72 protein-coding genes, 1 tRNA gene and 1 riboswitch (1 of these 74 running past the window's edge) are annotated in these 99,410 nt (G+C 42.9%); of the genes, 42 read left to right on the plus strand and 31 right to left on the minus strand.

Annotation, left to right across the window (positions count from 1 at the left end; all coding sequences use genetic code 11):
• The 8 genes from EJN84_RS03415 to EJN84_RS03450 all read left to right on the plus strand — a co-directional run.
• Window positions 1–282, plus strand: partial view of an arabinan endo-1,5-alpha-L-arabinosidase gene (locus EJN84_RS03415; protein ID WP_129594114.1) — the end only. The gene continues 1,395 nt to the left of window position 1, outside the view; the window shows 282 of its 1,677 coding nt (coding positions 1,396–1,677); its start codon lies off the left edge, out of view; the stop codon is at window positions 280–282.
• A gap of 430 nt (window positions 283–712) precedes the next feature.
• The gene (locus tag EJN84_RS03420) at window positions 713–2,407 is read left to right on the plus strand and encodes a sodium:solute symporter (RefSeq protein ID WP_129594115.1); all 1,695 of its coding nucleotides are present in this window, start codon (window positions 713–715) and stop codon (window positions 2,405–2,407) included.
• A 17-nt stretch (window positions 2,408–2,424) separates the two neighbouring features.
• Window positions 2,425–3,108 carry an L-ribulose-5-phosphate 4-epimerase gene (locus EJN84_RS03425; protein WP_129594116.1) on the plus strand — a complete coding sequence of 228 codons (684 nt, stop codon included), beginning with the start codon at window positions 2,425–2,427 and terminating at the stop codon, window positions 3,106–3,108.
• Between the two features lie 33 nt (window positions 3,109–3,141).
• On the plus strand, window positions 3,142–4,644 hold the full coding sequence (gene araA / locus EJN84_RS03430) for an L-arabinose isomerase (protein ID WP_394343074.1): 1,503 nt from the start codon (window positions 3,142–3,144) through the stop codon (window positions 4,642–4,644).
• The gene (locus EJN84_RS03435; RefSeq protein ID WP_129594118.1) at window positions 4,644–6,320 is read left to right on the plus strand and encodes a ribulokinase; all 1,677 of its coding nucleotides are present in this window, start codon (window positions 4,644–4,646) and stop codon (window positions 6,318–6,320) included. Before araA ends, EJN84_RS03435 begins: the two co-directional genes overlap by 1 nt.
• A gap of 119 nt (window positions 6,321–6,439) precedes the next feature.
• Complete coding sequence (locus EJN84_RS03440; RefSeq protein WP_129594119.1) at window positions 6,440–8,785, plus strand: glycoside hydrolase family 127 protein; 2,346 nt, start codon at window positions 6,440–6,442, stop codon at window positions 8,783–8,785.
• Between the two features lie 12 nt (window positions 8,786–8,797).
• The gene (locus EJN84_RS03445) at window positions 8,798–10,762 is read left to right on the plus strand and encodes a glycoside hydrolase family 97 protein (protein WP_238943912.1); all 1,965 of its coding nucleotides are present in this window, start codon (window positions 8,798–8,800) and stop codon (window positions 10,760–10,762) included.
• Window positions 10,763–10,861: 99 nt separating this feature from the next.
• The gene (locus EJN84_RS03450; protein ID WP_129594120.1) at window positions 10,862–12,406 is read left to right on the plus strand and encodes an alpha-N-arabinofuranosidase; all 1,545 of its coding nucleotides are present in this window, start codon (window positions 10,862–10,864) and stop codon (window positions 12,404–12,406) included.
• A 105-nt stretch (window positions 12,407–12,511) separates the two neighbouring features.
• Here EJN84_RS03450 and EJN84_RS03455 read toward each other — a convergent pair whose 3' ends face one another.
• Window positions 12,512–16,747, minus strand: a complete 4,236-nt coding sequence (locus EJN84_RS03455; RefSeq protein WP_129594121.1) for a hybrid sensor histidine kinase/response regulator transcription factor — start codon at window positions 16,745–16,747, stop codon at window positions 12,512–12,514.
• 384 nt (window positions 16,748–17,131) lie between these two features.
• On the opposite strand from EJN84_RS03455, the gene EJN84_RS03460 reads away from it, so the two are divergent.
• Genes EJN84_RS03460 through EJN84_RS03490 form a run of 7 tightly spaced genes read left to right on the plus strand, consistent with a single transcriptional unit; the run spans window position 17,132 to window position 30,604 of the window.
• Complete coding sequence (locus EJN84_RS03460) at window positions 17,132–20,341, plus strand: SusC/RagA family TonB-linked outer membrane protein (RefSeq protein ID WP_238943913.1); 3,210 nt, start codon at window positions 17,132–17,134, stop codon at window positions 20,339–20,341.
• A 12-nt stretch (window positions 20,342–20,353) separates the two neighbouring features.
• A complete protein-coding gene (locus EJN84_RS03465; RefSeq protein WP_129594123.1) occupies window positions 20,354–22,360 on the plus strand; it encodes a RagB/SusD family nutrient uptake outer membrane protein in 2,007 nt (668 codons plus the stop codon).
• A gap of 28 nt (window positions 22,361–22,388) precedes the next feature.
• Window positions 22,389–23,651: a DUF2264 domain-containing protein gene (locus EJN84_RS03470; protein WP_129594124.1), complete on the plus strand. Its 1,263-nt coding sequence runs from the start codon at window positions 22,389–22,391 to the stop codon at window positions 23,649–23,651.
• Window positions 23,652–23,658: 7 nt separating this feature from the next.
• Entirely contained in the window at window positions 23,659–25,578 is a 1,920-nt protein-coding gene (locus tag EJN84_RS03475) for a family 43 glycosylhydrolase (protein WP_129594125.1), read from the plus strand.
• Window positions 25,579–25,618: 40 nt separating this feature from the next.
• Window positions 25,619–26,914, plus strand: coding sequence for an alpha-l-rhamnosidase (locus tag EJN84_RS03480; RefSeq protein ID WP_129594126.1), 1,296 nt, complete (start codon window positions 25,619–25,621; stop codon window positions 26,912–26,914).
• A 12-nt stretch (window positions 26,915–26,926) separates the two neighbouring features.
• Window positions 26,927–28,057, plus strand: a complete 1,131-nt coding sequence (locus EJN84_RS03485; RefSeq protein ID WP_129594127.1) for a glycoside hydrolase family 88/105 protein — start codon at window positions 26,927–26,929, stop codon at window positions 28,055–28,057.
• Window positions 28,058–28,090: 33 nt separating this feature from the next.
• A complete protein-coding gene (locus tag EJN84_RS03490; RefSeq protein WP_449441386.1) occupies window positions 28,091–30,604 on the plus strand; it encodes a sugar-binding domain-containing protein in 2,514 nt (837 codons plus the stop codon).
• A 69-nt stretch (window positions 30,605–30,673) separates the two neighbouring features.
• Here the strand turns inward: EJN84_RS03490 and EJN84_RS03495 are convergent.
• From EJN84_RS03495 to EJN84_RS03525, 7 genes are all read right to left on the minus strand, one after another.
• A tRNA-Ala gene (locus tag EJN84_RS03495) sits at window positions 30,674–30,747 on the minus strand.
• Between the two features lie 135 nt (window positions 30,748–30,882).
• Window positions 30,883–33,120, minus strand: coding sequence for a GH92 family glycosyl hydrolase (locus EJN84_RS03500; protein WP_129594128.1), 2,238 nt, complete (start codon window positions 33,118–33,120; stop codon window positions 30,883–30,885).
• A 146-nt stretch (window positions 33,121–33,266) separates the two neighbouring features.
• Window positions 33,267–33,818, minus strand: a complete 552-nt coding sequence (locus EJN84_RS03505; protein ID WP_129594129.1) for a 30S ribosomal protein S16 — start codon at window positions 33,816–33,818, stop codon at window positions 33,267–33,269.
• A gap of 148 nt (window positions 33,819–33,966) precedes the next feature.
• Entirely contained in the window at window positions 33,967–35,373 is a 1,407-nt protein-coding gene (nhaD, locus tag EJN84_RS03510) for a sodium:proton antiporter NhaD (protein WP_129594188.1), read from the minus strand.
• A 12-nt stretch (window positions 35,374–35,385) separates the two neighbouring features.
• Window positions 35,386–36,231 carry a deoxyribonuclease IV gene (gene nfo / locus EJN84_RS03515; protein ID WP_129594130.1) on the minus strand — a complete coding sequence of 282 codons (846 nt, stop codon included), beginning with the start codon at window positions 36,229–36,231 and terminating at the stop codon, window positions 35,386–35,388.
• A gap of 137 nt (window positions 36,232–36,368) precedes the next feature.
• Window positions 36,369–38,123, minus strand: coding sequence for a sensor histidine kinase (locus tag EJN84_RS03520; RefSeq protein ID WP_129594131.1), 1,755 nt, complete (start codon window positions 38,121–38,123; stop codon window positions 36,369–36,371).
• Complete coding sequence (locus EJN84_RS03525) at window positions 38,120–38,812, minus strand: response regulator transcription factor (RefSeq protein WP_129594189.1); 693 nt, start codon at window positions 38,810–38,812, stop codon at window positions 38,120–38,122. The genes EJN84_RS03520 and EJN84_RS03525 overlap by 4 nt, the downstream gene beginning before the upstream one ends.
• A 338-nt stretch (window positions 38,813–39,150) precedes the next feature.
• Between EJN84_RS03525 and EJN84_RS12335 the strand changes: the two genes are divergently transcribed.
• Window positions 39,151–40,677, plus strand: a complete 1,527-nt coding sequence (locus EJN84_RS12335) for a GDSL-type esterase/lipase family protein (protein WP_238943915.1) — start codon at window positions 39,151–39,153, stop codon at window positions 40,675–40,677.
• A 718-nt stretch (window positions 40,678–41,395) separates the two neighbouring features.
• On the opposite strand, the gene tnpC is transcribed toward EJN84_RS12335, so the two are convergent.
• The 3 genes from tnpC to tnpA all read right to left on the minus strand — a co-directional run bounded on the left by tnpC (window position 41,396) and on the right by tnpA (window position 43,841).
• Window positions 41,396–43,045, minus strand: a complete 1,650-nt coding sequence (gene tnpC, locus EJN84_RS03540) for an IS66 family transposase (RefSeq protein ID WP_129594132.1) — start codon at window positions 43,043–43,045, stop codon at window positions 41,396–41,398.
• Window positions 43,046–43,127: 82 nt separating this feature from the next.
• Complete coding sequence (tnpB, locus tag EJN84_RS03545; RefSeq protein WP_101488284.1) at window positions 43,128–43,478, minus strand: IS66 family insertion sequence element accessory protein TnpB; 351 nt, start codon at window positions 43,476–43,478, stop codon at window positions 43,128–43,130.
• A 3-nt stretch (window positions 43,479–43,481) separates the two neighbouring features.
• Window positions 43,482–43,841, minus strand: a complete 360-nt coding sequence (gene tnpA, locus EJN84_RS03550) for an IS66 family insertion sequence element accessory protein TnpA (protein WP_129594133.1) — start codon at window positions 43,839–43,841, stop codon at window positions 43,482–43,484.
• A gap of 1,426 nt (window positions 43,842–45,267) precedes the next feature.
• On the opposite strand from tnpA, the gene EJN84_RS03555 reads away from it, so the two are divergent.
• The 4 genes from EJN84_RS03555 to EJN84_RS03570 all read left to right on the plus strand — a co-directional run bounded on the left by EJN84_RS03555 (window position 45,268) and on the right by EJN84_RS03570 (window position 49,615).
• A complete protein-coding gene (locus EJN84_RS03555) occupies window positions 45,268–46,071 on the plus strand; it encodes a DUF6261 family protein (protein WP_129594134.1) in 804 nt (267 codons plus the stop codon).
• A gap of 685 nt (window positions 46,072–46,756) precedes the next feature.
• Complete coding sequence (gene queC / locus EJN84_RS03560) at window positions 46,757–47,422, plus strand: 7-cyano-7-deazaguanine synthase QueC (RefSeq protein WP_129594135.1); 666 nt, start codon at window positions 46,757–46,759, stop codon at window positions 47,420–47,422.
• 40 nt (window positions 47,423–47,462) lie between these two features.
• Complete coding sequence (gene queF / locus EJN84_RS03565) at window positions 47,463–47,939, plus strand: preQ(1) synthase (RefSeq protein WP_129594136.1); 477 nt, start codon at window positions 47,463–47,465, stop codon at window positions 47,937–47,939.
• A gap of 149 nt (window positions 47,940–48,088) precedes the next feature.
• Window positions 48,089–49,615: a DUF1846 domain-containing protein gene (locus tag EJN84_RS03570; RefSeq protein ID WP_129594137.1), complete on the plus strand. Its 1,527-nt coding sequence runs from the start codon at window positions 48,089–48,091 to the stop codon at window positions 49,613–49,615.
• Between the two features lie 51 nt (window positions 49,616–49,666).
• On the opposite strand, the gene EJN84_RS03575 is transcribed toward EJN84_RS03570, so the two are convergent.
• The gene (locus EJN84_RS03575; protein ID WP_129594138.1) at window positions 49,667–49,876 is read right to left on the minus strand and encodes a DUF6496 domain-containing protein; all 210 of its coding nucleotides are present in this window, start codon (window positions 49,874–49,876) and stop codon (window positions 49,667–49,669) included.
• A 204-nt stretch (window positions 49,877–50,080) separates the two neighbouring features.
• Between EJN84_RS03575 and EJN84_RS03580 the strand changes: the two genes are divergently transcribed.
• Together EJN84_RS03580 and EJN84_RS03585 are read left to right on the plus strand one after the other, a co-directional pair.
• Window positions 50,081–50,503, plus strand: coding sequence for a Fur family transcriptional regulator (locus tag EJN84_RS03580; protein WP_129594139.1), 423 nt, complete (start codon window positions 50,081–50,083; stop codon window positions 50,501–50,503).
• 61 nt (window positions 50,504–50,564) lie between these two features.
• Window positions 50,565–51,197 (plus strand): cation transporter, encoded by a 633-nt coding sequence (locus tag EJN84_RS03585; protein WP_129594140.1) that lies wholly within the window; start codon window positions 50,565–50,567, stop codon window positions 51,195–51,197.
• Window positions 51,198–51,218: 21 nt separating this feature from the next.
• Here EJN84_RS03585 and EJN84_RS03590 read toward each other — a convergent pair whose 3' ends face one another.
• Together EJN84_RS03590 and EJN84_RS03595 are read right to left on the minus strand one after the other, a co-directional pair.
• Window positions 51,219–51,794: an RNA polymerase sigma factor gene (locus EJN84_RS03590; protein WP_129594141.1), complete on the minus strand. Its 576-nt coding sequence runs from the start codon at window positions 51,792–51,794 to the stop codon at window positions 51,219–51,221.
• Window positions 51,795–52,055: 261 nt separating this feature from the next.
• Complete coding sequence (locus EJN84_RS03595; protein WP_129594142.1) at window positions 52,056–53,024, minus strand: glycoside hydrolase family 43 protein; 969 nt, start codon at window positions 53,022–53,024, stop codon at window positions 52,056–52,058.
• Window positions 53,025–53,436: 412 nt separating this feature from the next.
• Here EJN84_RS03595 and EJN84_RS03600 point away from each other — a divergent pair, with 412 nt between their 5' ends.
• On the plus strand, window positions 53,437–53,871 hold the full coding sequence (locus tag EJN84_RS03600; protein WP_129594143.1) for a hypothetical protein: 435 nt from the start codon (window positions 53,437–53,439) through the stop codon (window positions 53,869–53,871).
• A 394-nt stretch (window positions 53,872–54,265) separates the two neighbouring features.
• Window positions 54,266–55,624, plus strand: coding sequence for an MFS transporter (locus tag EJN84_RS03605; RefSeq protein WP_129594144.1), 1,359 nt, complete (start codon window positions 54,266–54,268; stop codon window positions 55,622–55,624).
• On the opposite strand, the gene EJN84_RS03610 is transcribed toward EJN84_RS03605, so the two are convergent.
• The 5 genes from EJN84_RS03610 to EJN84_RS03630 all read right to left on the minus strand — a co-directional run bounded on the left by EJN84_RS03610 (window position 55,621) and on the right by EJN84_RS03630 (window position 60,926).
• Entirely contained in the window at window positions 55,621–56,598 is a 978-nt protein-coding gene (locus EJN84_RS03610) for an HU domain-containing protein (protein WP_129594145.1), read from the minus strand. The genes EJN84_RS03605 and EJN84_RS03610 overlap by 4 nt on opposite strands.
• 56 nt (window positions 56,599–56,654) lie before the next feature.
• On the minus strand, window positions 56,655–57,215 hold the full coding sequence (ruvC, locus tag EJN84_RS03615) for a crossover junction endodeoxyribonuclease RuvC (protein WP_129594146.1): 561 nt from the start codon (window positions 57,213–57,215) through the stop codon (window positions 56,655–56,657).
• A 1-nt stretch (window position 57,216) separates the two neighbouring features.
• Entirely contained in the window at window positions 57,217–57,531 is a 315-nt protein-coding gene (locus tag EJN84_RS03620) for a DUF4286 family protein (protein WP_129594147.1), read from the minus strand.
• Between the two features lie 277 nt (window positions 57,532–57,808).
• On the minus strand, window positions 57,809–58,885 hold the full coding sequence (locus tag EJN84_RS03625) for a YncE family protein (RefSeq protein ID WP_129594148.1): 1,077 nt from the start codon (window positions 58,883–58,885) through the stop codon (window positions 57,809–57,811).
• 19 nt (window positions 58,886–58,904) lie between these two features.
• Window positions 58,905–60,926: a TonB-dependent receptor plug domain-containing protein gene (locus tag EJN84_RS03630; protein WP_129594149.1), complete on the minus strand. Its 2,022-nt coding sequence runs from the start codon at window positions 60,924–60,926 to the stop codon at window positions 58,905–58,907.
• A gap of 101 nt (window positions 60,927–61,027) precedes the next feature.
• Window positions 61,028–61,264: riboswitch (cobalamin riboswitch) on the minus strand.
• A gap of 505 nt (window positions 61,265–61,769) precedes the next feature.
• Here EJN84_RS03630 and EJN84_RS03635 point away from each other — a divergent pair.
• Window positions 61,770–62,012 (plus strand): uroporphyrinogen decarboxylase, encoded by a 243-nt coding sequence (locus EJN84_RS03635; RefSeq protein WP_129594150.1) that lies wholly within the window; start codon window positions 61,770–61,772, stop codon window positions 62,010–62,012.
• Window positions 62,013–62,090: 78 nt separating this feature from the next.
• On the opposite strand, the gene EJN84_RS03640 is transcribed toward EJN84_RS03635, so the two are convergent.
• Together EJN84_RS03640 and EJN84_RS03645 are read right to left on the minus strand one after the other, a co-directional pair.
• Window positions 62,091–64,415, minus strand: a complete 2,325-nt coding sequence (locus EJN84_RS03640) for a glycoside hydrolase family 20 protein (RefSeq protein ID WP_129594151.1) — start codon at window positions 64,413–64,415, stop codon at window positions 62,091–62,093.
• Window positions 64,416–64,454: 39 nt separating this feature from the next.
• Window positions 64,455–65,204: a copper homeostasis protein CutC gene (locus tag EJN84_RS03645; RefSeq protein WP_129594152.1), complete on the minus strand. Its 750-nt coding sequence runs from the start codon at window positions 65,202–65,204 to the stop codon at window positions 64,455–64,457.
• A 285-nt stretch (window positions 65,205–65,489) separates the two neighbouring features.
• On the opposite strand from EJN84_RS03645, the gene EJN84_RS03650 reads away from it, so the two are divergent.
• The 7 genes from EJN84_RS03650 to EJN84_RS03680 all read left to right on the plus strand — a co-directional run bounded on the left by EJN84_RS03650 (window position 65,490) and on the right by EJN84_RS03680 (window position 74,188).
• Complete coding sequence (locus tag EJN84_RS03650) at window positions 65,490–67,481, plus strand: urocanate hydratase (RefSeq protein WP_129594153.1); 1,992 nt, start codon at window positions 65,490–65,492, stop codon at window positions 67,479–67,481.
• Window positions 67,482–67,655: 174 nt separating this feature from the next.
• On the plus strand, window positions 67,656–68,555 hold the full coding sequence (gene ftcD / locus EJN84_RS03655; protein WP_129594154.1) for a glutamate formimidoyltransferase: 900 nt from the start codon (window positions 67,656–67,658) through the stop codon (window positions 68,553–68,555).
• Between the two features lie 36 nt (window positions 68,556–68,591).
• The gene (gene pnuC / locus EJN84_RS03660; RefSeq protein ID WP_129594155.1) at window positions 68,592–69,200 is read left to right on the plus strand and encodes a nicotinamide riboside transporter PnuC; all 609 of its coding nucleotides are present in this window, start codon (window positions 68,592–68,594) and stop codon (window positions 69,198–69,200) included.
• Entirely contained in the window at window positions 69,197–70,441 is a 1,245-nt protein-coding gene (gene hutI, locus EJN84_RS03665) for an imidazolonepropionase (RefSeq protein ID WP_129594156.1), read from the plus strand. Before pnuC ends, hutI begins: the two co-directional genes overlap by 4 nt.
• A 56-nt stretch (window positions 70,442–70,497) precedes the next feature.
• Window positions 70,498–71,136, plus strand: a complete 639-nt coding sequence (locus EJN84_RS03670; RefSeq protein ID WP_129594157.1) for a cyclodeaminase/cyclohydrolase family protein — start codon at window positions 70,498–70,500, stop codon at window positions 71,134–71,136.
• A gap of 61 nt (window positions 71,137–71,197) precedes the next feature.
• A complete protein-coding gene (hutH, locus tag EJN84_RS03675; RefSeq protein WP_129594158.1) occupies window positions 71,198–72,697 on the plus strand; it encodes a histidine ammonia-lyase in 1,500 nt (499 codons plus the stop codon).
• Between the two features lie 87 nt (window positions 72,698–72,784).
• Window positions 72,785–74,188 carry an MFS transporter gene (locus EJN84_RS03680; RefSeq protein ID WP_129594159.1) on the plus strand — a complete coding sequence of 468 codons (1,404 nt, stop codon included), beginning with the start codon at window positions 72,785–72,787 and terminating at the stop codon, window positions 74,186–74,188.
• Between the two features lie 96 nt (window positions 74,189–74,284).
• On the opposite strand, the gene EJN84_RS03685 is transcribed toward EJN84_RS03680, so the two are convergent.
• The gene (locus EJN84_RS03685) at window positions 74,285–75,154 is read right to left on the minus strand and encodes a hypothetical protein (RefSeq protein ID WP_129594160.1); all 870 of its coding nucleotides are present in this window, start codon (window positions 75,152–75,154) and stop codon (window positions 74,285–74,287) included.
• A 27-nt stretch (window positions 75,155–75,181) separates the two neighbouring features.
• Window positions 75,182–75,781, minus strand: a complete 600-nt coding sequence (locus EJN84_RS03690) for an RNA polymerase sigma factor (protein ID WP_238943916.1) — start codon at window positions 75,779–75,781, stop codon at window positions 75,182–75,184.
• Between the two features lie 298 nt (window positions 75,782–76,079).
• Here EJN84_RS03690 and clpB point away from each other — a divergent pair, with 298 nt between their 5' ends.
• Entirely contained in the window at window positions 76,080–78,668 is a 2,589-nt protein-coding gene (gene clpB / locus EJN84_RS03695) for an ATP-dependent chaperone ClpB (protein ID WP_129594161.1), read from the plus strand.
• Window positions 78,669–78,791: 123 nt separating this feature from the next.
• On the opposite strand, the gene trkA is transcribed toward clpB, so the two are convergent.
• The 6 genes from trkA to tig all read right to left on the minus strand — a co-directional run bounded on the left by trkA (window position 78,792) and on the right by tig (window position 88,253).
• Window positions 78,792–80,129, minus strand: coding sequence for a Trk system potassium transporter TrkA (gene trkA, locus EJN84_RS03700; RefSeq protein ID WP_129594162.1), 1,338 nt, complete (start codon window positions 80,127–80,129; stop codon window positions 78,792–78,794).
• Between the two features lie 33 nt (window positions 80,130–80,162).
• Window positions 80,163–82,130, minus strand: a complete 1,968-nt coding sequence (dxs, locus tag EJN84_RS03705) for a 1-deoxy-D-xylulose-5-phosphate synthase (protein WP_129594163.1) — start codon at window positions 82,128–82,130, stop codon at window positions 80,163–80,165.
• Between the two features lie 63 nt (window positions 82,131–82,193).
• On the minus strand, window positions 82,194–84,389 hold the full coding sequence (gene recQ / locus EJN84_RS03710) for a DNA helicase RecQ (RefSeq protein WP_129594164.1): 2,196 nt from the start codon (window positions 84,387–84,389) through the stop codon (window positions 82,194–82,196).
• A 296-nt stretch (window positions 84,390–84,685) separates the two neighbouring features.
• Window positions 84,686–85,930 carry an ATP-dependent Clp protease ATP-binding subunit ClpX gene (clpX, locus tag EJN84_RS03715; RefSeq protein ID WP_129594165.1) on the minus strand — a complete coding sequence of 415 codons (1,245 nt, stop codon included), beginning with the start codon at window positions 85,928–85,930 and terminating at the stop codon, window positions 84,686–84,688.
• A 16-nt stretch (window positions 85,931–85,946) separates the two neighbouring features.
• Window positions 85,947–86,627 carry an ATP-dependent Clp endopeptidase proteolytic subunit ClpP gene (gene clpP, locus EJN84_RS03720; protein WP_101487795.1) on the minus strand — a complete coding sequence of 227 codons (681 nt, stop codon included), beginning with the start codon at window positions 86,625–86,627 and terminating at the stop codon, window positions 85,947–85,949.
• Between the two features lie 189 nt (window positions 86,628–86,816).
• Window positions 86,817–88,253, minus strand: coding sequence for a trigger factor (tig, locus tag EJN84_RS03725; RefSeq protein WP_129594166.1), 1,437 nt, complete (start codon window positions 88,251–88,253; stop codon window positions 86,817–86,819).
• 241 nt (window positions 88,254–88,494) lie between these two features.
• Here tig and EJN84_RS03730 point away from each other — a divergent pair, with 241 nt between their 5' ends.
• The 6 genes from EJN84_RS03730 to gcvP all read left to right on the plus strand — a co-directional run bounded on the left by EJN84_RS03730 (window position 88,495) and on the right by gcvP (window position 95,352).
• A complete protein-coding gene (locus EJN84_RS03730; RefSeq protein WP_129594167.1) occupies window positions 88,495–89,382 on the plus strand; it encodes a CPBP family intramembrane glutamic endopeptidase in 888 nt (295 codons plus the stop codon).
• Window position 89,383: 1 nt separating this feature from the next.
• The gene (locus EJN84_RS03735) at window positions 89,384–89,971 is read left to right on the plus strand and encodes a DUF3109 family protein (protein WP_129594168.1); all 588 of its coding nucleotides are present in this window, start codon (window positions 89,384–89,386) and stop codon (window positions 89,969–89,971) included.
• Between the two features lie 287 nt (window positions 89,972–90,258).
• Entirely contained in the window at window positions 90,259–91,026 is a 768-nt protein-coding gene (locus EJN84_RS03740) for an RsiV family protein (RefSeq protein ID WP_165004054.1), read from the plus strand.
• A 1-nt stretch (window position 91,027) separates the two neighbouring features.
• Window positions 91,028–91,651, plus strand: a complete 624-nt coding sequence (rsmG, locus tag EJN84_RS03745; RefSeq protein ID WP_129594170.1) for a 16S rRNA (guanine(527)-N(7))-methyltransferase RsmG — start codon at window positions 91,028–91,030, stop codon at window positions 91,649–91,651.
• Window positions 91,652–91,751: 100 nt separating this feature from the next.
• Complete coding sequence (locus EJN84_RS03750; protein WP_129594171.1) at window positions 91,752–92,402, plus strand: MBL fold metallo-hydrolase; 651 nt, start codon at window positions 91,752–91,754, stop codon at window positions 92,400–92,402.
• Window positions 92,403–92,508: 106 nt separating this feature from the next.
• Window positions 92,509–95,352: an aminomethyl-transferring glycine dehydrogenase gene (gene gcvP / locus EJN84_RS03755; protein WP_129594172.1), complete on the plus strand. Its 2,844-nt coding sequence runs from the start codon at window positions 92,509–92,511 to the stop codon at window positions 95,350–95,352.
• Window positions 95,353–95,434: 82 nt separating this feature from the next.
• Here gcvP and EJN84_RS03760 read toward each other — a convergent pair whose 3' ends face one another.
• Window positions 95,435–96,334 carry a M48 family metallopeptidase gene (locus EJN84_RS03760; RefSeq protein ID WP_129594173.1) on the minus strand — a complete coding sequence of 300 codons (900 nt, stop codon included), beginning with the start codon at window positions 96,332–96,334 and terminating at the stop codon, window positions 95,435–95,437.
• Between the two features lie 32 nt (window positions 96,335–96,366).
• Complete coding sequence (locus tag EJN84_RS03765; RefSeq protein ID WP_129594174.1) at window positions 96,367–97,104, minus strand: DUF6261 family protein; 738 nt, start codon at window positions 97,102–97,104, stop codon at window positions 96,367–96,369.
• A 310-nt stretch (window positions 97,105–97,414) separates the two neighbouring features.
• Between EJN84_RS03765 and EJN84_RS03770 the strand changes: the two genes are divergently transcribed.
• The 3 genes from EJN84_RS03770 to EJN84_RS03780 all read left to right on the plus strand — a co-directional run bounded on the left by EJN84_RS03770 (window position 97,415) and on the right by EJN84_RS03780 (window position 99,035).
• A complete protein-coding gene (locus tag EJN84_RS03770) occupies window positions 97,415–97,738 on the plus strand; it encodes a hypothetical protein (RefSeq protein ID WP_101487785.1) in 324 nt (107 codons plus the stop codon).
• Between the two features lie 48 nt (window positions 97,739–97,786).
• Window positions 97,787–98,470 carry an OmpA family protein gene (locus EJN84_RS03775; protein ID WP_101487784.1) on the plus strand — a complete coding sequence of 228 codons (684 nt, stop codon included), beginning with the start codon at window positions 97,787–97,789 and terminating at the stop codon, window positions 98,468–98,470.
• A 91-nt stretch (window positions 98,471–98,561) separates the two neighbouring features.
• Entirely contained in the window at window positions 98,562–99,035 is a 474-nt protein-coding gene (locus EJN84_RS03780; protein WP_129594175.1) for a GAF domain-containing protein, read from the plus strand.
• Window positions 99,036–99,410: the final 375 nt, after the last annotated feature.

Here is a 99,410-nt window from a genome sequence, read left to right on the forward strand (position 1 = left end):
GACTCGCTCGTTGGGACATGGGAGCACATTAAACTGGAATACACCTACGGCCGACAAAACACGGCAACTGCTTTAACGCTCAATGCTGACGGGACGATGTCGGGTGCGTTGACAGGGAGTTGGAGCTACGATGTGGCTAAAAAACAACTGAAATTGGGCAACGTGATTGTTTGCGTTGAACGTGAAGTCGATTGGGAAGCAACTCCGCGCCGGGTGACATTGGTATATGCCGGTACCGAAAAAAATCTGAATGCGACCTATTGGGGCAAAAAGGTGAAATAATATCGTAAAATTCGGTGTGTTTTGAGCACAGTCCAACAACGAATGTATTAAAATCTTCATCGAATAGATCTTATTCATACTCATGACAACTTATATGAAGAAGAGAAAATAGGATATTTATTGGAACAAATGAATAAAGTCTTTTTCAGGTATTTCGATGTAGATAAAGGAAAAAGTAAATTTATGCTGTATAACATATAGTTAAAGATTCAATCGAAAATAATAAGTATTAATTTTACACCGATTTTATCTTAATAATGAAACAATCAGTATAATCTGAAGAAAAGCACCGGAAAATACAGTACAGAAATATAGGAAGCTTCGTCTATATGGGTGATTTTACGCTCTATTAAAGTGTACGATATACACTAAATTATTTCGTGATATTATTGCAAATAAATAATTGTTTAATTTTTAAATTAAAAACATTGTGGCACTATTAGATTGGGTTGTAATTGGGATCTTCTTGCTGGTACTCATTGGCATTGTGGTGTGGGTAATGAAGCAGGAACAGGATGACACTGCAGATTATTTTTTAGGCGGACGAGATGCGACGTGGATTGCAATTGGGGCCTCGATTTTTGCATCTAACATCGGATCGGAACACCTTGTAGGTTTGGCGGGAGCGGGAGCATCGAGTGGTATGGCGATGGCGCACTGGGAAATACAGGGATGGCTGATTTTGTTGTTGGGGTGGGTTTTCGTGCCGTTTTATAGCCGAAGCATGGTATATACCATGCCTGAATTCTTGGAAAAGCGCTATAACTCGCAATCGCGGACGATTTTATCGGTTATCTCCTTGATTAGTTACGTATTGACAAAAGTTGCTGTAACGGTTTATGCCGGAGGCTTGGTATTTCAGCAGGTATTTGGCATACAGGAGTTGTGGGGGATCGACTTTTTCTGGATTGCGGCAATCGGCCTTGTATTGATTACTGCTGTTTACACAATTTTCGGAGGAATGAGATCGGTATTGTACACATCAGTTCTTCAGACGCCGATTTTGCTGCTTGGCTCAGCAGTTATCCTTGTATTGGGTTTAAAGGAATTGGGCGGATGGGATGAAATGATTCGTATAGCTGGAGCTGTCCCTGTAAATGATTATGGAGACAAGATGACCGACTTGATGCGAAACATCAACGATCCGAAATTTCCCTGGCTTGGAGCTTTGATAGGGTCTGCCATTATCGGATTTTGGTATTGGTGTACGGATCAATTTATTGTGCAGCGAGTGCTGTCGGGCAAAAACGAAAAAGAATCACGACGAGGAGCCATTTTCGGAGCTTATTTAAAACTTCTACCTGTATTTCTGTTTCTCATACCCGGTATGATTGCATTTGCCATTCATCAAAAAAGCATAGGTGCTGGAGGAGAAGCTTTTCTTCCAATGCTTTCCAATGGACAAATAAATTCGGATTCCGCTTTTCCTGTATTAGTTGCCAAATTATTGCCGGCAGGATTTAAAGGAGTCGTTGTGTGCGGAATTTTAGCTGCATTGATGAGTTCTTTGGCTTCATTATTCAATTCGTCCGCTTCTTTGTTTACAATCGATTTTTATAAGCGATTTAAACCTGATACTTCTGAAAAGAGATTGGTAGTCGTTGGGCAAATTGCAACTGTGTTTATCGTAGTATTGGGTATTTTGTGGATACCTATCATGCGTAGCATAGGCGATGTTCTTTATACGTATTTACAGGATGTGCAATCGGTTCTTGCTCCGGGCATAGCTGCAGCGTTTCTTCTGGGCGTTACTTGGAAAAGAACATCGGCCAAAGGCGGGATGTGGGGATTGATAACCGGATTGATAATAGGGTTGACCCGATTGGGTGCGAACGTATTTTACAGCAATAATCCGGATGCTGCGCAAACACTTTTCAAATATATTTTTTACGATGTTAACTGGTTGTTCTTCTGCGGTTGGATGTTTTTGTTCTGTATTGTTATTATTGTCGTAGTTAGTTTGTTTACTGAAGCACCTTCTGAGGAAAAGATTCAGGGGCTTGTCTTTGGGACGGCCACCCCTGAACAGAAGGCGGTGACTCGTGCCAGCTGGAACCATTGGGATATCATCCATACGGTGATCATATTGGGTATAACAGTAGCGTTCTACATCTATTTTTGGTAAATATAATTTATTAGATCATGCTGAAAGAATTAAAAGAACAGGTATTTGAAGCTAATCTCGATTTAGTAAAACACGGATTGGTCATTTTCACCTGGGGCAATGTAAGTGCGATAGATCGAGACGAAGGTTTGGTTGTGATCAAACCATCGGGCGTATCCTACAATGTGATGAGGCCGGAAGATATGGTGGTTGTGAATTTGGATGGAGAAATCGTAGAAGGCAAGCTCAAACCTTCGTCCGATACACCCACTCACTTAGTTTTATACAAATCGTTTTCCAACATCGGTGGGATTGTCCACACTCACTCTACTTATGCAACTGCTTGGGCACAAGCCGGAAAAGATATTCCCAACATTGGAACAACCCATGCCGACTATTTTAGTGACAACATTCCGTGTACGAATGATATGACGCGAGAAGAAGTGGAAGGCGAATATGAAAAAGAAACCGGCAAAGTTATTGTGAAACGATTTGAAAAATTAAATCCGGACTTTATTCCCGGAGTATTGGTAAAAAATCATGGGCCTTTTTCGTGGGGGAAAGATGCGCACGAGGCTGTTCACAACGCAGTGGTGATGGAACAAGTAGCTAAAATGGCATTTATTTCATTGAATATTAATCCCAATCTTACCATGAATCCGCACCTGATAACGAAGCATTTCCAACGCAAACACGGTAAAAATGCATATTACGGACAATAAACAAAAATATTAATACGATAAAAAAATAAAATTATGTCATTCCAAAATTATGAAGTATGGTTTGTAACGGGTGCACAGCTGCTGTACGGCGGCGACGCGGTGATTGCCGTGGATGCCCATTCGAACGAAATGGTGAACGGACTCAACAATTCGGGTAATTTACCCGTAAAAATTGTATATAAAGGAACTGTCAATTCTTCGGCCGAAATAAGCAAAACGTTTTCGGATGCAAATAACGATCCCAAATGTATAGGTGTGATCACCTGGATGCACACTTTTTCGCCGGCTAAGATGTGGATACATGGATTGCAGAATTTCAAAAAACCGCTTTTGCATTTTCATACGCAATTCAACAAGGAAGTTCCCTGGAACGAAATCGACATGGATTTCATGAACCTGAATCAGTCGGCACACGGCGACCGTGAATTCGGCCATATTGTTACGCGGATGCGAAAAAATCGCAAAGTAGTGGTTGGCCATTGGCAGGACAAAAAGGCTCAGGATAGGATTGCGGTATGGATGAGGGTTGCTGCCGCATGGGCCGATGCGCAGGACATGATTATCGTTCGATTTGGAGATAACATGAATAATGTTGCCGTTACCGACGGCGATAAAGTTGAGGCCGAAATGCGTCTCGGCTATCATGTCGATTACTATCCCGTCGGCGATTTGGTTGCATATCAGGATAAAGTAACCGACAGTGAGATTGCGGAAATGGTGAAACAATATGAATCGGAATACGATTTTGCGCCAAACGTACAGGTTGGAGGTAAGGACCGCAGTCAAGTTTTTGAAGCTGCCCGAATCGAAATAGCACTGCGTAGGTTTTTGAAAGACAAGGGTGCTAAAGCATTTACAACCAATTTTGACGAATTGCACGGATTGAATCAACTTCCGGGACTTGCCTCACAACGTTTGATGGCCGAAGGCTATGGATTTGGCGCCGAAGGCGACTGGAAAACTGCTGCACTTCTGCGTTCGATGTGGTTTATGGGACAGGGACTGGAAGGAGGATGCTCATTCCTCGAAGATTATACCTATCATTTTGATGGAGAGCGTAGTGCCATATTGCAAGCTCACATGCTTGAAGTGTCGCCGTTGATTTCGGCAGGGAAACCTCAAATGAACGTATTTCCATTGGGAATTGGAGGAAAAGCCGATCCGGCACGATTGATATTTACGGCAAAACCCGGACAAGGTATAGCAGCAACAATAGTAGATATGGGAAATCGTTTTCGAATGATCGTGAATCAAGTCGATTTGATTGAACCCAAGCCACTGCCCAAACTACCTGTTGCCTGTGCCTTATGGATTCCGCAACCCAGTTTGGAAGTAGGAGCTGCTGCCTGGATTCTTGCCGGAGGTACGCATCATACCAGTTTTTCGTCTGCTCTCACAATGGAATATCTCGACGATTATGCCGAAATAGCAGGCATCGAAAAGGTTGCGATCGATAATAATACGACAATTCCCGAATTCAAAAAGGAATTGCATCTGAACGAAATCTATTATCTCTTGAATAAAGCATTGATGTAATGAGTGATAAATTTGTAATTGGATTGGACTATGGAAGTGATTCGGCTCGTGCGTTGGTAGTAAATGCCCGCACGGGGGAAGAACTTGCCTCTTCGGTAAAATATTATCCGCGATGGACTGCGGGAAAATATTGTGATCCGTCGAAGAATCAATACCGTCAGCATCCGCTTGATTATATCGAGGTGCTGGAAGCGAGCGTGAAGGAATGCCTGGCGATGTGTCCGGCAGATGTAGCCGAAAATGTGATCGGCATTGCCTTTGACACGACGGGAAGCACACCGGTGTTTACCGACGAAGAAGGTACTCCGCTGGCCTTGTTGCCTGAGTTTGCCGAGAATCCCAACGCCATGTTCGTGTTGTGGAAAGACCACACGGCCGTGAAGGAAGCGGCCGAGATCAACGCGTTGGCCAAACGGTGGGAGATCGATTACACGGCTTATTGCGGCGGGGTCTATTCTTCGGAATGGTACTGGTCGAAAGCGTTGCACATTTTGCGTGAAGACGAACAGGTGCGGGGCGCGGCTTATTCGATCGTCGAGCACTGCGAATGGATGCCGGCACTGCTTACGGGTGTGAAACGGGCAAAAGATATTGTGCGCAGCCGTTGTGCCTGCGGACACAAAGCGATGTGGCACGCAAAATGGGGGGGACTGCCGAGCGAGGAGTTCCTGACGGCATTGGATCCGCTTTTGTTGGGTTTTCGCGACCGGTTGTTCACGGATACCTTCACGGCCGACGTGCCGGTGGGACATCTGACGGAAGAGTGGGCAAAGCGGCTGGGGCTTACCACCGACGTGGTGGTGGCCGGGGGTGCGTTTGACTGCCACATGGGAGCGGTTGGAGCCGGCATCGAGCCCTATACGATGGTTCGGGTGATCGGCACCTCGACCTGCGACATCATGGTGGCTTCCTACGAAGAGATGGGCGATAAGCTCATCGCCGGTATCTGTGGTCAGGTGGATGGCTCGGTGATCCCGGGTATGATCGGACTGGAAGCCGGACAGTCGGCTTTCGGCGACGTGTATGCCTGGTTTAAGCGGGTGCTGGAATTTCCGCTGCACTGCATCGTATCGCAGAGCACGCTCCTGGACGAGGAAACCAAGAAGAAACTGATCAGGGAGACGGTTGACCGGATTATTCCCGCATTGACGGCGGAGGCCGAAAAGCTGACGGACAACGGCAGTACCCTCGTGGTTACGGATTGGATGAACGGCCGACGTACGCCGTTTGCCAATCAGGAGCTGACGGGAACGATTACGGGTTTGACGCTGGGCAGCTTGGCACCGCAGATTTTCAAGGCATTGGTTGAGGCTACGGCTTTCGGTTCGAAGGCCATCGTGGAGCAGATGCGCAAGGAAGGGGTACGGATCGACAACATCATCGCTATCGGCGGTATTCCCTTGAAGTCGCCGTTTGTGATGCAGACCCTGTGCGACGTGTTGAACATGCCGATCAAAGTGTGCCGCACGGAGCAGGCCTGTGCATTGGGCGCAGCCATGTTTGCCGCTACGGCAGCCGGTTTCTACGAGCGGGTTGAGGATGCCCGGGCTGCGATGAACCCGGGATTCGACCGGGAATATGCACCGGATGCCGCGAATGCGGAAAAATATGCCGGGTTGTATAAACGGTACCTGGAAATCGGCAATTTTACCGAGAATATCCTTACGAAACATTAAGTATTTATTGGCTATATATATCCTCCTTTATGAAAGAAAAAGGCAAAATCGGATGGTGTAGTTCAGGGATATAAGTCAATAATTACAAATTACAAATTATGAATGGAAAGGGCAAACCAATGAAGAACTTCGTTTTGTTAATGGGTATCGCATTATGCATTTTTCCGTTAACGGCACAAACCAGGCAACAGGTCGATTTATTTTCTCTTAATCAAGTTCGGTTATTGGACAGCCCTTTTCTTTCTGCTCAACAAACCGACTTGCGGTATTTGCTGGCATTGGAGCCGGATCGGCTGCTGTCGCCTTTTCTGCGTGAGGCCGGACTTCAACCCAAGGCGCCTTCGTATCCCAATTGGGAAAATACGGGGTTGGACGGTCATATCGGCGGGCATTACCTTTCGGCATTGTCGATGATGTATGCGGCGACCGAAGATGCGGAAGTGAAACGGCGGCTGGATTATTTTCTCGATGAGCTGAAACGGTGTCAGGATCATGTAGGTACGGGATTCATCGGAGGAACGCCGGGAAGTTTGGCGTTGTGGGAAGAGATTAAACGGGGCGATATCCGGGCGGGTTCGTTCGACCTGAACGGCAAATGGGTTCCGCTGTACAATATCCATAAGACTTACAACGGTTTACTGGATGCATATATTCATGTCGGGAGTGAACAGGCACGGGATATGTTGGTGAAATATACCGACTGGATGCTGGACATTACGGCGGGGTTGAGCGACGAACAGATGCAGGAGATGCTGAAGAGCGAGCATGGCGGACTGAACGAGGTGTTTGCTGCGGTTTACGAAATTACCGGCGATAAGAAATACCTGCAGTTGGCTCACCGTTTTTCGCACCAAAAAATATTGCGTCCGTTGATACAGGAAAAGGACAGTTTGACGGGTTTGCATGCCAATACACAGATTCCTAAGGTAATCGGATATAAACGTATTGCCGATAACGAAAACGATGCCGATTGGGACCGTGCAGCCCGTTTCTTCTGGAAAACGGTGACGGAAAACCGCTCGGTGTGTATCGGAGGAAACAGTGTGCGGGAACATTTCAATCCGCCGGACGATTTCGGTGCGATGATCGAGGATGTGCAGGGGCCAGAGACGTGCAATACCTACAACATGTTGCGACTGACGAAGATGCTGTATAAGAGTACACCTGAAGTGTACCTGATGGATTATTACGAGAAGGCGCTGTTTAACCATATTCTTTCGTCGGAAGAACCGGAACGGGGCGGTTTTGTATATTTTACGCCGATGCGTCCGGGTCATTACCGGGTATATTCACAGCCGGAAACGAGTTTCTGGTGCTGTGTGGGAACGGGTTTGGAGAATCATGCCAAATACGGCGAATTGATCTATGCGCACGACAAGGATGCGTTGTATGTGAATCTTTTTATTCCTTCGCGTTTGACGTGGGAGGAAAAGGAGGTTGTTTTTTCGCAGCGTACGCGTTTCCCGTACAACGGAGAGATGAATTTTACGTTTGAAGAGGCGGAGAGTAAAAAGCTGGCATTGAAACTGCGGATTCCTTCGTGGGTGAAGGAGCCCGAACAAATTGAAGTGTCTGTTAACGGCGAATGGCTTGGCTACGGAGCAGTGACGGGTGAATACTTGACACTGGAACGAAAGTGGAAGAAAGGCGACAGCGTGACGTTGCGTCTGCCTATGCAGGTCAACCTGGTGCAGTTGCCCGACAAGAGTCCTTATTATGCTTTTCAGTATGGTCCGATTGTGTTGGCTGCGCCAATGGGTACGGAGGATCTGAAAGGATTATATGCAGATGACAGCCGAGGGGGGCATATCGCTCACGGGAAGTTGATTCCCTTGAACGAAATCCCTGCTTTTATCGGCACGCCGGCCGAAATTGAAAGTTCGCTCAGCAGATTGGATAACGAGGGGTTGCGATTCGTTTATACAGGGGAGACGTTCCCAGTACGGAAGGACATGGAGTTTATTCCGTTTTATGCGCTGCACAACCAACGTTATCTCATTTATTTTCCGCAGGCCGAGCGCGGGCAGGATGATGCCTCGCAACAAGCAAGTACCTTATACCAAAACCAATATGACGAAATAGAAAACCGAACACTCGATGTGATTTATCCCGGCGAACAACAGTCGGAGTCCGACCATTTTATTCGTTACGAAGATTCGGAGACGGGAGACATTAACAACCGGCATTTCAGAAAAGCAAGGGGGTGGTTCGGTTACCGCATGAAAACAGAAGAGCCGGCTTCTTATCTTGCTATTGTACAACATAAAAATGAGGCAAATCGCTCGCTTATCCTGATCGATGACAAGGAGTTGAGAGGTGAACCGAAAGTGGAACCGATCGGTGATGATTTTGTGCGGTTGACGTATGCTCTTCCGCCTCTGAAAAGCGGAGAACACACCATTGTTTTTAAACCAGCCGAAGGGGGAGTAACTTCGTCGGTTTTCGAAATTCGTTTACTGAAATAAAAAAACGCGATAATGAGATGTTTTTATTCGTTACTGTTATGCATTTTCTTTGTTGAGAGCATGGTTGCGCAAGAGGTGTGCAGTCCCGACGGTGGGCTGAAAGTGAAATTAATGCAAGAAGAGGGGACAGTGCGGTATGAGGTGGAATATCGCGGTAAAACCTTGCTGGAGCCTTCGCCGCTAGGACTGGAGACTTCGATCGGCGATTTTTCGTCCGGTCTGCATCCTGTCGGCAGTGTGATGCGGAAAGTGGACGAAACGTATGCATTGCCTCACGGCAAAGTAAGTCGGGTGCACTATGTGTCTAACGAACTTACAGCCACTTACATCAACGCCGCCAACGATTCACTGGATGTGATTTTCCGGGTGGGCAATAACGATATTTCGTTTGCTTACCGCATCCGCTCGAAGGACAAGTGTCGTTGTACGATTTACCGCGAACGAACGGGGTTCGATTTTCCTGCCGGTACCACCACCTTTATCACGCCGCAGGCGCCTGCGGGCAGCGGTTGGATGAAATCAAAACCGAGTTATGAAGAAGAATATACGGTGGAAGAGCCGGTGGGAACCCCTTCGCGGTACGGATTGGGATACACTTTTCCGGCGTTGTTTCATGTGGGGAACGACGGATGGGTGCTGGTTTCGGAAACAGGTGTGAGCAGCAAGTATGCCGGAACGCGATTGAGCGAGGGAACGGACGACGGGTTGTACACTGTTGAGTTTCCGATGAAAGGAGAAAACGGCGGGATAGGCGACACTACCGTTACTGCTGCCTTGCCGTTGTTGACATCGTGGAAAACCCTGACGGTGGGTGAAACGTTGAAGCCGATCGTGGAGACCACCTCGGCATGTAACGGAATAGAACCGCTGTACGAGCCTTCGCAGTATTATGTACTTGGCCGCAGCACGTGGAGCTGGATCTTGTGGCAGGACGCAAGCTGCAACTACAGGGATCAGCAAACGTTTATCGATCTGGCAGCGGCGATGGGCTACGAATACATTCTGATCGATGCACTGTGGGATAAGCAGATCGGGTACGAGAACATGCCGTCGCTGATTGCCTATGCACAGTCGAAGGGTGTGGATGTCATCTTGTGGTACAATTCCAACGGGACATGGAACGATGCGCCGCAAGGACCGAAGCACAAAATGGATACGGCTCCTGCCCGGCGGAAAGAGATGGAATGGATGAAGAAGCTGGGAGTGAAGGGAATTAAGGTGGATTTCTTTGGCGGCGACAAACAGGCGACGATGAAGCTGTATGAGGATATTTTGACTGATGCCGACCGTTATGGTTTGTTTGTCAACTTTCACGGCACGACCTTGCCGCGAGGGTGGGAGCGGATGTATCCCAATCATTTCACGAGCGAGGCGACCCTGGCTTCGGAGAACCTGGTTTTCAGTCAGGATTTTGCCGACAAGGAGGCATTGGTGAGCACGATTTTGCCGTTTACGCGCAATGCGGTGGCGGCGATGGATTTCGGTCCGGTGTTTTTTAATCGTCAGTTTTCGAAGGACGACAGTTACGGCAATTACCGCAGGACGACGGATGCATTTCAGGTGGCAACGGCGGTACTGTATCAGTCGCCCTTGCAGCATTTCGGCATTACGCCGAACAACTTGGAGGAGCAGCCCGACTATGTGCTCGATTTCATGAAAAAAGTGCCTGTGGTGTGGGATGAGACGCGTTTTGTGGACGGTTATCCCGGCAAGTTTTGCGTGATTGCCCGACGGGCAGGCGATAAATGGTACGTTGCCGCTACTCATGCCGATCATCGGCCCAAGGAACTCACGTTGTCGCTGCCGTGGCTGGCAGGGAGGCAGGTGAAACTCCTTTACGACAAGGACGACCGAACGGCTGGTTTGAAAACGGCGACTGTGGATAAAATGGGGAATTTGACGATCAAGATGCAGTCTTTGGGTGGGGCTGTGATATATACGGAGTTAATGCCAATACCAATACCAATGGAGCGGTGATTCAAATAACCCTAGAAGAATATGAGCGATTGAAAAAATACTGTAAACAGGAAAGATAAATCAATAAAATACCAAATTGGTATTAAATCAGAATTAAAAATGAGAAAGACAAGTGTGTTGAGTTTAATGGTAATGTTTTCTGTTGCACTGTTTGCGCAGCAGAAGTCGGTAATTCGGGTCTATCCCGACAAAGGTGAACAAGTGATTCACAAAGAGATTTACGGCCAGTTTGCCGAACACCTGGGTCGGTGTATTTACGGTGGAATATGGGTTGGCGAAGATTCTCCCATTCCCAACATCAACGGTTACCGCAAAGATGTGTTTGAAGCCCTGAAAGAATTGCAGGTACCCGTAATCCGTTGGCCGGGCGGGTGCTTTGCCGACGAATATCATTGGATGGACGGCATAGGTCCACGTGAACAACGTCCCAAACTGGTGAATACCAACTGGGGAGGAACGGTGGAAGACAACAGTTTTGGCACGCACGAATTCCTGAATTTGTGTGAGATGTTGGGATGCGAACCCTATATCAGCGGGAATGTGGGTAGCGGAACGGTGGAAGAACTGGCAAAATGGGTGGAATACATGACATCGGATGCCGAGTCGGAGATGACGGCATTGCGCCGCAAGAACGGGCGAGAGAAGCCTTGGAAAGTGAAATATATCGGTGTGGGCAACGAAAGCTGGGGTTGCGGAGGAAACATGACTCCCGAGTTTTACTCGGATATGTACCGGCGTTACCAGACCTATTGCCGCAATTACGGCGAAAATCGGTTGTACAAGGTGGCCAGTGGTGCGAGTGATTACGATTACAACTGGACAGAGGTGCTGATGAAAAATGCCGGTCGTCACATGAACGGCTTGTCGCTGCATTATTATACCGTTCACAGATGGGATAACAAGGGTTCGGCCACGCAGTTTACAGTGGATGATTATTACCGGACGCTGGGCAAGGCGCTGGAAATCGAGCAAGTGCTGAAGAATCATATTGCCATCATGGACAAATACGATCCACGTAAGAGAATCGGTTTATTGGTAGACGAATGGGGAACTTGGTGGGATGAAGAACCGGGTACGGTGCGTGGACATCTGTATCAGCAGAATACGTTGCGCGATGCTTTTGTGGCTGCGCTCACGTTGGATGTTTTCCATAAATATACCGACCGTGTGGTGATGGCCAATATTGCCCAGATGGTGAACGTATTGCAGGCGATGATTCTGACCGACGACAAAGGGGGAATGGTGTTGACGCCAACCTATCACGTTTTCCGTATGTATAAGGTGCATCAGGATGCCACGTATCTGCCTTTCGATTTGATATGCGGTAAAAAGATGGTGGAAGAGAACCGAGTTGTGCCGATGATTAGCGCCACGGCTTCGCGCGACAAGAAGGGTGTGATTCATCTTTCCCTCTCGAACGTGGATGCCGATAACAGTCAGGAAATTACCGTGGAATTACCCGGATTGAAGGGAAGAAAAGTTTCCGGAGAGATTTTGACGGCGGCTAATCTGACCGACCACAATACGTTTGAGAGCCCGAATATGGTGAAACCGGCCGCATTTAACGGTGCAAAAATAGTAGGCGAAGGCGCACTGACGGTGAACCTTCCTGCAAAATCCATCGTTACGTTGGAAATCAAATGAGGTAGGGTTTTTATCTCGGCTTTTTAGATTCAAGGCTGCATTTTCTCGTACAGGCACGTCTGCTTGCAAAACGACGGGAAGATGCAGCCGGTTTTTTCGTTTAATTTACGGTTTTCCTGTTTCAACCTGTTCTCCCTTTGACTCGTTCTTGATGGTGAATTTTTCCATATACTCGCTTGGAAGCATGTCAAATTCTTTTTTGAAGCAGGCGCTGAAATATTTGGGATCGTTGAATCCTACGCTGTATGCCAATTCTGAGATTCGGATGCTTTGGGTGTCTTCCATAATTTTGCAGGCAGCTTTCAGGCGGATGTTACGGATGAAAGCCGAGGTATTGAGCCCGGTGAGCGATTTGAGTTTGTTGTAGAGCGTGGATTTGCTGGTTCCCATCTCTTTCACGAATTGTGTCTGATCGAACTCGACATCGTCGAGATGGCGGTAAACACAATCGATGGCTTTTTGAATAAACTGCTTATCGATACTGGTATAGTTGAGGTCTTTCAACTCGAAAAACACCTGATTTTTGAAATCGCCGGCCATTCTTTCCCTGTTTTTCAGCAGGTTCTTGATTCGTGCATACAATACGCTCAAGTTGAATGGTTTGCTGATGAATGCGTCGGCGCCCGATTCGTAGGCTTCGGCTTTATCCTCCTCCTTATTTTTGGCTGTGAGCAAAATGATGGGAATGTGACTGTATTCGATGGTACTCTTGACGAACCGGCACAATTCGATGCCGTCCATTTCGGGCATCATGATATCGGAGATGATGAGTTCCACCGTTTCGTTTTCGATAATAGAGACGGCCTCTTTGCCGTTTTCTGCCGTGAGTACGTTGTATTCTTTACCCAGCAGGCGTACCATGAGTTGCAGCAACTCTTCATTGTCTTCGACCACCAGCAGCGTAGGCGCTTGTAATTTGTTTTTGGAGTCTGTGCTCTCGGAAACAGCTGTGGTTTGAGCCGGATTATTTGTGCGTTCTTCATCGATGACGGCGGTCGGCTCTTCTTCTATTTCAGAAGAGTTGAAATATGATTTTTCGATGGGGAAAGTGAGATAGAAGGTACAGCCTTTGTCTTTTTCACTTTCTACCCGGATATCGCCATAGTGGAGATTGACCAGGTCTTTGGTGAGCGATAATCCGATTCCTGTTCCGGTGGTATTGAAGCGGCGGTAATCGCCTTCGTAGAAACGGGTGAACAGATTTTTTTGATCTTCGGCCGAGATGCCGCAGCCGTTGTCTTTGACGGATAGAAGAACATAGTCGCGATTATTGTTTTTGTAAGCGAGATTTACCTGAATAAATCCGTCCTCCGGCGTATATTTGGCCGCATTGGAGATGAGATTGTAGAGCATTTTGTCTATTTTGTCGGGATCAAAATAACCGGAGATGTTTTCGGGATTGCTCACAAAAGAGAGGTGTATTTTTTTCTTTTTGATTAAAGGGCGAAAGCTTTCGGTTTTTGTTCTTACGAAATCCGAAAGATTACCATACGATACACGCAAGCGGAGATTGCCGCTTTCGGCTTTACGAAATTCCAGTATTTGCTGAAAGAGGCGCATCAGGCGGGAGATGTTTTGTGTGATGACGGTGAAAATGTCGTCGGAGCGGGGCGTAGTCATCTTCAATTCGTCTACCGATGCCGAAATAATGGTCAATGGCGTGAGAAATTCGTGCGTGATGTTGGTGAAAAACTGCAGTTTGGTCTGATTGAGTTCTTCGGCTTTAGCCTGCTCCATCTGTTTCAGTTGCAGTTTGTTTTTCAGCCGGATGCGGTTGCGTATATTAAGGTAAATGAGCCAGCCAATCGTGAGCGTGATTACAACGTAAAGGGTGAATGCCCACCATGTGAGCCAGAAAGGGGGAAGCACCTTAACGGAAATTTGTTGGATTTCGTTGTTCCAGATGCCGTTTTGTGAGGTTGCTTTCAGCATGAAAGTATAATTGCCGGGTGACAGGTTGTTGTAGTAAGCGAAATGCCTTTTCGAATCGGTATATTGCCATTCTTTATCGAATCCGTCGAGTTTGTAGGCATATCGGGTGAGTTCGGGATTGCGATAGCTCAAGGAAGCAAACTCGATGCTGAAATTGTTGTATTTGTGCGGAATGATGAGACGTTTCGTATAGGGAGGCATTTGTTCCAGTATTTTTTCCCTTTCTTTTTCCTGCATATCGGAAACGGATCGATTGAATATTTTGATGTCGGTTATGAAAAAAGGGCTTTCGACCACAGCATGTTTTATAAGTTCGGGTGAGAAGCCGATAAAACCTTTGTAGCTGCCGAAAAAAAGTTCGCCGTCGTGATTAAATGAAGATTTGGGAATGAAAAAATTGTCTTGAAGTCCATCGGCGGTGGTATAGATGCGGAAAGAATCCAATTCGGCTTCAGGGTTGAAAGAGAGTTTGATCAATCCCTTGTTGGTTCCCAGCCAGAGATTGCCTTCGCGATCTTCTTCAATGCTTCCCACCATGTCGCCGAGTATGTTGTGGGGCGGATTTTTCCCGATAAAGGAATCTGTTTTTTCATCATACAGAAACAGTCCGCCGTTTTCGGTACCTGCCCAAAGGCGGTTGAGTTTATCGAGATGAAGGCAGAGCACGCTGTTGGTTGAAATGTTTTGCTTTTCGAAGCAGTAATTTTTACAGGTGATGTGCTGCATCGAGGCAAAATCTCCCGTTAGCCGGATTAACCCGTAGTTGATGGTAGCCAGCCAGATATTATGATTCGGGTCTTCGAGGATATCTTTCACATAGCATTGGGAGAGGTTTTGGTCTTCCACGATCAGATCGTTCAAGGTGAATCCGTTGCCGTCGGGCAGCAAAACGCCCACGCCGGTTTGCGTTCCTATCCAGCAATTGGCGTGACTGTCTTCGTAGAGCGAAATGATGCGGTCTTCTTTGATGAAAGAGCTGTTGGCATAAGTGAATTGCCGACAGGGCACGCCTTTGCGGTAGCTGTAAAGTCCGTTGCCGTAGGAAGCGAACAGGATTTCGCCGTTTTTTCGTTGAAGAATATCGTAAATGGTAGCATATCCCATGGTTTTCAATTCGGGAATTTGCGACTGATGCCGATATGTACCGTTTTTACGGTTGTAGTAAACCAGACCGTAAGTGCCTATTCCTATCCAAATATTGTTATCCTGATCAACCAAAAGTGAACGCACCGTTGATGTGGGAACTTGCGGGATGTTGACAGTGAAAGTATGGAAAGGCGTTTTTTCGGTATGGGTGATGAATACCCCGCCGCCTATGGTGCCGATCCAGATGTTGTTTTCGTGGTCGCGGATGATGGAATTGATTTCGTCACTCGGAATGCGGTAAAACGATTGGGTGGATTTGTAATTGATGAAACGTTCGGGATGGTCGTATTCCAGAATACTCAATCCACTACGGGTACCGATCCACAACGCGCCTGTATTGACATCTTCACAGATATCGTAAACAATATTGTCGGAAAGGCTGAAGCTGTCGTCGGGATTGTTGCGGAAAGTTTGCCAAGAAACCTGCTGCGGATCGCGCGGATTCTTTAGCAATTGCAAACCTGCGTCCCATGTTCCTATCCAGATATTTTTTCTACTGTCTTCATAGATCACATGAGCAGAATTGCGTTCGTTCATTTGCGGGTAAGCCACAAAGACTTGTTTTTTGGAATCGTAGCGGAATAAACCCCTGTTCCATGTACCGATCCAGATATCGCCGGAGGAGTCTTCCAGGAAGGATTTGACGGGACTGTCGGAGAGTACGCCGTTAGTGCTATTTCTGTTGAGATAGACAAATTCGTTTTGTTTGGGAGAATACCTGAACAATCCTTCGTCGAGTCCAAGCCATATTTCGTCGTTGCGGGTTACCAGAATGCATGAAACTACGGGATTGGGAATGCCGGGAACAGGTACTCTTTTTATATTTCCTGTTCTTTTGTTCAGAACATTTAAACCGTCTTGCGTGCCGATCCACAAGTGGTGATCGTGATCTTCGGCCAAACACAGAACATTGTTGTTTGAGAGGGAATTCGGGTTGTTTAGTCGGCGCGTATAGACACTGATTTGATAGCCGTCATATTTGCATAGTCCGTATCGGGTGGCAAACCAAATGAATCCGTCTTTATCTTGATATACCTTCTGCACTTCGTTGGTAGGCAGTCCGTCGGAAGTGGAAAGCTGATTAAACGTTAACGGGGCATGTTTTTTTTGTTCGGCTTGTTCTCTTTGTGCAACCTGTCCTCGTGTTGTTGTATGTTCTTTTGGAGTAGCTGCATCAATCGCATTTATTCCCTCCATCCAAAGGAAGAGTAGCAAAACGGCACTATATTTTTTTATCGATCGATATCTTAAATAATGCTTCATCTCATTCTCTTTTTTCAAAAATAGTAACTTTCGTATGAATAACGAAATGTAATGCAATTTTTAACGTGATTTTGAGTAGTTGTTATTTTATTTAAAATGAACAACTTGTCTCAAATTCTTCCTTTTTGAATGATAAATGGAGTAAAAGTTTATTATGAATATATAATTTTGAAAACGAAAAATTTTATAATATTTTAATGCAAATGAAAGAGATATCGGAGAAAGGAGGTGGTTAACAAGAAAATCAATCATAATATGAAACTCACAAACAATGTAATGAGAAGCAATTGAGAGATAAGTGTGAATGGTTCACATTTATGAAATTCAAGTTGAGTAAACTATTTATTATCAAATTCCGGTTAACAAAATATTAATTTTAAAAACATGAAAATGAAAAAAAAGATTTCATTAAATTTGACAAAAGGGATAGTATTCGTTTTTCTATGGATGATTTCCCTTACAATGTTTGCCCAAGAACTTACCGTTCGAGGTTCGGTAAAAGATATGAAGGGCGAACCGCTTATCGGTGTTACTGTTCGGATTGAAGGCACTACTATCGGAACAATAACCGATCTGGACGGCTTTTTTATCTTATCCAATGTTCCTGGAGATGCCACGCTGGAAATTTCTTATGTGGGAATGAAAACGCAACGCATACCGGTGAATGGCAGGACTGCTATAGATGTGGTAATGGAAGAAGAACCCGAGATGTTGGAAGAAGTGGTTGTAGTGGGATTTGGCACACAGAAAAAAGTGAATTTAACGGGAGCGGTTAGTACGGCAAGTTCCAAGGATATCGAATCGAGACCGGTAGTTAATGTTACACAAGCATTACAAGGGTTAGTTCCCGGATTAAATATTTCTGCTTCAAATGGAAGTTTGGAGTCGAAACCCTCTGTTAATATCAGAGGTGTTGCCACAATAGGAGAAGGATCTACAGGGAGTCCATTGGTGTTGATCGATGGGATGGAGGGGGTTTTAAATGCGATTAATCCTCAAGATATAGAGAATATATCCATATTGAAAGATGCGGCAGCTTCTTCTATTTATGGATCGCGGGCCCCGTTTGGTGTTATATTGGTAACGACAAAGAAAGCACAAGCAGGGAAAACAGTAATAAATTATAATAATAATTTTAGATGGAATTCCCCTGTCTTAAAGCCTAAAATGATGGATTCTTATACTTTTGCCACTTACTTTAATGATGCCTCAATTAATGCCGGATGGAGTCCTCACTTTTCGGAGGAACATCTACAGAGGATAAAAGATTATCAGGAGGGTAAAATTACATCTTCCATTATTCCCAATCCGAGTAATCCCCAATATTGGGCTGATGGGTATGCTTATGGTAATGATAATGTAGATTGGTATGATGCCATCTACAAAAGTACCTCTTATGCGCAAGAACATAATTTGAGTGCAAGCGGGGGAGTAAATGAGAAAGCGACATTTTATACTTCTTTTAATTATTTGGATCAAAATGGATTGATGAAATTGTCCAAAGATTTTTATGATCGTTATACGGTATTCGGTAGAATTAATTCTCAATTAACAAGTTGGTTGAATTTGGGATATAATGTACGCTTTTCTCGTGAAAACTATCAAAGACCGGCCGACATGACCGATGGATTATATAGTGATTTGGCTCGACAAGGTTGGCCAACATTACCCTTGTATGATCCGAACGGTTATTTATACTCATCTCCTTCACCGGCACTGGGATTGGCAACAGGAGGAAAAGACAAAACCAAAACAGATAATATTTATCATCAAGGATATTTGGTCTTGGAACCTATAAAAAATTGGATTGTCAACATCAACTTAAATTATAGAATAACGACTGCAGAAAGACATTGGGATTCACAAAGAACATACAATCATGATGTTAATGGAAATCCTTATGTTTATAAAAGCAGTTCAAATGTTCATGAGGATTATTTCAATGACGATTATTTCAATATTAATGCTTACACAGAATATAGTTTTTCTTTAAAGGATAGTCATCATTTTAAATTGATGGCCGGAGTTCAAGCAGAAGATTTGAAGAGAAAAGTTTTTGGAGTGCAACGAGACGGCATAATTGTGCCTTCTCTTCCTGAGCTAGATTTGACTTCAGGGCTTGACTATAACGGGAATCCGGTTACTCCTTCCGTGAATGGATCAAGGGATTCATGGAGTACTGCCGGTTATTTTAGCAGGATCAATTACGATTATGAAAACAAGTATTTGGCTGAAATTAATTTAAGATATGATGGTACTTCACGATTTCGAAAAGATAAAAGATGGAATTTATTTCCTTCTTTTTCGCTAGGATGGAATATGGCGCAAGAAAATTTTTGGGAATCATTATATGATACCATTAATTTATTCAAATTAAGAGTTTCATATGGGGAATTAGGAAATCAAAATACCTCAAATTGGTACCCCACTTACCAAGTCATGCCTGTTTATTCGAATGAGGGGAGTTGGTTGCAAAATGGCAGACGTCCTAATACTGCATATGTCCCGTCGTTAATAAGTTCGACTATGGGTTGGGAGAAAGTGAAAAATTGGAATATGGGTTTTGATTTTGGATTTTTTAATCAACGTTTGAGGGGATCGTTTGATTATTTTGTAAGGGAAACAAAAAATATGATTGGTCCTGCACAAGAATTGCCTGTAATACTTGGTATTGATGTTCCTAAAACGAATAATACAGACTTGGAAACCTATGGTTTTGATTTTGAAATAAGTTGGAATGATCGTTTGAACAACGGGTTGGGTTACAGTGCTAAATTACTTTTATCTGACTCACAAACAAAAATAACGAGGTATCCGAATCCCACGAATACGTTAAGCAAATATATTGAAGGACGGAAATTGGGAGAAATATGGGGATATGAAACTATAGGAATAGCGAAAACTGATGAGGAAATGCAAGCCCATTTGGCTTCATTACCAAAGGGCGGGCAAAATTCACTTGGAGCTGACTGGAAGTCCGGTGATATTATGTATAAAGATTTGAATAATGATGGAAAGATTGATAATGGTGCTTATACAGTCGATAATCATGGAGACATAAAGGTTATTGGGAATAACACTCCTCGTTATCTTTTTGGACTCGATTTTTCTGCTGATTGGAAAGGTTTCGATTTCAGAGCTTTTTTCCAGGGAGTACTAAAAAGAGATTATTGGCAGGGGAGTTATTATTTTTGGGGGGTTACAGATAACAAATGGTGGTCGGCAGGACTGGTACCCCACGTTGATTATTTCAGAGATAAACCATCCAATGAGTTGGATGTGAATATAGATGCTTATTACCCACGCCCTATATTCGGTACTGGCAAAAATCAGCAAGTACAAACAAGGTATTTGCAAGACGCTTCCTATATTCGATTAAAAAACCTGCAATTGGGATACACTTTACCCGCTTCTTTATTAAGTAAGGTGAATCTAAACAGGATAAGGGTTTTTGTTTCTGGTGAGAATTTATGGACAGGAACAAAGATGGCAGAAATGTTTGACCCGGAAACAGTGAGTGGCGGAGTAGACGGAAATGGGAATGCTTATCCTCTATCAAAAGTGTTTTCATTCGGATTAAGTATAACTCTTTAAAATTTTTTTCTTATGAAACTTTTAAATATAAATAGACACCTTTTAGGTATATTTTTGACGATTTGTTTTTTTTCATGCGATGATTTTTTGGATAAAGAACCGTTAAGTAAAATTACTCCGGAAAATTATTTAAATGAAGAATCTCAGTTGGCAGCCTATGCGAATGGATTATATACCAACATATTACCATCGCATGGTAATTGGAGTTACGGAACGTTTGGAATAGATCAACATACCGATAATCAAGCATATATAACTTACGATAATCGCTATGTTCCCGGTCAGTGGAAAGTGGGGCAAACTGGTGGAGATTGGTATTTCAACTATATTTATAGCTGCAACTATTTTTTGAGTATAGTTCTTCCCAAATACAATTCAAAAGGGATAAGTGGCTCTGATGTTAAAATAAAGCATTATATTGGGGAAATTTATTTTCTTAGAGCATATGAATATTTCAAGAGATATCAGGAGTTCGGAGATTTTCCTATAATAACTGAGCCGTTGCCGGATCAATTAGAGCCGTTAGTTGAAGCAAGTAAAAGAAGTCCCAGAAACGAAGTTGCTCGATTTATTTTAAGCGATCTGGATAAAGCAATTGAATTATTGTCTACGAACATCGATGGCAGAAAAACCAGAATAACAAAAGATGTTGCCCTGTTGCTGAAATCAAGAGTTGCTTTGTTTGAGGGAACATGGCTGAAATATTTCAAGGGTACTGCTTTTGTTCCTAACGGTGAAGGTTGGCCTGGTAAGGATAAAGATTATAATGCAAATTATTCTTATCCATCGGGTGATATCGATAGTGAAATAGATTATTTTTTACAAGAATCGATGAATGCTGCCAAGCAAGTTGCGGATAAATATATTAATAATTTAACTGTTAATACCGGAGAAGTTCAACAGTCTGCGACCGATCCGGTTAATCCCTACATGGATATGTTTGGATCGGTTGATTTATCCGGTTACGACGAGGTTCTTTTGTGGCGTGAATATAGTAAGGGGCTTGGTATTACTCATTGTGTTGTTGTTGCTGCACAATTTGGAGATTACGGTGTTGGGGTTACGAGAGGTTTGGTTGAGAGCTTTTTGATGAAAAATGGTTTGCCTATATATGCCAACAACAGTGGATACAAAGGGGATGATAATATAGCTAATGTTAGAAAAGATAGGGATCCCCGATTATCGCTCTTTTTAAAGGAACCCGGACAAAAAAACATCATTTATGAATCAACAGAAGGTGATCATGCAGTTCCTATTGAACCAGTACCTGATATTACAGCTGCATCAGCAGAAAAAGCTTATAGTACAGGGTATGCATTACGAAAGGGTGGTTCATTTTATCAGAATCAGTGTGGAAATGGACAGTCTTATACAGGCTCAATTACTTTTAGAGCCGTTGAAGCTTTGTTAAATTATATTGAAGCTTGCTATGAAAAAAACGGAACCATTGATTCTAAAGCTGATGAATATTGGAGAGCAATTCGTACTCGAGCTGGAGTGGATCCCGATTATAGCAAGACTATCACTGCAACAGATATGAGCAAAGAAGCACTCAACGATTGGGGGGCTTATTCAAAAGGGGTTTTATTAAACCCGACTTTATATAACATTAGGAGGGAACGCCGCAATGAGCTTATGGCAGAAGGGCTCAGATATATGGATTTGCGTCGTTGGAGAGCGATGGATCAAATGATCAATAATCCTTATCATATAGAAGGAATAAAGATTTGGGGTGAAATGCAAAATTGGTATAAAAATGATGATGGTTCATCTCAGTTGATTTACGGGACAGATAAAGCTAATGTTTCATCTCCCGAAAGGAGTATGTATTTACGACCATATGAAAAAGTATCTACTTCGTTGGTATACAATGGATATAAATGGTCTATGGCACATTATTTGCGACCTATTGCTGTTCAGCATTTCCTTATTACTGCATCGGATGGGAAAACAGTATCGACTTCACCGATTTATCAAAATCCGGGTTGGCCTACAGTTGCAGGAGAAGGTGCAAAATGATTTTAACAAGAATAAGTCATAATAATTAATGTTTCGACGAAATTTTATTAAGGCAATGGGAATGACGGCAGCAGCAGGTATGCTGCCGTCATATGCTCATGCCGCAAATGAAGGAAAGGAAAAGATTTTTTCAACGCATGTTCCCGGATCGGATCGTGAATATTTGTGGAAATTGCTCGCCGCTATGGCGACACCGGTACTGGAAAGTATGTCGAAAGGCGAACTTCACAAGAAAATGCAGGTTGAGGTGAGCCCCACATGGGATGGCAGGGATAAGAAGGTGGCTTACCTGGAGTGTTTCGGTCGGCTGATGGATGGTCTTGCTCCATGGTTGACATTACCCGATGACGATTCCGAGGAAGGGAAAGTCCGAGAAAAACTTCGCGAACAGGCCTTAATGAGCTATGTTCATGCGGTGGATCCGAAAAGTCCCGATTATTTGCTTTGGAGAAAAGAAGGGCAGCCGCTGGTGGATTCGGCTTTCTTTTCGAGTGCGCTGCTAAGGGCACCGAAACACTTGTGGGAACCGTTGGACAAAACCACAAAAGAGCGAATCGTGACGGAATTGAAATTGTTACGTCGCGTGAAACCGCCGTATTCAAACTGGTTGCTTTTTGCAGCCATGAATGAGGTTTTTTTGTTGTCGGTGGGCGAAGATTATGATCCGATGCGTGTGGATTTGGCAGTAAAGAAAATCAACGAATGGTATGTTGGCGACGGTTGGTATGCAGACGGGGAAAGATTCCATTTCGATTATTACAATTCGTTTGTAATACAGCCCATGTTGCTGAAGGTGACCGAAGTAATGGCTCAGACAAACCAATCGGGGAAAGGGGTATATGAGCAGGCATTGAGAAGGATACAGCGGTATTGTGAACACTTGGAGCGTCTTGTTTCGCCTGAGGGAACGTTTCCACCTATCGGCCGATCGTTGACCTATCGTACCGGTGCTTTTCAGCCATTGGCATTGCTTGCTTTACGAAAGCAATTGCCCGAGAAATTGTCGGAAGGGCAGGTAAGAGCTGCGTTGGTTGCTGTGCATCAACGTATTTTCAGTAATCCTACCAATTTCAACGAAGATGGATTCCTGACGATCGGTTTTGCCGGACATCAGCCTGAATTGGGTGACAGCTACAGCAACAACGGGAGCATGTATCTCACTTCGGAAAGTTTTTTACCGTTGGGTTTGCCCGTCAATGATGTTTTTTGGACGGCAAAGACTGAAGATTGGACAGCGAAAAAGGCTTACAGGAACGACAAATTCAACAAAGATTATCCCGTAAATTACTAGAAAGAAAATGAAAAAAGATATATTGAAGTTCCCGATAAGTGTCTTGCTGTGTAATTTCGTTTTTTTATCTTTTTCGATAAGCCTTATCGCACAAGAATATACCTTGGTGTGGAGTGATGAGTTTGACGAAGACGGGAAACCGAATCCTGCTTATTGGAGTTTCGAAAACGGGTTTGTGCGTAATCAGGAATTGCAATGGTATCAGGATGATAATGCGTATTGCAAAGACGGGATGCTGATTATTGAAGGGAGGCGCGAAAAAAAGCCCAATCCTCTTTATGTAAAGGGCAGCAATACCGATTGGAGAAGGTCGCGACCGTTTATCGAATATACTTCCTCTTCGTTGAAAACGGCAGGTAAAAAGGAGTTTTTGTATGGCCGTTTTGAAATACGGGCACGAATACCGTTGGAAAGTGGTTCGTGGCCGGCCATTTGGACGTTGGGTACAACAATGGAGTGGCCTTCGTGTGGCGAAATCGACATTATGGAATATTACCGAATAAACAATGAACCTCATCTTCTCGCCAATGTGGCATGGGGAACGGATGAACGGTATAAAGCGGAGTGGAGAACCCAAGCTGTTCCCTTTCGTCATTTTCTCGAGAAAAACAGCAATTGGGGAAAAGAATTTCATGTTTGGAGGATGGATTGGGAGGAAAATTCCATAAAATTGTATCTCGATGACGAATTGCTGAATGAAGTGTCGTTGAACAAAACCGTAAACGGTGCGTGGAGCAATTATACCCATCCGTTTAAACAACCGCATTACCTTTTGCTGAATTTGGCGTTGGGGGCCAATGGAGGTGAGCCTGATGTGTTGGCTTTTCCGATGAAATACGAAATCGATTATGTGAGGGTCTATCAGAAGAAAGAACAAGTGGTTCGTCCGGGTAGGCTTTGGTTGGACGACCGAGGCGAGCATATCAATGCCCACGGAGGAGGCGTGCTTTATCATGAGGGCAGCTATTATTGGTTTGGTGAGCACAAGAGCGAAAATAGTAATGCGGCGCTGGTCGGGATTAATTGTTATTCTTCCAATGATTTGGTGAATTGGAAATACGAGGGAGTGGCATTGCCGGTTTCGGATGATCCGAAAAGTGAGATTACAAAAGGATGTGTAATGGAGCGGCCAAAGGTGATTTACAATGAAAAAACCGGCAAGTTTGTGATGTGGTTTCATCTGGAGTTGAAGGGACAGGGATATAAGGCTGCACGTTCGGCATTGGCGGTGAGCGATAATGTGACGGGACCATATACTTTTGTTCGGTCCGAACGCATTAATAAAGGGTTTTATCCGTTCGATATGCCGGAAGATATCCGAAAATTGCAATTCGACCCCGAGAAATATTCGACTTGGTGGACGCCGTCGTGGTATAAAGCGGTGGAGAACGGGTTGTTTTTGAAGAGAGATCTTGAGGAAGGTCAAATGGCCAGAGACATGACCCTCTTTGTGGACGATGACGGCAAGGCCTATCATATTTATGCTTCAGAAGAAAATCTTACATTGCATATAGCGGAACTTACAGAGGATTATACCGGTCATACCGGAAAATATATTCGCGTGGCGCCGGGAGGACACAATGAAGCACCAACCATTTTTAAAAGAAAAGGTACCTACTGGATGATTACGTCGGGTTGCACGGGTTGGGAACCCAATGCAGCGAGGTTGTTTTCTGCTCCATCGATTTGGGGACCGTGGAAGCAGCATTCCAATCCGTGCCGAGGAGAAAAATCGGAAATTACTTTCGGAGGACAGGGTACTTTTGTTCAGCAGGTTTACGGCAAGAAAGATGCTTATGTTTTTATGGCGGATATGTGGAGGCCGAAATTTCCTATCGATGGACGGTATATGTGGCTTCCTGTAAAGTTTGAAAAGGATATTCCTTACCTGGAATGGATGGATGAGTGGGATTTGGATTTTTTGTAATTAATCGTGTCAATATACTTAATACTTATAAAAGGATTTAATGCGACGTACTCTTCTTTTTTTGTTTTTGTTTTTGATCGGCGTGACCGGATATCCTCAAAAGTTGGTTCCTGCAGGAAAACGGGGATACAGTCAAACTTCTGTTAATACAGCAATTTTTCGTAAAAATTCGATCGTTACCCATAACGGTATTCAATATATTGCTTTTTATGATGAAAACGGGTATTTAACATTGGGGAAGAGAGAACTTGGGAATACCCAATGGACATTTTATCTTTCGCAGTATAAAGGCAATTGCGAGGATGCGCATAATGTGATCAGTATCATGGTGGATGGCGAGGGTTTTTTGCATGTGGCTTTTAATCATCACGGAAGTTCGCTAAACTATTGTAGAAGCCTCAGACCGGGATCATTGATACTTGGGAATAAGGAAATTATGGTAGGAAGAGATGAAACAGAAGTGACTTATCCCGAATTTTATCGGCTGACGAACGGCGATTTGATTTTTGTTTACCGATCGGGTGGCTCAGGTCGGGGAAACCTGATTATGAACCGGTACGAAGCGAAGACAAAAACATGGCAGCGGGTGCAGAATGTGTTGATTGACGGAGAAAATGAGCGGAATGCATATTGGCAATTGTATGTGGATAATGTCAACACGATTCATCTCTCATGGGTATGGCGCGAGACGCCGGATGTGGCTACCAATCACGATTTGTGTTATGCGCGATCGCGCGATGGCGGTGTGACGTGGGAAAAATCGGACGGAGAAAAATACCGGCTTCCCATTACTGCCGAGAATGCCGAATATGTATGGCATATTCCGCAAGACAGCGAGCTGATCAATCAGACCGGCATGTGTGCCGATAAGAACGGCAATCCCTATATAGCTACCTATTGGCGCGATCGAGAAAGTACTGTTCCGCAATATCGCTTGGTATGGTTCGATGGAGAAACATGGCATATGCAGCAGGTCTTCGAGCGGAAAACCTCTTTTACGTTGAAGGGAGGGGGAACCAAGAGAATTCCCATATCGCGACCTCAACTTGTTATTGATAATGAGCGCGGAAAGAATAACCTCTATTATATTTTCAGGGATGAGGAACGGGGAGATAAAGTTTCATTGGCATCGACTCGGGATCTTGAAAAAGGGATTTGGGAAACGCGGGATTTGACCGATTTTTCGGTTGGTGCCTGGGAACCGACCTATGATACGGAATTGTGGAGAGAAGAACATAAGCTGCATCTATTTGTACAACATACTGACCAAGGAGACGGTGAAAAGACCGGCTTATTGTCACCCCAACCTGTATATATTTTAGAAGTAGAAAAGTAAAAGCAATGCAATATGAGAAGATTAAGTGTTACAATTTCGGTTTTATTTTTCATTTTTTTATCCACTTATAGTCAATCTCAAACGGAAGCGGATGAAGTGTTGAAAATCATGAGGAAAGTTAATGATTATTGGCAAAAAAACTATTCGCCCACGGTGAATGCTTTTTGGGATAATGCTACTTATCATATAGGAAACATGGAAGCTTATTTTTTGACTAAAAATCCTGCTTATCTCGATTATTCTTTAAAATGGGCCGAATACAACGAATGGAAGGGGGCCAAATCGGACGATAAAGAGGCATGGAAATATACCTATGGTGAAACAGACGAATATGTGCTTTTTGGCGATCATCAGGCGTGTTTTCAGGTCTATATCGATCTCTATCGGATGGATCCGAAACCGTATAAAATTGCACGAGCTCGCGAGGTGATGGAGTATCAGATGAGTACCGACAGAAGGAATTACTGGTGGTGGGCTGACGGTTTGTATATGGTGATGCCGGTGATGACCAAGTTGCATGTGGTTACCGGTAATCCGCTTTATCTGGAAAAATTGTACGAATATTGGAGTTATGCCGACAGCCTGATGTATGACAAAGAAGAAAGATTGTATTATCGTGATGCCAAATATGTGTACCCGAAGCATAAAACGGTTAACGGGAAAAAAGATTTTTGGTCGCGTGGAAACGGTTGGGTTTTTGCGGCTTTTGCCAGGGTCTTACAGGATTTACCAAAGACCGATCCGCATCGCGCTGTGTATATCGAACGCTTTCGCTCGATGGCTGAAGCATTGGCTGCTTGCCAACAGCCTCAAGGGTATTGGACACGCAGTTTGCTTGATCCCGAACATGCACCGGGACCGGAAACGAGTGGTACGGCTTTTTTCACGTATGGTTTTTTGTGGGGAATGAATAATGGTTATTTGGATATGGGGAAATATGAACCCGTAATAAAAAAATCGTGGAATTATCTGCAGAATACGGCGCTTCAGCCCGATGGAAGAGTAGGGTATGTGCAACCAATTGGAGAGAAAGCCATTCCGGGTCAGGTGGTTGATGCCCATTCGACGGCCAATTTCGGTGTCGGGGCTTTTCTCTTGGCATCTTGCGAGATGGTGCGTTACCTGCAAAGCAAAAATAAATAAACAAGTTAAACGAAATACGAAATACGAAATAATATGAAGCATATGATAAAAATCAAGCATTTCTTTTTTCTGTCTTTTTTGTTTTTATACGTTGTGAACTCTGCGGCTCAATGCGGATTTGGCAAAGCCGAGAAAATAAATGAGAATTGGAAATTTATTTTAAATGATCTCCCTGAAGCTAAGGAAGATAATTTTAATGACGAGAGATGGCAGAGGGTCGATTTGCCGCATGACTGGAGCATCCGCCAGCCTTTAAGTCCCACTCATGCCAGTTGTATGGGGTATCTTCCGGGAGGGATCGGCTGGTACCGCAAAAACATGCCTATTCCTGCCGAGAAGTCGGGTGAGAAAGTTTATCTCTATTTTGAAGGCATTTACAACCGAAGTGAGGTGTACCTTAACGGTCACCTGCTGGGTAAACGCCCAAACGGATATATTTCTTTTTTGTATGATGCTACACCTTATATTAAATATGGTCAGGACAATGTTGTTGCGGTGCGGGTAGATCACAGTCGTACGGCGGATTCGAGGTGGTATACCGGTTCGGGTATCTATCGCAACGTGTGGCTGGTTTATGCAAATCCGGTACACATTGCTCAGTGGGGCGTGTATGCTTATCCTTCGGAAGCCAATGGTAAAAAAGGAATTTTACAAGTCGAAGTCGAGGTGACCAACGGAGGGGAAAACACCGAGAATTTGACGGTCGTGAACGAACTGTTCGACGATCAGGGTAAAATCGTAACTGTACGGAAGAACAAATTATCGGTTGCGGCGGGTGAAAATTCAACGCTTTCGACCGCTCTTTCCGTTTCCAAGCCCTATTTGTGGAGTATTGACCGACCGTATCTGTATACGCTTAAAACCACCTTACTGAAAAATGGCAAAGAAATCGATTCTTCGGTTACCAAAACAGGTTTCAGAAGTTATACTTTCGATCCGAACAAGGGATTTGCGCTTAATGGAGAGTGGATGAAAGTGAAAGGGGTATGCCTGCATCATGACGCCGGCGTGTTGGGAGCGGCAGTCCCTAAGGACGTTTGGCGGCAACGTTTGTCAAGGCTGAAAGAGATCGGCTGTAATGCCATACGCACCAGTCATAATCCGCAGTCTCCCGATTTATACGATTTATGTGATGAAATGGGTTTTTTGGTGATGGATGAAGCGTTTGACGAATGGGAATTTCCCAAACGCAAATGGATTGAAGGATGGAATGTGGGGACACCGGGATTTGACGGATCGTATGATTTTTTTGAGGAATGGGGTGAACGCGATTTGGCCGATATGGTGCGTCGTGATCGAAACCATATTTCGACTTTTGCCTGGAGTATCGGCAATGAAGTCGATTATCCCAACGATCCGTATTCGCATCTGGTGCTTGACGGAGGTGCCGATACCGGTTTCACTCAGCCGATTTTCGGCGGATACAAAAAAGATGCCCCCGATGCACGGCGATTGGGCGAGATTGCCAAACGGTTGGTGGCAGTGGTGAAAAGATATGATGCCACGCGTCCTACTACTGCCGGTTTGGCGGGTGTGGCCATGTCGAATGAAACCGAATATCCCTTTGTTTTGGACATAACGGGGTACAATTATACGGAGAGCATGTATGATTCGGATCACAAGAAATATCCCGACAGAGTGATATTCGGCAGTGAAAACCGACACGATATGAGTGCATGGAAAGCGGTTCGCGACAAGGAATTCATTTTTGGTCAATTCCTCTGGACAGGCATCGATTATTTGGGCGAATCGGGACCTTGGCCTTCACGGGGATTTTATTCCGGATTGATCGATTTTGGCGGGTCTATCAAGCCAAGGGGATATTTTCGTCAATCGCTTTGGTCGGATAAACCGATGGCTTATCTGGGCACCTATCCTACTCCCGGTAAAGGTGGAAAAAATCGGCTGTTTGATGTTTGGTCTCAGCTTGAAGCAGAGAAAAACGCAGATTTTGCAGAGAAAACGCCATCGATGGATGCATGGCCGATTTGGAATTATCGGGAAGGGCAAATGATACGTGTGGTATGCTATACCAATGCCGCAAAAGCCAAACTGTTGCTTAACGACAGAGAGATTGGTGCGGTGCAAGATTATAACGATGAAACGGGCATTATCTATTGGGATATTCCTTATGAACCGGGTGTATTGAAAGTTATTGGTATGGATGCCGATGATAACGAAATAAGCACTTATGAGATCCGTACTTCGAAGAGACCTTACGCGTTGAAAATTATTCAGGAAGAGCAGCGGGTGGATCGGGAAGAAGGCGTTGCCCGAATTGCTCTTCAAGTGGTTGATGAAGACGGGATTCCGGTGATGATTTCGGACGATGAGATTACGTGTCATCTTTCCGGAAATGCGCGTCTGTTAGGGTTGGAGGCGAGCAATAATTCGGATATGAGCGATTATACCGATAATGTGCATCGCGTATATCATGGACGGATAGTGGCATTTGTAAAATTGATAGATAAAAATTCGGACGAAATAAAGGTGAAATTTACAGCCCCGTGGCTGCAACCGACCGAAATGGTTATCGAGGTGCGATAAAGCATGTAAATCGTACGAAATAAAAAAGGAATTCAGTAGTCGAGATAACATCTGAATTCCTTTTTATTGTGGAGATTACCGGACTCGAACCGGTTACCTCAACACTGCCAGTGTTGCGCTCTAGCCAGATGAGCTAAACCCCCGGGTGAAATGTGATGCAAAGTTACAAGAAAATTTTTAATTTATACACAGATCCATAAAAATTCGTTTTTATCATTCGGTCAGAAAAAAATGCTCTGTCATGAAGCAAATCATTTAATAGAATGTGGCATGCGATGTCATTCATAAAAATTATCCTGCGACGGAGGAGCATCCTGTGGCGCACTTCCCCAAGTGAGGTTGGCTCTGTTGCTCATAGTCAATTCGAGAACTCCTCCGTTCTTAATATCATCGTGACCAAACCAAGGTTTTGTCCATTTTTTGCCGTTTAAAGTCGCCGATTGGATATACTTGTTGTCTTCATTGCAATTGTGAGCAATAATTTTCAAATCCTTGCCGTTGGCAAGTTTCAAGGTAATCGACTCGAAAAAGGGGCTACCGATATTATATGCCGGAATGCCGGGCGTGACAGGATAAAAACCCATTTGCGAAAAAACGACAAATGCCGACATACCGCCTCCATCTTCATCTCCCGGGACGCCCATCAAATCGTTTCTGAACCATTCGTGAATCAACTGTCGGATTCGTTTCTGTGTTTTCCAGGGCTGGCCGGCATAATTATAAAGATAAGGGATGTGAAGCGAAGGCTCGTTCGCCATAGAGAATTGGCCTACGTTGCCGGTTTGATCGGGAAGCTGAGCATAAAAATCGTATTTACTTTTTCCGAGAGGCTCACGAAATGTTTGATCGAGATTCCGTACAAACTGTTCTCTACCTCCCATCAAGCGAATGAGATCGGCCACATTATGCTGAACATCCCAACGATAAGTCCACCCGTTGTTTTCATCGTAATATTGACGAGCACCCATTCCGCCGGAAAACCTATAATCAAACGGTTCGATAAAATTTCCATCTTTATCCTTGGGATGGAAAAAGCCGGTTGCGGGATTAAACAAATTGCGATAATTATACGATTTATCGAGGAAATAACGATAATCGGCTTCATTCCCAATTTCTTTGGCAATCTGAGCGAGGCACCATTCGTCATAGGAAGTGCCGAGTGTAACGGCAACAGGCTGACGTTTTTCGAAAGGATGAACTTCGGGAAAGGGTTCTTTCTCACCTTCTTTCAAAGCAGGAATATAGCCGTGTTCGTGATAAAACCGATCGAGTTCGCCGGCGGGTTTTGCCGACCAGGGTGCCAATGTTTTTTCCATGACGGCATTGCGCGTTGCCGGGTATATTTTTTTCAAATCGATATTTGGCACGCCTTTTCGATAGGCATCGAGGACAGCAGCAATCCCGTGATTGGAATTCATGAGACGCGCATCGCCCGTAACCTGAGGAAATGTTGGCCACCAAAAATTTGACATCTGTTCGGACATGCGCAAAAACGAACGCAGGATATTACTTTCGGTTTGGGGATCGATAAGCACACGCAAGGGATGAGCGGCACGATATGTGTCCCATATCCAATCGTCGGTGAAGAAAGGAACGCCCTCGTCGTTGTGCACTTTACCATCGAAAGCACTGAAATAACGGCCATCCTCCGAAATGCAAACCGGTCGTTCGTAAACTCTGTACAAAGAAGTATAGAACACCACCTTATCGTCGTACGAACCACCATTCACCTGAATCTTGCCCAGTGCATCGTTCCAAATTTTTCGACCTTTTTCGGCAACAGCCGACAGATTGAAATCGGCGATTTCGCGATTTAGATTTTTCTTTGCCTGATCGGCATCGATAAACGAAATGCCATATCTGACCCTAATCGACTTAGCCGTAGCCGGATAATGCAAAACAATGCAGGCATCTTTATTGGAATTTCTGGCATTATCCACATGCTGCGGAGCAATATCGGGCTCCAGGTAAACAAAAACTTTGGTATTGTTTGCGAGTTCTTCGTAACCTGAAACGGCTTTGCCATCCCATTTCAAGTCACCGTTTTTCGCACTCACGATCAGAAACGAGGGCTTATTGCGTTCGAAACCGAATTGATAGATGGCCGATTGATGCGATACGGCATATTTAACATCGATTTGTTGTTCGTCCAAATATACCGAATACTCGTAGGGCTTTATTTTTTCGAGGTCGTAACTGTAAGCCATCACGGGTTTTATTTCCGATTCGTCGCCCTGAAAAGGGCTGATGCAAAATGCGGAGGCTCCGCGGTGTGTGGTTAATATGACAGGCAGGCCATTCAACAAATCGCCGGTATAATCGGCACGATTGGGATAAACACGCATCATGCTGTTTGGCAAATGCACAGTGGGATAGGTAGGCACAAGCAGATGACTGATATTGCCCATGCAGGGATTCACAAAATCAACCCAATTAACGGAAGATTTCCCTTGCGAAAAAACAGAAAACGAAAAAACCAGACTGAGAAAGAGGAAGAAAAATCTAACTTTTTTCATGACATATTTAATTTGGAGTACCAAATTTACGATAAATTGTCGGAAAATGTTTCAAATCTGCTTCCAAAATCAAATTTCATATAAAAGGCCATAAAAAAAACCCGCCGTATAAGGGCAGGGTTTTATGGGTATGTGAATAAAAAACTTTATTCGGCAGATTCTTCTTTAGCCGGTTCTTCGGCGGCAGCTGTCGGTTCTTGGGCAGCCGGCTCTTCAGCAGGAGCATTAGCAGCTTCCTGTTCGGCTTTTTTCTTGGCTACTTCCTGAGCTTTTGCTTTGTTAGCCTCAATTTCGGCCTCGTGACGAGCTTTTTCTTCAGCACGTTGCTGTTCTTCAACTTTGCTCTTCTGCGAATGAGTAACTTGAAGTTTCCGGTTTTTCCAATCCTCGAAACGTTTTTCGGCTTCCTCAAGTGTGAAAGCGCCTTTTTTAACACCTCCCAACAAGTGTTTTTTCATCAGAACTCCTTCGTCCGAAAGAATGTTACGAACGGTATCGGTGGGTTGGGCACCTACTTGCAGCCAATACAAAGCCCTATCGAAATCTAAAGTGATAGTAGCAGGATTAGTGTTCGGGTTGTAAGAACCTATCCTTTCAATATACTTTCCATCTCGTGGAGCCCTGCTATCTGCAACAACGATTTGATAGAACGCATAATGTTTGCGTCCGCGTCTTTGTAAACGTAATTTTGTTGCCATTTAGTAGTACTTTTTATTGGTTTGCATTTACATGATTGTATTTGCGCGTGCAAAAGTATGTAAAATTTTCGAATCCGGAAAGTAATTTGGTGATAATTTGTTCGAAAGCTCCCGGAATATTCCCCAAAAAGAAAGATATTATTTTCTTCTATCCAAACATGAGAAAGGTTGCAGCGCCGGCTATGTAACCAATCAGAGCAAGGGGCGTAAAACGCTTCAGATAGTACCCGAAACTTATTTTTTCCATTCCCATCACGGTAACACCTGTTGCCGACCCGATGATTAGAATGCTACCGCCTGTGACGGCACAATAGGCCAGAAATGTCCAAAAACCTCCGTCTGCGACAAAAGCCAACAAATCAGGAGTTATGGCAGATGATGCCTCTACTACCGGATACATGCCCATGGTGGCGGCGACCAATGCGACGTTATCTACTACTGACGAAATCATTCCGATCAGAAAACTGATCAAATAGGGTTCTTGTATATTGGTGCTCAGAACATTTGCAAACAACCTCAACTGACCTCCGGTTTCGAGTGCGGCTACCGACATCAGAATTCCCAGGAAGAAGAAGATTGTCGGCAGATCTACCGTTTTAAATAATCGAGAGATACTTAATTTGTCTTCATCTTCAATTTGGTGTAAATTTCCATACATGGCATCCGTGTAGATCCACAAGAAAACCAAGCCCAGCAATACACACATAAATGCAGGCAGATGTGTGATCGATTGAAAAACAGGAACAAGAGCCAGCGATAAAAATCCGATCCAGAAGATGATCACTCGTGATTTTACGGGAATCATCTCAACATATTCGTCTTCGGGGGTCAATGTACTCGAAATGCGCAATTTAGAACCTTTTTTAAACAACCAGAAATGAGCTATTGTCATGGGCACCAACAGATTGACAAGAGCGGGCACAAAAACGTGTATAATCTGATGCCATGCTCCGATATTCCCTCCTGTCCAAAGCAGAAGGGTAGTTACGTCGCCAATTGGAGACCACGATCCGCCGGCATTGGCCGAAATAACAATCATCGATGCATATTTCATTCTGTCGGTATGATCAGGTACCAGTTTGTGAAGAATGGCTATAAGAACAATAGCAGCTGCCAGATTATCCAGCATGGCAGAGAAGAAAAACGACGAAAAACCAATATACCACAACAGTTTGCGTTTGTCTTCAGTTTTAAGATAGTTTGCCACCGCCGCAAATCCTCCATGCTTATCGACGATGCTGACGATCAACATGGAACACATTACAAAAAACAACGTTTCGGAAACATCTCCCAAGTGCGAAACAAAAGCATGATCGATTAAGAATTGGGTTAGTTGTTCTTTTAGTGGAAGATTTTGTAAGTGATTGTTTTCAAGAAATTGTAAAAAAGCAGGATTTCCTCTTTCAAACAAAATGGATTGTGAGTTAAACATCAATATTCCCCACAAGATAACACACATCAAAATCGCACTGGCCGATTTGTTGACTTTTATCTTGTCTTCCAGAGCAATGGCAACAATGCCCAGCAGGAAGATAATCGGCATGATATAATACATCATAAATCTGATTTATTGAGAAATTAGCGAGTACAAAGTTGCGATTTCCTCTGCCCATAACAATTCGTCGGGTGTTTCGAGGATGAGGGGCATATTTTCAAAGCGGGGATCATTCATGATGAACGAAAACATGTCCATATTCATCACGCCTTTGCCTATGCTGTCGTGGCGATCGACGCGCGATGCGAGTTCTTTTTTCGAATCATTGATATGCATCCCTTTCAGATAATGAAATCCTACAATTCGGTCGAATTTCGAAAACGTTTCGTCAAATGCGTCTCTTGTGCGGATTTCGTATCCTGAGGCCAAAGTGTGAGCTGTGTCTATGCAAACTCCCACACGGCTTTTATCTTCAACTTTATCGATGATTTGAGCAAGTTGTTCGAATGTGTGTCCGAGATTTGTGCCTTGTCCGGCTGTGTTTTCGATGACGGCCGTAACGCCGCTTGTTTTGTCGAGAGCCAGGTTGATGGATTCGGCAATGCGATTGAGACATTCGTCAATCGAAATTTGGTTGAGATGACTGCCCGGATGGAAATTAAAACGGTTTAAGCCCAATTGTTCGCAACGTTTCATCTCGTCGAAAAATGCGTTTCGCGATTGCTCGAGTCCTTCTTTTTGAGGATGCCCGAGGTTTATCAGGTAACTATCATGTGGCAAAATCTGATCGGGTGAATAGCCGAACGATTGGCAACGCTCTTTAAAAAGGTCGATATTTTTTTCGGTATAAGGTGCAGCTACCCACTGTCGCTGGTTTTTTGTGAAAAAAGCGAAGGCTTTGGCTCCAATTTTGTGTGCATTCAAAGGTGCATTTTCCACACCTCCCGAAGCGCTTACGTGTGCTCCTACATATTTCATTTGTCGAAAAATTTACGGGTTCGTAATTGTCTAAACAAAGATAACCATTCCGAATCAAAACGAACTCAGAATTCGAAAATATTAAACCCCCGATGTTTCGAACGAGAAAATTTTTTATGCTCGGTTTCTCCCGAAAGCTATTCGTATTTTGTTTTTGGCAATGTGATCAAAAACGACAAACCGCCTTCGGGCCTGTTTTTAGCCACAATGCTGCCATGATGAAACAATATCGCATTTTTTACAATTGCAAGTCCCAAACCCGAACCGCCGCCTGTATTTCGTGTACGGCCTTCGTTCACTCGGTAAAATCGCTCGAATATGCGCACCAAGTGTTTGTCTTCCACACCCGGACCGGTGTCGTAAAATTCAAAGAATAGAGTGTCGTCGGTGTCGGCATAACATCTGACCGATATTTCAACCCCGTTGCCCGCATAATTCAACGAATTTTCGATCAGATTCCTAAAGATGGTGTATAGTAATGTCCTGCTGCCGGTTACACAAATTCGATCATCTACCTCGACGGTAAAGGTATCGTTCTTTTCGGTCAGTTTATCTTCTACGTCCGATTTTAATTCTTCGAGTAGTTCTTTCATTTTCACCTCTTCGCGAGCAAATCTGTCCGGAGCATCTTCAATCTTTGTCAACATGCCGATATCCTGAATCAATTCCGACAATCGAATGGTTTGGGCGTAAGCTCTTTCCAAAAAAATGTTTCTACGCGATGCATCGTCTTCGTCAAGATTCAAAATGGTTTCCAGATAGCCACGAATACTCGTTACCGGCGTTCGCAACTCATGTGCGATATTGTTGGTCATTTCCTGTTTTAGAAGACGTGTTTTCTCCTGTTTGGTAATATCCCCAATATAAAGTTCAAAACTTTCGTCGTCGAAAATAATAACTCTTATATTGAAGCGCTTGCCGTTTTTTTTGATTCGCGTCGTAAAAATATTTTCTTTTTCGGGATGATCCAGAAAATACTGTATCTCCGCAAACGCCGGATCGGTGAACACGACTTCTTCCCGAAGGGTCGGTCGATCGATAATCAGATTGAGATATTGAAGAAAATGAGAATTGGCATAGATCTTCGAGCGTTCTTTCGAAAAAATGGCAATCCCCTCTTCCGAAAAGTGAAAATGCTGAAGCAGTTTTTCACGTTCGGCGGACAACTGTTTGCGATTTTCCTGCAAAAGTTTATAATTTTCCACTATATCGGCACTGATGGCGCCTACTTCATCGTCGGGAAATTCGTTGAAAAAAATGTCGGGATTGCCTCCCGTTTTCAACTGTTGCGAAAAGTTTCGCAATTGCTGAATGGACCTGGTAAACTGATTTGCAAAATAATTCATCATGACTACGCAAACCAGAAAAAACAGAATGATGAAATAGATAAAACTGTTACGGGCATCCAAAAACGATTGCAATTTCAAGTCGTAGGGCATGGCTATCCTCACATAATATCCGTCACCGAATTTACGTGCAAAATACAGATATTCGACTTCGTTGCTTGCCGAAATGCGAATATTGCTACCCGACCCATGCGAGGCTGCTTCCTGCACTTCGGGACGATGAAGATGGTTCTCCAGTTTTTCGGTATCTACTCTGTTGTCATACAATACCGTCCCAAGCGAGTCGATAATACTGATGCGAATGTCATCGGGAAAATAAATCGAAATTCTGCCTATTGACTCCAAACTGTCCGACGTCAACAAATTGTTGTCGTTGATATATGTATGAATAGTTTCGGCATAAATATTCAATCGGCTTTGCAAACTGTTGTGCCGTTCGCGTTTAATTTGTTGTTGTTCAAAAAAAACGATACCGACTGTGAAAACAAATATGATTGCAGAAAAATAAAGAAATATTTTTCGTCGGTACGACAAATTAAATTTCATGATTCTCTTTTTGCTTCCAAGTTAAGGTAATATCCAAAACCTGAACGATTGACAATGATGGACGAATATTCACCCAACTTTTTTCTGAGCCGTGTGATGTGCACATCTACCGTACGATCGAGCACAAATTCGTCGTCGCTCCACACCCGATTCAGAATTTCGGAACGCGTAAGCATTTGAGGTGCCGACTGAGCCAATAGTAACAATATTTCGAACTCCTTTTTGGTGAGCGAAATTTCTTCGCCGTGAATGGTAACCCGATTGAAATTGGCATCTATAACGAGATCGTCTATTATCCATTTTCTGACGTTGTTCACCTGAGTATTGCTGCGTTTCAGAATTGCCTTTACGCGAGCCAGCAATTCTTTTACCGAAAATGGTTTCGGCAAGTAATCGTCGCCACCCAGCGAAAATCCGGTCAGAAGATCATTCTCGGAATTCTTGGCAGTTAAAAATATGATCGGAATGGGATTATTCGATTTCCGGATTGTTTCGGCAACGGTGAATCCCGAGATGCCGCTCATCATAACATCGAGAATGATGAGACTATGCTGCGGATCGAGTTTATCCAACGCTTCTTCTCCCGAATAAGCTACATCAACTATGTAGCCATCGTTTTCGAGGTTGAATTGGAGGATATCACATATATCCTTTTCGTCGTCCACCACTAAAATTCGCTGTCTTGTCATTGCCGATTTCGAAGAATTCCGTTTGTGTTTTATTTCCAATAATTCGCGCATACAAATGTAATATGTTTTTTTTAATGGAGCGATGATTGCTATTTGTGCATCGATTGTCATTCGATACTAGTAATTCTGCCCGTCGCAAAGTTAGCAATCTGTTGTTGCGGCTCTGTTACGAAAATGCTACAAATTTGTTAAGATACTATTTCATTTCAATGTAAAATGGGTTTAACCTGTTTTTGTGCGAAAAACTTTTTTAAAATTAAAAGAACTCGTGAATATTCGAAAACAAAATGTTTACTTTTACAGAAACAAAACAGTACATCTTAAAACAAACCTATACAATGAAACAATTTCTTCTCATTTTCTGCCTTTTTTGTGGCATTATTTCGTTTGCTTTTTCGCAAAAAGTGAATATTGTTTTTATCGGAAACAGTATTACCCAAGGAGTTCAGTTGAGCGATCCGCAACGAAATTCGCCGCCGGCTCAAACGGCTTCATGGCTCGAAAAGCAAAATATCGGAACAATAGCCATCCGCAATTGCGGTGTGAGTGGCAAAACTACCGTCGATTTTTTGCCGGCATCAAATACCTATTTCCCGAAAGTGAAGGCTGCCGCCGACGAATTGACAAAATCCGATGGAACACTCGTTTTTTCGATCATGCTGGGCACAAACGACAGTGCTCAGCGGGGAACCGCCAAATCGAGATTACAGCCACAGCAGTACTTCACCAATATGAAAGCAATTGTAGATGAATTGTTGCGATTGTATCCCAATTGCAAGGTCGTTCTCAACCGTCCCATTTGGTACAGCCCAACCACACACAACAGCTCTACTTATCTGCAGGAAGGTCTTGATGTGCTAAAATCGTATTTTCCCGAACTGAAAAAACTGGAAGATCATTATTGGAAAACTGTTCCCGGTCAGGTTTTTTTGGGTGATACGGCTGCCTTCAACTATTTCGAGAACAATACCGAACTATTTATCGCCGAAAACGGAAATTCAGGCATATTCTATCTTCATCCCAGTCCTGAAGGAGCACGCCGGTTGGGTGAATTTTGGGGTAAAGCCATTCTGTATGCCATAAATTGGCAACCTGCTTTCACGGAGTATCCGATGCCAACGGTTGCACAAACTCCACCCATGAGTAGTGACTCGTTGCTCGGAATGACGGCGCCCTCCTTGCGCGTTTACCTGCCCGATCCCGAGACTGCTACGGGACGGATGGTGATTGCTCTGCCGGGAGGTGGCTATCAACATTTGGCCGTATTTCACGAAGGATACGACTGGGCTCCCTTTTTCCTGAGTAAGGGGATTGCTTTTGCCGTGCTCAAATATCGGATGCCGAACGGCAATCGCGATATTCCCTTTGCCGATGTACGGGCGGCTTTCGCATTCGTCAGGCAGCATGCTGCCGAATGGAAGGTCGATCCTTCGAATATCGGCATCATGGGATCATCGGCAGGAGGTCATTTGGCTTCAACTTTTGCCACGCATGCAACTGCTCCCGAATCGCCGGCTTTTCAGATTTTGCTTTATCCGGTCATTACGATGGATCCGACATTCACGCATGCCGGTTCTCGAAAAAATCTATTGGGAGACAATCCGTCCCGGGAGATTGCCGATCTTTATTCAAACGAAAAACAGGTAACCGCTCAAACGCCACGAGCTTTTATTATTTTTGCGGCCGACGACCAAATTGTCCCGCCTTCCAACGGATTCCGATATGCCGAAGCGTTGCAAAAGAATAAGGTTGCATTGACATTTCTCCTTTATCCGAAAGGTGGACACGGATTCGGAAATCGCGATTCGTTTGCCTATAAGCAGCAGTTTATGTGCGAATTGAGTAAATGGCTCGGAAGTTTTTAAATTCGGTCTGGCTTTTTGGTGATTGATTTTGATGATTTATTGATTTGCTGATGAGGAAATTGGCGATGGTTGAGTTATCCGGACTCGTTCAAGTTCGGAAACTTGCGCTATTAAGGAAGAAGTGAAGAAGTCGGAAGTGGAGGAATATCATAACCCTTGTGCTGCCCGGATAGTTGTATATAGAATTCATCGGTAAATCAATAAATCATCGAATTGGTAAATTATCGACTAATTCCAACCCCCAATCTCCAACCATGTTCACATTCTTTCACTTTCGAAATTGTGATGTTTTGTTAATAAAATCGGGCAAATTCCTTTCATAAGCTTTCAGTATGACATTAATATATGTATATCAGCAGATTATTTGTATGTTTCTGAAGTAAAAATTCATCGATTCGGCAACAAAATTGCCCCGTCAGAAATGTAGAAAACGCGTTTGACTCCGACGGACCTGTTTTCTACTTTGTAGAAACCACGTTCGACTTAAAGAATGTTATATCTACTTTGTAGATTTCGCAAATGTGAATGAAAACGTCCAATCTTGTTAACATTCTATAGGGATTCGGCGCCAAATTGCCCAATCTTGAAGTGCAGAAAGTACAACTTTGTCCGACGATCGTAAGCATTCGGTGAAGTCCGTATTTGATTTCAAGTTTCTTTATTTTCTGAAAGAAAACTTTCAAAAACTTGGAAAACATTCGGAGTCGATTTGGAGTTTTTAGAAGTTTCTCTTAACCCGGTTTGAAGGAAGTAGTTCTGCCAGATCTATTGTATAATCTTCGTCGTAATCGTGGATATGACTCAACACGTAAACCATCCAGTCGCGGAAGTTCACATCTGCAGCCTTGCAGCAACCAAGTAAAGAGTAGATAACTGCAGCATCTTCCGCAGCATCATGGTTACCGCAAAACAGGTAATTTTTTCTGCCAAGCGCTAAGCCTCTCAGGCTGTTTTCGGCCAGATTGTTATCTATACGATACCTGCCATCCAGGTGATACCGGCTTAATCGGTGATAGATGTCATAAGTGTATTTTATGGCCTTGCCAATCGGACTCTTTGGTAATACTTTTTTGTATTCATTCACCAGCCACTTTTCAAAGACAACTATGATCGGGTAGGCGTGACTCTCTCGGAGATTGGCCCTTTCATCATAGGATAGGTTACTGTCATCAGCTTCTCTTTCTACCTCGTAGAGAAGGCCGATTTGTTCAAGAGCATATTCTGCCCTGCGCCTGTCATTTTTCAGGGACTCTTCAAATTTTCTTCTCGCGTGAGCCCAACAACCCAGGGGTAATACCCCTTTCTTGTACTCGTACATCTTGTATACACCATACCCGTCTGTCTGCATAGCACCACGGAAGTCTTTCAACAGGGATAATGCAACATTCTGTGCCCTTGAGCCATGGTCATAATGAAAGAAGAGTTGTTTGTCCATGACGGAACGTACCATCCACATGTATCCATTGACAGTTTTATGCTTCTCATTATTTATAACAGGCACAGTGGTTTCATCCACCTGGATATAATCGGTGGCAAGAACCAGTTCTTTGAGTCGGTAGTAAAGTGGCCTCAGTAAATCGGCTGTATCCTTAAACCAACCATTCACCGTTGGTGGCGGGAGATTGATTTTCATCTGCTTCAACATCTGTATCTGACGGTAAAATGGCAGATGATTAACATACTTGTTTATCATAAGTTCTGCCAAAAGTGATGCTCCGGCATAACTGCGTGCTATAGGCCGGTATGTTGTAGGAAGCGAAGCTGTAACAATAGGAGAAGACTCTTTTTGAGACTCCTGTGAAGTTTTGTTCTTTAACACATACTTATGACGCACAATCCTCCTGACGTAGCATTTCGCCGGTTCATACTCCAGCACTTCGGTTATCTCCGGTTCGAGCTCAGTCCATGCATCCATGTCACCTGATACTTCCTCCGGGTAGAAATGCTCTTCAACGCGGGGCAGATCTTCAGGCAAGGGTCTGCGGACAGGTTTTCTTTTTTCACGTTGCTTTACACGCCTTTCCCTGAAAGACTCTATTTCAGCTTTCGCTTCTTCTGCCTGCTCTTGTTCTGCAGGCAACAGGTCCAAGCCATCGAAGTCGATACGGCGCTGACGCGGGTCTTCTTTAATAAAGCGTTCACTGGATTTACCCCATATACGCCGCCTGAGATAAGCAACCTCATCCTCCAGCTTGAGGATTTTTTCATCTTTCAAGGATATGGTATGCTCATATGAGGATTTTAATGCATCAACATCCGTATGATCTTCCAGCTTACCTTTCAGGAGTTGAATCTCCTGATACTGGTGGTCACATTTCTCCAGCAGAAGTTCTAAAAGCTCGTTCGGATTTTCTTTGATTTCTTGCATCTTTTCCCCTTGTCAGATAACGAGAGTAAAGATACAAAAACAGCATTACATATGCAAGAAAAAAGAGGCTAAAATCGTCTGTTTACGAGACTTTCAAGCGTTTTTTATATTTACATTTCCCGGTGTCAATTCCCTGTACCATCAGCATGAGTTTTTGCCAGGAAAAAGGGTGGAATTTTTCGTTTTCATCAAAAGAGGGTAATAAAAAATTCCCTTTTTCAAGCTTCATGTAATAAATGACCAACCCTCCATGTTCCATGTGCAGGATTTTCATACTTGTGCAATGACGATTCAGAAAGATAAACACATCTCCACTGCTAACTTCCTTTCCCATCTGATCTGTGACTAATCCGCTTAAAGTGTAAAAACCTTTGCGCATATCCGTTGGAAAAGGATAAAGCCAGTAACGCATAGAGTCGTTTAGGTTAAACATGGCTTATTGGGTTAAAAGTATTAAAGATCGAAGTTGGGTCAGATCAGCTTCAATGGGAACACGTAATTTTACACCGTTGGGATAAACAATCTCGAAAACATTGCCACCCGATGGGTGCATATGCTCCGGATTGGATTGTTGCTGAACTACCTTTTTTGCCGTTAACTGTTGATTTGCATCGGTAAAAACTATTGGCACAAAACCGGGAGGTTGTTCCTTTCGCTGGTTGTGTTCACGTAATCTCCTTTGCCAGTAATAAAATTTGGATTCCAGAATGCGCTCATTCCAGCAGAACTCCTTTACACGAAGGCCGCCGGATTGGTAACGATCATAAACTGTTTCAAATTGCTTTAATGTCCACATAATTTTTTGTGGGCAAATATAGCAAGGTTGAAAAGTTAATTTAAGACGGGGAAGACCGAATGCTTACCGACGATCATACTTTCTACAAAGTAGACGGAGCAATTTTGTCTGCCGATTGCCTCGTCTATACTTCTGAAAGGTACATTTTCGAGCCAAATGGCCTTTTCTGTTAACATGCTATAAGTATTTTTTTGCTAAAACATGTAATCTGCAGTGTAGAAACCATGACTTTTTGCGACGGACATGCTTTCTTCACTCCAAGATGACAGGTCACGACAAGACAATCGTGTCATTTCGAAGTGAAAACGGGGGATCATTCCTCGCCGAACGTGTCATCTTTGGGTGAAGATGATGGAATTTGAGTAACAGGAGTGTTAAATCAGCCCCATTATTTAACGATTTTCTACGGATTTACATCATCACGAAGTGTAGAAACCACAACTTTTTCGTCTGATGTAGTTTTCCGCGAGTGCGGACGATGGGTTTTTCTCCGAAAATAGGGTCGGTAGTGGGCGATACCGGTAACTCCTTTTCCGCTGACAGCTATAGCTGTCAGCGGAAAAGCTCAATTGATTATCCATTATCAATTGTTTTGTGTTTGTAGCAGAAGTTCGCAAACTTACGCTACTTGGGGGGAAATAAACCGAAATAGATCTTTTCAAAGAAAACTATAGAATATTGTTTAGGTTGAAAACCCACTTAGATGGTACAAAGAATAGGGAGTATTAAACAAGTTTCCGGAACCTATTCAGTCCTTTTTTCACCCAATTGGATATGAAAAATCAAAAGGAAGCAATAAGTTCTGCCTTTCAGGCAGCAATTGTTATTGTTTCTTTGTCCATAGGTCTTCGACCTGCGGTTATGAAATCTTTGCCCTTCAGGCAACATCTTTCTCTTTTGTATTGAAATTCGCTTTCTTTATCAGCAAATCGATAACTTACGATTATTAGATGCTAATGCCATTCACACAAGTGTGTTTACTGTAAGAAGTATTTTGGCATTCCGGCTTGAAAAGCCGAATTTTCATAACCGTAGAATTCATTCTGCGGCATGGATCAGCAGCTATCTTTCTGCCTGAAAGGCAGAACAAACTTTCATTCATAATAACATATCATCTATCATGGAAACTATATGATTGGGATGCGGCTAAGGGATTCAGTCCTAACAGATTTTCGAAACCTGAAAGTTTTCTCCTATTTCCACCATCAACGAATCGTTAAATCGATAAATCGTCAAATCATTTCTTCATTTCCTCCGCATTATCCGTCATTATGTTTATTTAATAAAAGTTTTACTTCAAATTGTGGATAACTTTTTAACGAAAAATTTGCTGTTAATTTAAAAACATTATAACTTTGTTAACGAAGTAAGGTTATCTGTCTCTCGCCTGGTAATCCAGGAACTTCAAGAACTTAATTTTTAAAATATGACAAATGATTTTACTACAGGGTGGCTCGTTTTGCTACACAATGATGAGCATCCCGTCCTTTTCGAACAGATATGTTTCGTAATGGACAAATACAAGCTCGATGACGAGCGCGTGAATGAAGCAGCGGCAAGAGTGAAATCGCACCTCGAACCGTTGAAACAAGTGAAAGTGCGATCTTTGAGGCACGAATTGACTCCGGCGATACGGGAGTTGCACACGCAACGAAGGCAATCGCTGATGTCGCTGCAAGGGCAGATCCACTCGTTGACGCTCTCCACCGTTACTGAAGAACGACAAGCGGCCAATGTGCTGAATATCTGGCTGGGCAAGCACCGGGGACAACTGCTCTCGTTGGGTTACACCCCATTGACGGAGCGTATCAACGAGATTGTTGCCGATGCCGAAACCGATGTGAATGTGAGCGGAGCACTTGCGGCGCTGTCACTAATGCCCATCGTCGAAAGGCTGAAGGCAATAAACGAGGAGTTTAAAAACCTGTCGGTGCAGCGCCGCGACGAACTTTCGCAAACAGATAAAGTAGATGCGAGAGCCATTCGTCAGGCAGCGGACAAGGACTTGCGACTGATGCTCGGGTTGATTGAGGCAAATGCCCGGATCACCGGCAACGAAGCATACCTGCCGTTGATTCAGGCCTTAAAAAAGTTTCTCGATTACTACCGCATTCTTGTGCAAAGCAGGAAAACGCGGAGAGCAACCGAGAAAAATGCTAAAACAAATGTTTTAATTGTTTCGAAACAGGAAGCGGCTATTCAAACCGACCCTGTGACGGAAAGCGCATAGTAGGAGCGGCAACTCCTAATATGCGAAAATGACGAGGGTTACGAGCGAGAGCGTAATCTTCGTTTTTTTGTATATCTACCAACGAATGTTGTGTGATGTGTGCACCAGTCATTTTTGTATCCCTATCCATACACTGGCAAATTGAAATGTATTCGCGAATTGGAACGTTCATCATAAAAAATGCCGGAAATACAATCGATGCCCTGTAATTGAATGTTTTAATAGAATTTTTTTTCATAAATCGCCACACCAGGAAGCGAATATTGGGAGGCATTTGGATCGGCGTGCTGTCGTGCTGTTTTAACTGTCAGGATAGAATGATTTTAATAATAAAGCTCTTTCTGCCTCCTATAGCCCAATTATGTCTTTTGCTTCTTTATTACCCTATATATATAACACATTATCCATAAATTTCAATGTTTGTAACCATGTTATATATCAAACGGAATGTAAAGTTACCAAATAAATAGATATTACCAAATAAATATCGATATAAATCAGCATCACAATTTTAAAAAGCATTTTGGCCATTCTTTTCAAATATATGCCTTCTTGGTGGTCGATTGATTTTCCGAACTACTTTCGATCACATGAAAGGGAAATCGATCTCTCCTTTGTGTCGATTGAAAATTATCGTGTAACTTTGTCGGAAAATAGATGACAACATCTTAAATTGTAGATTTCGATGAACGAATATAAAAACGAAGACGCCCTTGTACTTTTTTCGGGAGGACAGGATTCTACGACCTGCCTCTTTTGGGCAAAACAAAATTTTAGAAACGTACATACACTGTGTTTCTCTTATGGTCAACGACACTCGCAGGAGGTGAAAAATGCCGAGCGCATTGCCTCGATGGCCAATGTGTCCTTCCAAGTGTTGGATGCTACCATTATATCGCACCTGGCCCCAAATTCGCTTACCGACAGCAGTATGATGATGGACGAAGAAAAGCCGGCGGATTCCTATCCCAATACCTTTGTTCCGGGACGCAACATGCTTTTTTTGACTTTTGCAGCTACCATAGCCTATGCACAAAATATTCGACATTTGGTAACAGGCGTTTCCGAAGCCGACTACAGCGGCTATCCCGATTGCCGCGATACTTTTATCAAATCGGCGAATGCTACGCTCAATTTGGCAATGGACCGACAATTTCTGATACACACCCCCCTGATGTGGCGAAACAAAAAACAGGTTTGGCAGCTTGCCGACGAGTTGGGCGTTTTCGATTTGGTGCGAAACGAAACGCTGACATGCTACAACGGCATCATTGCCGACGGTTGCGGACATTGTCCGGCTTGCAAACTGCGCAACAAGGGTCTGCAGGAATACCTTGCCGAGAGAAAATAACAATCGAATTATCCGGATCATTAACCACCATTATATATATATGGAATTGAAATCAGATCATTTGGAAGAATTGAGCCACCTGGGACACAAAACCGAATACAAAATGGATTATGCTCCCGAAATGCTCGAAACCTTCGTCAACAAACATCAGGACAACGACTATTGGGTAACGTTCAACTGTCCCGAATTCACCAGTCTTTGCCCGATTACCGGGCAGCCCGATTTTGCAACCATTCGCATCGATTATATTCCGGATGTGAAAATGGTTGAGAGCAAAAGTTTGAAACTCTATCTGTTCAGTTTTCGCAATCATGGCGCATTTCACGAGGACTGTGTCAATATTATCATGAAAGACTTGATTCGACTGATGGAGCCGAAGTATATCGAAGTAACGGGAATATTTACGCCACGCGGCGGAATCAGCATCTATCCTTATGCCAACTACGGGAAAAAGGGGACTAAATATGAGCAATTGGCCGAAACGCGCCTTTTCAACCATTCGTTCCCGCTGCCTTAATCGACACGGGAAATAGGATGGAATATGCTAAAAGATGAGTTGATGGGAAGATCCCATCGCCGAAAAAGAAAAACGGAAGATTTACTTTCAAATGCCCGCTATTTTATGTAATTTTGAGCCCGAGTTTTTTTTAACACAAAATTCGGAAAATGGAAAATATCAATCGTATCGGGTTTGACAATGAGAAATATTTGCAGGAACAGAGTAAAGCCATCTTGGAGCGAGTAAATCAATTCGACGGGAAACTTTATCTCGAATTTGGCGGTAAAATCCTATACGATTATCATGCTGCACGCGTGCTTCCCGGGTTTGCGCCCAATGTCAAGATGCAGCTGCTGCAAAGCCTGAAGGACAAAGTGGATGTCATCATGTGCATTTATGCCGGCGACATCGAACGCAACAAAATCCGCGCCGATTTCGGCATTACCTATGATGTGGATGTACTCAAGAGCATCGACGATCTCAAGTGGTACGGCATTGATGTAACGGCGGTAGTCATCACCCGGTTCACCGGTCAGCCAGCAGCAATGGCCTTCAAGAACAAACTCGAACTTCGCGGCATAAAAGTTTATCTTCACTATCCCACAAAAGGTTATCCTAAAAATGTAGATCTGATTGTGAGCGACGAAGGTTATGGTGCCAATGCCTATATCGAAACCGATAAGCCGATTGTCGTGGTCACAGGGCCGGGCCCCGGAAGCGGCAAACTTGCCACTGCCTTGGGAAATCTCTATCACGAATATCGAAAAGGCAACAGAGCAGGTTATGCCAAATTCGAAACTTTTCCGGTGTGGGATTTGCCGCTCGATCATTTGGTAAATACCGCTTACGAGGCTGCTACGGCAGATTTGCGTGATGTGAACATGATCGACCCTTATCACCTGAAAGCATACGGTAAAATTGTCGTTAACTACAACCGCGATATCGAAGCATTCGGTTTGCTGAAAAAGATTTTGGAAAAAATCACCGAAGGTGCTTCCGTTTACCAATCACCTACCGATATGGGTGTTAATCGCATCAGTGCAGGTATTATCGACGACGAAGTGTGCCAAAAAGCAGCTTACCAGGAAATTATTCGTCGTCATTTACAAAGTTTTGTCGAATATGCTATGGGACGAACAGGTAAGGATACGGTGGAACGTACAACGGAAATCATGCGCAAAGTGGGGGCAAAAGACGAAGACCGGCGGGTTGTTGAACCGGCACGAAATGCGGCCAAAGAAGCCGAAAGGTGTGGCAAAGGTTATGCAGGCATTTATTGTGGCGCGGCCATCGAATTGCACGACGGAACCATCGTAACCGGTAAAAACTCGCCGCTGCTGCATGCATCTTCGAGCATGATTCTGAATGCGACAAAGTATCTTGCAGGACTGCCGGACAACATGATACTTTTGCCCGAAAACATTATCGATTCGGTTACTCATCTCAAAAAAGATATTTTGAACGGGAAGAATGTCAGTCTGGATGTAGAAGAAACGCTCATCGCTCTATCGATCAGTGCCATTTCGAATCCTGCGGCACAAATGGCTTTGCAAAAACTCACCGAACTGCACAACTGCGAAATGCACTCCACGCACATACCTACTCCGGGTGACGAGGCGGGACTTCGAAAACTGAAAGTGAACGTTACGTGCGATCCGGTTTTTTCGAGTAAAAGACTTTTCGTGAGTGAATAATTGTTGCAATCATTTCCCAATTCGAATGGATTGGAAGTGTATCGACAAAGATTATTTCGTTTTTTTATCTTTTGTCTTTTTAGATTTTGAAGGCTTTTTCGGCACTTTATAGCCTTCTTGTTCGGCTTCCGATATTCCGATGGCAATGGCCTGATCGCGGTCGCTTACTTTTTTCCCCGATGAAGTTTTGAGTTTGCCTTTCTTGAATTCGTGCATCACTTCGCCGATTTTTTGCTGTGCTTTTTTCGAATACTTTGCCATAACGATTTTATTTTGTTCATAAATTCATCTTATTTTAAGAACGTTCCATCGAATAAAATGTTTCGATACGTCTATCTGTAATCCTTATCGATTGTTAAACAGGATAATTATGACTTTCAGGCTATGGAAAATTTGAATAAATTTCAACTTTGCTCCACGGAATCTGTTAGATAATACAGCTTCATCTTATTAGAACCTTGCATTATGAATTCTCAAAAAATAGAACCGGCGAAAATCCTTCTGGCTAAAAATATAAAACCGACGCCCATCAGACTGAAAGTGTTGGAGACTCTTCTTTCGCAAACGCATGCCATGCGACTTTATGATATCGAAAATATTTTGGATGGAGTGGAAAGGACGTCGATCTTCAGGGCTATTAAGAATTTCGAGAAAAACAATTTAGTGCACGAGATCGATGACGGTTCCGGCGCTACAAAGTTTGCTTTATGTGAAGATCGATGTGAATGTAATTTGGAAGATCTGCATGTTCACTTCTTTTGTAAGATTTGCGAACAAACTTTTTGTTTGCAACAATTGCAGATTCCTTCGATGGAACTGCCTCCGGAATTTGTTGTGGAATCGGCAAATTTTGTGATCAAAGGTATTTGTGCCAATTGCAATACTTGATTTTGCAACACTGTTGCATCACATTTCAGCTTATTTTTGTTTGCGATTTTACAGCCAGAATATGATGGAAAACGAACAAAAACTGTATCGAAAAGCTTTATCATTGAGCTTATTTACAATTTTCTACAATATTGTCGAGGGCATTGTTTCTTTGTTTTTCGGGTATCGGGACGAAACCTTGGCCCTTTTCGGTTTTGGCCTCGATAGTTTTATAGAGGTGTTGTCGGGAGTCGGAATATTTACGATGATTCTCCGAATTCGCAAAAACCAAACGATGGAAAAGAGCAAATTTGAACATGCTGCTCTCAAAATCACCGGAACCGCTTTTTATCTTCTCTCACTCGGATTGGTTGTTGGAAGTGTCATGAATATAATTACCCGACATAAACCGGAGACCACCCGATGGGGCATCATCATTTCTGTCCTATCGATTTTGATTATGTATTGGTTGATGAGATCAAAACAAAAAGTGGGCAGGGAACTTGATTCGGAGCCTATAATGGCCGATGCTAATTGTACCAAAATATGTATTTACATGTCGGTTGTTCTCCTTTTGTCGAGTCTCATCTATGAAGTTACGGGGTTTGCTTATGCGGATGTCATCGGATCGATAGGATTGATTTATTTTTCCGTTTCGGAAGGGAAAGAAGCTTTTGAAAAATCGCAGGGAAAAGAGTGTTCCTGCGATTCGTAAAGCTTCATGCAAATCTCGCGTTCATGATAATTGCGATCGGAGTTTTGTTAAGCTTCGATGGATTAAATTTCGGAGCGATTGGTAATTTATATCCATAAGCGTGCAAATTTCGTCATATTTCTTTTCTTCGATAAAATAAAGAGTAATGGCTTCACGCTGCCTGTGTGAGAGTTTTGTCATGAAGAAAGCTACTTTCACGTTGTCGTAATCTTCTTTTTCTTTCAGAAGATATTCTTTTTCCACGTTTTCAGAAGATGCAACTTGATAGCTTTCAATTTCTTTTTCGGTAAAATAAGCTTTTCTCCTTATTTCGTCTAAAATTTTGTTTCTTAATGTACTAAACAAATAAGATTTGATATCTTGGATATCGGATAAATCTTGACGTTTATTGTATATTTTAATAAATACATCGTGAATGCAGTCTTTCAGCAATTCCTTATCGCTAGTGATTTTGCTGCCAAAATGGTAGAGAACGTTCACATACGTATCGTAGAAATGTGAAAATGCATCCATATCTCCCTTTAGAAATTCTTGAAACAGAGTTGTGTCGTCTTGATGATTGGCCTCGTTAATGGCCGATTTGTGTTTGGTTTGCATCTTGGAATTAAAAATTTAAAAATATTTGTTTTTCGTAACCGGATGCAAACTTAGGGTTGTAACACAACTTTGGGTGGTAAATTTTGGTTTTTTAATGGAAAAAATCGGTATGTGTGTTATAAAACACGTTTTGTTTTCAAAAAAATATCCCTTGTCTTTTCTGAAAGGGATGAGTGAGGGTGTATTTTAATAGAAATACGCCCCCATTTTTACGAATAATGCAATTGTGATTTATATGGGCATGGCGTGGATATGGGGATTTCAATTTAACGGACGTGCATCAACTCCATCGTTGGTAATAGCAATGGGAACAATTTGTCCATTGACATCGAATTGCATTTTTTCAATGCACGTAACGCGCGAGTTTCCATCTGACTCGGACAATGGGCGACGATGATAGACGATGTACCATTCGTCGGTGTTTGGTATGTTTATCACCGAATTATGTCCTGCGCCGGTTGCAATATTCGTATTTTGCTCTAAAACGATGCCAATCCGCTCGAAAGGGCCTAAAGGTGAATCGGCTATGGCATAAGCCACTCGATAGTCGGGGCCGGTCCAGCCGCCTTCCGACCACATGAAGTAATATTTTCCGTTTCGATAAAACATCACCGGTCCTTCAACATAACCCTCAGGGGTAATTTCTTTGAAAATTGTTCCATCTTCGAAAGGAAGAAAGTCGGTAAAATCGTTATTAAGTCGGGTAATGTTGCAATGGCGCCATCCTCCGTATATCATGTAGTATTGGCCATCGATATCTCTGAAAACGAATTGATCGATCGGTTGAGCACCATTGTGAAATTTGTCGAGCAAGGGTTTTCCCAAATAATCGCGATACGGCCCTTCGGGTTGTTTCGCAACGGCTATTCCAATCCCTCCTTCGCTTTGGTTGTCTTGAATATCGTTGGCTGCAAAAAATAAAAAATATTGACCCTCTTTTTCTACAATTGCAGGAGCCCACATCGCTTTATGAGCCCATTTTACACTTGCAGTGTCGAGGATATTGCCGTGTTTTGTCCAGCGTACCAAATCGGGAGAAGAAAAAGCATCCATGAAAACCTGTTTTTCATAAGGCGCCGAATAGGTTGGGAAAATCCAATAGCGGTTGTTAAAAATTGCTGCTTCGGGGTCGGCATACCAACCCGGAAAGAGAGGATTCCCCGATTTTTGGGAAAAAGATTCGCCACTAAAGAGGATCGTCAGCGAAATAAATACAAGAAACTTGTTCATAGGGATATGCATATTGGAATTGATCGAATAAAATTGTCGGATTTCTCTTTTTTAACTCGTTTGCAGGTGAGCTTCTATTGGGCTCTTTTTCATAAACAGGAGCATTCGTTTGGAATTGTTGCAAGTGTATTTTGTCATGACTATTTCATATATTCAGCTGCAAAGATAGCAGAAAATAGACAAAGCACCGTTAAGGTATATAAAAATAGAGTGAATCGACAAATCATTTATTTTTATCGATGAAATAGAAATACGAAACGATCAATCTATGTTTTTCTCCTGTCAACGCTTTTAATAATATGAATAACAGTAGGATAAGAATCGTTAATAGATGAACATCGGATTAAACGTTTGCTTACTTTTGAGAGTCAATATTACGATTTTTATGTAGAACCATTAAAATGAAATGAAAATGAAAAAAATTGGTATTTTGGCGTTTGTCGCCCTGTTTACAATGAGTATTTCTGTTTCGGCACAAGATGCGACCCGACAGAAAACTACTCCCAGAGAAATGAAATGGACCGCCGCGCAACGTGCCGAACAAATGGCAAAACGATTGGAGCTGATGGCAGAGCAAAAGGCGCAGGTAGAAAAAGTGTTGGAAAAACAAGATGCGCAACGTGCCGAACAAATGGCAAAAGCTCGAGAGATGCGAGAGAATCAGCAAGCTACTCGGGAAGAAATGAGAGCTGAAAGGCAAAAACAGATTGAAGCCAATGATTCCGAATTGGAGCAAATCATTGGTAAGGAAAAAATGGATCAATGGAAAGCCATACGTGCCGAACGGATGAGGAATATGCGCAACGGAAATGGAATGAGGGGAAACAAACCTAAAGTCGGCAAATAAATTTGCATCCGAGAAAGCTAATTGTCACTTATCAAAAAAATCCTCCGAAAGAAAATGTAATTTGTTTCGGGGGATTTTATTCGTGTGGCTTTTATCCAAATTAAAGATGAAAAATCCTGGTTGGTCGATGAAATCGAACAGTTAGTCTATTCGTTTTGGACGAAACAAACAGCAAACATATTTTTGTAACGAAAATCAGGTTAAATGGGTTAATAACTAAATTTTCATTCACAACATGTAAGTTGTATTTTCATGTTATTTAGAGAGCGGCAGGCTGTGATTTAGCCGGCCGCTTTTCGCATTCTTATAAAAAATGATTGCGGTACTAAATTGTATTTAAACAAAAGTGCTCATATAAACGTTCTTTGAGCATTCGCATCGGATAATTTCTTTGATGAAACGATTTTTCCCAATCCTGATAAATGTTGCAACTGCCAACACCAGCGCCTATTTTTTGTGGAGTGCATTTTCTTTTTGGATATATCTGGAAACCAAATCCGTACTGATCCTATCCATTCTGAGTGGAACCTATATGTTGCTGGTTACCTTGTCGAGCATGCTGTTCGGCACGATTGTGGATAAATATAAAAAGAAACGAGTCATCACGTTGGCATCTGTTGTAACACTCGCTCTGCTGTGTGTATCGGGATGGGTAATGCACTTTGAACCGAAGTCTCAAATTTCACAATTATCGTCTCCGTCATTTTGGCTTTTTTCGATACCTTTATTGTTGGCAGCTCTCGCCTGCAATTTGCGCGGGATAGCATTGTCCACTACGGTTTCTATTCTGGTAGAAAAAGAGAATTATGCACGTGCAAACGGATTAATCGGAATGGTGCAGGGGGTAGGGATGATTGCCAATACCGTTTTCAGTGGACTAATCATTGGGCAGTTAGGCCTGGACTGGGCAATGTATATTACCCTGATTGTGTCGGCAGTGATGCTTATTCATCTGTTTTTTGTGCCTATAGCCGAAGATCACATCGTTCACGATCCAAAATTGCAAAACAAAAGAATAGATTTTAGTGGAGCACTCCGAGCCATTCATGTTATTCCGGGACTGATGGGGCTTATTATTTTTACCACTTTCAACAATTTTATAGGCGGAGTCATTATGGTTTTGCTTGATCCGTACGGGTTGTCGATTTTTCGCGTCGAAGTGTGGGGAGTCGTGCTCGGATTTACAGGATCGGGTTTCATTTTTGGCGGACTGATCATCAGTCGTCTCGGCTTGGGAAAACGGCCGGTAAAAACCCTTCTTTGGGGATATGTGATTACAAGTTTAATCTGTGTTGTCTTTACTCTTCGCGAATGGGCACCACTATTTGTACTGGGGATGTTTTTGTATATGATATCTGTTCCTTTTATCGAAGCTGCCGAACAAACAATTATTCAAACAATAGTGCCAAAACATACGCAAGGACGTGTTTTTGGATTTGCTCAAACGGTTGAATCTGCAGCAACTCCGATTTCTATTTTTATCATCGGCCCTTTCGCGCAATTTTCGCTTATCCCGTTTATGAACAGTGATTCGGGCAAAAAAGCGTTCGGATGGTTGCTGGGTGAAGGATCTACACGTGGAATAGCATTGACCTTTTTAATAGCGGGGATTTTGATGTTGATAATCTCGTTGGTTGCATTTCGTACCAGAGCTTATAGAATTTTGTCCGATACTTTCTCGAAAAAGTTGCAAATTGCAGAGACCGAAAAAATAAGTTCAGAAAAGGGGAACAGAATTCATATCGAAGATTAGTGAGCACGTTTCATAATCCAAGCATCGGAATGGTTGGGATATTGTTTGTGAAGTGTTCTCAAGTAATTTTCTGCTTCGGCGCGATCCGTGAAAACAGCCGTATATAAATCGATACGTCCGGGTCTTTCCAACCAATACACTTGTGAAAATCCTTCAGCCTTCAATGTTCGTTCGGTAAATTCAGCACCTGAACGAAGTTCGTAAACACCCAAAACGATATAATACTTTGTTTCGGGTTTCACTTCCGTGTCCGATTCTTGGTTCGCCGATAATTTACCGGCATGAGGTTTGTTGTCGGATAAGGCAGGTGTTGAATTTTGTTTCCCCAAAACAGGTTGGGAAACAGGATCGCTGAAATTTTTCGATGAATTATTCATAAAAAGTGCACTTTCAGATAAAATATTTGCACTTTGTGAGGCAGGAACATTTTTATCGAAAGGCGTCATCAAAAAGATAAAAACGGCTATCACGGCCGCAACGCCGCTTGCAATGCCTATGTGTCGAAGAGGGGGTTGGAGGCGACGTGTTTTTTTTCGCGCACTTGGTGCAGATGGCTGCATCTGAATGATCGGTTTCAACGAAACTTGCGATAAACCAAAGTATTCGGGACGAATAAATTTATTGGGAGAGAACACATAATGTCCTTCGTCGTTAACCCGAAAACTACCCAAATCACCAAAGAGTAGCGATTCGCTGGATGACAAAGATATTTTCAGCTCCTCCACTTGTTTCTCGATGAGCCGATTAGCTTCTTCGAATGAAATATCATGCATTCGCATGAATGATTCGGTTAACAGGCCGTCGTTGTGTGAGAGTTCCTGGTTGAAGAGCAACTCATATTCAGGAGGTGCGAAAGAGGCTAATCCTATTTTTCGAGCAGGATTACAATTGAGCACGAATCCGCCAAAGTGAGGAACAATGACGCACAGGTGTGTGTGTAATAGAAATTCGATATGTGAAACAAGCTCATTCATAACGCAAAGATAAAAAGTTTTGTTAAATCACTTCTCGAAAGATTGAAAATTTATTGTCATTTTTTTATGCGTGAATCATTTTTTTCGGCAAAGTCTTTCCAATTTTTATATTCAGATTTTCCGTTTTCGACGCCCGACTGATAAAAGTGGCAAAGTGCAGCAGCCAATCCGTCGGTGGCATCGAGTTGTGGCAACATGTTTTCGTTGGGAATATGCAAGATTTGTTGAAGCATATAGGCAACTTGTTCCTTGGCTGCCCGCCCATTGCCGGTGATAGCCATTTTAATTTTCAAAGGTGCGTATTCGTAAATCGGAATATCTCTCGAAATGGCTGCGGCCATCGCTACGCCCTGCGCCCGCCCAAGTTTGAGCATACTTTGCACATTTTTGCCAAAAAATGGCGATTCGATGGCAAGCTCGTCGGGGAGGTATTCTTCGATGAGGCCGATTACACGTGCGTAGATTTTAGCAAGTTTCAGATAATGATCTTCGTACTTGCTTAATTGCATGATGCCCATAGCTTCGAGGGCGGGTTTGTTGTCAACGATTCGCAGAATGCCATATCCCATCACTTGAGTTCCGGGATCGATTCCCATAATGATTCGTTCTTTTGGCATATCAGTATTCGATGGTTTGCAAAATGGTGGAAAATCCTGCAATTTTATCTCGGAACTTTTCGATGAGCGGAGCATGAATCGAATAGCTCTCTTCATTGTTCCATTTTTCGAGTGTAAACAAATCTTTTGTGGTGAACTCAATTGCAAAGGAAGCTCCTTCGCCTTCATCTTCGTCAGTCCCAAATACCCGCGCGAGTCGGGGAGACGTAAGCAATCCGCTTTTGGTGCAGGCGGGGATAAACTTTTGCAGTAGGTATTCCACAAATTCTTCCTGAATATCGGTGTCAACCTGAAAGGTGGTATTGTAAACAATCATCTGAATGATATATGAGAATTAAACACATGAAAGCTATTCGTACAAATCATACAAAGATGCAAAAAAACTTTGTGAATGTTGGCATCATTCTGTAATTTTCGATTCGATGTTTTTTCAAGGTGGTGAGAGTGGCATCGGGTAAAAATAAACTTGTTGGTAAAAACGAAAGGCACTTCCGCTTTTTTAGCGGTTGTGCCTTTCTTCCCAAAATAAATAACTAAAAGTAGAGATGCAGAGAGATTAAGAGTTTTTCCTGCACTTTTATTGTTTATCCAATTTAATTGAGGAAAATCACTTTGTTGGGACCCAATCCAACACCTGACAGTTCGAAATTGAGTTTCCCGGTTTTATCGAAGCAAAATACATTTCCAAAAGTAAAATAGTCGGAAGTCGTTACATACACTTCTCCGCTGTATGCGTCGGCCGATATTTTATATCCGTTGGAAATTGAGATTCCATCCGTTACGAAATTTTCTGTCACAACTTTTTCGGTACTGCAGTCGAATACTTTTATTGTGCTTGGGTTTCCCCATTCGTTGTATAGAATGTATGCCTTGTCGTTGACGATGGTAAATTCCGAGACCTGCACATTATTGATGGCGGTTACCTCGTAATTGGGGCTGATTTTTTTGAATGCAGGTGCGATATCCACATAATTTCCACGTGTTGTTACATAAACATCCCCTTCGCTGTCGGCGAAAACCTGATAAGGATTTGTACCCACTTCAATTGTTTTTTCCACCGTGAAGTTCTGCCGGCCAATGATTGAGACGGTGGTGTCATAATTTCCCGTACCATAATCGAGTCCGCCGGAATTTGCGACATAGATTTTGTTGTTTTTGATGCAGATTCCTTCGGGATCGCGACCTACCTTCACCGACCCATCTATAGCGAGTGTAGCAGTATCGATGCGGGTAACCGTATCGTCGAAGGAGGTTACGTACACCTTTCCTCCATAAGCGGCTGCATAGCGTGGTTGTTTTGATTCACCTGTGGATGTTTTCATATCGATGTTTTTGATTGATACACCCGATTTGGCATCCAACACTTCAATCGAACCGGATACGTTGACCACGATATATATTTTCGAGCCATATTTCAGTATATCATTGGCCGTATCGCCCAACCCCCGACCGTTGACGGTATTGAAAAAATCTTTATCGATATTTTTGGTCGATAAATCATAATAAGCCAGTGTGCTGTTGTTGCCATTGAAACTCCCTTCGCAAAGAATCATTAGCTTATTGGTTTGCGAGGGTGGAACTTCGGTAGGATCAACGATTTTGTCGGTGTCGTCGCAAGCAGTAAAAAATGCTGCCAAAAACATGAGCAGTAAATACAGATTTTTTCTCATTTCAAAATAATTTTATGGTTTAAAAATAAATAGATAGTGTTCCTCTGAAAGAGCGTCCCGGCATCGGAAAATAGCGGACGATCTCGTAATTTTTATTGCTGATATTGAGTGCTTCTACGCTCAGTCGCATGTTACCTAATCGGGTTTTCTTTTCTTTCGAAATCGAAATGCTGTGATCGGTATATCCCGATACTTCATTCTGCTTGACATTTTGTGCCCCGGCATACTGAATTCCCGACCACAACAACGAGTAGGACAAATCGAGCAGAGTCGTTTGCAGTGTGGCGTGCGCCCCACCTGAATGACGAGGCGTATAAGGAAGTTGATTTTTGTAGGCCGACGATTTGGGATCTGTCATGTTCAATGCTTTTTGATAGGTAAAATTGCTGCCGGCAAGCAATCCGATTTTTTCGGAAAAACGAATGATTGTTTCCAGTGAAAGATCAATGCCCGATATTTCTACTTTTCCGTAATTCATCATCGACCATTCGAACACATTTTTCACCGGATAAGCCACGATTTTGTTTTTTACGTTATTGCGAAAACCATCTGCCGTGAATGTCAGTAGCGGAACGATAGTTCCGAAGGAAGTACTGTATGTTGCACCCAGATTAAACTGATCGGTATCTTCCGGTTTCAATGTTCGTTTGCCGATAGCCGTGTAATACAAGTCGTTGAAAGTCGGCATTCGAAAAATGTTTTTGTAGAACGCGCGCAAACGCAAATCGTGATTCTCAAACGGTTTCACAGAAACGCTAATGTACGGTGACCATCGGTTCTGGTTGTTGGCAGGATCTCCGACTTTCACTGATTCGAACGTTTGGGTGAAAAGGAGGCTTGAAGTGGCAAGGATGCGATCGGAAACGTATTTTGCGGCAACCACACTTTGCCAGGTCAGGCGAGTAGGGTAGGCAAAGTTATAGAAATTAGCATCGAGCGTTTGTCGGGTAAGATCGGAAGACGCCGAAAAGGAAAGATGTTGGAAGGCTTTAAACAATGCAGCCAATGATCCATACTGTTCTTTTTGTGTGTATTTGTTTTCCAATTTACCTTCCGATCCCAGGTAAGTCGGGTCGAGATAATGCACATAACCCCGATTATATTTGGCGTTGGCTTGAATGCTCCATAGCTGCGAAAGCGTGTTCTCGTAATGTGCCTGCACGAAAAAAGTGTTCTCGTCGAGTCTCTGTTTCGAAAAACCATCAGTGTTGTAGAAGATGGTTGCACCCGGAAGCCCACGATCCGATCGATAATAGTAGAGTCGGATGTCGGCAGACGATTTTTCTGATATTTTCCCGAAGAGTGCACCTTCGAGACGGAGATTTTGTACGTCCGTATTTTTTCTTTCTTCCCACGAAGTACTGTCTCCTTTGGCATTTCCGTATCGGAGGAGATACGGATATTTGCCGTTTGCCGAAAGCCATTCGCCGTTGACTGTGGCCGCTAACCGATTTGAGAACTGTTTAGCGAGGTAGAATGAAGGATTGAATAATCCGAACGAGCCGCCTTTAATAGATGCTTTACCCGAAAATTGCCTGTTATTTTCGAAGGAAGGCAAAGTCGTGCGAATATCGAGAGCAGAGGCTGAGGCAAATAAGCGTGCCGGCATAAAGATCTGATCGTTTTGTCCCAAGCTGAGGGTAAGCGCTTCAACATTATCGAGCGAAAATTTGCCGATGTCGATTTGGCCGGTCTGTGCATCGGACAAAGGAATTCCGTTATAACTCACCGACGTGTGAGCCGCTCCCAAACTGCGCACCGATACGGTTTTCAAACCACCTATTCCCCCGTAGTCCTTTACATTGACTCCCGAAAAAAATTTGACGGCATCGGACACCTGCAACACGTTCAGATTCTGAAGGGTTTGTTTGGTTAGGATTTGCAAGGGAGCCGACGAACGAATTTCGCGATCGTCATATTTTTCCGTAATCACCACTTCCGGCAGTTGGTGAAGGCTGTCGGCCACGTTCTGTGCCGCAAGATTTGTACCAGCCCAGAGCATAGAAATGCCCACAATAGATACTGCTTTGTAAAATTTCATCTGTACCGAATTTTTTATTTCGGTAAAGCATACTGAAAATGAGGCGCGTAAATAAAAAAAGTTCGCGAGTCGTTTTCAAGCTTTATTCCCCGAAAGCTATACAACTTGATGAAATTGTGGCAGGTCTTCTGACTTGCTCCCGTGATTTGAACGCCTTCCCAATCATTTGATATCGCCTAAGGCGAAATATAAAGCCGATTAGTGGCAAAGAGTAATGTTCAACACGTAAGCGGAGCTTACAGCAGCGGGTCTGTTCAGGATTTTCACCTGATTCCCTTTTCATTACACATTTCGAAGATGAATTTGAAATGTGTAACACCAACAATTCGGAGGCAAAGATAGAAAATATTTTTTAAAATTGCCGGTCAGATTCATTGCAAAAATAATTCTTCGGTTTTTTCTCCGATATTTTCAAAACAAGATAGGAGTTTGTGGTAATGAAGAAAGAACTAGTTTCCGCAGAATGTTAAAGAACCTTTCGTCGCTATCATGAAAGAGCAAAAAAAATGATTTGGATTTCATTCGAACCAAGTACGACGGAAGTACGACGCAAATACGACGGAAACCCCTCACGAAGAAGAAGGAGGAAATAGTCAAAAATATGGCTTAAAAGTGTAAATTTATATTAACTATTATTGATTCTACTTTTGTGGATACGCGAAATCGGAATTACGATGAACGCCATAGTTTTTTTGTCATGTCCTAAACGTGTTCGATTAATTGCTGCTTATGGGAAGTGCAAAAATGTTTGTTGAAGTAACATCCGATATTTTTATGCTAAAAACTAATGGCAATATTTTTGAAAAGGTGCTAACTTGCAGGCAAATTTAATCCATTATCGAAATGAATATTCAATTTTGGTGCGATGTAACGGGCTATCTTGCCATGACATTACTGGTAATTTCCTTTTTGCCGAAGAAGTTAACAGCAGTAAGAATGATAAACTTGGTGGCTTGTCTGTTCTTTGTCGTTTATGGCATACTGCTCGGGTGGGCGTGGCCGATTATTATTTCCAATACGGCAGTCTGTCTGGTGCAGGCATATCATTTGCTCGTTAACAGGTTGAAAATGAGGAAATATGAATAAAGTTAATCAACCGGGGAAAAAAGAAAGCCGCCAAGCGCTTGGCAGCTTTCCCGAATTTATTTACGTATTTCTATTGGTTCAATTCAAAACAATTTCGTCCACGAATATATAAGCACGATTTCCCTTGCCGGGATGCCAATCAGGCATAACAGATGGTTGAACAGTAACTCTGAAATATCGGGCTGTAACGGGGTCGAACTGCATAGTGTGAGTTACGATTTCGCTATAGTTGTCCGAATGGCTATCGTTATATTTTTCGGATTTCACAGGGGTAAAGTTGGTGCCGTCATTCGATGATTCGATCCTAATTCCGGAAGCATCAAAAATCCAGTCGCCGGTTACGACGTTTGTTCTGATTTGTGCTTTCGAAATGGAAGTCGGATGAAGCAAATCGATTACGGCAATTAAATCGTTTTTCTGGAAGCCAAGCCATTTTCCGGTGCGATAATTTTCGTTGCCAAATAATCCATCCACCAGCATAGATGCACCGGTGAACGAATAATTGTTTGCAGGTGTCGTAAGCAATTGAATCGGCTTGAAAGTTGAAGTGTTCACTACAATTTTTTCCTGAAGCATTTTACTGTTTATACTTCCCGAGCGAACGGCAATTGCCTTGAGTTCGGTATTATTCTTAATCGAGATTTTGCCGGTATATTTTGTTGATGCCGTTGTAGGATTCGATCCGTCGAGTGTATAGTAGATGTCGGCATGATCGATGGTTGAAAGTGTTACGTCGAGCGTATTGGTATCGAAATTCGGTACCATTTTGGCCTGAATATCAAATACATGTGTTGCGTAGTTGTATCCCAACTTGTCGTAAAGGGCGAGCAATTGCGGAAGCCTTTTCAAAAACGAATCGAAATTCTTTTTTTCGGGCTGCATCCACTGTACTTCACTCAAAGCAGCCATGCGCGGCAACACCATATATTCTACATGTTCGGGCGTTGCAATGTATTCTGTCCACAAGTTTGCCTGCGCCCCAAGAATATGTTTTTGCTGTTCGGGTGTCAGTTCTGACGGAACGGGTTCGAAGCTGTAAACCTTTTCAACGGGCACATAGCCACCGATAGCAAAAGGTTCGTTTTGGGTGTCCTGAGTCTGATAATAATCAAAATAGCAATACGAATTGGGAGCCATGATCACGTCATGATTCAATTTGGCAGCTTCCAATCCGCCTTCCATTCCACGCCACGACATGACGGTGGCGTTAGGAGCCAACTCGCCTTCGAGGATTTCGTCCCAACCGATGATGTTTCTTCCGTGATTGTTCAGAAATTTTTCGATGCGTGCGGTTACATAACTTTGCAGATAAAATTCTTTTTTGTGTTTGCCGTCTTTCAATCCCAATTCTTTGATGCGTCGTTGACAATCCGGACATTTTTCCCACCGAACTTTCGGACATTCGTCGCCTCCGATGTGGATATATTCTGAAGGAAATAAATCCATAACCTCTGTGAGAACATTTTCCAGAAAAACAAATGTAGTGTCTTTGCCAGGGCAGAGTACATCGGGAAAAATACCCCATGTAGTCGCTACTTCATACGGGCCGCCGGTGCACCCCAACTCGGGATAAGCTGCCAATGCAGCCAACATGTGACCGGGAAGATCGATTTCGGGAATGACCGTAATGTGTCGATCGGCAGCATAGTTTACGATTTCCTTAATTTGATCCTGTGTGTAAAATCCCGAATGTTCTTTGCCGTCGTATTTCCCGGTATTTTTGCCGATGACGGTTTGCTTGCGAACAGAGCCGATTTGTGTGAGTTTGGGATATTTTTTTATTTCGATTCGCCAACCCTGATCGTCGGTCAGATGCCAATGAAACCGGTTGATGTTATGCAAAGCGAGGATATCGATATAGGTTTTAACGAAATCCACCGGCATGAAATGGCGCGCTACATCAAGCATCATTCCCCGATAAGCGAAGCGGGGTTGGTCGCTGATGGTCACGGCAGGGTACAGAACGGTAATATTCTCGCCGATAGGAGTGGCTTTGCGAAGCGTTTGAATGCCATAGAAAACGCCGGCTTCACTTGCCCCTTTGATGGTGATTTCCTTGTCGTTGACAGTAATTTGATAGGCTTCGGGATTCTTGTTTTCAAGCCCAAGAGACAAAATGACAGCATTTTTTGCAGTGTTGCTCGTAACTTCGGGTTTAATTCCAACGGATGTTTGAAGGTATTTGGACAGAAACTCGGCGTTTTTCTTCATCTTGTCGTTTCCATTAGGAAATACGATTTTGGTAGAAGACGATAATACAAAAGGCTTTTCTGCAGTTACCGTAATTTCCGAAGGAAGCGGAATTACTTCATAATTGGCTTGTTTCGATTCTTTTTTTGCATTGCAGGAGAAAAAAAATCCTGTTGCAAAAATCGTTAAAGTTAAAAGATTGATCTTGTTCATGTATCGGATATTATTAAAATGAATAGAAAAAATGAGACACTAATCAGAAAGAACAGCAAGTGCTTGTGATACACGATGGGCATCGGTAATATCTTGTCGATACTCATCAATTGTAATGTTGGTTCCCCCCATCGAAACCCAAGGATTTCGATAGATCATTTTGCTGGAAACTTTGTTGCGTAAGGAAAGATGAAACTCCTGAGCTCCGGTTTCCAAAGCAATTTTTCGAATATTATTCTCGTTGATGCCGCAGCCGGGCATGATGATAATACGATTGTTTGCCTGTTTGATTAATTTTTTGATAAGAGGGATGCCTTGTTCGGCAGTAGGTTGTTGACCTGAAGTCAATATTCTGCTGCATCCGAGAGCGATGATGTTTTCCAAACTCTCAAAAGGATCGCGACACATGTCGAACGCTCTGTGAAATGTTACACTCATTTCTCCGGCTGCATCGATCAATTTTTTGTTGAGCTCCATATCCACATCGCCTTGAGGTGTGAGACAACCAATTACGATGCCATCCACGCCCGACTTTCTGCACAATTCGATATCTTTCAGCATGATTTCCCGGTCGATTTCGCCGTAAAGAAAATCGCCACTTCGCGGACGGATAATTACATGCAGTTTGGTTTCGTGAAGTTTTTCGCGTGCCGTCAGGATAGAACCATACGATGGTGTTGTTCCACCTTCGGGAATAGCCGCACACAGTTCTACACGGAAAGCGCCTCCGCGCTGTGCTTCGATGCAACTTTCTACAGAGTTGGCGCAAATTTCGAGTTTGTAGTTCATCCTAAAATGATGCTTCTCTATTTTTGGCAGTTATTGCACAAAGATAGTCAAACCTTATTGTTTCGCCAAAAATTGACGTATGAGAATAATTTTCTCCGTTTAACATTTTGTTCAAAAACATTTCCATACATTTGTCATCGATGTGTTTTCGATTGGATTTTTAACTCTATATCGCATTATTGGTTTACAAAATGTTATTTGTGAAGAAATTCCGTAAAAACACTCGAATTTGAATGTGTTTTTCCACAAACATATACCGAATGCCTCTAAATAGTACTTCGAACAATGAAAATAACCTTATCATCCCAGTTGCCGCCTTATCCCGAATTTAAGGATGGCATTCGTCGCGCGCCGGATCGCGGTTTTCGCCTGACGCCCTCACAAACCGAAATTGCATTGAAAAACGCTTTGCGTTACATTCCCACCGAATTTCACCGACAGTTGGCTCCCGAATTTCTCGACGAGTTAAAAACGCGTGGCCGCATCTATGGGTATCGCTATCGTCCCGAAGGGGATCTGAAAGCCAAACCCATCGACGAATACAAGGGGAAATGCGTCGAAGGAAAAGCTTTTCAGGTGATGATCGACAATAACCTCTGCTTCGATATTGCGCTTTATCCCTACGAGCTGGTTACCTACGGCGAAACCGGTCAAGTTTGTCAAAACTGGATGCAATACCGCCTCATCAAAGCTTATCTCGAAGAACTGACGCAAGACCAAACACTCGTCGTCGAAAGCGGACATCCGCTCGGTTTGTTCAAATCGAAACCCGACGCGCCACGTGTAATTATCACCAACTCGATGATGGTCGGGCAGTTCGACAATCAAAACGATTGGGAAATAGCCGCTCAAATGGGTGTGGCAAATTATGGTCAGATGACTGCCGGCGGCTGGATGTACATTGGCCCGCAAGGCATTGTGCATGGCACTTTCAACACACTGCTCAATGCCGGTCGCATGAAATTGGGCATTCCACCCGATGGCGACTTGCGTGGACATCTGTTCGTCTCGTCGGGATTGGGCGGAATGAGCGGAGCGCAACCGAAAGCAGCCGATATAGCCGGTGCCGCATCCATCATTGCCGAAGTGGATTTATCGCGCATTCAAACGCGCTATTCGCAAGGGTGGGTACACCGGATAACCGATGGCAAAGAAGAAGCTTTTCGGCTCGCACAAGCGGCCATGATGCGCAAAGAACCTCTTTCGATTGCCTATCACGGCAACATTGTAGATTTGTTGGAATATGCCGAAAGCAACCATATCCATATCGAGTTGCTTAGCGATCAGACTTCGTGCCACGAAGTGTATACCGGTGGTTATTGTCCGGCAGGCATCACTTACGAAGAACGTACGCGTCTGTTGAAAGAAGACCGACAGCATTTCCGCGAATTGGTAGATGCTTCGTTGCGTCGTCATTACGAAGTCATAAAAAAACTTGTTGCGCGTGGCACATATTTTTTCGATTACGGTAATTCGTTCATGAAAGCGATTTACGATAGTGGGGTGAAAGAAATTTCGAAAAACGGAATCGACGACAAGGATGGATTCATCTTTCCTTCGTATGTGGAAGACATCATGGGTCCGCAACTCTTCGATTATGGTTACGGACCTTTTCGATGGGTTTGTCTGAGCGGGAAACATGAAGATCTGATCAAAACCGATCGTGCAGCTATGGACTGCATCGATCCCAACAGACGCAGTCAGGATAAGGATAACTGGATTTGGATCCGCGATGCCGAAAAAAACCGGCTTGTGGTGGGTACTCAAGCGCGTATTCTCTATCAGGACGGGCCGGGTCGTTTGAAAATAGCACTGAAATTCAACGAAATGGTTCGACATGGAGAAATAGGTCCCGTGATGATTGGACGCGACCATCACGACGTGAGCGGCGCCGATTCTCCTTTCCGCGAAACGGCAAACATCAAAGACGGGAGTAATGTGATGGCCGATATGGCCGTGCAATGTTTCGCCGGAAACTGTGCTCGCGGCATGAGCCTCGTAACGTTGCACAACGGTGGCGGCGTAGGCATTGGCAAAGCCATCAATGGAGGCTTCGGCATGGTATGCGACGGCAGCGAACGTGCGGATGAAATCCTTCGCTCTGCGATGCTTTGGGACGTGATGGGCGGCGTGGCGCGTCGGTCGTGGGCACGAAACCCGAATGCAATGGGTGTCGTATCGGAATTCAACCGGTCGCATGCCGATGAATATCATATCACTGAGCCTTATTTGGTGGACGAAAAATTGCTTGCCGAAGTGCTCTCTCAATCTCGTTGAAAGCAATTTCAAAGATATCTTTCATTTATAATGGAAAAACATCTATTTTTGCGATTGACAAAAGATTGTCCATCCTTGATGTAAGTATTTTGATCGATGAATTGCAATGAATAACTTTTATCGGAGTTACAACTAAAAATTCAACGAAGACCTCTTAAATTTCTATAATCTGTTATGAACAAAATCATCGAATGCGTTCCTAATTTCAGTGAGGGACGCGATAGACAAAAAATCGAAGCGATTGTCGATTCGTTTCGAGGGAAACACAACGTGAAGTTGCTCGATTACAGTAACGATGAAGATCACAATCGGCTGGTAGTTACTGTGGTTGGCGAACCCGAAGAAGTGAAAGATGCAGTAATTGAAGCGGTGGGTAAAGCCGTCGAGCTGATTGATATGACCAAACATCAGGGTCAACATCCACGAATGGGTGCAGTGGACGTTGTTCCGTTTATTCCCATACGCAACGTTACGCAGGACGAAGCCGTAACTCTTTCGAAAGAAGTCGCACACATAGTTGCCGAGCTATATCACTTGCCCGTTTTTTTGTATGAAAAATCGGCGTCGGCGCCACATCGCGAAAACCTGGCAGCTATCCGCAAGGGTGAGTTCGAAGGCATGGCAGAGAAGATCAAACAAGATGAATGGAAGCCCGATTTTGGTCCATCGGAAAGGCATCCAACGGCCGGTGTTGTAGCCATTGGCGCACGTATGCCACTGGTTGCCTATAATGTGAATTTGGGAACTTCCAATTTGGAAATAGCAAATTCGATTGCCAAAAAAGTTCGCCACATCGGTGGAGGATTACGTTATTGCAAGGCAATGGGAGTTGCGCTCGAAGATCGGGGCATTACTCAGGTCTCGATGAACTTGACTGATTACACTAAAACAGCCATTTATCGGGCACATGAGTTAGTGCGCATCGAAGCCAATCGTTATGGAGTGCCGATCGTTGGAGCAGAAGTCGTCGGATTGGTGCCGATGGAAGCGCTCGTGGACACGGCGGCATATTATCTCGGCCTCGAAAACTTCAGCATGAATCAGGTGCTTGAAACCCGCATCATGGAAGAATGAATTATGCCGAAAGGCATTGAAAATTAATAATTGCAGATGAATTGGATTGAAATGTTTGCCGCCCTGCTGGGCATTATCAGCGTCTGGTATGCGCGAAAGGAAAATATTCTCGTTTTTCCTTTCGGAATTGCCAATGTCTTAATTTACATCTATATTTGTTTCACGGCGCGATTGTATGCCAATGCCGGTATCAATGCAGTTTATCTCATTTCGAACATCTACGGCTGGTACATGTGGGCTCGCAAGGACGAAAACAATGAGTCGCTCCAAATTACGCGAAACACATCTAAACAAAATGTTTGGTCGTGGGTATCGGTCGTAGTTGTATATGTGGCTGCATTTTTCGTTCTGCGCGAAGCAAACAAAACCGATCCCGATTATCTGCACTCCTATCTTCCTTACATCGATTCGTTCAATACTTCCTTTTTTCTGGTAGCAACCATTTTGATGGCTGTCAAGAAAGCCGAAAACTGGGTGTTTTGGATTATCGGCGACCTGGTTTCCATCCCGATATTCATTTCGCAAGGACTTTACTTTACGGGTATCCAATACACGGTTTTCCTCGTCTTGGCCATTTTGGGATGGATAGAGTGGAAGAAGAAAGTGGAGTTTTCCGACATCAAATCCGAAAAATTGATCGAATGAACAACCTTATCATAAAAGACGCATCGCAGGTGGTAACTTGCAGCGGATTTGCCGGAAAGCGGGGCGAGGAAATGTCTGACTTGCACATCATCGAAAACGGTACCGTCGTTGTTACCGATGGAAGGATTACGCACGTTTTGAGACAGAGTGAACCTATCCCTGTAAATGAAAGCGAATATCAAATCATTCATGCCGAAGGCAAAGCAGTACTGCCCGGTTTTGTGGATTCACACACACACTTCGTATTTGGCGGCTATCGCGAAGAAGAATTTTCGTGGCGCATGCGCGGCGACAGTTACATGGAAATCATGCAGCGAGGTGGCGGCATCATCAATACGACAAAAGCGACTCGCGCCGCTTCGGAAGAAGAGCTTTTCGATTTGGGAATGCAAAGACTCGATGCCATGATGAAACTCGGAATCACCACGGTGGAAGGGAAAAGCGGCTATGGGCTCGACAGAGAAACGGAACTTAAACAACTTCGCGTGATGCGTCGTTTGCAGCAGACTCATCCGATGGATATTGTCGCCACTTATCTTGGTGCACACGCCGTTCCTCCCGAATGGAAAGGCAAAGAAGACGATTTCATCGATTTCCAAATTCTCGAAATGTTGCCGCATGTTGCCAAAGAAAAATTGGCCGAATGTGCGGATGTTTTCTGCGAAAAGAATGTTTTTACGGTCGAACAATCGCGACGATATCTGAACGCTGCCAAAGAACAGGGATTTCGGTTGAAAATACATGCCGACGAAATGACTTCGTTAGGTGGCGCCGAATTAGCAGCCGAACTTCGTTGCCTTTCGGCTGATCATCTTCTGCAAGTATCGGATCACGGAATTCGTGCATTGGTTGATGCCGGCGTTGTTGCTACATTGCTTCCACTGACAGCGTTTTCGCTTCGCGAGCCTTATGCACGTGCCCGCACTATGATCGATGCAGGGTGCATCGTTGCATTGGCTACCGATTTCAATCCGGGAAGTTCTTTCTCGGCCTCCGTTCCGCTTCTTTTTGCGCTCGCGTGCATTTACATGCAACTTTCGCCTGAAGAAGCAGTCACGGCCTTCACCATCAACGGTGCTGCTGCAATTGGTCGTGCCAATTGGATTGGGAGCATCGATGTCGGGAAACAAGGCGATCTGATTCTATTACAATTTCCTTCCTACAAATTTTTACCTTATCATGTGGGTATGAATATTGTGGATACCGTGATTAAACAAGGGAAACAAATAGTGAAAAACTAAAAACAAATAGTGAAAAATAAAAAATCCATTTTCACTTTTCACTTATAAATAACAGTATGAATTTACAGGACTTAACCCTTAAACAATTTCTCGAAAAAACCGCCAATAATGAACCTGTTCCCGGCGGAGGAAGCATATCGGCGCTTCATGGTGCTGTAGCAGCGGCATTGACCGAAATGCTTGCAAACATTACTATCGGAAAGAAAAACTATTCAGCCGTCGAAGAAACAATGAAACTCAACGCCACAAAAGCGTCGGCTCTTCGAACCGAATTTTTGACCGATATCGATCGGGATGCTGAAGCCTACAACCTTGTTTTTCAAGCTTTCAGGTTGCCAAAAGACACCGACGAGCAAAAGGTGCTTCGCAGTGAAAAAATTCAGGAGGCCACAAAAGTAGCGGCAATGGTGCCGATGGAAGTTGCAGAGCGCGCATTTGAATTGCTCGATCTGATCGGCGAAACTACTCGAAAAGGCAATAAAAATGCCATAACTGATGGTTGTGTAGCCATGATGACTTGCCGAACGGCCGTGTTGGGCGCTTTGCTCAACGTTCGAATAAATCTTGCTTCCATCAAAGATGAACGTTTTGTGAAAGAGCTTTCCGAAAAATGCAATCGCATCGAAAAAGAAACACTTCGTAAGGAACAAGAGTTGATGGAATTTGTGAGAGGAGAAGTGAGAAGTGAGAAATGAGAAATAAGAAGTGAGAAAATCACCGGAAAGGCTGATAACAATTTCAATATACGGAAATTCTATGAAAAATATTTATTATATCGGCAAGGAAGATTTGTCGTTCGAAGCATTGGAATGGATTTTGAACGAAAACATCAAAGTAGAGCTTTCGTCCGAAGCAAAAGAGCGAATTCAAAAATGTCGCGATTACCTTGATCGGAAGATGGAAAATCAGACCGAACCTATTTACGGCATCACAACCGGATTTGGTTCATTGTGCGATCGAACAATTTCGAACACCGATCTGAGTACATTACAGGAAAATTTGGTGAAATCGCACGCTTGCAGCGTGGGAGAAGAAGTGAAACCGGTCATCGTCAAGTTAATGTTTTTGCTTAAAGCCCATGCCTTGTCACTCGGATATAGCGGCGTGCAGGTGGAGACCGTGCAGCGCATGCTCGATTTGTTCAACAACGACATCCTGCCTGTCGTTTACGACAAAGGTTCGCTTGGAGCATCCGGTGATTTGGCGCCATTGGCAAACCTCTTTCTGCCCCTGATCGGCGTTGGCGACGTATATTACAAAGGCCAAAAACGGGATATCGGCAGCGTACTCGACGAATTTGGATGGGAACCTATCAAATTGAAAAGCAAAGAAGGATTGGCATTGCTCAATGGCACTCAGTTTATGTCGGCTCATGGCGTGTACGCTATTATGAAAGCTCAACGGCTATCGAAACGTGCCGACCTTATTGCTGCTATTTCGCTCGATGCTTACGACGGCCATTTGGAACCTTTTGATGAACGATTACATCTGATCCGCCCGCACACCGGACAGATAGAAACCGGTCAGAATATCCGCAAATTTTTGGAAGGGAGCGAACTTATTTCGCGCGAAAAAAAACATGTGCAAGATCCCTATTCGTTTCGATGCATTCCTCAAGTGCATGGTGCGGCCAAAGATGCAATCGCTTATGTTAAATCGGTAGTGCTCACAGAGATTAATTCCGTTACCGACAATCCAACCATTTTTCCTGACGATGATTGCATCATTTCGGGTGGGAACTTTCACGGCGAGCCTCTCGCCATTGTTTACGACTATCTGGCTATTGCACTTGCCGAACTCGGCAATATTTCGGAACGAAGGACAGCACAATTGATTTTGGGACAACGCGGATTGCCCGAATTTTTGGTTGCCAATCCCGGATTAAATTCCGGCTTCATGATCCCGCAATATGTGGCGGCATCGGTTGTCAGTCAGAACAAGATGTATTGCTATGCCGCCAGCAGCGATTCCATCGTTTCGTCTAACGGGCAGGAAGATCATGTGAGTATGGGAGCCACTTCGGCCATTAAACTGAACAAAATCATGGACAATCTCGATATCATTCTCTCCATCGAATTGATGAATGCCGCTCAAGCAATGGAATTTCGTCGTCCGCTTCGTTCATCACCCCTTATCGAAAAAGTGATAAAAGACTATCGCAAGGAAGTTCCGTTTGTGGACGAAGATATCGTCATGTATAAAGAAATCCGCAAAACAGTATCATTCCTCAATCGCTTGCAGGTGGATGCGTTGTAATTAATGTTTGTCAATTAACTCATAATTCGTCATTATTTGTACCTTTGCGCGAATCATTCTAAAAATAAATCAAAAACAGTATAAAAAATGGTAGAACAGATTAGAAAGACACTTCGGGATTCAGCGGCGGCACGTTGGTCGGCACTTTTTATTGTCTCGTTTACGATGATGTGCGGATATTTTTTAACCGACATCATGGCTCCACTGGCCGGATTACTCGAAGGACAGCTTGGCTGGTCGCGTGCCGAGTATGGCACTTTCACCAGCTCTTATGGGTGGTTTAATGTATTTCTGTTGATGCTAATCTTCGGTGGAATCATCCTCGACAAGTTAGGGGTGCGCATCACGGGAGTGGGAGCGGCGGCAGTGATGGTGTTGGGCGCTGCAATAAAATATTGGGCTGTTTCCAACGTTGCTCTGAGGGGGCAGATGCTTTTCGGACTTGACGCACAGGTATTCTGGGCAAGTATTGGTTTTGCCACCTTTGCTGTGGGTGTTGAGGTTGCCGGTATTACCGTCTCAAAAATTATTGTGAAATGGTTCAAAGGGAAAGAATTGGCTACGGCTATGGGATTACAGGTCGCTGTGGCCAGAATAGGTACTGCGTTGGCACTGGGTTTCTCCGTACCGATTGCCAAAGCTATGGGAGTTATTGATGTTTCTCGTCCATTATTGGTTGCACTGATTGGACTCTGCATCGGTTTGATTGCTTTCTTTATGTATGTGGTCATGGATAAAAAGCTCGATGCTTCCGAAGCTTTTGAAGCCGTAGAGACAGTAAATCCGGAAGATGAATTCAAAATATCGGATATCGGCAAGATTTTAAAAAACAGAGGCTGGTGGTATATTGCTATTTTGTGCGTGCTGTTTTACTCTGCCGTATTTCCCTTTCTGAAATATGCGACCGATCTGATGGTAAATAAATTTGGTGTTGAAGAAGATGTGGCCGGTTTGATTCCCATGTTGTTGCCGTTTGGAAATATTCTGCTCACTCCTCTTTTCGGCGGCATTTATGACAAAAAAGGGAAAGGGGCAACCATTATGATCATCGGTGCCAGTCTGTTGATCATCGTCCATGCATTGTTTTCTATACGCGGACTGGATAGTTGGATCTTCGCTATGGTGCTCGTCGTATTCCTCGGGATTGCTTTTTCTTTGGTTCCTTCGGCCATGTGGCCCTCCGTACCCAAGATTATACCCGAAAAACGACTGGGTACGGCTTACTCGTTAATCTTTTGGGTTCAAAATTGGGGATTGATGGGCGTTCCTGCTTTAATCGGGTGGGTGCTCGACAAATATTGCATCACGGGACAAACCGTACGCGACGGACTGACAGTAAATACTTATGATTATACACTTCCGATGCTTATCTTTACCAGTTTCGGGGTACTGGCTCTTTTATTTGCCTTTCTACTTAAAGCAGAAGACAAACGAAAAGGGTATGGTCTGGAAATGCCTAATATTGTCGCCGATGAAATAGCCGAAAAATAAAGATTGTCTTCGATTTCAAAATTGTACACAAACAAAACGACCATCTTTCTTCAGGATGGTCGTTTTGTTTGTTGGAAGTGGCTATGAATGTGAAAATTACAAATTGATTTGTAACGTCACTCTCCGATTGGTTTTCGACCATATTGGCGATCCAAGAAGCAACCTTTTTATTTCAGTAGCCATTTCCGGACAATTGTTTTCTGTAATAGCGATGTTGCCCGGATGACCGGTGGGACTGACATAAAAATTTACCACAAACGAAATTGTTTGTCCCTCACACAAGCTTCTATCATAATTTCGCTTGAAATAGGAAATAAATTCATTTTCTCCAAACGTAGAAGATGTATGGGTTATTTGAGTTTTGTTTGCTTGAGACTCCGAAGGATTTTTCGACTCAATCGTTTGATTTACAGTAGTATCAGGTGTTTTTTCTTGCAATTCCGGAGATTTGGCGATATTGGATTCCTCACTCTCTTCAGAAGTTAAAGTTGGAGGGATAAAGATAGCTTTTTTTTGATCAGATTTCTCCGGAATCGATAAAGGAGACGATTTTTCTTCCTTGTAAGGCAACGAATCACTTTGCGAAGTGGATTCTTCATTCACAAAATGATCGGTATGTAAAGCCGAATCTCTTGAAACAGGTATGTTTTCGTTAATCGACAAATTCTGATTCGAATGCTTTTGACCGGCATTTTCGATAGTTTGGCGAATCGTTTTCCACAAAAAAGGCGAAGCAGCAAGCAAAGCCGCGATCAAAACAACAATCCAAATCCATGGGCCGGGTTTGCTCGGTTTTTTTTCTTTTTTCCCTCCTATTTGTTCTTCAAGTTTACGAATTGCCGAAAGATGATTTCCTTCGACGGAATCAAATCCGTCAATAGCATCGCGAAGAAAAGGGTCATTCATCGATCGACGTTCCAATTGATTAGCCTCTTCACCTTCGCGATTCGATATGTAATCTTTCAACTCCAACGCTATAACTTTTTCTGTAATTTATTGTTGTTCAAAATGCTCTTTTTCAGCTTTTTTCAATTCTTTGGCAATACATCTTTCCAGATTGCGTCTTCCTGTAAATATGTAGCTTTTCACTTTTGAGAGTGTATTTCCTGTCGTCGCAACAATCTCAGCATACGACCTATGATCATTGTAAAAATATTCAAGACATTTTCGTTGGTTTTCATTCAACTTTTTCAAACAAACAGCCAGCGCTTTTTCTTCCTCTGACGACAGGTTGTCATCGAAAAAAGTAAATTCCTTTTCAAAATTCACCTTATCATCCACTAATTCTACAAACCGACGACTGTTGCTTTTACGCATCTCGTGCAGACAATGATTTTTAGCAAAAGTATAGAGCCAATCATGAAAATTTTTGATGATATAGAGTGAATGATTTGTGCTCACTTCTCCGTAAATTTCCATTACTGCATTTTTTGCTTCTTCGGTATTCTTTAAATATTTGAGGCATAACCCATAAAGCAACGGAATGTATCTTTTGTATAGTTCATCAAAATATATTTTTTTGTCTTCTGTTTGGAATCGTTCCAACAGTTGATCGTTTGTAAGTTGTTGTATGTGAGTTTTATTGTTTTCCACTTTCGCCATCATTCAAAAATATCCTCAATCGGCAAATATATAAATTTTAGAATGTATATCTCCTTTTTTTGATCAATTTATATTGATTTAAAGTAATTTATTCTTACGATTTACGATTTTCCTTTCTTTTTAATTTGTAAGAGAAAGCTGTCAAAAAGTCATATTTATTTGTTTGGCAAACATTTTGAGAACAATAGGATGTAAGAAGCAAGTAATTCGAATTGGCTTTTAGTCTATTTGGAGCATGAAAATCTCGATTCTTACTTATCTATAAATTTGCTAATAAATCGATTAAAATATGAACTTCAATAATTTTACTATCAAAGCACAGGAAGCCGTTCAAAAAGCCATCGATTTGGCTCAGGCAAACGGACAACAAATGATCGAACCCGGTCATGTGCTCAAAGGTGTGATGCTGGTTGGCGAAAATGTTACGAATTATCTATTCCAAAAATTAGAGGTTAACATTCGCTTACTTGAATCCGGATTAGACAAACAAATTGAAAGTTATCCGCGAGTTTCGGGCGGCGATCCGATGTTGAGTCGCGAGACCAATTCCGTGTTCCAAAAAGCTAACGATTCCGCCTCCAAGATGGGAGATCAGTACGTTTCGCTCGAGCATCTGTTATTGGCGCTTGTAAGCGAAAAAAGTGCCACCTCAGACTTGATGAAAGCGCAAGGAATATCGCAAAACGAGTTAGAAAAGGCTATTAAGGAACTGCGAAAAGGAGAAAAAGTAACCAGTCAGTCCGCCGAGGACACCTATCAGGCATTGAGCAAATACGCCATTAATCTGACGGACAGAGCTCGTAACGGCAAACTCGATCCTGTGATCGGTCGTGACGAAGAAATACGCCGCGTACTACAAATTTTGAGTCGTCGTACGAAAAACAATCCTATTCTTATTGGTGAACCCGGAACCGGTAAAACGGCTATCGCCGAAGGTTTGGCTCATCGTATCGTTCGAGGCGATGTGCCCGAAAACCTGAAAAGCAAACAAATATTCTCGCTCGACATGGGGGCATTGATTGCCGGCGCCAAATACAAAGGCGAGTTTGAAGAACGATTGAAATCGGTTGTAAATGAAGTCATTAAATCCGATGGCGAAATTATTCTCTTCATCGACGAGATTCACACGTTGGTGGGTGCCGGCAAAAGCGAAGGCGCTATGGATGCTGCCAACATCCTGAAACCTGCATTGGCACGGGGCGAACTTCGAGCTATCGGTGCGACGACACTCGACGAATATCAGAAATATTTCGAAAAGGATAAGGCGCTCGAACGTCGTTTCCAAAGCGTGATGGTGGACGAACCAAGTGAAGCCGATTCTATCTCTATTCTTCGAGGATTGAAAGAGAAATACGAAAATCATCACAAGGTACGTATCAAAGACGAAGCCATTATTGCCGCCGTGCAATTGTCGCATCGCTATATCACCGATCGCTTCTTGCCCGACAAGGCCATCGACCTGATGGATGAAGCTGCCGCCAAACTGCGTATGGAGGTGGATTCCGTTCCCGAGGAACTGGATGAAATCATGCGAAAAATCAAACAACTCGAAATTGAGCGCGAAGCCATTCGTCGCGAAAACGATGTACAAAAAGAGCAGCAGCTCACCAAGCAAATCGAAGATTTGAAAGCCGAAGAAGCGGAATATAAAGCTAAATGGCAAGCCGAAAAGGAATTAATCAACAAAATACAGCAGGCAAAAATAGAAATCGAGGATGCCAAGTTCCAAGCCGAAAGAGCCGAACGCGAAGGCGATTACGGGAAAGTTGCAGAACTCCGATATGGAAAAATTCGTGATTTGGAAAAACAAATCGAAATGCTTCAACAAGAGTTGCACGAGCGTCAGGGCGGACGAGCCATGATTAAGGAAGAAGTCGATGCCGAAGATATTGCAGATGTGGTTTCACGATGGACAGGAATCCCGGTCAGCAAAATGATGCAGAGCGAACGCGAAAAACTGCTTCATTTGGAAGATGAACTTCACAAACGTGTGGTTGGTCAGGATGAAGCTATTACGGCCGTAGCCGATGCCATCAGACGCAATCGTGCAGGATTGAGCGATCCAAAGCGACCCATCGGTTCGTTTATCTTCCTTGGTACAACCGGCGTAGGAAAGACCGAATTAGCCAAAGCTTTGGCCGATTATCTGTTCGACGACGAAAACATGATGACGCGCATCGATATGAGCGAATATCAGGAAAAATTCAGTGCGACACGATTGATCGGTGCACCTCCCGGATACGTCGGCTACGATGAAGGTGGTCAATTGACCGAAGCCATTCGACGTAAACCTTATTCGGTTGTGTTATTCGACGAAATAGAAAAAGCACATCCCGACGTGTTCAATATCCTGTTGCAAGTACTCGATGACGGGCGTCTAACGGACAATAAGGGAAGAGTAGTGAACTTTAAGAACACCATTATCATCATGACTTCGAACCTCGGTTCGAATCTGATTCGGGAAAATTTCGAAAAGATCACGCCAAAAAATAGGGAAGAGATCATCGAAGACACCAAAAATCAGGTGATGGGTATGTTGAAAACAACTATTCGTCCCGAATTTTTGAACAGAATTGACGATATCATTGTATTTGCTCCGTTGAAAGAAGAAGAGATCGAACAAATTGTTCGTTTACAGCTTGACGGAGTAAGCAAAATGCTTGCAGAAAATGGCATCACATTAACCTACACCGAAGAGGCGGTTAAAAGTATAGCTCAGTCGGGATATGATCCCGAATTCGGTGCTCGTCCCGTTAAACGTGTTATTCAACGTAAGGTGCTTAACAAATTGTCGAAAGATATACTTGCCGGAACGGTGGACAAATCGAAGCCGATTATTATCGATGCCATTGATGATGCGGTATTCTTTAAAAATTAAAAACAATTTGTTGAAGGTTATTCACACTGATACGAATAGGAGGAAAAATGATAAGTTCCTCCTATTTTTTTTATATTCTTTTGTGCGAGTGCAACATTTCTAAAAAAACTGTATTACAATATTTTAATTGAATAAGGTTTCGATATTTTTTATTGATTTCGACAGAAAAAATACTACTACCTGGTCGTAGGGTTCTATTTGAGTCTCGCCGTCAATAAGGATGGGCTCTCCGTTTCTTATCAGCGCTCCAAAAGTCATATCGGGCGGGAGATTGAGGTTTTTGATCAGTTTTTTGGTAACTTTCGAATTAGGCTTGGCCGTGATTTCGCCCACATTTGCATTTGCAAAAGTCAAACATTTGATATTCGAAACATCCGCTTTGAGGAGCAGTTCATATATCTTGCTGGCAGCAATCATTTTTTTATTAATCACCGAACCAATATCGAATCGTTCGGCCATATTAATGTAATCGAGATTTTCTACTTCGGCAATGGTTTTCTTCACGCCATATTGTTTAGCTACCAAACATGCCAGAATGTTAGCCTCGGAGTTGCCTGTCAGGGCAATGAAAGCATCCGACTCCGTAATTCCTTCGTTTTGAAGTAAGTCGGCATCGCGCCCATCACCAAGCAATATGGTAACATTTGAGGGTACTTTTTCGAGCAGCATTTCTGCACGTTCCCTGTTTTGTTCTATGATTTTGATTTTCATATTTTGAGGGAGATATTGCACTGTGCGCATGCTAATGCGGCTTCCCCCCATGATGAAAACATTTTTGGTTTCGAATGATTTTTTTCCGAGCATGGGAGGCATTTCGTCCAAATACTTGCGCAAAGTAGTGAAATACAATATATCGCCCGGGATTATTTGGTCGGCTCCTTTAGGAATAATGGTTTGGGTGTTGCGTTTAATGGCAACGATGTGAAATTTTTTGTTATCCTGAATTAGTTCATATAGATATTTATTGGCTATTGGCGCATTTTCTCTTATTTTGGCTCCGGTCAGAATAACCGATCCATTCGATAGCTCCCACCATACGCGCGTCCAAGGAGTTTTAAGTGCCTGCACAATTTCTTTTGCTGCCATCATTTCGGGATAAATCATCGAATTGATACCCAGACGTTCGAAGAATTCGATATTTTTTGGCAGTAAATATTCGAAATTGTCAATTCTGGCAAGAGTTTTCTTTGCTCCAAGGTTGGAGGCCAGCATGCAAGCCGTGATATTTCGTGATTCTTCGGGTGTAACACCAATAAAAAGATCGGCATCTTTAATGCCCGCAGCATTCAGGTCGTTCAATGATGTACATTTGCCTACAACAGGCATCAGTTCGACATTATCCTTTATTTTATTGAGTCGATCTCTGTTTTCGTCCATCAACGTAATATCGTGATTTTCTTGCCCGAGTAAACGTGCTAAGTGCGTTCCAACTTCACCTGCACCGGCTATAACAATTTTCATTTGTGAAGATAAATTAAAAAAAAATAGATGGAGTTATCGAGCGGAAGTATCGTGTTTGCCTCTCGGTGAGTTTATTTGATATGGATTTAGTCGAATGATGGTGGAATTTTTAAACCGCTTATCAACTTCCCGGATCGTATTCAAAATGCCTTCTTCATCGATTTTGCATAAATGTTTGAGCTCTTGGATAGATCCGTGCGTAATAAATTGATCTTTGATTCCGAGACGAGTAACCTCGATGTTGGTGTAATGGTGTGCTGCCAAAAATTCAAGAACCGCATCTCCCATTCCTCCTGTAATAACGCCATTTTCGACAGTAATGATGTGGCGATAATTTTCGGCCACTTCTGTGAGCAGATCTTCGTCGATCGGTTTCAGGAAAAGCAAATCGTAATGTCCTGCTTCAATGCCGAAAGCTTTTGCCGCATCGATGGCTTTGGCTGTATCGTTCCCGATCTGACCAATAGAGATCAGCGCAATGTTTTTTCCTTCTCTCAATTTTCTGCCTTTACCGATTGGAAGAATTTTCATTTCGTTTTGCCAGTTGGCTATTTCTCCCTGTCCCCGAGGATAGCGAATTACGAATGGCCCGTCGTTACCATAGACAGCTGTAAACATGAGATTTCGCAGATCATGTTCGTTGAGTGGGGCTGAAATAACAAGATTCGGAATGCAGCGCATATAAGCCAGATCGAACACTCCGTGATGCGTAGCACCATCTTCGCCAACCAAACCGGCTCTGTCGAGGCAAAATATCACTTTCAACTTTTGTAAAGCCACATCATGAATTACTTGATCGTAGGCTCGCTGCATAAACGACGAGTAGATATTGCAAAACGGGATCAACCCTTCTTTTGCCATTCCGGCTGAGAAAGTTACGGCATGTGCCTCGGCAATTCCAACGTCGAATGAACGTTCCGGAAATTTCTTCATCAAAAACGACATGGAGCACCCGGTGGGCATGGCTGGTGTTACTCCGACAATTTGCTCATTTTTTTCAGCCAGTTCGACAAGCGTGTGTCCAAACACGTCCTGATACAGTTGAGGCTGGTTCGTCTTTATTTTAACAATGCGTTCGCCTGTTTCCTTATTGAAAATGCCGGGAGCGTGCCAAACGGTAGCAGCCTTTTCTGCGGGAGCAAATCCTTTTCCCTTTACTGTTTTCACATGCAACAGTTTTGGGCCTTTCATATCTTTGATGTTATGGAGCACTCTGATCAATTCGGGGAGGTTGTGTCCATCCACAGGTCCAAAATATCGAATATTGAAACCTTCGAAAAGATTTTGCTGTTTAGTCAGTAGTGATTTAATGCTGTTGTTGAATCTCAGTACGAAGTATTTTTTATCGTCGTCAATCAGGTTATTTCGTTTGAATTTTTGATAAACGCTGTTTCGAAGTTTATTGTATTTCGACGATGTGGTGAGCCTTACCAAATAATCTTGCAAACCGCCTACGTTATTGTCGATGGACATATTATTGTCGTTCAAGATAATAAGCAGGTTATTGGGCTGGGAACAAACATTATTCAGTCCTTCGTATGCCAATCCTCCGGTCATCGCCCCATCGCCAATAACAGCTACAACGTGTCGGTCATCTTCATTTCGAAGGTTAGCAGCAACAGCCATCCCGAGCGCCGCCGAAATGGATGTGGAAGCATGCCCTGCTGCAAAAGTGTCGTATTCGCTTTCGGCCGGATTGGTAAATCCGGAAAGTCCTCCAAACTTTCGGTTGGTGTGAAATCTGTCTCTCCTGCCGGTAAGTATTTTATGGCTGTAGGCCTGATGCCCTACATCCCACACAATTCGGTCATAGGGAGTATTGTAGAGGTAATGTAGTGCAACAGTTAATTCCACAGTTCCTAAACTTGAAGCAAAATGCCCCGGATTATGAGACAATTGATCTATAATAAATTCACGAAGCTCGGCACAAACTGTCGAGAGTTGATCAATGCTAAGTTTTTTTAAATCGTCGGGACTGTTTATATGCTGTAATAATTCCATTTTTTCATAAATAATGATTCGTTGTAATAACACAACGCAACCGGATATGTTTAGTATGAAATGTCAGTTTGCCATATCGGAGAAAAATTTGATGCGTACTAAGCGTATTTCTGTTTCGCTATAGTCCGGCAATTCTTCAATTGCTTTTTCAAGATCGTCGGTTTCGGCTTCTTGAAAATAGTCGTAAATATCTTGTAAAGTGTCTTGATCGAGCACTTCTTCGAGGAAGTAATCGATATTGATCTTTGTTCCGGAATATACAATGGCTTCAACTTCCGAAAGCATTTCGTCGAAATCAATTCCTTTCGATTCTGCCAAATCATCCAGAGCCACTTTCCTGTCAATTGCTTGAACGATAGAAACTTTAAGTTTCGATTTGTTAGCAACTGTTTTTACTCGAAGGTCTTCGGGACGCTCGATTTCGTTTTCTTCGACATGCTTTTTAATCAATTCGATAAACTCTTTTCCGTAGCGTTTGGCTTTTCCGGGTCCCACGCCGGGCATATTTTGCAATTCCTCAAGGGTAATCGGATAGGTAGTCGCCATAGCTTCGAGGGTGGCCGGCTGAAAAATCACATAGGGAGGAACGTTTAGTTTCTTCGACATTTTTTTCCGTAAGTCCTTCATCATGGCGAACAGAACAGGATCGACTGCCCCAAAACTACCCCCGCCGGTCGTTATTGCGCCATCGCCTTCAACTTCGAGCTCGTCAGGATTATCTTCTTCCTCTTTGGTTATTTTGAATGAAACAGGATTTTTTAAAAAATCTTTCCCTTTTTTTGTTATTTTGAGAAGTCCGTAATTTTCGATGTCTTTTTTTAAATAATTTTCCAACAAAGCATGACGAATAACGGATTCCCATGTACTTTCCTCTTCGTCGGAACCTGATCCAAATTCTTCTAACTGATCATGACCGAATGTTTCGATTTCGGAGGTTTCTTTTCCGAGTAGAAAATTGATTACATAGTCGGTTTTGTGCTTTTCTTTGAGCGCTGTTATAGCTTCCAAAACCGTAATTAATAGATCTTTTGCTTCCACTTTAACTTTAGGATTTAAACAATTATCACAATTTTCGCAATTAGGTTCGTTGTATTCTTCGCCGAAGTAATGCAGAAGCATTTGTCTCCGACAAATGGATGTTTCGGCATAGGCAGCTGTTTCGAGTAGTAATTGTTTCCCGATTTCCTGTTCCGAAATAGGTTTCCCCTGCATGAAACGTTCCAATTTTTCGAGATCTTTTCGAGAATAAAATGCAATGCACTTGCCTTCGCCACCATCTCGACCCGCACGTCCGGTTTCTTGATAATATTCCTCGAGGCTTTTGGGTATATCGTAATGAATGACGTATCGCACATCAGGTTTGTCGATCCCCATGCCGAATGCGATTGTAGCAACAATAACATTGGTTTTTTCCATTAAGAAAGCGTCCTGGTTGGCGCTTCGGGTGGCAGCATCCATGCCGGCATGATAGGGTAGAGCCGCAATATTATTGGCTTGCAGGATTTCGGCGAAATCATCCACTTTTTTCCTACTAAGGCAATATACAATTCCCGATTTGTTTTTCTGACCGAGTATGTATCGGATAATTTCCGCATCCACTTTTTCGGTTTTGGGCCTTACTTCGTAATATAGATTTGGTCTGTTGAAAGACGATTTGAAAACGGCTGCATCAATCATGTTCAGCGTTTTCTGTATATCGTGTTGAACTTTTGGCGTAGCCGTAGCCGTAAGGGCAATCACCGGACGGGGACCTATTACGTTGATGATGGGTCGGATGCGACGATATTCAGGACGAAAATCGTGCCCCCATTCCGATATACAATGAGCCTCATCTACGGCATAGAACGAAATGTTTATATTTTTAAGAAAATCGATATTTTCTTGCTTTGTGAGCGATTCGGGGGCAACGTATAGCAGCTTGGTTTTTTCTTCGATAACGTCTTTTTTCACTTTTTCGATTTCTGCTTTCGTAAGCGATGAATTTAGAAAGTGAGCGATACCATTGTCTTCGTGATAATTACGGATAGCGTCAACTTGATTTTTCATCAAAGCTATAAGTGGCGAAATTACAATAGCCGTACCCTTCGATAATAGCGCCGGTAATTGATAGCAAAGAGATTTTCCGCCACCTGTCGGCATCAGAACAAAAGTATCCTTACCATCAAGGATACTTCGAATGATGGCCTCCTGGTTGCCCTTGAAGGTATCGAACCCGAAATATTTTTTTAGACCTTCGTACAGCGTGTCCTGTTTTTTCATAAACCCAATTCCCCAAATTTAGGGATTCATTTTCCCAATGCAATTTCTTTATTGGAAGAAACAAATATAGTTGTATTTTTCAATACAACAAAAAAATGTAGTTTGAAAACATAGTGGGCCGAATTTTTTTCGAGATGCTTTACAGAAATGAGTGAACAAGTTGCGCAAAGCACAATTAAAACAGTTGAAAATCCCTATATGTTAATAATTTACGAACGAAATATCAAAAAACAGGTCTGTTAAAGATTTTACAGACCTGTTAGTTAAATCTACCAGATGAGGGACAAAATTGCCTGTCAAGCAACTTTCAATCTGCCAAAATCCGATTTTTCGAGGTGCTCCTCGGCATACTCTCGTGTAATATGCAGTTTTTTTCGATTGGTTTCCGACGGCAACGCAAACATAGCGTCAATCATAATCGCTTCAACAATAGACCGCAATCCTCTTGCACCGAGTTTGAATTCGATAGCCTTATCGACGATAAATTCAAATGCGCTTTTATCGAAAGTCAATGCAATTCCATCCATCTCGAATAATTTTTCGTATTGCTTAATGATAGAGTTGCGTGGTTCTACCAATATACGCATCAAGGCATCTCTATCTAATGGTTCAAGATAAGTAAGAATGGGTAATCGACCTATAATTTCGGGAATCAGTCCGAAGGCTTTCAAATCCATCGGAGTGATATATTGCATTAAATTTTCCCGATCGATACGGGCCGTTTCTTTGCTCGACGAATAACCCACCACATGCGTATTGAGACGTTGGGCAATCTTTCTCTCTATGCCATCAAAAGCTCCGCCACAGATAAACAGGATGTTTTTCGTGTTCACCGAAATCATGCGCTGCTCGGGATGTTTCCTGCCTCCTTGTGGCGGCACATTCACCACCGAACCTTCCAACAATTTCAGCAAGCCTTGCTGCACGCCTTCGCCACTTACATCACGTGTGATGGACGGGTTATCTCCCTTACGGGCTATTTTGTCGATTTCGTCGATAAACACGATGCCTCGTTCGGCAGCGGCAACATCATAGTCGGCTACCTGCAAAAGCCTGGTCAAAATACTTTCAATATCTTCTCCAACATAGCCGGCTTCGGTGAGTACTGTGGCATCCACAATGGTGAAAGGAACTTGCAGCATTTTCGCAATGGTGCGTGCAAGAAGCGTTTTCCCCGTTCCGGTGGCCCCAACCATGATAATGTTCGATTTTTCGATTTCCACATCGTCTTTCATATTCTTTTGCAGAATACGTTTGTAATGATTGTAAACCGACACGGACAAAAAACGTTTGGCGGCATCTTGCCCAATCACATACTGATCCAGAAAATCTTTAATCTGTTTTGGTTTGGGTAGCGTACTTAGCGAAATGTCAAGGCGCGATTTCTCGGAGCCTTTAAAGGTTTCATTCACGATCTCATGCGCCTGCTCGGCACACATGTCGCAAATGAACCCCGATACTCCGGAAATAAGCAAGGTTACTTCGTTTTCGCTTCTTCCACAAAAACTGCAGTGATTACTACTATTAGCTTTTTTTGCCATCTGTCCTGATTGAGTATTATTTTTTACTTACCAATACATCATCCACCATTCCGTAATCTTTGGCTTCGGCAGCACTCATCCAGAAATCGCGATCGGAATCTTTACTAACCTTTTCAACCGGTTGGCCTGAGTGTTTGGAAATGATCGAATACAATTCTTGCTTTACTCTTGCTATTTCGCGTGCAGTGATTTCGATATCGGATGCCTGACCCTGAACGCCACCAAGCGGCTGGTGAATCATCACACGCGAATGCGTCAGCGCAAATCGTTTCTTAGGCGTACCTGCCACCAGCAGCACGGCTGCCATCGATGCGGCTATACCTGTGCAGATTGTGGATACGTCACTCGAAATAAACTGCATGGTGTCGTAAATGCCATAACCGGCATAAACCGATCCTCCCGGCGAGTTGATGTATATCGAGATATCTTTCCCCGGGTCCGAAGAATCCAAATATAGCAATTGGGCTTGCACCACATTTGCCGTATAGTCATCTACCTGAGTGCCCAAAAAGATGATGCGATCCATCATCAATCTCGAAAAAACATCCATTTGAGCCACATTCAGTTGACGCTCTTCAATGATGGTAGGCGAGATATAACCATAATCGCTGGTTATTTTCATGTAGCTGTCAAGCCGTGAGCCGTTCATGCCTAAATGTTTGACGGCATATTTTCTGAAATCGTTATCGTTTTTCATATTTTCCTTTCTTTGTATAATGTTTAATCTTAGCAAATAAGATGCCAAAGATATAAAAATGACGAAAGTTCCTACCTTGTTTATTCTTTCAGAACAAAGTTAACATGTTTAGTTGAAATATCTGTTGCTTTGTCTGTAAAAAACGGGTAAAAACTTTCGTCGAACGAAATGTTATGATCAAAAAAATCGTTATGCTTCTTTTTCGGTTTCTGTTTCAGTTTCCGAAGAATGATCGTGGTGGTGTTCTTCCTCCGAATGATTATGCTCTTCTTCAGTAAAGAGTTCGTTCAATTCTTTCGTCGAAATTTCCTTATCGATTACTTTAACGGTTTGTTTCACCCAATCGATCACCTTTTCGTCTTCAATATTTTGAATGATATTTCTCACCGTATTTTCGTTCGAAAGCATGCTGTTGACGTAGCTTTTCAACGTTTCGGCAGGAAGATTGCTCATCCCGTATTGTGCAAATTGGGCTTTAGCCACTTCTTCGGCTTTTGCCTGAACATCTTCCGATTTGATTTCGATATTCAGTTGTTTCACAATTTTGTTTTTAGCCAACAGAAATTTTAAATCTTCCATCATCTGTGGATATTCTTCCTCAACAGATTCCTGTGTCTTCTTTTCATCCGAAGCCAAAAGCCAGCGTTTAAGGAATGCATCCGGTAATTGGACATCTTTCAGCTTTTCTAAAAATAATTTGCGCACTTCGCGCATAAACAGATTATCGCTGTCGGGCTTAAACTGATTATTGAGCGATTCGGCCACTTTTTCGGCAAATTCCTCTTCACTGTTCACTACACCCGGCCCCAGCACTTTATCGAAAAGCTCCTGATTCATTTCGGCTTCTTGGTAACGGGTAATTTCTTTTACCTCGAATTCGAAGTCCGAATTTACATCTTTGATGTTATCCTTTGTAGTTTGCAAAAGTGAGGCCACTTCGGCTTCGTTGTTGTCGTATGCTTTTTTTGGATTAAAAACAATTTTGTCGCCAACTTTCACGCCGGTAAGGCTTTTTTTGATTTCTTCGTCTTTCACATACGAAGGCATCAAAATGGCATTTTCGATAATCAGCCCGTTCTCTTTAGGCGCACCGTCCTCAAACTCAGTAAGAGTGCCTTTCAGCAAGTCGTTTTCCAGTGCCGGTTCGTCAACCGATTGATAAGTTCCGTAATTTGTCTTATAGGCTTCGAGTTGCTGTTTCAGCAAATCGTCTTCGAGTTTCACGGTATAATATGTGAGTTCGTCTTCGGCGCTCAATGGCAGGTCAAATTCGGGAGCAAAGCCAATATCGAATTTGAATTCGAATGTTTCGTCCTTGTCAAAATCGATTGTTTTTTGGTCCGTTTCGTTAGGAAGTGGTTCGCCAAGAATCTCAAGATTATTTTCGCGAATGTATTTAAACAGTTCATCGCTCACCAACTTGTTGAGTTCATCGGCGAGTATCGATTTGCCGTACATTTTCCGGATAATTTCGGCAGGTACTTTCCCTGGTCTGAATCCCGGTATAGATGCTTTTTGACGAAAGCGTTTCAGTTCGTTTTCTACTTTTTCGGCGTAATCCTGTTTTTCGATTTCTATGGCTATTACACCATTTACGTTGTCCGTTTTGTTAAGCGTTATATTCATTACAGCGTCTTTGTTGGTTTCTAACCTTTGTTCTTAAATTCTGTTCAGACTGAAAATCAAGTTTTTTCGATTGGCTTTAACTCAATTTTTTTTGAGGTGCAAAATTACGGTTATTCTTCCAAATTGCAAAATTATTTTCAAATGATTGGCCGGAGTAATTCTCTTCATGCCAAATAGTGCAAGTCTCGTTTATCAACATTGGCCGAATTTGTTTATTTTTGTCGTTTAAAATGATGAATCCATGATGCGATTATTAAAGAATTCCACGCCGGTTTCGAGAATTTTTCATCTTTTTTTATGCTCTTTCATTGGGCTTTTTTTGACGGGAGCATTTATTACAATCTTTTCGGGTATTTTCGGTTGGAACGATCGCGATAGCGTATGGTTTATCAGGTTAAATACCTTTTTGCAGAGTCTTTTCATGTTTTTTTTACCTGCAATTTGCATAGCAGTTTGGACAGACTCGCCTTCGAAGTATTTAAATCTTCAGAAAAGTTCGAATTTTTATAAATTTATTACCTCCGCCATATTGCTTTTTGTCGTGGCCATGCCAATGATTTCGCTTACAACACAACTCAACGAGCGGATGATCTTACCAAAACAGTTGGCCGATATCGAGGCATGGATGCGCAATTCGGAACAGGCAGCCGAAGCCGTCACTCAAAAGTTACTTCAAGGAAAGGATTTGTTGGGCTTTATTTCGAATATTTTATTGATCGGAGCATTCACAGCCGTTTCTGAAGAGTTTTTTTTTCGCGGAGTATTGCAACGCGAAGTAGAATCATGGACAAAAAGCGGACACGGGTCAGTTTGGATTACGGCTTTCATTTTTAGTGCAATACATCTGCAATTCTTCGGATTTTTCCCAAGATTGATCTTAGGTGCATTGTTGGGATATTTATTTTTGTTTAGTAGAAATTTGTGGGTGCCTGTTAAGGCTCATTTTTTTAATAATGCTTCCGTAATTGTCGTTAATTTTTTTGTGGGGGAAAAAGCACTTGATCAAGTGAATAATCCTCCGGTTACATTGTGGTTGATTATGCTTTCCGTCGCAAGTGCCATTCTTTGTGTGATACTCCTTAAAAAACTCAAACAAATTTCTACCTCACAACCATTCAGATTAAAATAAGATGATTCAAATACAAGACGTGATTCTGTCGGATGACATTTTAGAGGCGAATTTCTGTTGCGACTTGCCCAAATGTATGGGGGCTTGTTGTGTAGAAGGTGATTCGGGTGCTTCCCTCACAGAGAGTGAGTATGAAGAAATTAAAGGCATATTGCCATTAATTTGGGACGAATTGTCGCCTGCGGCTCAGGAGCTTATCCAAAAACAGGGCATTGCCTACGTGGATACCGATGGGGAGTTGGTTACTTCCATTATTAAAGGAAAGGAATGTGTTTTCACTTGTTTTGAAGAAACCGGAATATGCAAATGTGTTATCGATAAAGCCTTTCGCGAAGGCCGGATTTCTGTACAAAAGCCTGTTTCGTGTCATCTTTATCCCATTCGAGAGAGCACTGTCAACGGATTGCCTGCACTGAACTACGATCGTTGGTCAATTTGCAGTCCTGCAATAAGAGCCGCGAACCGAAATGGAGTAAAGTTGTTCCAATTTTTGGAAGAGCCCCTGGTGAGACGATTCGGAAAGGAGTGGTATGACGAGTTGTGTCAGGTTGCTGCTATGTGGAACAAAATGAAAATATCGGATAGATAAGTAAAATTTTTAAATTATGGACGTTGCTTTACAAAAATAATTTGCAACTTTGTATTCGTCGCTTTTGTAAATGGGATGGGATTAACTTTTTTCGTCATGATTTTCGAATAAATGAATACGATGTTCGTTTAAAATTAACAGGAAAGAAAAATAATATGTTTAAAAACATCACATTTATACCTTTATTTTTGATTCCGGTATTTATTTTCTCCGCTTGTAATACCAAAAAATCAAATATCCCGCAAGATAATGATGTTGTGTTCGATACTTTATATTTATCGCAACAAATGTTTCTTGACAACGACCCCTCCAAATCTTCATGCAATCTGGAAATCCGACTGGTTTATCCCGTAGCTTCAAAAAAAATGAATATCGACACGTTGACCAATCTTTGGACAAGTTGTATTTTCGGACAATCCAATACCGGGATTTCATTGCAGCAAGCCGCAAAATCATATATTGACACTTATTTCCAACGTTACAGGCAAGATGCCAGAAATTTTCGAGAAAACAGGTTCGATAAAGACCCGCTTACGGCCTTAACCGATAGTTCATATTTCACTTCGGAGGAAGAAGCAGATGAACCGCGAAGCGAATTCTATTCCTATTATGAAACACTCACCGATACTGTCACCTACAATCAAAATGATCTTATTTCGCTGCAGGTTAGGAGTGTGAGTAATAAAGGAGGAAGTGAATCGTATGAAACTTTCAGGAATTTTGTCATCGATCTCAAAACAGGAAATATTCTTTCAGAAAAGGATATTTTCATAGAAGGATACGAACCGCAATTACGTCGAATCATTATCAACAAGCTCCTCAAACAGAACGGCGTGAATGATATAAGTGAATTAGAACAGCTTGGTTACTTCGGAGTTAACGAAATAGTTCCAAACCGAAACTTTTTGATTGATGCAAAAGGGATCACATTTATTTTCAACAAAGGGGAATACTCGGCCTATCTTATCAGTGCCCCGGTTATTTTTATTCCTTACGAAGAGATTCGCCACCTCTTGCGTGAAAATACAACTGTTTGGAAATTAGCAGAGATTTGAAATGAGAGAATTGTTGTTGTCTTTTTTCCCCGACCTATCCGATAAACAACTCGAACAGTTCGAGCTGTTGCCCGATTTATACGCAGAATGGAATTCGAAAATTAATGTTATTTCCCGCAAAGATATCGATGAATTGCCGTTGCATCATGTGCTTCATTCGCTATCCATTGCCAAATATATTCGTTTTGCGCCCAAAACAAACATCATGGATGTAGGTACGGGAGGCGGCTTTCCGGGTATTCCGATGGCAATTTTCTTTCCGGATGTTCAATTTCTGTTGCTCGACAGCATCGGTAAAAAAATTCGCGTTGCCCAAGAAATTTCAAGAACCGTCGGTTTACAAAACGTTTCTTTTAATCATGCTCGCGTCGAGGACGAAAAAAGAAAGTTCGATTTCGTTGTTAGTCGCGCGGTAATGCCGCTTGACGATTTAGTAAAAGTAACGCGCAAAAATATCTCGAATGAGCAGCATAATGCACTTCCCAACGGCATTATTTGTCTGAAAGGTGGTGATTTGACTTCCGAAATTCATCGATATCGAAAGCAGGTAGAGATAACCGATCTTTCTGTTTATTTCCCTCAGCCTTATTTTAAAACAAAAAAAATTGTGTATCTGCCAATTTGAAAGCACCATTTATACGTTTCACGATAAAGATTATCGAAGAAACATGTATATTTGTAGGCGGAATGCAAGTATGTTGCTTTCCGATACACGATACAGGTAGATGAAAAGTAAATTATTCGAATTTAATCCATTGGCGGTAAACACGTATGTGCTTTCCGATGAAACCGGCGAGTGTGTAGTAATAGATCCTGCTTGTTATTATCCAGACGAAAAAGCTTTATTGCTCAATTATATCATCGATAATGATTTGGTTGTAAAACACCTTTTAAATACGCATCTGCATTTCGATCATATTTTTGGCAACAATTTTATTGCATCCCAATTTGGCATTTCAGCCGAAGCTCATCCCGACGATCTATTTCTTCTCGAAAGTCTTCCGGAACAATTACGGGCATTTGGTTTCGATGATGCGAGCATAAATATTCCGACAATCGGTACATTTTTGTACCACGGCGATTCAATCAAATTCGGGAATCAGATTCTCAGAGTTTTCCACGTTCCCGGCCATTCGCCCGGCAGTTTGGTTTTCTATCATGAGCCATCCGGTTCGGTTTACGGCGGCGATGTGCTTTTTAATGGAAGTATCGGGCGTACCGATTTAGAAGGGGGCAATTACGAAACACTGGTGGACGGAATACGAAATATTATGTTTTCTTTTCCCAACGAAACGATTGTTTATCCGGGTCACGGACCATTTACAACGATAGCAAATGAGAAAAAATACAATCCATTTGTAGGGATGAAATCATAGTTTTTGATTTTTTTCACAAGAATAAACCACATCACACTTGTCTTAATCTTGGATTTACAGTAAGGAAATTCCTTATTGCATCTCACAAAACAAATTTTGAAACAATATGAAAATTGAACATTTCAAAACGCGTCATCTCGGAGTTGGAGACGATGATATGAAAGTCATGCTTGATGCGATTGGCGTGTCATCGCTCGACGAATTAATCGATCAAACCATTCCCGAGGACATCCGGCTCGAAAATCCATTAGTGTTGCCTGCTGCTTTGTCCGAACAGGAATATGCGGAAGAGATAGCTCATTTGGCATCCAGAAACAAAATTTTTGCTTCCTATATCGGCATGGGATGGTACGATACTATAACACCGGCCGTTATTTATCGCAATGTGTTCGAAAATCCTGTCTGGTACACCTCCTATACGCCCTATCAAGCCGAAATTTCGCAGGGCAGACTGGAAGCATTGCTCAATTTTCAGACAGTTGTAAGCGATTTGACCGGCTTGCCTCTTGCCAATTCGTCGTTGCTCGACGAAGCTACTGCAGCAGCTGAAGCTGCCACAATGATGCATTCGCTTCGCTCGAAAGAAAAGCAAAAGGCCGGAGCCCAATCGTTGTTTGTGGACGAACATATTTTTCCGCAAACGCTGGCGGTTTTAAAAACGCGGATGAGTCGTGTGGGCATCGATATTGTGGTTGGAGACTATAAAAACGTAAATTTGGATGTGAATTATTTTGGTGCCATTGTTCAATATCCCGACAGTGACGGCAAGGTAGAAGATTATCGTTCATTTGTCGAAAAAGCGCATGCTGCCGACTGCAAAGTAGCCGTAGCTACCGATTTACTGGCTCTCGTGTTGCTGACTCCTCCCGGAGAATGGGGTGCCGATATTGCATTCGGCAGTAGCCAGCGATTTGGAATTCCGATGTTTTATGGCGGACCGTCTGCTGCTTTTTTTGCAACTCGGGAAGAATACAAACGAAACATGCCGGGCAGAATCATCGGCATTTCGAAAGATGCTTATGGCAAACAGGCGCTGCGTATGGCTTTACAAACCCGCGAACAGCATATCAAACGCGAAAAGGCTACTTCGAATATTTGTACGGCTCAAGCCTTGTTGGCTACCATGTCGTCGTTTTATGCCGTATATCATGGCCCCGAAGGCCTCAAAACCATTGCCCGGCGGATACATTCTATTGCTTCGCATCTCTCCGACGAATTAAGGGAGCTTGGTTATAAACAATTGAACGAACAATTTTTCGATACATTAAAAATAGCCTTACCTTCGGATATTTCGATTCAGGATATTAAAAACAATGCCGAACTTCGATCCATTAATCTTCGTTATTTCGAAACCGGCGAAATCGGGATAAGCATCGACGAAACGACCAACGATTATCGTGCCCACGAATTACTTGCCGTGTTTGCAATGGCAGCGGGCAGTTCGAGGGTTTTTATGTTTGACGATCTGCCTGAAAAAATTTCGCTGCGAAACAATTTTTTGCGTACTTCGCCATTTCTCACGCATCCGGTTTTCAACAGTTATCATACCGAAACCGAATTGATGCGGTATATCAAACGATTAGAACGCAAAGATATTTCGCTGGCTCATTCAATGATTTCTCTCGGTTCGTGCACGATGAAGCTCAATGCAGCATCGGAACTGCTTCCGCTCGGATATGCCGGATTTCAGAAAATTCATCCCTATGCTCCTACCGATCAGGCAGAAGGTTATCTTGAAATGATCGATGAACTAAAATCGATGCTCGCCGAAATTACCGGCTTTGCAGGAGTCAGTCTGCAACCTAATTCGGGTGCTGCGGGAGAATATGCCGGTTTGATTACGATTGCAAGTTATCTGGAAAGTATCGGACAAGGGCATCGCAACATCGTGCTCATTCCCGCTTCGGCGCATGGCACTAATCCGGCAAGCGCTGTGCAGGCGGGTTATACGCCGGTTACTGTGGCTACGGATGAAAAAGGAAATGTGGATCTCGAAGATTTTCGAAACAAAATAGAGGAATATCGCGATAATTTGGCTGCTTTCATGATTACCTATCCTTCCACTCACGGAATTTTCGAAGTAAAAATCAAGGAGATGTGTCGTCTCATTCACGAGGCAGGCGGCTTGGTTTATATGGATGGAGCGAACATGAATGCACAAGTCGGCATTACGAATCCGGGAACTATTGGTGCCGATGTTTGTCATCTCAATCTGCACAAAACGTTCGCCATTCCTCATGGTGGAGGTGGACCGGGAGTAGGCCCTATTTGCGTGAGCGAACGTCTCGTGCCGTTTCTTCCCGGACATCCCGTGATGTTTGATAAAGCTACCAATGCGGTATCTGCGGCTCCTTACGGAAGTGCCGGAGTGCTCGAGATAACCTATGCCTATATCAAGATGATGGGAGCTGACGGTTTGACGGAAGCGACGAAGATGGCCATTCTCAATGCCAATTATTTGGCTGAAAAGCTGAAGGATGCCTACGGAATTGTATATCGGGGGGCACAAGGAAGAGTGGGGCATGAGTTGATCCTCGAATGTCGTGGTCTGAAAGAAATTTCGGGAATAACCGAGACCGATATCGCCAAGCGATTGATAGATTATGGTTATCATGCGCCTACGTTGTCGTTTCCCGTACACGGCACCTTAATGATTGAACCTACCGAAAGTGAAAGTCTTGCCGAACTAAATCGTTTTGTAGATGCAATGCTCCGGATTCATGACGAAATCATCGAAGTTTCGCGTGGAGAATATACCTTCGAAGACAATGTATTGGTGAATGCTCCGCATCCCGAATACGAAGCTGTTGCCGATGAATGGAAACATGCTTATCCTCGCAGTAAAGCTATATATCCGTTGCCGTTCGTTGCTCAAAACAAGTTTTGGGTGAATGTGGCGAGAGTGGATAATGCTTATGGTGATCGCAATCTGGTTTCGTGCCTGTGTTAGGATGCAGATGAAAAACAGAAAACGAAAGCCCCCCGGAATATTTAACCATTCCGGAGGGCTTTTTGGTAATATGGAGATTTTGTCAGAATGTCCAATCTTTTGAAGTATTGGTTGATGTTTTGTTTGTGCTCGAAGCGTTCGGTTGATTTGTTGTGCTTCCCGTATAAAACTTCAATGCTTCAGGTACAACGCTTTGCAATTGTTTTATACGATTAGCATCGGTGGGGTGGGTGCTTAAAAATTCAAAATTATTTCCTCCCCCTGCACTCTCGGCCATTCTTTGCCAGAAGGGCACAGAAACACGCGGATCGTAACCGGCCATTGCCATGAAAATGACGCCAAGTCTGTCGGCTTCATATTCCTGTTTACGGGCATAAGGAAGCATAACACCTACCTGAGCTCCAAGTCCGAAAACTGTCTGTCCCAATTCGGATGCGGCCGCACCACCCAAAATATTTCCGGCCATAGCTCCGCCGTATTGGAGGGCTATTTGCTGACTCAGTCGTTCGTTGGCGTGTTTGGCTACAACGTGCGCAATTTCGTGCCCGACAACTACTGCCAACGAAGCTTCATCTCCCGCAACAGGAATCAATCCGCTATTAATGACAACTTTTCCGCCCGGCATTGCGAATGCATTGACGCTCTGGTCCTGAACGAGCGAAAATTCCCATTTATACTTTTGAATCTCCGTTGCATAACCGTTGTTTGAAAGATAGGATTCGACGGCAGAGGCAAGTCGTTGTCCTACACGAGCAACCATTTCGGCATCTTTCGTTCCTTTTATTACTTTTGCCGTATTCATATACTCCTGATACTGTTTCAAACTCAATGAAATTACTTCATCGTCCGAAACAAGAAGAAGTTGCTTGCGTCCTGTTACCGGCACACTGCCGCATGATTGCAGCAATACAATTGTCACAAGGGTAACCAAAGAATATACGGTAAGTTTTTTCGATTTTCCGGTTTTTTCTATTTTTCTCATATTCCTGAAATATTGAAATTGTGTCGACAAAATTATGCAATATCTTTGCTGTTTTGTGTTTTATTCGTTTCGGATGAATTGGTAAGAGGTATTTGTGTTTGTTTCTCGATACGTTGTTGCGTATCTGCCAATATTTTGGATAGTCTTTGCATATCTTTGTGATCGGGAAGTTCCGAAAGATTGTTCACGTATGCTCCATACTGCTCAAGCGTTTCGAAAAGTTCTTTTTTCAGTTCCCTTGCATCATAGTTGGGTTTCAATTTATCGGTTTGATGATGTTCGCCCACCATTTGCTTAAATGATTCGTTCGCATTCTTTATAGACAAGAGAACATCTTCCAACTTAAGTGTTTTGACGTAATCAGAATATTTTGAAGAGCTTAAATCAAAAACAAGCTCATCGATTCCTTGAGTTTCCACATTCAAACTCATGAAGGGAAGTGGATCATATTTATCCATCCAAAGTTCGTTCAATGCTTCATAAGCAATTGCTTCCGGCGAGTTCTCCTCGCTCATTTCGTATGTTTGCATCAATCGTCTGAAAACCGATAAAGCACGATCTCTTACTCGGTCGGCTTCAAGTGTTTTAAGGGTTATCTCATTGCTGTGAATATTGGCAAGAGCTTGCTCCAACTCATCTGTAATTGATGAGATGGTTTCGAGATATTTTTTCACGATCGGATCATCTGTTGTAGCCTTAAAATCAGATAAAGAAGCCGTGGTGATTTCTCGTGCAAAATCGATTAATTCATTTGAGTTTAAATTTTTCATATTCGGAGGTAAAAATCAAGTTGAAAAAATTGTTTACGTTTCTACAAAAGTACAATTATCTTTTTGTATGATGATCGAAAATCGATCGGTTTTTAATAAAATTTCTCCGATGCAAATCGTTCATCAATGGGATATTGTATGGCTTAAATATTACTTTCCCTTTATGAACATATTTTCGCTACTATTGTTTTAAGATAGGAAAAGGTGTGAGATAGTTTAATTAAATGTTTAATTTTTTAATATTTTCTATGTCGGACATTAAACCATTTCAATGAATTTTCATCAAACAACTAACTCAATTTAACGAAGTATGAGCAAGGATAATAAAATATTGGAATACGATGAGGACGATTCCATTAGATTTATCAGAAAATTCATCTCCGAAGAGATGCAAAACAGTTTCTCCGACGACGAAATCAACTACGTTGTAGATCTCATGTACGATTTTTACGACGAAAAAGGATTTCTGGATGGAGATGACGATACCGAAGTGGAGATTGATGAGGACGAACTGCTTGAATACGTCATTAAAAATGCGATGAAGGATAAAATCCGAGATTTCAAAGAAGAAGAGATAGAAGCAATTGTTGCCGGTGAGTTGGCGTATTGCGATTCTCTGAATTTGTTTGATTAGACATTTTTTTTTATTAACAACAATATTTATTTAATTACAAAAACGACAATGAAAGTTATTTCGAAGGTTTTTGCCATCGCAGTTTTAGGTGGCGCAATTGTATTATCGGGTTGTGGAGCCAGCAATACTGTTAAGGGAGGTGGAATCGGTGCCGGTGCCGGAGCTGCTTTGGGTGCAGGTATCGGAGCAATTGCCGGAGGAGGCAAAGGAGCTGCCATAGGAGCAGGAATTGGCACAGTTTTGGGTGGAACCGCAGGAGCCATAATCGGTAACAAGATGGACAAGCAGGCAGCAGAGCTCGAGAAAATCGAAGGTGCCCAAGTTGAGAAAGTAAATGATGGACAAGCTATTAAAGTTACTTTCGAATCAGGGATTTTGTTTGCAACAAACTCGAGTACATTAAATACTGAAAGTCGTGCATCGCTTGATAAGTTTGCCGAATCGTTGTTGAACAATCCCGATACCGACGTCAAAATTTACGGTCATACGGACAGCACCGGAAACGATCAGATCAACAATCCTTTATCTCAGCGTCGTGCTGAATCTGTGTATAATTATTTGGTTTCCAAAGGTGTTAGCGGTTCGAGAATGATTGCCCAAGGATTCGGATCCACACAGCCGGTGGCAGACAACAGCACTGTTGAGGGAAGAACTCAGAATCGTCGCGTAGAAGTTTACATTCTTCCGAATGAAAAAATGATACAAGATGCTCAACAGCAGGCAGGGCAGTAAATAATCTTGCTAAAATAATTTTTTACATCGCATTATCACGGCTAAATGACGCGATAATGCGATTTTTAATACGATCAATTTCCAACAAAAAATGAGTGAAGCAATATCTGTTTCAGCCACAGACAAAAGAAGCAAATACGAAGAATTATTTCCGCAACTCGTTTCTCTGATCGGTTCGGAATCCGACACAATCGCCAATATGGCTAACTTGTGTGCTGCATTGAAAGACACATTTAATTTTTTGTGGATCGGTTTTTACATCGTAAAAGTCGATCAACTCGTTTTAGGCCCGTTTCAAGGGCCGATTGCCTGTACCAGAATCGGATTTGGAAAAGGAGTTTGTGGAACTGCATGGAAAAACAGTAAGACACTTGTCGTCCCTGACGTAAATGCTTTTCCCGGACATATTGCATGCAGTTCATTATCGAAATCCGAAATTGTTGTGCCTGTTATCGACAATGAGAAAGTGATCGCTGTACTCGATGTTGACAGTGATCAAGAAGCTTTTTTCGATGAAATCGATGCTCAATATCTCGAAAAAATAGTCCGTTTGCTGAAATTTTGATTCAATTTCTTTGTCAGAAACAAACGAACCACTATCTTTGCAATCCGAAATCGCAATGAATAAACGAATGCGGAAGTAGCTCAGTTGGTAGAGCATAACCTTGCCCCAAGGAATAAAATGAAAACTAACCTTGGCAAGGAACATCCAACAAAAAGTCGTAAGAGAACGATAAGAATAAAATAAACGAATGCGGAAGTAGCTCAGTTGGTAGAGCATAACCTTGCCCCAAGGAATAAAATGAAAACTAACCTTGGCAAGGAACATCCAACAAAAAGTCGTAAGAGAACGATAAGAATAAAATAAACGAATGCGGAAGTAGCTCAGTTGGTAGAGCATAACCTTGCCCCAAGGAATAAAATGAAAACTAACCTTGGC

It is taken from the genome of Seramator thermalis (assembly GCF_004138125.1).
In the GTDB taxonomy this organism is placed as follows: domain Bacteria; phylum Bacteroidota; class Bacteroidia; order Bacteroidales; family Dysgonomonadaceae; genus Seramator; species Seramator thermalis.

What these genes read in the sequence shown, in the direction of transcription:
- EJN84_RS03425 (WP_129594116.1), top strand. Translation starts at nt 2,425, where the DNA reads ATGCTGAAAGAATTAAAAGAACAGGTATTTGAAGCTAATCTCGATTTA.
- araA (WP_394343074.1), top strand. Translation starts at nt 3,142, where the DNA reads ATGTCATTCCAAAATTATGAAGTATGGTTTGTAACGGGTGCACAGCTG.
- EJN84_RS03435 (WP_129594118.1), top strand. Translation starts at nt 4,644, where the DNA reads ATGAGTGATAAATTTGTAATTGGATTGGACTATGGAAGTGATTCGGCT.
- EJN84_RS03440 (WP_129594119.1), top strand. Translation starts at nt 6,440, where the DNA reads ATGAAGAACTTCGTTTTGTTAATGGGTATCGCATTATGCATTTTTCCG.
- EJN84_RS03445 (WP_238943912.1), top strand. Translation starts at nt 8,798, where the DNA reads ATGAGATGTTTTTATTCGTTACTGTTATGCATTTTCTTTGTTGAGAGC.
- EJN84_RS03450 (WP_129594120.1), top strand. Translation starts at nt 10,862, where the DNA reads ATGAGAAAGACAAGTGTGTTGAGTTTAATGGTAATGTTTTCTGTTGCA.
- EJN84_RS03455 (WP_129594121.1), bottom strand. Translation starts at nt 16,747, where the DNA reads ATGAAGCATTATTTAAGATATCGATCGATAAAAAAATATAGTGCCGTT.
- EJN84_RS03460 (WP_238943913.1), top strand. Translation starts at nt 17,132, where the DNA reads ATGAAAATGAAAAAAAAGATTTCATTAAATTTGACAAAAGGGATAGTA.
- EJN84_RS03465 (WP_129594123.1), top strand. Translation starts at nt 20,354, where the DNA reads ATGAAACTTTTAAATATAAATAGACACCTTTTAGGTATATTTTTGACG.
- EJN84_RS03470 (WP_129594124.1), top strand. Translation starts at nt 22,389, where the DNA reads ATGTTTCGACGAAATTTTATTAAGGCAATGGGAATGACGGCAGCAGCA.
- EJN84_RS03475 (WP_129594125.1), top strand. Translation starts at nt 23,659, where the DNA reads ATGAAAAAAGATATATTGAAGTTCCCGATAAGTGTCTTGCTGTGTAAT.
- EJN84_RS03480 (WP_129594126.1), top strand. Translation starts at nt 25,619, where the DNA reads ATGCGACGTACTCTTCTTTTTTTGTTTTTGTTTTTGATCGGCGTGACC.
- EJN84_RS03485 (WP_129594127.1), top strand. Translation starts at nt 26,927, where the DNA reads ATGAGAAGATTAAGTGTTACAATTTCGGTTTTATTTTTCATTTTTTTA.
- EJN84_RS03490 (WP_449441386.1), top strand. Translation starts at nt 28,091, where the DNA reads ATGAAGCATATGATAAAAATCAAGCATTTCTTTTTTCTGTCTTTTTTG.
- EJN84_RS03500 (WP_129594128.1), bottom strand. Translation starts at nt 33,120, where the DNA reads ATGAAAAAAGTTAGATTTTTCTTCCTCTTTCTCAGTCTGGTTTTTTCG.
- EJN84_RS03505 (WP_129594129.1), bottom strand. Translation starts at nt 33,818, where the DNA reads ATGGCAACAAAATTACGTTTACAAAGACGCGGACGCAAACATTATGCG.
- nhaD (WP_129594188.1), bottom strand. Translation starts at nt 35,373, where the DNA reads ATGTATTATATCATGCCGATTATCTTCCTGCTGGGCATTGTTGCCATT.
- nfo (WP_129594130.1), bottom strand. Translation starts at nt 36,231, where the DNA reads ATGAAATATGTAGGAGCACACGTAAGCGCTTCGGGAGGTGTGGAAAAT.
- EJN84_RS03520 (WP_129594131.1), bottom strand. Translation starts at nt 38,123, where the DNA reads ATGAAATTTAATTTGTCGTACCGACGAAAAATATTTCTTTATTTTTCT.
- EJN84_RS03525 (WP_129594189.1), bottom strand. Translation starts at nt 38,812, where the DNA reads ATGACAAGACAGCGAATTTTAGTGGTGGACGACGAAAAGGATATATGT.
- EJN84_RS12335 (WP_238943915.1), top strand. Translation starts at nt 39,151, where the DNA reads ATGAAACAATTTCTTCTCATTTTCTGCCTTTTTTGTGGCATTATTTCG.
- tnpC (WP_129594132.1), bottom strand. Translation starts at nt 43,045, where the DNA reads ATGCAAGAAATCAAAGAAAATCCGAACGAGCTTTTAGAACTTCTGCTG.
- tnpB (WP_101488284.1), bottom strand. Translation starts at nt 43,478, where the DNA reads ATGTTTAACCTAAACGACTCTATGCGTTACTGGCTTTATCCTTTTCCA.
- tnpA (WP_129594133.1), bottom strand. Translation starts at nt 43,841, where the DNA reads ATGTGGACATTAAAGCAATTTGAAACAGTTTATGATCGTTACCAATCC.
- EJN84_RS03555 (WP_129594134.1), top strand. Translation starts at nt 45,268, where the DNA reads ATGACAAATGATTTTACTACAGGGTGGCTCGTTTTGCTACACAATGAT.
- queC (WP_129594135.1), top strand. Translation starts at nt 46,757, where the DNA reads ATGAACGAATATAAAAACGAAGACGCCCTTGTACTTTTTTCGGGAGGA.
- queF (WP_129594136.1), top strand. Translation starts at nt 47,463, where the DNA reads ATGGAATTGAAATCAGATCATTTGGAAGAATTGAGCCACCTGGGACAC.
- EJN84_RS03570 (WP_129594137.1), top strand. Translation starts at nt 48,089, where the DNA reads ATGGAAAATATCAATCGTATCGGGTTTGACAATGAGAAATATTTGCAG.
- EJN84_RS03575 (WP_129594138.1), bottom strand. Translation starts at nt 49,876, where the DNA reads ATGGCAAAGTATTCGAAAAAAGCACAGCAAAAAATCGGCGAAGTGATG.
- EJN84_RS03580 (WP_129594139.1), top strand. Translation starts at nt 50,081, where the DNA reads ATGAATTCTCAAAAAATAGAACCGGCGAAAATCCTTCTGGCTAAAAAT.
- EJN84_RS03585 (WP_129594140.1), top strand. Translation starts at nt 50,565, where the DNA reads ATGATGGAAAACGAACAAAAACTGTATCGAAAAGCTTTATCATTGAGC.
- EJN84_RS03590 (WP_129594141.1), bottom strand. Translation starts at nt 51,794, where the DNA reads ATGCAAACCAAACACAAATCGGCCATTAACGAGGCCAATCATCAAGAC.
- EJN84_RS03595 (WP_129594142.1), bottom strand. Translation starts at nt 53,024, where the DNA reads ATGAACAAGTTTCTTGTATTTATTTCGCTGACGATCCTCTTTAGTGGC.
- EJN84_RS03600 (WP_129594143.1), top strand. Translation starts at nt 53,437, where the DNA reads ATGAAAAAAATTGGTATTTTGGCGTTTGTCGCCCTGTTTACAATGAGT.
- EJN84_RS03605 (WP_129594144.1), top strand. Translation starts at nt 54,266, where the DNA reads ATGAAACGATTTTTCCCAATCCTGATAAATGTTGCAACTGCCAACACC.
- EJN84_RS03610 (WP_129594145.1), bottom strand. Translation starts at nt 56,598, where the DNA reads ATGAATGAGCTTGTTTCACATATCGAATTTCTATTACACACACACCTG.
- ruvC (WP_129594146.1), bottom strand. Translation starts at nt 57,215, where the DNA reads ATGCCAAAAGAACGAATCATTATGGGAATCGATCCCGGAACTCAAGTG.
- EJN84_RS03620 (WP_129594147.1), bottom strand. Translation starts at nt 57,531, where the DNA reads ATGATTGTTTACAATACCACCTTTCAGGTTGACACCGATATTCAGGAA.
- EJN84_RS03625 (WP_129594148.1), bottom strand. Translation starts at nt 58,885, where the DNA reads ATGAGAAAAAATCTGTATTTACTGCTCATGTTTTTGGCAGCATTTTTT.
- EJN84_RS03630 (WP_129594149.1), bottom strand. Translation starts at nt 60,926, where the DNA reads ATGAAATTTTACAAAGCAGTATCTATTGTGGGCATTTCTATGCTCTGG.
- EJN84_RS03635 (WP_129594150.1), top strand. Translation starts at nt 61,770, where the DNA reads ATGAATATTCAATTTTGGTGCGATGTAACGGGCTATCTTGCCATGACA.
- EJN84_RS03640 (WP_129594151.1), bottom strand. Translation starts at nt 64,415, where the DNA reads ATGAACAAGATCAATCTTTTAACTTTAACGATTTTTGCAACAGGATTT.
- EJN84_RS03645 (WP_129594152.1), bottom strand. Translation starts at nt 65,204, where the DNA reads ATGAACTACAAACTCGAAATTTGCGCCAACTCTGTAGAAAGTTGCATC.
- EJN84_RS03650 (WP_129594153.1), top strand. Translation starts at nt 65,490, where the DNA reads ATGAAAATAACCTTATCATCCCAGTTGCCGCCTTATCCCGAATTTAAG.
- ftcD (WP_129594154.1), top strand. Translation starts at nt 67,656, where the DNA reads ATGAACAAAATCATCGAATGCGTTCCTAATTTCAGTGAGGGACGCGAT.
- pnuC (WP_129594155.1), top strand. Translation starts at nt 68,592, where the DNA reads ATGAATTGGATTGAAATGTTTGCCGCCCTGCTGGGCATTATCAGCGTC.
- hutI (WP_129594156.1), top strand. Translation starts at nt 69,197, where the DNA reads ATGAACAACCTTATCATAAAAGACGCATCGCAGGTGGTAACTTGCAGC.
- EJN84_RS03670 (WP_129594157.1), top strand. Translation starts at nt 70,498, where the DNA reads ATGAATTTACAGGACTTAACCCTTAAACAATTTCTCGAAAAAACCGCC.
- hutH (WP_129594158.1), top strand. Translation starts at nt 71,198, where the DNA reads ATGAAAAATATTTATTATATCGGCAAGGAAGATTTGTCGTTCGAAGCA.
- EJN84_RS03680 (WP_129594159.1), top strand. Translation starts at nt 72,785, where the DNA reads ATGGTAGAACAGATTAGAAAGACACTTCGGGATTCAGCGGCGGCACGT.
- clpB (WP_129594161.1), top strand. Translation starts at nt 76,080, where the DNA reads ATGAACTTCAATAATTTTACTATCAAAGCACAGGAAGCCGTTCAAAAA.
- trkA (WP_129594162.1), bottom strand. Translation starts at nt 80,129, where the DNA reads ATGAAAATTGTTATAGCCGGTGCAGGTGAAGTTGGAACGCACTTAGCA.
- dxs (WP_129594163.1), bottom strand. Translation starts at nt 82,130, where the DNA reads ATGGAATTATTACAGCATATAAACAGTCCCGACGATTTAAAAAAACTT.
- recQ (WP_129594164.1), bottom strand. Translation starts at nt 84,389, where the DNA reads ATGAAAAAACAGGACACGCTGTACGAAGGTCTAAAAAAATATTTCGGG.
- clpX (WP_129594165.1), bottom strand. Translation starts at nt 85,930, where the DNA reads ATGGCAAAAAAAGCTAATAGTAGTAATCACTGCAGTTTTTGTGGAAGA.
- clpP (WP_101487795.1), bottom strand. Translation starts at nt 86,627, where the DNA reads ATGAAAAACGATAACGATTTCAGAAAATATGCCGTCAAACATTTAGGC.
- tig (WP_129594166.1), bottom strand. Translation starts at nt 88,253, where the DNA reads ATGAATATAACGCTTAACAAAACGGACAACGTAAATGGTGTAATAGCC.
- EJN84_RS03730 (WP_129594167.1), top strand. Translation starts at nt 88,495, where the DNA reads ATGATGCGATTATTAAAGAATTCCACGCCGGTTTCGAGAATTTTTCAT.
- EJN84_RS03735 (WP_129594168.1), top strand. Translation starts at nt 89,384, where the DNA reads ATGATTCAAATACAAGACGTGATTCTGTCGGATGACATTTTAGAGGCG.
- EJN84_RS03740 (WP_165004054.1), top strand. Translation starts at nt 90,259, where the DNA reads ATGTTTCTTGACAACGACCCCTCCAAATCTTCATGCAATCTGGAAATC.
- rsmG (WP_129594170.1), top strand. Translation starts at nt 91,028, where the DNA reads ATGAGAGAATTGTTGTTGTCTTTTTTCCCCGACCTATCCGATAAACAA.
- EJN84_RS03750 (WP_129594171.1), top strand. Translation starts at nt 91,752, where the DNA reads ATGAAAAGTAAATTATTCGAATTTAATCCATTGGCGGTAAACACGTAT.
- gcvP (WP_129594172.1), top strand. Translation starts at nt 92,509, where the DNA reads ATGAAAATTGAACATTTCAAAACGCGTCATCTCGGAGTTGGAGACGAT.
- EJN84_RS03760 (WP_129594173.1), bottom strand. Translation starts at nt 96,334, where the DNA reads ATGAGAAAAATAGAAAAAACCGGAAAATCGAAAAAACTTACCGTATAT.
- EJN84_RS03765 (WP_129594174.1), bottom strand. Translation starts at nt 97,104, where the DNA reads ATGAAAAATTTAAACTCAAATGAATTAATCGATTTTGCACGAGAAATC.
- EJN84_RS03770 (WP_101487785.1), top strand. Translation starts at nt 97,415, where the DNA reads ATGAGCAAGGATAATAAAATATTGGAATACGATGAGGACGATTCCATT.
- EJN84_RS03775 (WP_101487784.1), top strand. Translation starts at nt 97,787, where the DNA reads ATGAAAGTTATTTCGAAGGTTTTTGCCATCGCAGTTTTAGGTGGCGCA.
- EJN84_RS03780 (WP_129594175.1), top strand. Translation starts at nt 98,562, where the DNA reads ATGAGTGAAGCAATATCTGTTTCAGCCACAGACAAAAGAAGCAAATAC.